Below are 113137 nucleotides of genomic sequence, written 5' to 3'. Positions count from 1 at the left end.
GGACGCCCTGAAGTTCGTGGCGGACGGCGTCCAGTCCGGCGCGATCGCGACGGTCGCCGACATGTACGGCCCGAGCGTGCAGAGCGGCCTGAAGTCCGGCAAGATCCTCGGCGTCAACATGCCGTCCTGGTACGCGAGCTATGGCATCAAGCCCAACGTCCCCGAGCAGTCCGGGCAGTGGCGCATCGCCCCGCTCCCACGCTTCGCCGGTGGCGGCGGACGTACGGCCGTCGGCGGTGGCACCGGTTTCGGAGCGCTCAAGGGCAAGGCGGCCACCGAGGCCGGCATCCATCTGGTCACCACGGCGTATCTTGAGCCCGAGCAGCAGATCGCGCGGTACAAGGCGATGGGCTACCTGCCCACCCGCCGCTCGGTCTTCGACTCGACGGAACTCGCGGCGATCGAGGACGAGTACTTCGGTGGCCAGCGGCTCTTCGAGACCTACCGGGACATCGTCGACGACGTGCCCGACGTGCACCAGAGCGCCAACAGCTCGATCATGACGACCGTGCTCTCCGGGCATCTGTTGCGCGCCTACAAGGGCCAGGTCAGCCCTGCCCAAGCACTGCGTGACGCCGCCGCCGACTACAAGGGACAGGCCAGAGGATGAGCGCCACCACCCACACCGAGCTCAATGTCGTTCCCCGTCTGAAGGGGCGCGCTCCCCGTGGCGGGCGCATCCGAGGAGGAGCCGCGCCCTACCTCTTCATCGCACCGTTCTACGTGCTCTACGGCCTGTTCATGATCATCCCGGTCGGTGCCGCCATCGTGCTGAGCCTCACCGAATGGGTCGGACTCGGCACCCCCAACTGGATCGGCCTTCAGAACTACGCCGACCTCTTCCGTGACACCAGCTTCGGCAACGCTCTGGGCAACTCCGCGATCTACACCGCGATCGCCGTGCTCATCGTCGTGCCGGTGTCGCTGCTCGTCGCCCAGGCTCTGAATGCCCGCAACCTCAAGCTGCGCGACCTGTTCCGGGTGGCGTACTTCGTGCCGATGGTGCTCTCGCCGATCGTGATCGCGCTGATCTACAGCCTGATCTTCGATCGGGACTACGGCCTTCTCAACGCCTCGCTCACGGCGCTGTTCGGCCTTCCGAACACGGACTGGCTCGGCGACCCCACCCTCGCGAAGGGCGCGATCGGGTTCGTGCTGCTGTGGCGGACCGTCGGCTACCTGACGATCTTCTTCCTCGCCGCTCTGCAGAACGTCCCCGGCGAGCTTTACGAGGCGGCGGCGCTCGACGGTGCGGGCCCCGTGCGCTCGTTCTTCACCGTCACCGTGCCCTCGATCCGTCCGGTCACCGCCTTCGTGATCGTGACGTCCTTCATCAGTGCGGCGCAGCTCTTCGACGAGCCCTATCTGCTCACGAAGGGCGGCCCCGGTGAAGCCACCCTCAGCGTCGCCATGTTCATCTATCGGGCCGCGTTCGAGCGGCAGCAGTTCGGCTACGCCGCGGCTGCGGGCGTGGTGCTGTTCGCCATCGTCTTCATCGTCAGCCAGGGCCTGAACCGCCTGCTCGGCATCGGGAGGGACTCATGACCGCCATCGCAGAACCCCAGACCACGCCGACACCTGCGAGAGAACCGCGCAAGAGCGCACCGAAGCCCCGAACGGGGAAGATCGCACGCCGCGCCCTGCTCTACGTCACGCTGGTCGCCCTCCTGCTCGTCTTCATCGCGCCGTTGGTCTGGGCGCTGAGCGGATCTCTCAAAGAGCGCGGCGACATCTTCGCGGTGCCGCCGACGCTGATCCCCGACCCCGTGACCATCGAGAACTACGTCAACCTGCTCTCGACCCAGCCGTTCTTCGCCTGGTTCGGCATGAGCATCGGCACCTCGACCATCGCCACCGCGGTGTCGGTGTTCGTCTGCGCGCTCGCGGGGTACGGCTTCGCGAAGTTCCGCTTCCGCGGCCGCCGCGTCCTGTTCGCGGTGATGTTCAGCTCGCTGTCGATCCCGTTCGCGGTGATCCTCGTGCCGCTGTTCATCCTCGTGGTGAAGAGCGGACTCGCGAACCCGTGGTTCTCGCTGATCGTGCCCTGGGTCGCCCCCGCGTTCGGAATCTTCATGATGCAGCAGTTCATCGTTCAGTCCGTCCCGGACGACATCATCGAGGCGGCCAGGATCGACGGATGCTCGGAGTTCGGCACCTTCTGGCGGGTCGTGCTTCCGCTGCTGCGGCCGTCGCTCGGAGCACTCGCGGTCTGGAGCTTCCTGCAGAGCTACAACAGCTTCATGTGGCCACTGGTGCTGGTGTCCGACTCGCAGCAGTACACGATCCCGCTCGGGCTCAACATCCTGTTCGCCTCGGAGAACCGCTCCTACGACCTCGTCCTCGCGGGCGCCGTGCTCGCATCGATCCCGACGATCCTCGTGTTCATCCTGCTCCGCAAGCAGCTGCTCGAGGGACTGACCGCCGGCGCGGTGAAGGGGTGAGCGGCCGTGACGCTCGCAGAGGACACCACAGACCCCAGAGAAAGGAAGTCGACGTCCATGTCGCACCTCGATGACTCCGTCCTGTTCGGAGCCGCGTACTACCACGAATACCTGCCGACGCCCCGGCTCGATGAGGACATGCGCCTCATGAAGGAGGCCGGGTTCACCGTCATCCGCGTCGGAGAATCGGTATGGTCCACGTGGGAACCCGACGACGGCGTCTTCGACCTCGAGTGGCTGGCGCCCGTGCTCGATGCGGCGCACGAGAACGGCATCCGCGTGATCCTCGGCACCCCGACGTACGCCGTGCCGATGTGGCTGGCCCGTCAGCTGCCCGAGATCAACGTCGAGCGCGGCACCGGGACGAGGATGGGCTGGGGAGCGCGGCAGGAGATCGATTACGCGCACCCCGCATTCCTGTTCCACGCCGAGCGGGTGATCCGCCGCATCATCGCCCGCTACGCCGACCACCCCGCGGTGATCGGGTATCAGGTCGACAACGAACCGGGCATGGTCCCGTTCTCGAACGACCAGGTCTTCCAGCGTTTCGTAGACGCGCTGCGCCGCGAGTACGGCTCGGTCGAGGCGCTCAACGAGGCGTGGGGGCTGACGTACTGGTCACATCGCCTGATCGACTGGGCGGATCTCTGGCGCCCCGACGGCAACGCGCAGCCGCAGTACTCGCTCGCCTGGCGGCGGTTCCAGGGTGAACTCACCACCGCGTTCATCTCGTGGCAGGCCGACATCGTGCGCGAGTACTCGAGGGACGACCAGTTCGTCACGACCTGCATCGCCTACGACCGTGAGACCGCGGATGAGGTCGCACTCACGCGTGGCCTCGACATCACGGCGGGCAACCCGTACTACCGGATGCAGGATGCCTTCGCGCTGCCGAACGACGACGAGAGCGCGCAGTACTGGACGAGCTCCGGTGTCTGGGCACTGATCAACTCCGCCGACCGGATGTACGGCACCAAACAGGCGCCGTTCCTCGTGACCGAGACCAATGCGCAGGCGATCGGGATGCCGTGGGTCAACGAGCCCGCGTACGACGGGCAGTGGCGACAGGCTGCCTGGGCGCTCGTCTCGCGCGGCGCGAACATGATCGAGTACTGGCACTTCCACACCCTGCACGCCGGTGCCGAGACGTACTGGGGCGGTGTGCTGCCGCACAGCCAGCAGCCGGGGCGGGTCTTCCGCGAGATCGCGCAGCTCGGCGCAGACTTCGCGACCGCGGGCTCTCGAGTCGCGGGGCTCACTCCGGATGCCGATGTCGCGATCCTCTTCGACACCGACAGCAAGTGGGCACAGGCCGAGCATCCGTCGCTCTCGCGCGACGGCGAGCCGGACCGTCGAGGGTTCCAGACCGTGCGCGACGCGTTCGTGCGGGGCGTCTTCGAGGCGGGCTTGCAGGGGCGGGCGGTGCACGCGGCGCAACTGCGCGGCATCGATCCCGCCGCCTACGCAGCCGAGGTCCCGGTGCTGATCGCCGCTGCCTTCACGATCGCGACGGATGCCGATCTCGTCTGGCTCCGCGACTACGCCGCCGCCGGCGGGCATCTCGTGCTCGGCATCCGCACCGGGTACGAGGACGAGCAGGCCCGTGCGCGTCTCGAGCGCAAGCCCGCGCTCCTGGATGAGGCCGCGGGGGTCTGGTACGACGAGTTCTCCAACCTCGCGTCGCCGCTGCGGGTCGAGGGCAGCGAAGAATTCGAGGTGCCCGCCGACGCGACCGCTCGGCTGTGGGCCGATGGTCTGCAGGTCGAGGGTGCGGAGATCCTGGCGACCTACGTGCACCCGCACTTCGGACGCTGGCCGGCCGCCACGACGAAGGCTCACGGCACCGGGCGCATCACCTACGTCGGCACGGTGCCGAGTCACGGGTTCGCGGCGGCGATCGCGGACTGGGCTGTGCGTGTCGGCGCGGGGGAGACCGGGTGGCGTCCCGGGAACGACGCCCAGTCCGTGCAGAACTCGACCAACCGCGCGGGGGAGCACGTGCACGTCGTGCACAACTGGTCGTGGGATCCGTCGACCTACGTGCTGCCGGATGGCGCAGAGGACGTCCTCAGCGGCGAACAGTTCGCCGCCGGTGCGGAGATCGAGCTCGGGGCCTGGGACGTACGGGTGTTTGCCTCGGCGTGAGGAGCATCGAGAAGAGAGAAGGCGAGGGGACAGAGCCGAAGGGGCTCGCACCGGATAGTCCGGTGCGAGCCCCTTCTCATGCCCCGTCGGGAGTCACGTTCCCTCGGGGAGTGTCGATCAGGCCGAACGACGTCGACGGATCGCGAACACGACCGCGCCCGCGAGAGCGAGCAGGATGCCGACACCCAGCAGTGCGAACGGAGCACTGCCACCCGTCGTCGCCAGGTCGTTCACGCCCGGCGTGCCCGGGTGGGCCGGGTCGACGGCAGGCTGCTCCGTGCCACCGGCATCCGTGCCCGGAGTCTCCGGCGTGGTCGGGTCGACGGGATCGACCGGGTCGACCGTGCGCACGATCACGCCGGCGTCCCACGTCGGGTCGATGCCCTCGGTCGCCTTGACATCGGCCCACGGGTACTCGTGCGTGAGGCGGATGTTGTCCGGTCCCAGCACGATCGTGCGGGTCAGGCCCGTCTGCGGGTCGGCGTCGGAATCGATCTCGTCGTCGGTCCCGGCATCCGCCTGGGTGAACGAGTAGATCTTCTTCTGCTCATCCGTCAGCGTGAACCGCACCTGGTATTCGCCGGCCGGCAGCTCGTCGAACAGGTAGCGACCGTGATCGTCGGTCGTCGTGGTCGCGATGACCACGCCGTCCTGGATCAGTTCGACCGTCACGCCGGGGAGTACCTGCTCGTCGTCGCCCTGTCTGCCGTCCTTGTCGGCGTCGATCCACGTCACGTCGCCGATCGCGTAGGTCTTCGTCGGCTCGGGCGTCTCGCCGGGGGTGTTGTAGAGCACCACATCGGCGGTCGTGCCGTCGGCATCCACCGTGATCCGGCTCAGCTGCTCAGCCTTCCCGTAGCCGCTCGGAGCGACGTCCTCACGGAGCCAGTAGGTGCCGGGGATCGTGACCGTCGGCGTGGAGCCGTCGGCCGTTACGATCTTCCCCTCGACCACGCGCAGATCACTCAGCGCGACCGTCTGCTGGTCGTCGTTCAACACCGAGAACCGCGCTCCGGCATCCGTGATCAGCTTTCCGGCATCCGTGCTGTCGCGCTTGAGCAGGCTCAGCGGATAGTCGTTCGTCGGGGTGATGGTCGCTCCCGTAGAGCCGATGACGTTCGTGATGCCCACGTTCGCCTGGAAATCCGTGACCTGCACCTTGAAGTACAGCGCAACGGTCTGCCCGCTCGTCAGGCGTCCCTTCTCGAGGGTGACCCGGTTGGTCTCGGCGTCGTAGTCGGCCGTGATGTTCGAGCCGGGGATCGCGTAGCTCGAGCCGCCAGTCGTCGTGCCCGAGGTCACGTCGCCGGGGGCGACGAAGCCGAGGAACTCGACGCCTGCAGGCAGCACGTCGCTGACGTCCTCCACCATGTTGCTGAACGTGCCGTGCGGCATCAGTTCGACGCGGTAGATGAAGTCCGACTGGGTCAGCTCGCCCTCGTCGTCGAGACCGACGCGCAGGCTACCGGTGAACGAGTCGTTCGCGGCGTCGTAGACCCGCTTGCGGACCTCCATCTCGTTGCCGTAGCTGGTGGCCGTCGTGCGCGACGAGGAGGTGTAGGTGATCTCCTGGCTCTCGCCTTCGTAGCGCGCGGAGTTCGCGACCTCGATGGTCTGCTTGCCCTGGATGACCTGCGTCGGAAGCTCGACCGTGATGGTCCAGCGCCCGGTGAAGGGTGCCTCGGCGGATGCTCCCCACGAGGCGTCCTTCGGGAACTCGGCGTTCGGTGCGATCACGAGGTTGCCCTCGTCATCGATGCTCACGTCGAAGGTGCTCCCGTCGAGCGGGTAGTTCCAGTCGTACATTCCGGTGATCGATGCCTTGATCGCAGGCAGCGTGGCCTCGGTCACGTCGAAGACCGAGTGGTCGATCACGTCGACGATCCGCGATGACGAGGCGTCGCCGACGCCCTGGCCGATCGTGAAGGTGTACGGGATGTTCGTCGAGGTGCCGGGCGTCACGGTGAGCCCACCGTTGGTCGTGGTCTTCTGGAAACGTGACGGGTCGTCGACGCCCCCGGAGGTGTCCTTCGGCACCGTGATGGTGGTCGTCGCGGACTTCGACTCATAGCGGCCATCGGCGTACGCGAAGTAGGCGTTGTTCACGACGCGATACTGGCTGGCGTACTGGGTCTCACCGCTCGTGCTCGCGGGGAGCTTGCCGATCTCGGCGGCGATCTTCAGCGTGTACTCCTTGGCGACATCCTTGCCGATGTTCACGTAGAGGTTGCGGCCGTCGATCGCGTAGGTGTTCACGAACTCGTCCGCGGCGATCGCCTGCTCGATGTTCCCGGTCAGTCCCTCGGCCGCGGTGAGCACGACGGGTGCGCCGTCCTGGTCGGTCAGCACGAGGAAGTCCGCGTCGTCCGAGAGCCACGAGGCCTCGGCCGGCAGGGCGTCGCGGATCACGACGTTACGCGTCAGGGCGAAGGGGCCGTCGGCGAAGTCCGCGAAGACCGTGAGGTCGGCGCGCAGCGTGTATGTCGCGCGGATGGGCTCATCGAGCGTCGAGCCTGCGGGCAGCGTCGTGGGGAGGGTGACCGCGGCGGGGTCCACGCTCTTGCCGAACGCCGCGCCGGTGCCGGGGCGCGTCTGGCCCTTCACATCGCCACGGATGGTGGTCGTGGCCGTGCTCTTCTGCCCGTTCACGTCGACCTGGTTGGTGAGCGTGGTCGAGTACGAGCCGCCGTTGATCGGGTCGACGCGGTCGTACGAGGCCTGCAGCTCGGCGCGGATCGCCTCGAGTGCGGCGGCATCCGCGATGCGGGCCTTGTAGGTGAGCGTGTAGACCGAGTTCGCCTCTGCGCGGAACGAGACGTCGAACGAGGTGCCCGAGATGCTCGGCAGGCCGGTGACCGCCGAGGTCACGGGGTTCAGGTCGTCCGCATCGCGGACCACCTTGCTGCCGGCGAGCGAGCCGTCGACGAGCACGAGGTTCGCACCGAGGGTGTCGGCGATGACGACGTCGCGCGCGTCCTTGCTGGACACGGTGATCGTATAGGGGAGCTCGATGTCGAGTGCGCTGTCGTCGATGATGACGCGTCCGTCGACGACCGAGTGGGGGATCGTGACTCCGCCGACTGACTTCGACGAGGACGTCGAGGTCGACTGGGGCTTCTCACCCGGCTTGGTCACGATGACCTTCTGCGTGGTGGGGGTGCCGTCGACGCTCCAGACCAGGTCGCGCGACTGTGAGGTCTCCACCTCGTCGAGCACGAACGAGAGGTCGAGGACGCCCTGGTTCACATCCCCGGGGAACGGGTCCATGAAGGTGACGACGAGCTCGCCGGCGGCGTTCACCTCGAGCGACTTCACGGCCGTGTTGCCCGCGGGGACGGTGAGCGCAGCCTCGGGGATGGTGATGCCCTCGGGCAGCTCGATGGTGACGACGGCGCCATCGTCCATGCTGCCGTAGCCGAGCTGGAAGGCGTAGGTCGCGCCTTCGGTCAGCACGGGAGTGCCGTTGTGCGTGGTGCCGGATTCCACGGGGAAGACCGTGACCGAGCCGCCGGCGGCCAGAGCGGGGGTGCTCAGACCGAGAACGGCGAGGAGGGCGACGAGGACTCCCGCCACCCAGGTGGTGAATATCCGCGCAGGGGAACGCTGCGCGCTGTGTTCAGACAATCGGATTCTCCAGATACAAATAAGGGGACGCGTCGGTGTGGACGCGCCCCTGCGTCGGCGTCTTCTGGGGACGCCCGGATGAAGCACCCCCAGCGGGAAGGCGCGTTCGAGAGGGCGCTGCAGAGCAGCCCCCTCTAGGTAGGAGTCGAAACAGGCCGAATTGTTACGCGGATCGAATGAAAAAGGTCAACCGGTTCTTCGAAACGCCCTGTCAGCCGTGCGCGAGAACCTGCAGCCCGATGACCGCGAGGCCGAGGATCGCCTCCGCGCCGAGCGCGACGATCCGCTGATACCAGGTCAGCGGGATGCGGCGGACGGCGATCCACGCGACCACGATGAGCGAGCCGAGCAGCGCGATGGCGCTCGCGTGCAGCGCTCCGCCGACGTCCCAGACGCCGATCGCTGCGAGGCCGATGAAGAGGAACGGGAGGGCGACCGTGCCGAGAGCGCCGAAACTCGAGCTGATCGCATGCTTCAGCTCGGGTCGCGTGAACAGACTGCCGTGCACGACGATGTGCGAGATCAGGTCGGCGGTGAACACGGCCAGCAGCGTGCCCATCACCGTGACGATGAGCGTGGTGGCCGCCTCGCCGGCGGAGACGTGACCGTGCGTGGAGAGTGTGATCACGACGGCGAGCGCCGCGAAGGTGAGATAGATCCGCTCCTTGAGGTGGTCCGCGCGTGCGGAGCGTTCGGACTCGTCGACATCGGAGGCTGCCATGAGCGGTTCCTTCCCCAGGAGGCCCGGTCCGGGAGGAGACCGGGCACTCCATGCTGTCAGATCACGCCTCGGGACTCACCACCAGCGCGGTTCCCCAGGGGTCGGAGAAGCGCAGCGCGCGGCCGTCGTCGGCTGCGGAGATCCCGTGGAAGCGCAGCCGGTCGCCGAGCTCCTCGACGTCGCCGCGCGTCGGCACGACGATGCGCACGTCGCCGAGGCCGAGTGACGCCGCTCGCGGACCGGCGCCCGCGCTGTGCCAGGTGTTCATGCCGATGTGGTGGTGGTATCCACCGGCCGAGACGAACAGCGCCGAGCCCAGGTCGGCGGTGACGTCGAATCCGAGCGTGTCGACATAGAAGGCGCGCGCGGATGGGATGTCGCCGACCTGCAGGTGCACGTGGCCGATCGTCGCCGTGTCGCCGGCATGGCTCGCGCCCTCGTCGAACCACTGCTGCAGGAAGCCGTTCGGGTCGAGGGGCAGAGACCCCATCTGCACGCCGCCGCCGGGCAGCCGCTGCCATTCCGATCGCGGACGATCGTGGTACAGCTCGAGACCGTTCCCCTCGGGATCCGTGAAGTAGAACGCCTCGCTGACGAGGTGATCGGCGGACCCGGTGTAGGTCTGCGGCACCTGCTGTGCCATCGAGAGCAGCGACGAGGCGAGGCGCGGGCGATCCCGGAAGAGGATCGCCGTGTGGTAGAGCCCCGCCCCGGAGCGGTCCGCGGTGGGCAGCTCCGTCCGCTGCCGCAACGTCATGATGCGCTGCGTGCCGCGGCCCAGGGTCGCGGTGTCGCCGGACTGCTCGAGCACGTCGAGTGTCACGGCTCGGTGGTAGTACGCGGTCATGGCATCGAGATCGCGGACGAGCAGCTCGACGGTGTCCATCTGCGTCCCATCCGGGGCGGCGCCGATCGTCGCGGTGGACGCCTCGCGCCACTCATCGATGGTCGTCATCGGGTCAGCCGATCAGTGCGAAGCCGCCGGTCCACGGCGTCTTCTCGGCTGCGGCGAGCGAGATCTGGAGGAAGCCGAGGGCCTCGAGCTCACGGGCGCGCTTCAGCGACCCGGCATCCACACCGCGCAGTCCTCCGGCGGTCACGAGCGCGATGACGGCGTCCTTCGCCTGGGTGCTGTCGCCGGCGACGAGGACGGTGGTCGGCAGCGGTCCCGCGGTGCCGGTCGCGAGCGTGGCGCCGAAGTTGACGTTGAACGCCTTGACGACGGATGCTCCGGACAGCGCCTCCTGGATGATCCGGGTGGCCGAGGAGTCCGCCGGCACGACCAGGCCGTCGAAGGTCGCGAAGTCGACCGGATTGGTGACGTCGACCACGGTGCGTCCGTCGAATGCGTCGCCGTAGGCCGTGAGGACCTGGGAGATCGCGTCGTAGGGGAGGGCGAGCACGACGATGTCGCCCGTGAGCTCATCGCCGATCGTGCCGGATGCGGCGCCGAGGGGCGTCGCGACCGTCTCGGCCTTCTCGCCTTCCCGCGCGAGGATCTGCAGCTGCGCTCCCGCCTTCGCGGCGATGCCCGCGACCGCTGCGCCGATGTTCCCCGTGCCGATGATCGTGACCGTGCTCATTCCTTCTTCTCCGTCCTCGCCCTGAGGCGATGATCGAACGGCGTCGCGCCGCCCTAATTGGTTGTCGCTACAAGTAACGTACGATGGCGCCATGGTATTCCAGGTCCCGAGGATGGATGAGCGAGAGTCCCGAGCTTGGCTGGGTCTCGTGGCGGTGTCGCAGCTCCTGCCGAACGCGCTGGACTCGCAGCTGCAGCGCGACGCGGATCTCACCCACTTCGAGTTCATGGTGCTCACGGCGCTGCGCTTCGCGCCCGACTCGACGCTGCGGATGAGCGACCTCGCTGCGGCGACCGATGCGACCCTGGCCCGGCTCTCGCACGTCTGCTCCCGCCTCGAGAAGCGCGGCATGGTCGCGCGCTCGCCCTCGGCGGAGGATCGTCGGGCGACCGACGTGCGCCTCACGCCGGAGGGGCGCCGGCGTCTCGTGCATGCCGTGCCGGGGCACATCGAGAACGCTCGTCGGCTCGTGATCGACGCGCTGTCCCCGGAGCAGCTCGATGCGCTGGCCGAGATCACCTCGGTGATCCGGTCGCGTCTCAGTGGAGGCGACACCTTCGTGCTGCGGGACGAATGATGCCTCCGCGCGGAGCACCCCTCGCGATCCGGTAGACTGGTCGCACCAAGGGGAGTACTCCGCCACGGTGGTTTCGTCATTACGGATGCGTTCGCGTCCCGGCCCACCGGTCCCGCGCAGGGATGGAGAAGACTTTGGCGCTGCTTCTGCATACGCCGAACCTGGAGTCTCCATGGATATCACGCCCCTCGTCTGGATCATCACGATCGCGGTCACGATCGCCTTCTTCGTGTACGAGTTCTTCGCGCACGTGCGCACCCCGCACGAACCCACGATCGGCGAGTCCGCGCGCTGGTCGATCTTCTACATCAGCCTCGCGCTGCTCTTCGGCGTCGGGATCGGTGTCGTCTCGGGATGGACCTACGGCGGTGAGTACTTCGCCGGCTACCTCACCGAGAAGGCGCTGTCGATCGACAACCTCTTCGTCTTCCTCATCGTGATGACGGGCTTCGCCGTGCCGAAGATGTACCAGCAGAAGGTGCTGATGATCGGCATCGTGATCGCGCTGATCCTGCGAGGCATCTTCATCGCGGTCGGCGCCACTCTGATCGAGAACTTCTCGTGGGTGTTCTACCTGTTCGGCGCCCTGCTGCTCGTACTCGCGTACCGCCAGGCGTTCAGCGACCACGAGAGCGACCCCGCGAACGGCCGCTTCATGCAGTTCGTCCGCCGTCACCTCCCGGTGAGCAACGAATACAACGAGGACAGGCTGACCGTCGTCAAGAACGGCAAGCGCTTCGTCACGCCGATGCTGCTCACCATCATCGCGATCGGCTTCATCGACCTGGTGTTCGCGGTCGACTCGATCCCCGCGATCTACGGCCTCACCGACCAGGCGTACATCGTGTTCACCGCCAACGCGTTCGCGCTCATGGGGCTTCGTCAGCTCTACTTCCTCATCGGCGGACTCCTCGAGCGTCTGGTCTACCTCGCGCAGGGCCTCGCGGTGATCCTCGCCTTCATCGGAGTGAAGCTCGTCTTCCACGCCCTGCACGTCAACGAGCTGCCTTTCATCAATGGCGGCGAGCCCGTGCTGTGGGCGCCCGAGATCCCGATCTGGTTCTCGCTGCTCTTCATCGCCGCCACGATCGCCGTGGCCACGATCGCCAGCCTCGCCAAGACGCGGCGCGATCCGGCATCCCTTCCTTCCGCCACCGACACCCCTTCCGCCACCGACGCGCACAAGAAATAAGGAGCACTCCTTGGGATCCCACTGTTCTGACTCTTCGGACTCTGACAGTACGAGCGCCCGGCCCACGCCGGGCGCCCACCCCCGCACCGGGCAGGTGATCCGCTGATGGGCGACCTGCTCTGGAACATCGCCCTCGTCATCGCCTTCGTGCTGATCGGCGGCGTGTTCGCCGCGACCGAGATGGCACTGGTCACTCTGCGGGAGAGCCAGATCAACGCGATCGCGCAGCGAGGCCGTCGCGGAGCGAAGGTCGCAGGCCTCGCGCGCAACCCCAACACCTTCCTCTCCGCCGTCCAGATCGGCGTGACGGTGGCGGGCTTCGCCTCGGCCGCCTACGGCGCGACCTCGATCGCTCCGTCGGTCGCTCCACTGTTCGAGTCATGGGGTCTCGCCCCCGCGCTCTCGCTCACCATCGCCACGATCGCACTCACCCTGGTGATCGCCTACCTGTCGCTCGTGCTCGGCGAGCTCGTGCCGAAGCGGCTCGCTATCCAGCGCAACGCGCAGTTCGCCTACGCCGTGGCGCCTGCTCTGAACGGATTCGCGATCGTCATGCGGCCGGTGATCTGGTTGCTCTCGGTGTCGACGAACGCGCTCGTGCGCCTACTCGGCGGCGATCCGGACAAGACCGGCGAGGAACTCAGCGACGAGGAGGTGCGCGACATCGTCGCCTCGCATCAGGGGCTTCCCGAGGACGAGCGCCGCATCCTCGACGACGTGCTCTCGTTGCGGGGACGCCAGGTCAGCGAGGTCATGCGGCCCCGACCGGAGGTCGTCGCGTTGGATGCGACGGCGACCGTCGCCGAGGTGATGCCCCAGGTGCGGGACCTGCCGTTCTCGCGGTACCCGGTCTCGAACGCCTCGATCGACGACGTCACGGGCTTCGTGCACGTCCGCGACCTGTTCGAGGCCGCCGCGGCCGACGACACCCGTACGCTCGATGGTCTCGTCCGGTCGATCCCGTACATCCCGTCGACCGCCCGGGTGCTGCCGACCCTCACACGCATGCGCGCCGAGAACCAGCACATCGCCGTCGTGGTCGACGAATACGGCGGAACGGACGGACTGGTCACGCTGGAGGACCTCGTGGAAGAGGTCGTCGGCGAGATCTTCGACGAATACGACACCGAGGAGCTCGACGCCCCGGGGCGCGGCATCGACGGACGGCTGAACCTGCAGGACTTCGAGGAGGCGACGGGGCTGGACCTGCCACGCGGCTCGTCCGACACGATCGCAGGGTTCGTCACCGAGCAGCTCGGACGCCTCGCCGTGGTCGGCGACGCGATCGAGGTGGATGGTGCGACCATCCAGGTCGCCGAGGTCGACCGGCGTCGTATCTCCCGGGTCCGCGTGACGCCGAAGGCCGCGGTCTCCGAGGAGTGACCGTCAGGTCGCGAACCGCACACCCGTGATCTCCTCGGCGGCAGCCCACAGGGCTCCGCCGAGGAGGGGCGAGCGGACGGCATCCGTCGTCGTCACACGGGTCGGCCGGCCCTGGAACTCCAGCCAGCCGTCCGGCCCCCAGTAGTCGCCGCTCACGACATCGGCCGCCGTCGCCGCGTGGACGATCGGGAACGCGCCGTCGTCCTTGCCCTGCACCCAGGCGCGGGTGATCGATGCCATACGGCGGATGCCGGGGGCGACGCGCACCTGGCCGGAGCGCGGCGGCGTCAGCGGGTCGACGGCGTAGCCCGGATGCGCGCATACCGAGGAGCGACCGCTCTCCGACCAGCGGCGATCCAGCTCGAAGGCGAACGCCATGAGCGCCGCCTTCGAGCGGGCGTACTGCCGGAGCGATGACCCTCGCCACGGCGCGGAGAGACGCTCGGCGTCGACCGCTCCGAAGCGGTGCGCGAGCGAGCCCACCGACACCACCCTGGCCTCGGCGGCGAGCACCTGGTCGAGCTGCGCGAGCAGCGCGAAGTGCCCGAGGAAGTTCGTGCCCATCATCAGGTCGAGGCCGTCGAGCGTGCGGGCCGACCGCGTCGCCGCCTTGACGCCGGCATTGCAGATCACGACGTCGATGCGCTCGTCGAGCGCGGATGCCGCGTCGGCGATGCTCTGCAGCGAGCCGAGGTCCAGCGGCGCGACCGCGAGGTCGGCATCCGGCACCTGCGTGCGCACCGATGCGACAGCGGATGCCGCACGCTCGGCGGACCGGCACCCGAGCAGCACCCTGGCGCCGCGGGCGGCGAGCTCTTCGACGCACCAGTAGCCGATGCCGGCGTTCGCGCCGGTGACGAGGACGGTGCGGCCGCGCAGGTCGAGGAGAGTGGGCATGCCCTCAACCTACGCGGCGCGCATCAGGACACGGAGGTGCGACTCTTCACCACCCCGATCGCGGTGTCGATCACGACGAATCCCACGAGCGTCCAGCCGATGAGCGGCAGCCAGAGTCCGATCAGGGCGCTCGCCGCGACCACGGCGCCGAGACCCCACCACGGGGCGTCGCGGAGTGCGCCGCGCCGCGGTGTCGACCCGACGAGACGGCTCGGGGCGTGCGTGGGCCTCCGCTTCCACCACATCGCGTAGCCGAGCACGACCATCGTCGTGATGCCGGTCGCGATCAGCAGCAGCACGATCTGGTTGAGCGGACCGAACAGCACGCCCATGTGCAGGCTGACGCCCCAGTCCGCGAGCTTCGCTGCGAGGGGCAGGTCGGCGAAATCGATGCGATCGGTGATCTGCATGCTCGAGCCGTCGATCGCGAGTCGGTCGCCCTCGGTGGGGAAGCCCGTCTTGATCTCGCGCACCGTCCACGCCATGCCTGCCTCCGCTGGAGGCGCGATCTCGACCTGTCCGGTGTTCACGTTCGCGCGCTGCGCGATCGCGAGGACGGCGTCGAAGGTCGCCGGATTCGCCGCGCCGGTGGGCGCCGAGACCGCTCCGCGGTGGGCGGCGTGCTCGTCGACCGGAGCATCCGCCTCCTCTCCGAGGGTCGTGCGGAGCGCGGGACCCGTCCAGTCCAGCGCCGCTCGCAGGTTCGAGACATTCGCACCGGCGTACTGCGACCAGGTGATGCCCGTGGCCGAGAGGAACAGGGCGCCCAGGAGCACCCAGATCCCCACCGACGTGTGCCATCCGAACAGGCGGCGATAGCCGGTGTGCGCGCGGTTCGGACGCACGAGGTCCCGTCTCACGCGCGCCTTCCGGATGCGGACGATCCATAGGACGAGACCGGCGAGCGCGACGATGCCGAGCCACGATGCGGCGAGCTCGCTGTAGTTCCGGCCGAGGTCGCCCAGATGCAGCGTGCGGTGCAGGTTCGAGATCCAGGTTCGCAACGGCAGCGAGCCGCTCGTGCCGTAGACCGTGAGGTCGCCGCGGATCTCACCGGTCCCAGGGTCGACGAACACGGCGCGCGACTCGCTGGAGCCGAGTCCCTCCTGCGCGAACATGATCCGGCTCGTGTCGCCGGGCCCCGGGGCGGGGCGCACTGCCGCCAGCGTCGCCCCGTCTGCGCCCGGGCCCGAGTCGACGTGCTCCTCCGCGATGCGGATCTGCTCGGCGAGCGTCAGCCGCTCAGCGGTCGCCGGCGCACGCAGCTCGTGCGCGTACACGATCTGCTCGAGCGTCGGGGCGACGGCGTAGAGCGCGCCGCTGACGGCGGCGATGAGGATGAACGGACCGACGAGGATGCCGGCGAAGAAGTGCAGGCGCAGCATCAGCGCGCCGAACCAGGGGCGTCGCGTGCGGGCGGGGCGGAGCGCCGCGCCGGGCGCGGGGGAAGTGAGAGTCACGGTCGCACCTTCACGAGAGGAGGGTGTCGCCGATGAAGCCGCCCTCATCGCATCCGGGCGGGATCGCGAATACGGCGGAGCCGATCGGAGTCGTCCATTCGTTCAGCAGGTCGAGGTCGGAGAGACGCTGCTGCATCGGGACGAACTGGCGGGCGATGTCGGCCTGGAACGAGACGAACAGCAGCCCCGACTCCGAGACGCTCGCCCCGACCGGCCGCTCGTCGTAGTTGTAGGCGCGCCGGAAGATCTTCACGCCGTCGTCGCCACGGGCGCGACGGATGTGCGCGAAGTTCGCGATCACTGGGAACCCGATGCCCGTCGTCGCGTCGAAGTCCGGCTCGTCGAACTCATCGGTGCCGGTGAGCGGTGCGCCGTTCGACAGCGTTCGTCCGACCGAGGCCTCGCGTCCGCTGCGATCGAGCTCGTCCCACTTGTCGAGATCCATCCGAATGCGGCGCAGCACGAAGCCGGTGCCTCCGGCCAGCCACCCGTCATCCGACCAGACGACCTCGTCGAACTCGGTCGTACCCGGCTCCGGGTTCGCCGTACCGTCGACCTGCCCGAAGAGGTTCCGCATGGTCGTCCCCGGTCGCTCGGTGCCGTGGGCCCGGCGGAAGCCGCTCTGACTCCATCGCAGCGAGGCGAAGCTGCGCGAGTCCTTCAACAGCATCCGCGCCGCGTGCGAGACGGTCAGCGGATCGTCGCCGGCGATCTGCAGCAGCAGGTCGCCGTCGCTGAACTCCGGCTGCAGCCGGTCGATTCCGAAGGCCGGAAGGGGAACGAGCCACGATGGCGCCTGCCTTCCTGTGCGGGCGACCAGTCCGGGGCCGAAGCCGAAGGTCACGGTCAGCCGGGCGGGTGAGAGGGCGAGCTCGGGTTCGGAGTCCGCGAGTGCGGCGCGACCCTGCGTGAGTCGGGCCGCGTCGTCGGTGAGGATACGCAGCAGACGGGTCAGGCCCTCGCGGTCCGTGGTCTCGAGCAGGTCGAGCGCGAGGAACGTGCCGTGCGCCTGCGCGGCGGTGTCGATGCCGGCCTGGTGCGCGCCGAAGAACGGCACCACCTCCTCCCCGTTCATCGGCTCGGCGGGTGCGGGGGACGCGGCGTTGTGCCGGTTCAGGGCGTAGTCGACTCCGATCGCTGCAGCCGCGCCGACACCGGCGACAGCTCCTCCCAGGAGGAACTGTCGCCGAGTCGACCCGGAGCGATCGGAGCGCGCACCCTCGGTGCGCGCGGCCATCAGTGGTCCATGCCCTCGTGCTCGTCGCCGCCCTCGTAGTTCTCGTTGGCGCCCGAGTAGTCCTTCACCGGTGCGGTGAAGGTGTACGTCGAGTCGTCGGAGAACGTGAGCGTGACGTCGACCTCGTCGCCTGCCGCAAGGGGGCCGGCGAGATCCATGAGCATGATGTGGTTCGCGCCGGGCTCGAGCAGCAGGTCACCGCCGGCGGGGATCGAGAACCCGCCCTCGATCTCGCGCATGACCATCTCGCCCGACTCGTTCTCGACCGTCTCGTGCAGCTCGACCATGCCGGCTGCATCCGTCGTCGCCGACACGATCGTCACGTCGCCAGCGCCGCTGTTGTCGAGCGTGCCGAACGCCGCTGACATGCTCTCGTCGGTCGCCTTGACCCAGGCATCGGTGATGGTCACCGTGTCGCCCGCCGGGGCGGCATCCGGCGACGAAGGGGTGGTCGCCGTCGAGCATCCGGTGAGTGCCAGCATCGCCACTGCGGCGATCGCGGCGAAGCGGGGGAGTGCGATGTTCTTGTTCATGGTGATGTCTTTCACAGTTCGTCCGCGTCGTCGCCCTGTGCGGGCTCAGCGGGTGCCGTCCTCGGACGACGGAGGATTCGGAAGAGGACGAGGGCGATGACGGCGACTGCCGCGCCCGCGCCGCCGACGAGCAGCGCACGCAGTGCCCCGTCGGTCTCAGAGTTCTCTGTGGTCTGATCGGGTCCGCTCGCAGGAGCATCCGTCGCCGTGTGCGTGGGCTGCGCGCTCGCCGTGTACGGCTCCGCATCGCCGATCGTGAACGGCACGGTACCCGCGATGGGGTGTCCGTCCTCCGACACGACCTGCCAGCGCACCTGGTAGCCGGCATCCGGCATCCCGGGTTCGACGCCGATCGTCACGGTGTTGCCGCGCACCTCGGCGTCGCCGGCCCAGTCGTGACCGGCCTCATCGACGATGAGAACCACGGTGCCTTCGGCGGACGCACCTTCGCCGGTGTCGCCGAGGTCACCGGTGTCGCCGAGCACGAGCAGTTCGCCGGAGAAGACGAGCTGGATCGTCTCAGGGGCCGATTCCAACCGCTGATCGGCCTCGGGCGTGCTGGAGATGAGGGAGTCGTGGGCGGATGCCGGGGCAGCCGTCGCGAGGATCGCGACCGCGGCCACCGCCAACCCGACCGCGAATCTGCGGACAGGGGACATGGAAGATACCTCTCGTCAGGCGCCATCGGTCGGCGCCGTGCGTGCGAACGGGCGCGCGGCCGCGGCGGACGCCGGGCGCATGCGCGCAGGAGCGCCGACCGGACGCGGCGTCCGGCGGCGTGGATCAGACCGTTGCGAGGAGAGGAGGCGCCCGCCCGCGCAGGGGTGCGAGCAGGAGCGCGCTGCGCAGCACCGTGACGGTGAACGTCGGGGCGACAGCGGGCGAGGGAAGAGCGGGGAGGGCCGTGACGACGTTCACACGACGACGGAGCCAGCGGATGCTGCGCTGGGCGAGGTCGCGCAAGCCGAGAAGCAGGCGCTCGCCGCGGTGCAGCGCGACGATGGTGATGAGCGCGGCGAGGGCGTGACCGAACCACATCATGCCCCCGGCGGCGATCGCCTCGACGACCCCGGAGGAATCGGACATCATGATGTGCGTTCCGTGCTGGTGCCCGGTCATCGCGACGGTGGGCGTGATCGCGCCGAGCACGAAGAGCACGTGGAAGAGGAACTGGCTGACCATGACCGATGCCGAGAGCCGGACGACCGAGAGCCGGCGTCCCGCGAGCAGCACGCACACCATGAAGGACAGCACCCACGGCACGACGATCCCGAGCATCCCGGGCATCAGACCGCCCGAGGTGACGTGACCCGCGAGCGCCGTGAAGATCGCGACGCTCGACGCGGCGAACCCGCGCAGGACGGCGGGCCTTCTGGTCGGGTGCACGAGTCCATTCTGTCAGGCGGCGGCGGGGCCCCGCCTTCCTCGGGGCATCTGCGCCGCGTCCTGTCCGGCTTCGCGTCATTCTTCGCACTGTCCCGAGTCGTGATGGATGAAAGCGAAGTCAATCCCCTCGTTCGCCGTCGCGCGGGTCGAGAGGATGCTGTCGCGGGAGTCGCCAGCAGTGGTGACTCCCGGTGGTGTCCGCTCTGCCGGGCCGCCCGGAAGGGGCCTCTCGGGGCCCCTTCCGTCACACCGGAGCCGATCCGCGAGTCGCATCGACGACCTCCTGTTCGCCATTCCCGCCTGAGCGTCACATGCCCGACATACGGCGCTCTTAGGGTGGACGGATGATCACGAACGAGAGCGTCCGCGTCGAGCGGGTCGAGTGGGAGCATCCCGATGCCGTCGCGCTGCGCGCGGCGCAGCGGGCGGAGCTCGACGCGCGCTACGGCAGCGACGACCACGAACCGGGGATCGCCCCCACGGCGGATGACGTCCCGGTCTTCCTCGTCGCCTGGAACGCCGGCGGCGCGCCGATCGTGTGCGGGGGACTCCGCCCGCTTCCGGATGCCGTCCTCGGCGGGCACACCGCGGAGATCAAGCGCATGTATGCGGCACCGGTTGCGCGAGGAACCGGTGCGGCCACGGCGCTGCTCCGCGCCCTCGAACGCGAGGCCGCCGCCCTCGGCGTCCGGCGGCTCGTGCTCGAGACCGGCACGGAGCAGCCCGATGCGGTGCGGTTCTACGAGCGCGAGGGGTATTCGCCGATCCCGCTCTTCGGGCACTACGTCGGCAGTGATCTCTCCCTCTGCTTCGCGCGCGACCTGGATGTCGCACCCGGCGCGTAGAGTCGGCGCATGTCCTCCTTCGGCACGCTCGAGACGCCCATCGGAATGATCGGCGTGGCGAGTTCGGGGTCGGCGGTGACGAGGATCACCTGGGATGTCGATTCGATGCCTCCCGGCGGGACGGATGCCGTGCTCGCGCAGGCGCTCGCCGAGTTGGGCGGGTACTTCGACGGTGTGCTCTCGGCGTTCGACGTCCCGTTCGACCTCGGGGTGCAGACCGCCGCGACCGGCGCAGTGCTTCGAGCGCTCTTCGACTCCGTGCGATCCGGAGAGACCGTCACCTACGGAGACCTCGCTGCACGCAGCGGGACGAGCATCCCCGCGCGCGGGATCGGAGCGATCATGGGCGCCAACCCCGTGCCGCTCATCGTTCCGTGCCACCGGGTCGTCGCCGGCGACGGGCTGGGCGGCTACTCGGGCGGGCGACCGGGGGAGGGGCTGCAGACCAAGCGCTGGCTGCTCGAGCACGAGGGTGCTCTGCCGACCTCCCTGTTCTGACTCGCATGTTCGGGCCTGTCTGTTCGGGCCTGTCTGTTCGGGCCTGTCTGTTCGGGCCTGTCTGTTCGCGTCTCTCTGTTCGGAGGAGGACGACTACCCTGTCAGCAGGGAGCAGACGCCAGGGGGGACGATGCGCAGACGAGCCTTGCCGACGACAGCGGTGATCCTGATCGGGGTCCTCGCGCTCACCGGGTGCATGCCGCAGGTCCGCGGCGACGCCGAGCGCTACGAGAAGATCCTCGCGGACGTCCCCGGAGTGATCGACGTCTCGATGACGGTGTCCACGCCGTTGCCGTTCACGGTCCAGGCCTCCGTCGACGCGGTCGTGCCGGCCGACCAGGACGTGGTCGACGCCCTGGTCGACGCCGCGTGCGGGGCACGCCCGAGCGCGACGATCCACCTCGACCTCGTCGTGCGCGCCGATTCCGTCGACGTGGGGTCGAGCGTCGGCGGAGCGTGCCCCGAGATCGAGCAGGATCTCGTGGGCATCGCGTCGAGCATCCGCGATCTCGATCTCTCCTCTGCGGTCGCGGTCGAGCTCGCCGAGCGAGGGGATGACCTGATCGCCGTCGAGTTCGGCGACGACGTTCTTCTCGGAGCCGAGATCCTCGATGCCGCGGATGCGGTGGTCACGCGCCTGGACGCCCCCACGGCATCGGTCGACTCTCCGACCCTGCAGCTGCCGGCCGAGCCCACGGAGACCGTCGTGCAGCGCATCGCCGACCTGCGGACGATCGACCAGTCGGTCCCGATCGCGGGAGCGACCCTGATCGGCGACGGTCTGGTGCTGTCGCTCGACGAGGCCGACGACGAGGCAGGCGCCGACGCCGACACCACGGCCGAGGTGGAGTCGCAGTTGCGCGATCTCCCATCCGGGCTGTGGACGGATCTCGACATCGAGATCACGGATGGAGTCGGTGCGATTCTCGGCGGTGCGTCGACGGGCGCAGGGCCAGCGGGAGTTCGTCTCGTCACGTGGATCTCCGAGGAGCTGGGGCTGTTCGCGGTCGCGACCGGCAGCGTCGTCGATGTCCAGGTCGACGACGTCCAGACGATCACCGTCGCCTCCGAGCAGATCGCCGCGCACAATCCCGACGGCGTCCGGGTGACCTTCTCGATCTTCACCGAGCCCAGCTTCTCGGTGAGCCCGCAGGACGAGACCGTGCTGAGCCCCCACGACAACCCCTACCCCGAGTGGGTCGGCTGGTGGCAGGAGCTCGCGGACACGGGAGAGGTCGGTTCGGTGGAGGTCGGACGCGAGGGCCTCAGCGTGTGGCTCCGTTCGGACCTCATCCTGGATGAGGACGCCAAGGCCCGTGTCGACGCGGTCGTCTCGCGCATCGCACGAGACGCAGGTCTGGACTGGTATCGGGTCAACAACCGCACGACAGCCCTCTGACGGCATCCGTCGTGCGTCACTGGCGTCCGCGCACCTGCGAGAATGGGAGTCCCGCGCCGATTCCGATCTGAGGAGCCCCCGTGCAGTACATCTCGACCCGAGGCGGCATGCAGCCGCTGCCGTACTGCGACACCCTGCTCGAAGGCCTCGCGACCGACGGCGGTCTCGCCGTGCCCGAGACCATGCCCGTGGTCGATGGCGACACCCTCGAGCGCTGGCGCGCCCTGACCTACCCGCAGCTCGCGACCGAGGTGCTGGGTCTGTTCGCGACCGACATCCCCCGCGAGGATCTCGCGCGGATGACCGCTGCGGCATACGAGCCGTTCCCCGAAGAGGTCGTGCCGCTGCGCGACATCGACGGCGACCTCACACTCGTCGGTCTCTCCGAGGGGCCGACGCTGGCGTTCAAGGACATGGCGATGCAGTTCCTCGGCCAGGTCGTCGAGTACGCGCTCGAGCGCAAGGGCTCGGTGCTGAACATCCTCGGCGCGACCTCCGGCGACACCGGATCCGCCGCCGAGCACGCCCTCCGCGGCAAGGAGCGCATCTCGGTCTTCATGCTGTCGCCGCAGGGGCGGATGAGCCCCTTCCAGCGAGCGCAGATGTTCTCGCTCGACGACGAGAACATCCACAACATCGCGATCGACGGCGTCTTCGACGACTGCCAGAACCTCGTCAAGGATCTCGCAGGAGACCTCGACTTCAAGCGCACCCAGCACCTGGGCGCGGTGAACTCGATCAACCTCGCGCGCATCACCGCGCAGGTCGTCTATTACTTCTGGGCCTGGCTGCGCGCGACCGATGCGGGTGGGTGGACCGAGCTGTCGTTCACGGTGCCCTCCGGCAACTTCGGCAACATCCTCTCCGGCTTCTACGCCAAGCAGATGGGCCTGCCGATCCGCCGGCTCGTGCTCGCGGCGAACGAGAACAACGTGCTCGACGAGTTCTTCCGCACGGGGATCTACCGTCCGCGCAGCGCGGCACAGACGCTCGCCACCTCGAGCCCCTCGATGGACATCTCCAAGGCGTCGAACCTCGAGCGCTTCATCTTCGAGCTGGTCGGCCGTGACCCCGAGCGAGTGCTCGCGGCCTGGCGCGACCTCGACGAGCAGGGCCACGTCGACTTCACCGCCGAGCTGCCCCGTTTCCAGGAGGAGTTCGGCATCGTCAGCGGCACTTCGACCCACGCCGACCGGCTGGCGACGATCCGCGCCGTGTTCGAGGAGTCGGAGGAGGTCATCGATCCGCACACCGCCGACGGCGTGAAGGTCGCCCGCGAGTACGTCGAGCCGGGAGTGCCGATGCTCGTGCTCGAGACCGCGAAGCCGGAGAAGTTCGCCGAGACAATCCGCGAGGCCATCGGCGTCGAGCTCGACTACTCCAGCGACCTCCGCGCGATGCTCGAGGCTCCGCAGCACGTCACCGAGATGGCCGACGACCAGGCGGCGCTGCGCGCCTTCATCGAGGCGCACGCCCTGCGCTGATCCCGCGGTCCGGCATGCGTCCCCTAGCCGCTGTCGGAGACGACGAGGCCGACCGGTCGCGTCTCCGCACCCGCGCACTCACCGATCCGATCCGTGTCGGCGACGTACGCCGCTACGCGCGCGAGGTGCGATCGATCCTGCCGAAGCGGTTGGCCGCGGGGTCGCAGTACCTCGTGCTCATCGGCGTGATGCTCGCCTTCGTGACGATCATGATGATGTGGCCGATGGCGGACGACCTGTTCGCGGGTGACGTCGATCTCTCCGATCTCGGCATCGTCGCCATCGCACTGATCGCACCGCTCACGGTTCTGGCTCTCTGGGTGTGGGTGTTCGCGCGCGTCATCCGGCAGGACCGGCGACGCTATCGCCTTCATCGCCTCGCGGCGGACAACGGCTGGGAGTACGACCCGTGGCTGCCGTCCGGCGGCTATCGCGGCATGTACGCGATGCCGGGGGCAGAAGTGGACGTGTTCGACAGGACGGTGATCCCCGGGGATGCGTCGATCGAGATCGGCATCTACCGCGGGACGACGGGGAGCGGTCGCAGTCGGACCGTGCGGCAGACGGATTACGTGCGGGTGCAGCTGGGCGTCGCACTGCCGCACATTGTGCTCGACGCGCGAGCGAACGACCGTGCCTTCGGACGCACCAACCTGCCGATCGGCTTCACCTCCGATCAGCGCCTGATCCCGGAGGGGCCGTTCGCGGATGCGTTCCGTCTGTACTGCCCGCACGACTACGAGGTCGACGCGCTGTACCTGTTCCCGCCGGACGTGCTGGCCGTGATGCTCGACCACGCCCGCGATCTGGACGTGGAGATCATCGACGACATGCTCTATCTCTGCGCGCCGAAGGATCTGGTGGGCACGGACCCGCAGCGCTGGCGGTCGCTCCTCACCGCGGTCGAGGCGATCACGGCGAAGGCCCATCAGTGGCACGCCTGGCGCGACGATCACCTTCTGCCCGGTCCGGCGGGCCCGCTGGACCGTCCGCTCGGCGTCGCTCGCGCGGGTCGACGACTCCGTCAGCGCTTCGAATGGTGGTGGCTGCTCGCCGGCCTCGCGGTGCTCGGCCTCGGGCTGTACTCGATCATCTCCGACGTCGTGGGGTGGATACTCTCCCTCGGCTCGTGACACCACCCGGTCCCTGAGCGAGCGGAGCGAGACGAACGGCGCTCGGCGAGGAAGGTGCCACCTACGCGGGGTCGCCGTTGAGCATCCAGGCAATGCCGAAGCGGTCGACGAGCATCCCGAACAGGCCGCCCCACGGGGCGTTGTCCAGCGGCATGGTGATCGTCGCACCCTCGGAGAGCTTCTCCCACACTGCCTTCGTCGTCTCGGCGGAGGTGCCGCTCAGCGACACCGAGATGCCCTGCGGCTTCTCATAGGGCATCGAACTCGGCGTGTCGGATGCCATCAGCACGAGGCCGTCGGGCGTGGTCAGCTGCGCGTGCATCACGAGATCCGCTTCGCTCGGGTCCTGCACCATGCCGGGGAACTCCGAGAACACGTTCACGTCGAGCTCGCCGCCGAGCACGCTCTGATAGAAGTCCATCGCCGCGCGAGCGTCGGTGCGGAAGGAGAGATACGGGTTGAGATTCGCCATCGAAGACCCCCAGGGTGAGTGGAAGCGCGCGCTGTCCCCGCGCGCGCATGCTCAGTCTGCGCTCTGCGGAGCGGCAGCCGCAAGGGGCGGATCCAGCGCCCGCACCGCAGCCGTGAGCACCTGCGGAACCGTCGGCACGCCCTCGGCGCGGAACGCCTCGCTGCCGTCGGCGCGACGGATGATCACGGTCGGGGTGAAGCGGATGTCGAGCGCCTCTGCGGAATCCGGGTCCGACGCGACATCGATCTCGGTCAGCGATGCGTCGGGCAGGAACCGCACGGCGTCGGCGAGCACCGACCGGGTGCGCGCGCAGGCGCCGCAGAACGAAGAACTGACGAGCGTGAGCTCCACCGGCGCCTCCCTGATCGTGTCTGACCCTCCGTTACAACCGCGCGTCGGCGCCGCCTGTTCCCGAGGTCAGAAGACGGTGCGCTTGACCAGACCACGATTCGTGCGGATGTGCTCGTAATCCCACTGGATGTCGCGCCCCGCGGCCAGCCATGACGCGAGCGCATCGACGTCGACCTGATCGACGTCGGTGTACCGGGCCTCCGCGGCCTGGAACGACCCGGATGCCGTCAGACCGGGGAGGGCGAACGACTGACCGCTCCAGAACATCAGTCGCACGGCGTCCTTCAGCCGGTCGTAGCCGACGATCGGGTTGCCGTCGAGGAACCATACGGGGTGCGCATGCCACACCTTGCGCGAGGCCTCGGGGAGTGCGCGCTCGATCTCCCCGGCGAGCACGTCGCAGATCTCGCGGTCAGCGGGTGCGAGCGCGTCGTGATAGGCCACGATGTCATCGGGAAGGCTCATGACAGCGAGTATGCCGTGATCGGCATCCGCGCGCGAGGGTCAGTCCTGCGGCGTCGCCCGGGGGTGCAGAATGCCGGATGCCGCGCCCAGCGCCGCACCGACGAGGGTGTCGATCACCCGCTCCATGGCCACGTCCATCGAGCCGATCGTCCCGCTCGCGGCCCCGACCAGCATGAGCACGAGCGGGGTGATGAACACGAGGGCGAGCGCATAGTGACGCACGACGACGATCTCGATCGTGAACTGCAGCACACCCAGCAGCACCGCGAGCACGAGACCCGCGGGGTGCAGCAGGGCGAGCAGCGCGTAGAGCCCTGCGCCGACGACGGTGCCGAGCATCCGATGCAGCGCCCGTTCCACGGCGGCGCGGCGCGCGGCGGCGACACCGATCACCGCGACCGCCGATCCGACCAGCCAGTAGATCTTGGTCGGGTCGATGAGCAGGCCGAGCCCGGTGCCGACCACGGCGACGAGGACGACCCGCAGCAGCAGCATCCGTCCGTCCACCGTCAACGCCGGACCGGGCAGGATCTCGCGCACCGGTCGTGCGGTCTTGCCGCGCACCCAGGGGAGTACGAGAGGTGTGAGCGAGAGCAGGTACGAGAAGGCGCATCCCGCGCCGAGGGCGGCGAGATAGACCCCACCGTCGATCGCGCCGGTTCCGACGATGCTCGCGGACAGCCCGAACACCAGCACGAAGAACAGAGGACCGGGCGGACCGAGCCGGAATCCGTAGGCCAGCGCGGCGACGGCGATCGAGACGACGACGAGCCCGATGCTCGACAGCCACAGGTCGCCGGCGGCGAGGACGCCGAGCCCGGCGCAGGCGAGCAGTAGAGAGGCGACGATGGGCAGGGTCTTGGCGCGCTCGACGACCGGGAGCGCCCCGAGATGCAGGGCGGTGAAGGCACCTGATGCGGCGATGTAGCCGAGCGTCGGGCGCCCGGCGAGCGTCATCACGGCGATGGGGACGGCGATGCCGAGCGCGGCCTGCAGGGCGAGCTGCCAGCGCGGGCCCCGCGACGGGGCGAAAGCGAACAGACTCACCCGTCCATCCTCCCACTCCGCGGTGCGGCGCCCGGGGATAGCATGGCCGCGTGACTGACGTGCGCCCCGGTATCGCCGAACGACTGTCGAGGATGATCCAGCTGCCGACCGTCTCGGCGGAGCTCGAGGATCGCGGCAGCGAGCCCTTCGAGGCGTTCGTCGCCCTGATCGCCGAGCTGTACCCGTTCGTGCACGAGCGACTCGTGCTCGAGCGGCACACGGACTTCGGACTGCTGTTCCACTGGCGAGGCACGGGCACGGTGAGCGGTGGGCCCGCCGTGCTGATGGCGCACTACGACGTGGTCCCGGTCGATGAGAGCGATGCGTGGACGCATCCGCCGTTCGCCGGCGTGATCGAGGACGGCATCGTCTACGGGCGCGGTGCGCTCGATGACAAGGGTCCGCTCATCGTCGTGCTGGAAGCGGTGGAGAACCTGCTTGCCGCCGGCTTCACTCCCGCGCGCGACGTGTACCTCTCGTTCGGTGGGAACGAGGAGACCTACGGCCACGCCGCCGAGCGGATCGCCGGTGAGCTGCGAGACCGGGGGATCGTGCCGTGGATCGTCGTCGACGAGGGCGGGGCGGTGGTCGATGCTCCGCTGCCCTTCGTACCAGGGCGCGCCGCGATGATCGGCGTCGGCGAGAAGGGCGTCATGACCGTGACCCTCACCGCGCGTGGCGACGGAGGCCACGCATCGGCACCGCCCGCGCTCACCGCCGTCCGACGCGTCGCCCGCGCCGTCGACCGGCTCGGCCCCCGCACCTTCCGGCCTCGGGCGTCCGCCGCGATCGGACGGATGCTGACGCAGCTCTCCGCGCAGACACCAGGGCCCGCTCGTCACCTGCTGCGCCTGCTCGGGGCAGCACCTGTCGTCACGGCGCAGGTGTTCGCGGCGCTCGGGGGAGAGCCGGCCGCGCTCGTGCGCACGACGGTCGCCCCCACCATGCAATCCGGAGGGACGGCCGCGAACGTGCTCCCCTCACAGGCATCCGCCACCCTCAACCTGCGCATCGCACTGGGCGAGACGACGCAGCAGACCGCGCTGCGCATCCGTCGGAGGGTCGCCGATCCGCTCGTGAAGGTCACGGTGGTCGAAGCGAGCGAGCCGTCGCCCGAGTCACCCACCGACAACGAGCAGTTCGCGCTGCTCGCCCGGGCGCTCGAGACCTCGCATCCCGGGGTGCCTGCGGTGCCGTACGTGATGATGGCCGCCACCGACTCGCGGCACTTCCACCGCTTCTCGCCGGCGGTCTACCGCTTCGCGCCGCTGGACATGTCGAATGCGCAGCGGGCATCGATCCACGGTGTCGACGAGAACGTCGAGATCGCCGCCCTCGAGCGGGGGGAGCGGTTCCACCGGTCGCTGCTCGAAGGACTAGGGTGATCTCGCACCCCGTCGCTCCCGCACCGGGTCCCTCTCGCAGCGAGGAGTCGCGATGACGCGAAACCGCACTCTCGGCACTCTTGCCACCGTCGTCGGCTTCCTCGCCTTCGTCGAGTTCACCAGCGGGGTGCTGCAGGGCTACTACACGCCCATGCTCAGCGACATCGCCCGTCACCTGAGCATCCACGACGCGGACGTCAACTGGCTCGAGGGCACGCAGCTCATGCTCTCGGCACTCGTCGTCCCCGCGTTCGCGAAGCTGGGCGACATGGTCGGGCACAAGCGAATGCTGCTGATCTCGACGGCACTCACCGCCGCGGCCGCCTTGGTCCTGCCGTTCACGGACTCCTTCGCGCTGTTCCTCGTCGCGTGGACGCTCATGGGCTTCTACGTCGTGTGGTTGCCGCTCGAGATCGCGCTCATCTGGTCGCGCTCGCGCCGCATGGAGGGGCGGGCCTCGGTGACCGCGAAGGCCGCGGGTCTGCTCGTCGCCGCGCTGGAGGGCGGCGCGATCATCGGAGCGCTGGTCGGCGGAGCGCTCATCGACGCGCTGCCGCTGACCGTCGTGCTCCTCGTGCCGGCGCTGCTCATCGTCGTGTGCTTCTTCGTGATCCTGTTCGGCGTCGCTGAGTCGCCGGAGCCCACCGGCGGTGTCTTCGACACCGTGGGGCTGATCCTCATCTCGCTCGCCCTCGTCTGCTTCACGGGCGGGCTCAGCCTGCTGCGGCTCGAGGGTGGGCTGGTGAACCCGCTCTCCTGGGCGGTGGTGGTGCTCGGCATCCTGCTCGTCATCCCGTTCGTGCTCTGGGAGCTGCGCCGCGACGATCCGCTGATCGACGTGCGCATGTTCCGCTCGCCGGCCCTCGGACCGGTGTTCCTCACCGCGGGTCTGTTCGGGGTGAGCGTGCTGGGCGCGCAGGCGCCGCTGTCGACCTTCGCGCGCACCGACCCGGCGGTGAACGGATACGGACTCGGCACCACGGGCTTCGCCACCTCGCTCATCATCGGGATCTACCTCATCGCGATGATCGTCGGAGCGCTGCTCTTCCCGGTCATCGCCCGTGCGCTCACGCCGCGGATCACCCTGATGGGCGCCTCGCTGCTCGTCGGCGTCGGGTTCCTGCTGTTCCTGCCGTTCCACGACGCGTACGCCCAGGTGACCACGAACATGGTGGTCGTGGGTCTCGGCTCGGGCGCCCTGGTCGCGGCCCTCCCTGCGGCTGCGGCGTCCGCGGCCCCTTCGACTCAGACCGGAGTGGCGACCGGCCTCACGAACTCGGTCAAGACCGTCGGCGGGGCGATCGCATCGTGCGTGTTCGGCATCGCCCTGCTGCACGGGGTGGCGGGATCCGCCGCAGCCGAGAGCACGGCGGGCTCCCTCGCGGGATACGTCACGGTCTGGGTCGTGTGCGGCGTCACCGCGCTCGCCGCGGCGGTGCTGCTGCTGTTCGTGCCGAAGCAGGCCTTCACCGATCGGACGGCCGACAGCGCCGTCGCGGTCTGAGAGCGGGGCCCGGCAGTTCGCTGCCGGGCCCCGCCTGCATCAGTCGCCCTTCACGTTGACGAGCTGACGCAGCGTGTGCCGGATCCTCACCAGATCGGCGGCATCCGCCATCACGGTGTCGATCGGCTTGTACGCCTGCGGGATCTCGTCGATGAACGCGGCGGTGTCGCGGAACTCGATGCCCGTCATCGCCTCCCGCAGCTGGTCGTGGCTGAACGTCCTCCGGGCCGCAGAGCGCGAGTACTCGCGCCCTGCACCGTGCGGGGAGGAGTTCAGCGACACCGGGTTGCCGAGACCCTCCACGACGTAGGACGCGGTGCCCATCGACCCGGGGATGAGGCCGGGGCGGCCGGCATCCGCCTGGATCGCGCCCTTGCGCGACACCCAGACCTGCTTTCCGAAGTGCTTCTCCGACTCCGTGAAGTTGTGATGGCAGTTGATCCGCTCCTGCTCATCCACGGCGGATCCCAGGAACTCCGACACCTGCCGGATCACGCGATCCATCATCTCCTCGCGGTTGAGCAGCGCGAAGTGCTGCGCCCACCGCAGTTCGCGGATGTACGCCGTGAACTCGGGCGTGCCCTCGACGAGGTACGCCAGGTCGGGGTCGGGGAGGTCGATCCACCACTGCTTCGCGAGCCTCTGCGCGATGGCGATGTGGTGGCCGGCGATCCGGTTCCCGACACCACGCGACCCCGAGTGCAGGAACAGCCAGATCCGGTCGAGCTCGTCCGCCGAGACCTCGATGAAGTGGTTGCCCGAGCCGAGCGTGCCCAACTGCAGCCGCCAGTTCTTCGCGTAGGCCTCGGGGTCGACGCCGTTCTTCTCGGCGAGCGCCTCGAGCTCCGCGATCCGCGGAGCAGCGGTCGCGACGATCTTGTTGTTGTAGCGGCCGGCCGACAGCGGGATGGCGCGCTCGATCTGCTCGCGCAGCTCTGCGAGGTCGCGACCGGCGAGGTCGGCCGCCGAGAACTGCGTGCGGACGGCGATCATGCCGCAGCCGATGTCGACTCCGACGGCGGCGGGGATGATCGCGCCGAGCGTCGGGATCACCGATCCGACGGTCGCACCCTTGCCGAGGTGCGCGTCTGGCATCAGGGCCAGGTGCGGGTGGATGAACGGCATGCGTGCCGTGGTCTTCGCCTGATCGAGCGTCTTCTCGTCGATCAGCGATGCCCACGACAGCAGCCGTGCGGAGAGCCTCTCCATGGTTCCTTTCCTTCTCGTGGTCAGCCACAGGTCGGGAAATGGAGATGCCCCGGACCTGACGGTGCGGGGCATGAGGACAGCGGATGCTGCTACACGGCGCGCGCCGGAGGGTACGACTCGTTGCGGTCGTCGCGCTTCTGCTGAAGGGCTCCGACCGTGGCGAAGGGGAAGTTCCGCAGGGCGGTCATCTGTCGTCTCCTCGGCTGCATGCGGTGCCGGGCGGCACAGCCTTGCAACGATAGGGGAGCAGTGTCCGTTCCGTCAAGCACCGGCCGGCGGGTTGTGCATGAACTCGATCCGGATGCCGTCGGCGTCTTCGAGGAAGGAGGCGTAGTAGCGCGCCGTGTAACGCGGGTACTCCTTGGGATCACGCACCGCGGTCCACCCCGCCGCGAGGGAGAGATCGTGCAGGCGATCGACCTCTTCGCGCGAGGGCAGCGCGAAGGCGAGGTGCTGCCAGCCGATGCGGCCGTGCCGGTGCGGGGTCGTGTCGTCGTCCCAGGTGTAGATGATGATCTCGGTCTCGTCGCCGTTGTTCCAGGACGCGGAGTGGTGGTCCGCGCCACCGCGTTCGTAGCCGAGAGCGGTGAGGACGGGGTCGAATCGCGCCCGCCCCTGGTCGAGATCCGCGACGGTGATGCCCAGGTGATCGAGAAGCGCCATGTCCGTCAGTCTTGCAGTGGAGACAGCGCGGCACCAGTATCGGTCGCGTCGTGGGAACGCGAGAGCGGGTCCGTCGCTGGATGCGACGGACCCGCTCTCTTCGGGATTACTGCTGTGCGGCGCTGCGGCGCGCGATGACCACGCCTGCACCGGCGAGAAGCAGGATCATCGCCAGTGCCACGAGCGGCAGGACATCACCCGAACCCGTGGCGGGCAGACCCGTCGGAACCGGAGTCGGGGTAGGCGTCACGATGACCGGGTTCAGTGTGTAGCCCACATCGTACGTCGGGTCGTCGACCTCACCGGGGAGGGCGGAGTTCCGACCCGTTGCGGGAGTGGTGACCGGAACGCGCCCGGTCGTCTGGTCCGCGTTGGAGTCCACGCCAGCGCCGCCCTGGCCGGGAGGGGTGAGCGCGTACTGCTGTCCGTCGATCTCGACCGTGGTCGGGAACTCGAGGAAGTAGTCCGTGTTCGGCAGCAGGTCGGTGAAGACGTAGAAGCCGTTCTCATCCGTCGTGGTCGAGGCGACGAGGGTGCCATCGGCGTCGTACAGCTTCACGTCGATGCCGGCGATGGGGCTCTCACCCGGATCCTGCACGCCGTCACCGTCCACGTCCAGCCAGACGTAGTCGCCGATCGACACCGGGTTCGGGAAGAACCCGAAGTCCAGCGTGTCGTCGCGAGCACCGTCGACCGTGAGGTCTCCAGAGACCGCGGAGCCCGTGGACGAGTCCGTCTCACCGGTGCCCACCCCCGGCAGCGTGGGAACGAACCCGTCCGGCGGCGTCACCGTCACCGTGTAGGACTCTCCCGGCGGCAGCACCGGCAGACCGACGAAGGAGTACGAACCGTTCTCGTCGGTCGTCGCCGGTCCGACAGGATCGCCGAAGACGTCGGTGACCGGTTCGCCGTCGGGCCCGGTGATCGTCAGCGTGACTCCGGGGATGCCGGGCTCGCCCTCCTCCTGGACGCCGTCGCGGTCGGTGTCGAGCCAGACGAAGTCGCCGACCGACACGCTGGGGATCAGGTAGCCGACGTCGATGGTCGGATCGTCGGCCTCTCCTGGCGTCGCGGAGTTGTCACCCGTCGCAGGGGTGGTGAACGAGTAGCGCCCATCGGTTCCGGGGTTGGAATCGGCCGCTCTGTCGTCGCCGACACCCTGCTGGGTGAGCGGGTACGCGGTTCCGTCCACGATCACGGTGGTCGGGAACTGGATCGTGTAGTCCGCGGACGGCGTCAGAGAGGTGAAGACGTAGTAGCCGTCCGCATCGGTCGTGGTTCGTGCGATCTCGACACCCTCACCGTCGTAGAGGATGATCTCGACGCCGGCGATCGGCGCCTCGGTAGCGTCCTGGACGCCGTCGCGATCCGCGTCGATCCAGACATAGTCGCCAACGGATACCAGCACCGGTGGTGCGTAGCCGGCGTCGATGGTGGGCAGGTCGACCTCGCCAGGGAGAACCGAATTGTCGCCGTCGGTCGTGGTCGTGAACGTCACACGGCCGGTCGTGGGATCCGCATCGGAGTCCTCGGCATCGTCTCCGCCGAGGTCGGCGCCCGTGAGGGGAACCTGCTCGCCGTCGACCTCCACCGAGGTCGGGAACACGATCGAGTACTCGGTGTCCGCGACGAGATCGCCGAACGCGTAGAAGCCATCCGCATCCGTGGTCGTGCGGGCGACTTCGATGCCGTTGCTGTCGTAGAGGATCACCTCGACGCCGGAGATCGGCGTCTCGTCAGCATCCTGCGCTCCGTCACGATCGGCGTCGAACCACACGTAGTCGCCGACCGAGACCAGCGTCGGGACGAATCCGAAGTCGATCGAATGGTCGTTGATGCCGGCAGCAGGTGTGGTGATGGACGCGATGATCGTCCCGTCGTCACTCACCTCGCCGTTGCTGTCGATCCCACGATTCGTACCGACTCGATACTCGGTGGCGGTGTATCCGGAGAGGGGTCCGCCTTCCTCGAAGTCGGTCGGACGGTCGAGACGCACTTCGTATTCCGTGTCCGGAAGCAGGCCGTCCGCGGTGTCGAACCAGTACTCGCCGTTCGCGTCGGTCACGGCGGTCGCGACGAGCTCGCCATCGGCGTCGTACAGGCCCACCTGCACTCCGGCGATGCCACCCTCGTTCGCATCCTGGACGCCGTCCTGATCCAGATCCGACCAGATCCGGTTGCCGATCTGCTGCGTCTGCTCCAGCACCAGCGCCTCGACGTCTGCCAGGCCCATCGACTTCACGAAGTCGGTGGTGACGACGACACCCCGGTCGTAACTGCCATCGGTGGAGTCCCAGGACCGGAGGCCGTTGGTGTTGAACACGTTGCTGGGATCGACGGCGTTGCCCACGATCGTCCCGCTGCCGGGCACCGTAGTGATGCCGGAGAACGCGGCCTGGTTGTGGCCGGCCCCGTTGTCGTTGAAGTCGTGGACCGGGTTGGCGAAGTCGAGGCTCGTGGCGTCAGCGGGGAGCGCGATGATGTCACCCGTCGCGACGACCATGCCGTAGGACGGTCCTCCGCTGGTCTTGTTGCCGAGGTACAGACCGGATCCGTACTGGTCTCCGCCTCGATCGCGGAAGCTGAGGATCAGCTGGCCGTCCTCGAGGAACTCGATGTCGCCGAGCATCGGCTGAGGAACCACGAACTGGGAGCCGATGCCCTGAGCGGGCACGTTCAAGCCATCGTCGACGCAGTTCTGCGGGACGGTGTCCGTCCACTCGCGCCAGTCCACAAGGTTGCAGTCGCCGAGCACACCGAATCCGGGCCCGGTCTGACCGGCGCGGGGAACGGTCGCGCTGACGTCGCCTTCACGCGTGCTCACCGGCGCGGTGCTCAGCGTTCCGTCGCTCGCTCGCTCGTACTCGAGGACGAAGGCCCGCAGGTCGCTGCCGCAGACCGCGCCGACGAACAGGCTGGTGCCGCGCTCGGCGAGGCCCATCGGTGCCCAGTCGCTCACGCAGTCCGCGGGAGCGGGAACGTTCAGGGTCTGGATGGGCTGCGGGTCGAGTGCGTCCTGCACGGGGTACACGACCAGCGACTTCTCGTTGAGGTTGACCGCGGTGATGAACCGGTTGTCATCGGTCACCTCGACGTCGCCCAGTGATTCGCGACCGACGACGGTGCGGAACGCATAGTCCTGCTGGACCAGGCCGTTTCCGGGGACGACGGGGCCCATGTCGTGCGCGGTGTCACCGGCATTGGCGACCGTGGCGTAGGTCTCCCAGTCGCCGCTCACCGTGTTGACACGGTAGATCGCCCCGGAGCCGCCAGGGCCGTAGAGAGATCCGCGCTTCGCGTATGCGCCGATGTAGAGGTCGAGATTCTCGTCATCGATGCCGACGCCGTAGACGGCACCGAGCTCGCTGCGCGAGGTGAGCGCTGTCACGCCACCGGTCAGGTCGTAATTGACGGTGTAGACCTCGGGGGAGCCGCTGTTGGGGCGCCAGACGTCATCGGGCTGGACGGCTGAGAAGATCCGCGCGCCCTCCACTCCGAGCGTGCTGTAGTCGACGTAGCCGATCGAGAGCACGGCATCTGCGCCGTCGCGGACGTCGACGAATGACACCGCGGGGGCGAACTCCGGCTCGGCGTGCTCCTCAGAGATCTGGGCCTCGCTGTATGTGGCAGGGGAGGGATTGACGACCTCGATGCGATAGCGCCCGCCGACCAGCGTGTTCTCCGCTTCGGTGAGCGTCGCGACACCATTCGGATCCGTCGTCACCGTGATCGATCCGCCGGCTGCGTCGTACACACGGACGTCGACGTCGGGGAGGGCGACGTCGAGAGCGTCGCGCTCTTTGTTCACGTTCACGTCCTTGACGACCGTGACGGAGATCGTGCCGTCACCGGTCGCTGCGACCGCCGGGCTCACCCCCGCCACTGCGAGCAGGGTCGCCGTCATCGCACCGACGGCACCTCCTGCGATGAGCTTTCTCACAGAGCACTCCTGTTCGATCGACGCTCTCGAGCCACAGGCGGCACCGCACCGTCGCTGAATGGAGCCGCGAGAGCAACTGGGCCTGGGTGCCCAGCATTCTGAAGCTATCGGCATGCTAGATACATCGGAATTCCCATGTTCCGCCCGCAGTCGGCGCTCGCGCGTTTCGCCCCTTCGTGCTCGATCGGCCACGTCTTCTGCGATGCCCGTGATCATGCGGCTGCCGCGGGGATCGGGTGGGGGTGCGCTCGTGGGTCGGTGGCGATCTCGGGGCCGAGTACTTCTTCAGGACGAGCGTTGCGTCTGACCCCCGGCGGGGGTCGGGGTGAGGGAGTCCGTCTGGAGGATCAGTGCGCTGCGTGGTATTCCGACTCGCCGCGCTTCCAGTAGCCCTTCACGACGGCCTGTGCGGGATCGACTCCCCAGCGTTCGAGAAGCGCACGCCCCGGCTTGACGATCGACTGCTCAGCCGCGATGAAGACGAACGGATCGTCACCCACGGCATCCGTCGGCGTGAGCGACTCGAGGAAGGCGATCAGCGCCGAGCCCGAAGGCCTTGACCCGCGGTGCAGCCACTCGACCTCGACCGGAGTGTCGATGTCGATCTCGCGACCCGATGAGACCGTCTCGATCACGATCCGGGCAGGGATTCCCGACGGGATCTGCCCGGCGAAGCGACGGATGGCGGGGATCGCGGTCTCATCGCCGATCAGCAGCCAGGAACCGGGGGCGCCGGTGAGCACCGCCGAGCCGCGGGGGCCGCCCACACCGATCGACGACCCGAGAGGCGCCGTCGCCGCCCACGGGGCGGCGACGCCCTGGTCGCCGTGCACCGCGAACTCGACATCGAGCCAGTCATCGCCCCAGGCCAGCGGGGTGTACTCGCGGCTGGGGGACGCGCGCAGCTCCTCGATCGAGCCGGGCGTCGACTCGGGGAAGAACAGTCGCATGTGGTCGTCCGCCCCGGGGGAGTCGAACTCGGCGAGATCCGATCCCGACAGGCGCACGCGGACGTAGTCCGGGGCCAGCCATTCCCTGGCCGTCATGGTGACGGTGCGGAAGCGCAGATCGAGCCCGCGGCGCTCGATGCGGAAACCGGATTTCGTATCGCTCATAAAGTAAGGCTAACCTAAATGCGATGGCTCCGGCTCGGACCGGATGCCGCCCGCAGCGCCCCGTGTGCGCATCGTCCCGCAGAACAGGAGTCTCTCCATGTCCATGCCCAGAATCCTCACCGCGACGAGCATCGGTCTCGCCTTGATCCTCGCCCTCGCCGGCTGTGCCTCCACTCCGGCCGCGAGCCCGACAGAGGACTCCACCGCCTCCGATGACTACTATCCGGTCACCGTCACGGACCTCGCCGGCAACGAGGTCACCATCGAGAGCGCCGAGAGCGTCGCGATCACCGACAACCGCTTCTTCCAGCTCGCCGCCGACTGGGACCTCCCCGTCACGGTGGCGCCGCGGGATCTGTTCAGCCCGAACAACCCGCTGAAGGAGGACTCCGACATCCTCAACATCGGCACGCACGGCGAGCCGGACTTCGAGCAGATCGTCGCCGCCGACCCCGACCTCGTCATCAACGGCTACCGCTTCAGCAGCGAGGAGAACGCACAGGGAGTCCAGGACGCCGCTCCCGACGCGGCATTCATCGACATGACGGGCCCCGTGGACCAGTCGGCCGACGAGTACGTCGTCGAGAGCATCACCCTGCTCGGCGAGGTGTTCGACCGGAAGGAGGAGGCCGACGCGCTGATCGAGGAGTTCCACTCCTCCGTCGACGCGGCGAAGAACGCCTACGACCCGGCGAAGACCGTCATGGGCCTGGTGACCTCCGGCGGAGAGATCAACTACTCGAATCCGACCGACGGACGCGGTGCGAGCATCTTCTTCAGCCTGCTCGACTTGACCCCGGCGCTCGACGCCGCAGGATCGACCGATCACACCGGTGACAGCGTCTCGCTCGAAGCACTTGCACAGGCGAATGCCGACTACTTCCTAGTGCTCGACCGCGATGCCGCCGTGTCGGAGGTGGGGCAGACCGTCGTCCCCGCGCTCGAGTTGATCACCGGATCGGCTGCCCTCGCGAACGTGCCCGCCGTGCAGAACGAGGCGATCTCCGTGATGCCGGCCGACTACTACCTCACCGAGGACGTCTTCGCCTACATCGCCGTGCTCGACGGCCTGACGGAGCTGTTCTCCTCGAAGTGACGCTCTGATCCGCAGCCGCATCGCCGCCCCTGACCGTGTCGCGTTCCGGGGCGGCGACGCCTGCACGAGGGAACGACCATGACTTCAGCGACGCCTTCCGGCCCGGCATCCGCACCGCGCCGGGTGACGAACGTCGACGCACTCGCCTCTGCGCGCCCTGGCACGAGGAGGACCCGTGCGTGGACGCTGCCCGTGGCGATCCTGCTCACCGTGGGAGTGATCGCGATCTCGATCCTCACCGGCGTGGTCGACATCACCGCCGCGACGGGGCAGGGCGGCGAGTTCCTCTGGATCACCCGGGTGCCTCGGACCGCCGCCCTCGTGCTCGCCGGGGCCAGCATGGCGATGGCGGGCCTGGTGATGCAGCTGATGACGCAGAACCGGTTCGTCGAGCCCACAACGGTGGGCACCACGGAGTGGGCGGGACTGGGTCTCCTGCTGACCTACATCGTGCTGCCGGCATCCGGTCTCATCACCAAGATGGTCGTCGCGATCGTCTTCGCCTTCGCCGGAACGCTCGTGTTCTTCGCCTTCCTGCGGAAGGTGACCCTCAAGTCCTCGCTCATCGTGCCCATCGTCGGCATCATGCTCGGTGCCGTGGTGAGCGCGTTCTCGACCTTCCTCGCGCTGCGCTTCAATCTGCTGCAGGTGATCGGCGGATGGTTCATGGGCCGTTTCACCGGGATCGAGATCGGTCGCTACGAGCCGCTCTGGATCGTGCTGTTCGTCGCGATAGCGGTCATGGTCGCGGCTGACAGGTTCACCGCCGCGGGCCTCGGCAAGGACATCGCCACGAACATCGGTCTGCACTACGAACGGGTCGTGCTGCTCGGCGTCGGCCTCGTGGCGATGACGACCGGCGTGGTGACCGTGATCGTCGGCGCGCTGCCGTTCCTCGGACTGATCGTGCCGAACCTCGTGTCGATGGTGCGCGGAGACGATCTCCGCTCGAACCTGCCGTGGGTGTTCCTCACCGGGATCTGGATCGTGACGGTGTGCGACCTCATCGGCCGGACCATCATCATGCCTTTCGAAGTGCCGATCTCGCTCGTGCTCGGCGTCGTCGGATCGGCGGTCTTCATCGCCATGCTGCTGCGCACCCGGAGGAGGACCGTTGTCCGCTGACACGATCGCTCGCAGCTCTGGGCCGTTCACGACCCCGACGCACCGCGCCCGCTATCGGCTCGTCCTCACCGGCCTCGTGATCGGTGCCCTCGTGCTGACCGCACTGCTGCTCACCTGGGGCAACTCCTACGAGCTGTTCAGCGAGAGATGGTGGCGCATCTCCCACATGCGCGTCTCGGGGATCATCGTCATCGCGCTCGTCACCTTCTGTCAGGCCTTCGCCACCGTGACGTTCCAGACCACGACGAACAACCGCATCATCACGCCGTCGATCATGGGCTTCGAGTCGCTCTATGTGCTCATCCAGACGACGATCGTGTTCCTCTTTGGTGCGGCCGGGATGGTGTCGCTGCCACCCTTCGCCCGATTCCTGCTGCAGTCCGCGCTCATGGTGCTGTTCGCGATCCTGCTGTACTCCTGGCTGCTCTCGGGCCGCTTCGGCAACCTGCACGTGATGCTGCTGATCGGCATCATCATCGGCACCGGCATGGGCGCGCTGTCGACGTTCCTGCAGCAGATGCTGGACCCCAACGAGTTCGACGTGCTCGCGGCGAAGCTGTTCGGCAGCATCGGCAACGCGGACACCGACTTCCTCTGGTTCGTCATCCCGGTGTGCGCGGTCGCCGGCGGCATGATCTGGGTGCTGGCGCGACGACTGGATCTGCTGGGGCTCGGTCGGGACATCAGCACCAACCTCGGACTCGATCACAAGCGCCAGACCATGCTGATGCTCACGCTGGTGTCGGTGCTCATGGCGATGAGCACATCGCTCATCGGGCCGATGACCTTCCTCGGGTTCCTCGTCGCGACGCTCGCCTACGCGATCACCGACACCTACGACCACCGCCGGATCCTCCCGGTGGCCTGGCTGCTCGGCTTCGTCACCCTGGCGCTGGCGTACTTCCTGCTCCGCCACGTGTTCCCGCTCGTCGATGCGGTGACCATCATCGTCGAGCTGATCGGCGGCCTCGTCTTCCTGTTCGTCATCCTCCGAAAGGGACGTCTGTGATCCGCATCCGGAATGTCGTCCAGCGCTACAGCGACGACGTCGAGATCGGCCCGGTGTCGATCGATCTGCCCGCGGGCGGCATCGTGGCGCTGATCGGCCCGAACGGCGCCGGCAAGTCCACGCTGCTCACCATGATGGGCAGGCTCCTGGAGCCCGACGAGGGCACCATCGAGATCGGGGGAGTGGACGTGCACCGCGTCCCCTCGAAGCAGGTCGCCAGGATCGTCTCGATCCTCCGTCAGGAGAATCACTTCGTCACCCGGCTCACCGTGCGCCAGTTGGTCGGCTTCGGTCGGTACCCGCACAGCGGAGGGCGGCTCACGCAGAAGGACGAGGACAAGATCTCCGAAGCGATCGACTTCCTCGGGCTCACCGAACTCGAGCAGCGCTTCCTCGACGAGCTCTCCGGCGGCCAGCGCCAGCGCGCCTACGTCGCCATGGTGCTGGCGCAGGACACCGACTACGTGCTGCTCGACGAACCGCTGAACAACCTCGACATGCGTCATGCGGTGCAGATGATGAAGCACCTGCGCCGGGCGAGCACGGAGCTCGGCCGTACGATCGTGATCGTGCTGCACGACATCAACTTCGCCGGCCACTACGCCGATCACATCTGCGCGATGAAGGACGGTGCCGTCGTCGAGTTCGGGATGCCCGGCGAGATCATGACGGATGCCGTGCTGTCGCGTGTCTTCGACACCGAGGTGCAGGTGGTGGACGGCCCCTCAGGGCCGCTCGCGGTCTACTACTGACGGGCCGGCGCGCGCTCAGAGCTCGATGCCGTGGTCCTCGTCGTTGACCCCGCTGTTGTGGCCCTGGCGCGATTCGAAGCCGAGGAACCAGCCGAACCACACGATCACCGCGAGCAGTACGCCGAGCCACACGTTCTCGAAGATCAGGCCGATCACGACGCCGAGGACGAGGAGGCCGGCCGAGACGGCGACGCGGATGCCGGTGCGAGGGGTGGCGGACATGTGATCCACCCTAGCGTCGGCACGGCGACGCGCTTCGGTCAGCGGTTTCGATGGTCCTCCGGTGCGAGCCGAGGCCCGCGTCGCGCCTCACGCACTCCGCTGGCGGCGATCAGCCGGATGACGCGCTGCCGATGCCCGGCCCAGGGAGCGAGGAGCTCCAGCATCCCCGCGTCGTCGGTGCGGTGCCCGGTGAGCGCGTGGCCGACCTCGTGAGCGAGGTGGTAGTCGCCGACGCTGACGGCGTCGGGATCGCCGAGAGAGCGGATCCTCGTCTCTGCCGAGGTCCACGCTCCGATGCCGGGTAGGCTCGTCAGCACGCGATCGCGTGCCGCGCCGTCCTCGGCGCGCAGCACGGCATGCTCGATGCGGTCGCCCCGGGCGGCTGAGGTGACGATCGTCTTCGACTGGGGCGGCTCGACGCCGGCGCGGTGCCACGCCCACGAGGGGATGCTCCGCCACGTCTCGGGAGGCGGAGCCGCGTGCATGGCCCGAGGCGTCGGACCGGGTGCTCTCTCGCCATAGGAGGAGACGAGCACGCGCCAGGCGCGGAAGGCCTGCATGCCCGTGACCTTCTGCTCGAGGATCGCGCACGCGAGCGCGTCGAACACCTGTCCCGTGCGCGGCATCCGCAGACCGGGGTTGCGGTGCGCGGCGTCCGCGATGAGGGGGTGACCCGAGGGGTCGAATCCCGAGGGGTCGTCAGCGGCTCCGCACAGCTCGGGGACGGTCGCGAGCGCCTCTTCAGCGCCCGCACCCCAGGCACTGGCCCTGATCTCGCCGGACACTTCGCGCAGGGCGAGGGTCGCGGCGCCGTGGGCGGTGCGCACGGCGCGCCAGATCACCGGACCGTCGGACACCATCGTGGGATCGCCCGGGCCTCGGCGTAGCATTCCGACCGTGCGATGCAGCGAGAGCGGCGCACTCGGCCGGTAGACCGTGTCCAGGACCCGGACGGATGCAGCATCCGAGGTGGTCGCGGGAGACGTCATGCGCCCACCCTACGTCGGGTGTCCGACAGCGGGCGCGGACGGTCTCAGAACCTGTCGGTCTCAGAAGCGGTCGGGCGACGGGGTGCCGTGGCCGTAGCGGATCACGACGTCGGCGTGCCGGTCGAAGCGGTAACCGATGCCGCGCACCGTGCGCACGATGTCCTCGTAGCGGCCGAGCTTGGCGCGCAGACGCCGAACGTGCACGTCGATCGTGCGCTCACCGGGCGTCTCGTCGTCCTGGGCCTGCCACAGCGCCGACACGAGCTCGCTGCGCTCGATCGTGCGACCCTCACGGAGCACGAGGTACTGCAGCAGCTCGAACTCCTTGTAGGTGAACGCTGCGGACTCGCCGTCGATGAGCACGCGCTTGCGGGAGATGTCGACGACCACGCCACCCTCGGTGTCGGTCGCCTCCTCCTCGGCGGCGGCCTTGGTGCGTGCGATCGCGCCCGGCTCCTGGAGAGCGAGGCGGACGACGTCGAGGTCGCGTCCGCCGGAGCCGTGCGGTGCGAGGGCGACAGTGGCGTGGGTCTCCGCGCCGGGTGCGAGTTCGGCGAGCGTGCGGCGCAGGGCGTCGACGAGCAGCGGAAGGCTGACGCCCGCCTCAGCGGCCTTGATCTCGTCGAGTCCGACGTAGAGGGCGAAGCCGCGAGGGGATCGGACGGCGGGGAGATCGGCGGTCAGAGCGCCTGCGTTCTGTGCGGCGGCGGTGGAGGGACGCTCGAGAAGTGCGGTGTTCGACATGATGATGAAGTCCTCAGGACGTGAGCCGGGGGCTCTGATGCGTTGCATGAATGACCGGTCGGGCCGGGAGCGAGCACGGGGGTGGATGCTCGGGACTCGCGCGTCGCAGATAGCGAGGCGATCGAGTCGACGGGGGTGGCTGTCCGTTCAGCTACACATTCGGCAACACACGCCAACGCAGCCGGGCATCATCATCCCGGCAGTCCTGTTCGCCTCCTGGGCGGACGAGAGACGTGCGTTGGTGGTCATGGGGGGATTATGTCCGAAGAAGTCCGCGCGTGTCAAAACCGCCCCCGTGTCGAGGGGGCCGCGTAACGTTGCGGATATGACGATCTCCAGTGCGGTAAAGGGTCTGGTCTTCACGGATGAGAAGGACGCGTCGCGCTACACGCTGACGCACGACGGGCGGCTCGTGAGCGTGCTCGACTATCGGGACGACGGGCGCACGGTGGCGCTCACGAGAGCCTTCACGATCCCGACTTTCCGCGGAAAAGGCTATGCGGCGAAGGTCGTCGAGCGAGCTGTCGCCGACCTCGAGGAACGCGGTGACCGGTCGGTCGACGCGGTGTGCTGGTATGTGGCCGACTGGTTCGCGGCGCACCCTGAGCACGCCTATCTGCTGCGTACACGATGACCGTTCGTATGTGACATCGTGTTACGAAATCGCCCTCGGGCGGGTCTGCGAGGATGGCCGCATGAAACTTGCCGAGGCGCTCACCGCGCGAGCCGATCTGCAGCGTCGCATCGAACAGCTCAGAGCACGAGTCACGTCCAACGCCCGATATCAGGAGGGTGAAGAGCCGTCCGAAGACGCCTCCGCACTTCTCGTCGAGGCGCAGGGTGCCCTGGAACAGCTGCGCGAGCTCATCCGCCGCATCAACGCGACGAACTCCCGGCTCTCACTCGGAGCCGACGGCACGATGACCGACGCGCTCGCGGCCCGCGACGTGCTGCGCCTGCACCACTCGCTGCTGACGGATGCCGCGGCGGCGGCATCCGGTTCGCACGGGCTCCGTCAGCTGCGGTCCGAACTGCGGCAGATCGCGGCACTCCCGGTCGCGGAGCTGCGTCAGCGGGCGGATGCCGTGGCGCGGGAACTGCGCGAACTCGACAATCGCATCCAGGAGGCGAACTGGACGCACGACCTGGAAGAATAGGCGGAAGTCGGTAGTCACGACGAAGCGGGCACGACCCCTGCCGGTGGGGCAAGACCGGCACCTGTCGGGCGGAGGGCAGCCCAGATCTCGCATCGCGCAGCCCCGCACCCCGCACAGGAGATCGCGCACCGCGCACTCCGCATCACCGTGTGCCGGTCGTCGTGACGAGGGTGGGTCAGGGGACCTTCCGCCCGTTCTCCCTGGTCGGCTCGTCGTGCGCGCGGCACGCCTCGACGGCAATGTCCGAGGCCCTCCGTAGCGTGGAGGCATGCGAATCCTGCACACCTCCGACTGGCACATCGGCCGCAGCTTCCACGGTCATTCGACCATGGACGCACTCGCCGAGGTGCTCGCGGCGTTGACGGCCCAGGTGCGCGAGCATGGAGTCGACGTGGTGCTCGTCGCGGGTGATGTGTTCGATTCGGCCACACCCTCCGGTCCCGCGTACACCCTGCTCGGCGACGCGCTCGTCGCGCTGCACGAGACCGGTGCTCGGGTGATCGTGACCAGCGGCAACCACGACTCGGCCGCGAGGCTCGGATTCCAGGCGAGGCTGCTGCGCGACGGCATCCACGTGCTCACGGATCCGCTCGCGATCGGCACCCCGGTCACCGTGTCCGACGACCACGGCCCCGTGCACTTCTACGGCATCCCCTACCTCGAGCCGGCGATCGTCCGCCCGCTCTGGCCCGACGCGCAGCTGCGCACCCAGGCGCAGACGATGGCGCACGCGATGGATCTCGTGCGTGCGGGCATGCGCGAGCACGCCGGGCGCTCGGTCGCGATGGCGCACTGCTTCGCCGCGGGCGTCGATGCGACGGCCGGCCTCGAGCGCGAGGTACGTCAGGGCGGCCTCGACGTCGTGCCGCTCGACGTCTTCTCCGGCCCGGACTACGTGGCGCTCGGTCACATCCACGGTCGTCAGCAGCTGAGCGAGGGCGTGCGGTACGCCGGCGCGCCTCTGCACTACAGCTTCGGCGAACAGCACAAGCCCCGCGGATCGTGGCTCGTCGACCTCGACGCATCCGGTCTCGCGGCGGTCGAGTGGCTCGAGCTCCCGGTGCCCCGCCGGCTCGTCACGCTCACGGGAACGCTCGACGAGATCCTGACCGAGGCGAACGTCGCCGCACATGCGGACGACTGGGTGTGCGCGGTGTACACCGACGAACTGCCGCAGTCCGATCCGATGCGGCGTCTGCGGGAGCGCTTCCCGTTCTGCGCCCTCGTGCAGCATCAGCCGACGAGTTCGAGCGATGACGGGCACCTCTCCTACGTCGAGCGCCTGCACGGTGCCGTCAGCGACAGCGAGCGCATCGAGGCTTTCCTCGAGCACGTTCGCGCCGGCCACGGCCCGACGGTGCTGGAGAGCGAGCTGATCCGCGACGTTCTCGACGAGCGCGTGCGCGACGAGGCGCTCGTCTGATGGCCATGCAGGTCCTGATGACCGCGGACTCCCTGTCGAGAGTGGACTCTCCGGTGACCGTGGGCTCTCTGTTGAGCGTGGACTCTCTGACGAGCGTGGGGGCCCCGGCGAGCACGGGGATCCGATGAGGCTGCACCGTCTCGAGGTCGAGGGATTCGGGCCCTTCCGTGACCGTCAGGTCGTCGACTTCGACCGGTTCGCCGATGACGGCATCTTCCTCATCGCCGGGCGCACCGGGGCGGGCAAGTCGAGCATCCTCGATGCGGTGTGCTTCGGTCTGTACGGGGGAGTGCCCCGCTACGACGGCGGAGAGAAGCGCCTGAGGAGCGACCACAGCGAGCCCGACGACCCCAGCCGGGTCTGCGTCGAGTTCAGCACGGTTGCCGGGCGCTTCCGGGTGACGCGCTCGCCGGAGTACCTTCGACCGGCCAAGCGCGGCGGGGGCATGACCAAGCAGGCCGCCGCCGTCTCGCTCGAGGAGTGGACGGGGGATGCCTGGGCGGGTCGAGCTGCGCGCGCGGTCGATGTCGCGCACGAACTCGATGAGATCCTCCAGCTCAGCCGGGAGCAGTTCCTGCAGGTGATCCTGCTCGCGCAGAACCGGTTCTCGGAGTTCCTGCTCGCGGGCAGCAAGGAACGCCAGTCGCTGCTGCGCAAGCTCTTCGGCACCGAGCGCTTCGAAGACGTGCAAGCGCGGTTCGAGGAGCGACGTCGTGCAGCAGAGCAGGCTCTCGGCGCACGATTGGCGACGGTGTCGGCGCGTGTCGACGAAGCGGAGCGGCTGGTCGACACGGCGGAACTGTGGGGTGAGAGATCGCAGACCGCGGATGCGGAGGCCGGGAGCCCTGATAGGGCGAGCCCTGATACGGCGAGCCCTGGTGGTGCCTACTCGTCCGGCGACATCGAGCCCGGTTCTCTTTCCGGTATGTCCACCGACGAGCGTCTCGCTGTCCTCGACCGTGCGCGCGCTCGGGCCGACTATCGCGCCGAGCGGAGCGCGGCCGCCCGTGACGAGGCCGAGGCGAAGGTCTCCGTGGCCGATATCGCGCTGTCCGCGTTGCGAGAGGATCGTCGTGCGCAACTCGAGCGGGACCGAGCTCGAGCTGCTGTCCAAGAACTCGACGCGCAGGAACCGGTCATCGCCGCTGCGCGCAAAGAACTCGCCGACGCGCGGTCGGCCGAGGTGCTCCGCGCGCCGATCGCCGTGGCCGCACGCGCGGCGCAGAGACTGATCGATGCGGCGGCGCACGAGCAGGAGACCCGAAGACACTGGCACGAGTCGGCGGACACCGGCGCCGACGTCGACGGCGCTACGGGTGCGGACGGCGCGACGGGTGCGGACGGCGCGGATGGCGCTAGCGGAGACGCCCGTACTTCCGATGCGGGAGCAGACATCGCAGGGGGATCCGACAGCGGCGCCACAGGCGCCTCCGCGGACGCGTCCCGTTCCGAGCCGGTCCTCGACGAGGACGGCGATCCCGCGGAGCAGGTCGCCGCGCTCGATTCCTGGGTCACGGAACGCACGAAGGAGCTCGGTGCCTGGGCACGCGCGCAGCAGGTCGAGGAGGGGCTCTCCGCGCTGCACGCGAAGCAGCGCGCCCTCGGAGAGCGCATCGACGGGCTCCTCGACCGACTCGCGGTGACCGAGTCCGAGCGCCGAACGCTCCCGGCCAGGATCGCCGAGCTGACCCTCGCGCGCGACGATGCTCGGCGCATCGCCGACCGTGATCAGGACCTTGCCCGCGCGGAGGAGGTGGCGGCGTCCCGGACGGCTGCGGCATCCGAGGTGCAGGCGCTCGCAGCGCAGGAGGCGAGCGAGGACGCAGCGGTCAACGACGCTGCAGAGGCCCTGGCCGCGGCGCAGCTCAGGTTCGCCGAGCTGCGGCGACGCCGCTCGGAGGGGATGGCGGGAGAGCTCGCCTCCGCCCTCGCGGCGGACGAGCCCTGTCCGGTCTGCGGTTCCTCCGAGCATCCGCGGCCGGCTGTGCACACCGATCCGGTCTCGGAAGACGACGTCGCCGTCGCGGAGGCGGCGCGCGATGCGGCGTCCGCACGTGAGCGTGCCGCGGCCGCCGATCTGGCGAAGACCCGCGCGGCCCTCGCCGCGGCCGGTGCCCGAGCAGAAGGGCGCACCGTCGAGCAGGCCGTCGCCGAGCAGGAGAAGGCGGCGCGCGAGCACGCCGAGAGCGTCGCCGCTGCGACGACGGTGAGCGGACTCGGCAGCGAGATCGACGAGCTCGCGGCCCGCGTCGAGCGGCTGGATGCCGAGGCGGAGACCACCGAGTCGGAACTCGTGTCGGCTCGGGAGGAGCAGGCGCTGATCGCCCAGCGTGTCATCGACGCCGAGGATGAGGTCGCCGCGGCCAAGGGGGCTTTCGCCTCCGTGGCCGAGCGGATCACGCACCTCGAAGGGCGGACCGCCACAGCATCGGCGCTCGCGGCCGCGATCGCCGAGACAGCGCGGTGCGCGGCCGCGAAGGCGGATGCCGAGGCTGAGCGCGGCGCCGCTCTCGCCGCCTCCGACTTCGACGATCTCAGCGCCGTGGAACTCGCCTTCCGGTCCGAGGGCGTGCAGGCGGCGCTGTCCGCACGCATCGATGAGCACGCCGCGAGGAGGGGAGCGGAGCGGGCGATCCTGCTCGACCTCGAGCTGCGCACCCTTCCCGAGGACCCCATCGATCTCGCCCCCGCCGAGCTCGCCGCCGCGGAGGCGCGGCGGGCATGGTCCACCGCTGTCGACACCGCTGCCCGCACTGCGAGCACACGCGATCAGCTCGGGTCCCTGCTGGACGCGGCGCGCCACGAGCACCGCGCCGTCGCCGCGGATGCCGCCGAGTTCGAGGTGCTGCGTGGACTCGCCGACGTGATCGCGGGGCGCGGCGAGAACACCCGCAAGATGACGCTCGAGACGTTCGTGCTCGCCGCCGAACTCGAGGAGATCGTCGATGCGGCGAACCGTCGGCTCGACGACATGTCCAGCGGGCGCTACCAGCTCCGCCACTCCGACGCGCTCGCGGCGCGAGGTGCGGCATCCGGTCTCGGAATCGACGTCTTCGACGCGTTCACCGGGCAGACCCGCCCCGCCCGCTCGCTCTCGGGCGGAGAGACGTTCCTCAGCTCACTGGCGCTGGCGCTCGGACTCGCCGAAGTCGTCACCGCCAGGGCCGGCGGCATCCGCCTCGACACGCTGTTCATCGACGAGGGATTCGGGTCGCTGGACGCGGACACCCTCGAGGTGGCCATGCGGACCCTCGACGAGCTGCGTCAGGGCGGCCGCACGGTCGGCGTGATCAGTCACGTCGAGGCGATGCAGGAGCAGATCCCCGCGCAGCTCACGGTGCGCACGACCCCCGAGGGACCGAGCGTCATCGAGACGCGCTGACGCCCGGGCCCGACCGTCAGGGCCTGGTCGTCAGACCCCGTACTCCTCGCGGATGCGCTCGCGAAGCTGCTCGCTGCAGCGCGCGATGGCCGCGTGGAAGTCGTCCAGGGCGCCGTCCTCGGCACCATCCGAGACCGCCCGGAACGCGCGGATCGGCACGCCGAACTGCTCGGCGACCCAGATGTACGCGAACGTCTCCATGTCGACCAGCGCGGCACCCATCGGCCGGATGACGGCGGTGACGCCGGCATCGTCGACGAAGCTGTCTCCGGTCGCGATGATCACACCCTCGCGGCCGGTGCTCACGACGGCAGGCAACGACACATGCCGGCCCTGCACGCCGTCGAGATCCCTGACGTCGTGCTGCACGGCGGTGGCGATCTCGTGCGCTCCCGGAGCGAGCTGCGGGTCGATGCCGCCCGCCGTCCCGACCACGACGATCTCGTCGTACTCGCCGGCATCCAGGGCGCGGGTGAGGGCGTAGGTCGCCTTCATCTTGCCCTCGCCGGTGACCAGGCGGTCGAAGCCGGGCAGCGGGTCGGGGAAGGCGGCGAGTTCGGAGGCCATGGCGGCGACGAGGAGTTTCACCGCACCATCCTGTCATTTCCTGGGGGATCGCACGCCGCGTCACCCCGCCGTAACAGTGCGGGGGGATACTGAGAGGGATCCGACGACGAATGAGGAGTCCCCGTGTCCTTGCAGCAGCAGATCATCGACGCACTCGGCGTGAAGGCCGAGATCGATCCCGAAGCCGAGGCGGAGCGGCGGGTGCAGTTCCTCGTCGACTACCTGCGCGCGACCGGGGCTCGAGGGTTCGTGCTGGGCATCTCGGGCGGTCAGGACTCCACGCTCGCCGGGCGGCTGGCCCAGCTCGCCGTCGAGAGGGTTCGCGCTGAGGGCGGCGAAGCGCGGTTCCTCGCGGTGCGGCTGCCGTACCGCGTGCAGCACGACGCGGCGGATGCCGAAGCGGCGCTCGCCTTCATCTCCCCGGACTCCTCCGTCGAGGTGAACATCCAGAACGGCGTGGACGGCGTCGAGGAGGACATCGAGTTCGCCGTCACCAGCGACATCAGCGACTTCAACCGCGGCAACATCAAGGCGCGGGTGCGCATGGTCACCCAGTACGCGCTCGCAGGGCACGACGGACTACTCGTGATCGGGACCGACCACGCTGCGGAGGCCGTCACCGGCTTCTACACCAAGTTCGGTGACGGTGCGGCGGACATCCTGCCGCTCTCCGGGCTCAGCAAGCGGCAGGGGCGTGCGGTGCTGCGTACGCTCGGTGCGCCGGAGCGTCTGTACCTCAAGGTGCCGACCGCTGATCTGCTGGACGGTACGCCCGGGCGGGCGGACGAGGACGAGCTCGGACTCACCTATGAGCAGATCGACGACTTCCTCGAGGGCGAGTCCGTCGATCCCGAGGTCGCCGGACGCATCGAGGCGAAGTATCTCGCCACCCAGCACAAGCGCAACCTGCCGGTCACCCCGGACGACACCTGGTGGCGCTGAGCCGTCGAACGAGGTACCCGTGATGCCGGACGCTGAGGGCGCGGCGAAGGCGCCGTCGCTCCGAAGGCAGACCTGGGTCGGGCTTCAGGGGATCGGGCCGGTCGTCGTGGTCGGCACGGTCGCATTGGGCTGCCTAGTGGTGCAGCTACCAAAGCCGTTCGTCGACGTGTCTATGGTCGCGCTGCTCGCGTTGGGCGTCGGTGCGTTCGTCTTTTTGGCGAACAGGTTTGGTCCAGAGGAGGCGCATCGGCGGGTTGCCGAGGCGCGGAGCATCTGGGTGCGGACGGCGTCTGGTGGGTGGATGGAGCCGGATGGTCCGGCGGACCCGCAGGATGTCGCTCTCTCGTTGCCGCGTTCGTGGCAGGTCGTCGCGGCGTGCGGACGGTTGAGGTTCCCGGTCGAGGGCACGATGATTCGGGCGGAGACGTGGGTACGGCATCCGATTCGGGGGTCGAAGCGGTCTCCGAGTCGGGTGGAGGTCGTGGCAGCGGATGCGGTGACCGGGCCGGAGCGCGTGTTCGTGCAGATCGGGTTGTCGGTGGATCCGTTGCTTGTGGCCCCGGCCGCGTCGCTGAGGGGCCGTTCGACGGAGGAGCCTGTGTGGGCTGAGGCCGTGCGTGAGCGTGTGGGTCAGCATCGGGATGTTCTTGCGACGGTGTCCGTCGGTCGTGAGCGGGTGATCCTGTTCGCGCTCGATGATCCGCGTCTGGAGACGCTGGAACGACGGGCTCGGCTCGTGCGGGACATCGCCGTGATGGTGTCGCAGGCAGAATCCGGACGGTGAGCGACGTCGGAGGCCGCGGCTAGGGTCGAAGCATGCGGATCGATCCTGACTCTCAGCGCGTCATCTGGAGCGCCAGCGACCTCAAGGCTGCGGCCGAATGCGAGTTCGCGTGGTGCCGGGCGATCGATGCCAAGCTCGGCCGCGTTCCCGCCGTGGAGGAGCCCGAGGATGCGACGCTCGAACGCGCCGCGCGACTCGGCGATCTGCATGAGGAAGCGGTTCTCGCCGCCTACGTGCGGGAATTCGGCGCAGACGGTGTGCACCAGGTCGCGAAGGTGCGATCCGGCGACGCCGATGCCCTCGCCGCGGTCGTGGCCGAGACGAACGCGGCTCTCGCCTCGCCGGTGCAGGTGGTGTTCCAGGCCGCCTTCGCCACCGAGGAGTTCGTCGGGTTCGCCGACTTCCTCCGGCGCGATGACGACGGCCGCTGGCGCGTCGAGGACTCCAAGCTCGCGCGCAGGGCTCGGGTGACCGCTCTCATGCAGCTGGCGGCATATGTCGACCAGCTCGACCGGCTCGGCATCCCGCGATCCGACGAGGTCGACCTCATCCTCGGCGACGGCTCACGCAGCACGCATCGGGTCGACGATCTGCTGCCGCTGTTCCGCGTGCGTCGGGCACGGCTGCGCGCCCTGATCGCCGATCGCCGCATCGATCAGGGCGCTGCGGGCGCACCGCTCGCCTGGGGCGATGATCGCGGTGACCTCGAGATCGTCGCGTGCGGTCGATGCGCGACCTGCGAGGAGCAGGTCGTCGCCCATCGTGACCTGTTGATGGTCGCGCGGATGCGCCCTGTGCAGCGGGCGCGGCTGCGCGCCGCCGGCATCGAGACGATCGATCAGCTGGCGACGGCATCCGCTGCTCCCGAGGGCATGAACCCCGACACGTTCGCGAACCTGCGGGCTCAGGCCGCGCTGCAGCTGCGCGCAGATGCCGAGGGCGCGCCGACATACGACGTGCACTACGCGGCTGCCATCCACACGCTGCCGGTGCCGAGCCACGGCGACATCTTCTTCGACTTCGAGGGCGATCCGCTCTACACCGAGCCCGCCCCCGACGGCGAGGCGCACTGGGGTATCGACTACCTCTTCGGGTGGGTCGACAACGTCGATCAGTACTCCGCGATCTGGGCGCACGACTTCGCCGCCGAGAAGAAGGCGCTCGAGGACTTCCTCGACTTCGTCGCCGCTCGCAGAGCCGCTCATCCGGGCATGCACATCTATCACTACGCGCCCTACGAGACCTCGCATCTCGTGGCGATGGCGGCGCGGCACGGCGTGCGCGAGGGAGAGGTCGACCGGCTGCTGCGCGAAGGGGTGTTCGTCGATCTCTACCCGCTCGTGCTCCGCACCGTGCGCGTCGGATCGCGGTCGTACTCGATCAAGAAGCTCGAACCCCTGTACATGGGTGACGAGGTGCGCACCCAGGACGTGCAGAAGGGCGACGACTCGATCGTCAGGTACGTCGCCGCGCGCGAGCTCGCCGCGGCGGGGGAGAAGTCCGAGGCGGACGCGATACTGGCGGACCTCGCCGACTACAACCGCTACGACTGCGTGTCGACGAGGCGGCTGCGGAACTGGCTGATCGACATCGCCCGGCAGAAGGGAGTGCGGCCGGCGCCGCCCGATCAGAGCGAAGACGTCGTCTACGAGCCCTCGCCCCTGTCGGTCGCGCTGCTGAGAGATGCGGAGCGCGATGCCGAACATGGTGGCGACGGCGAGGTGCATCGCATCGCCGCGGCCGCCATCGACTACTTCCCGCGCGAGGCGAAGAGCTTCTGGGTCTCGCACTTCCAGCGCTTGCGCGAGCCCGTGTCGATGTGGGACAGCACCCGCGATGTGGTCCGGGTCGACAGATCGACCTCGGTCGTCAGCCGGGAATGGAGTATCGGCGAGGGGCGTCGGGTGCTGTCGCGCGACGTCGAGATCCGCGGAGAGGTCTCCCCGGGCACCACGCTCGGGGCGGGCGCCCAGCCGTTCGCCCTGTACGAGATGCCGGCACCCTTCGACGCGGATGCTCCGTCGCGAGCGGTCCACGCGGCGCGTGCCGTGACCGTCATCGAGGTGCTCGACGACGGCTATCTGATCACCGAGACCGCGGTCAACGGCGAGACCTGGGACGAGCTGCCGCTGGCGCTGACTCCGGCGGCGCCTCCGCGGGTGGTGTCGCTGCAGGGGGCGATCGATGAATGGGCGGATGCCGTGCACCTCGCCGCCCCCGCATTCCCGTCCGATGCGGCGACGGACATCCTCCGCCGGCTCCCACCGCGCACCGCGTCGGGAGCGCCGCTCCCGGATGCGGTGGACGACACGATCGACGCGATCGTCCGCGGCATCCTCGATCTCGATCGCAGCTACCTGGCCGTGCAAGGCCCTCCGGGAACCGGCAAGACCTACACCGGTTCCCAGGTCATCGCCCGACTCGTGAACGAGCACGGATTCCGGATCGGTGTGGTGGCGCAGTCGCACGCCATCATCGAGACCCTCCTCGAGCGCGTCGTCGCCGACGGCGTCGACCCCTCGAAGGTGGGCAAGGCGCCGAAGAGCGACGACGGGGATCCGTCGTACACGGTGATCCCCAAGAACGGGATGGCGGCGTTCCTCGCCGAGCATCCGACCGGAGCGGTCGTCGGAGGCACCGCATGGGACTTCAGCAACACGCAGCGGGTCGAGCGCGGTGGACTCGACCTGCTGGTCATCGACGAAGCAGGGCAGTTCTCCCTCGCCTCGACCATCGCGGTCGCGGCCGGTGCGAAGAACCTGCTGCTGCTCGGGGACCCGCAGCAACTGCCGCAGGTCAGCCAAGGGGCTCACCCCGAGCCGGTCGACACCTCTGCACTGGGATGGGTGATGGACGGCGACGCGGTCGTCCGCCCCGAGTACGGCTACTTCCTCGCTCGCTCCTGGCGGATGCATCCCGCGGTGGCTGCGCCCGTCTCGCGGCTCTCGTACGCCGGTCGCCTGGCATCGGCACCCGGAACCGAGCGGCGCGCCCTCGAGGGCATCGAACCCGGACTGCACGTGATCCCTCTCCGGCACCGGGGCAATGCGACGCAATCCCCGCAGGAGGCCGCCGAGGTCGTACAGCTCGTCCGGGGGCTGATCGGTCGGACGTTCACCGACACCGCCTTCGCCGATCAGGCTCCCTCCGACGACGGCCTCACCGACGCCCGCGGCCCGGCCGATGGCGATGAGGACGGCGGCGCGCAGCAGCCCGGATGTCCGCTTGCGCAGAGCGACATCATCGTCGTCGCGCCGTACAACGCCCAGCGCCAGCTCGTGCACGACGCTCTCGCTGCGGCGGGCTTCCCCGATGTCCCGGTGGGCACGGTCGACAATTTCCAGGGCAAGGAGGCCGTGGTCTCCATCACGACCCTCGCCGCCTCGAGCGGCCGGGATGCCCCGCGCGGTCCCGAGTTCCTGCTGCTGCAGAACCGTCTCAACGTCGCGATATCGCGAGCGCAGGTCGCGGCCTTCCTCATCCACTCGCCCGCCCTGCTCGACGACCTGCCGCACACACCGGAGGGAGTCGTGCGGCTGAGCGCGTTCGCCCGGCTCGTCGGCGCAGCGGAGGAACCCGCGGCGGTCTCGCCGGCGTCTCCGCTGTCGCTGGCGCCGACGTCGCTCTGAGCGGGCGTCACATCATCCGTACACGTTTCATCGGCCGAACAGACAGGAGTGACATGCATACGAGAACCGACGTGCTCAGAGCATCCGCTGAATGGGTCTGGCTTCCGCGCGGGTGCGATCACGAGACGACGGATCTGCAGCTCGTGCGATACCCGGCGCGGTTCGGCGGGGGAGTGCGGGGGTCACGCGTGGAGTCGAGCTCCGATGCGGCCTCCGTGCTCGACCGCGCGATCGAGAAGACGCGCGTCTGGGGCGAGCGCGAGCTGACCTTCTGGACGAACGAGTCCGACATTCCGGACCTCGAGCAGGAGCTGCAGGCGCGCGGCGCGGAGCACATCGACACGGTCGCGGTGTTCGCGCAGGCGATCGCCGGCATCTCCGTGCCGGTTCCGGAGGATGCCGTCGCGGAGATCATTCGCACCGAGGCGCAGATCCGCCGCATGGATGCGGTGAACGTCGCGGTCTGGGGGCAGAAGCCGCTCGACGACGAGGGCATCCTCACTGAGCTCGCAGAGACGACGAGAGCGCTCGAGGATCGCTCGGGCCTGCGCGTGCTCGCCGCTCTCGACGGACAGCCGGTGAGCACCGGCGGGTGCACGGTGGTCGACGGGTTCGTCAGGCTCTGGGGCGCCGCGACGATCGAGTCCGCGCGCGGACGCGGTTCATATCGCGCCGTTCTCGCCGAGAGACTCCGCGCGAGTGCGGAGTTCGGAGCGACGACCGCGATCGTGAAGGGTCGCGTGTCGACCTCGGCGCCGATCCTCGCCCGCGTCGGCTTCGAGCGCTTCGGTGACGAGCGCGCCTACCGCCTCGAGGTCTGAGGCGGCGCGCCCATCACCGGCATCCTCATCCCTTCACCGCACCCGCCATCACGCCCGAGACCAGCTGCTTGCCGGCCAGCACGAGAACGAGCAGCAGCGGAGCGGCGACCAGGAAGACGCCGGCCATCACGAGGCCGGTGTCCGAGGTGAACGCGCCACGCAGCTGCGGCACGACGAGAGGCATCGTCAACTGCGAGCGCATGACCACGGACGGCCAGAAGAAGCTGTTCCACGAGCCGATGAACGTGAACAGTGCGAGCGTCGCGGCGGCCGGGCGCGCGGCCGGCAGTGCGATCGACCAGAATGTGCGCAGCATCGATGCGCCGTCGACCCGCGCGGCTTCGATGAGTTCGTAGGGCAGCGCCTCCTGCAGGTACTGCGTCATCCAGAACACACCGAACGCTCCGACGAGACCGGGCACGGTCAGCGCGAGGAGCGAGTCGATCCATCCGAACTCGTTCATCATCACGAACAGCGGGATCGTCCCGACCTGCGCGGGGATCACCATGGTCGCGATCACGGCGAGGTAGAGAGCCTGCCGGCCTCGGAAGCGCAGCTTCGAGAAGCTGAATCCCGCGAGGGCCGAGAAGAACACTACGGAGGCGCTCACGATGCAGGCCACGAGCAGGGAGTTGGCGAAGGCGAGCCAGAAGCTGAACTGCTCCGAGGCGAAGACCTGGCCGAAGTTCTCCAGCAGGTGCAGCGTCGGCAGCCAGCGCGGGAGGCTGCCGAAGGCCCGGGTGATCTCCGTGGTGGTCGACGAGCCGTAGATCGCCGCGGCGTACAGGGGGAAGACCGACACGATGAACACGACCGCGAGGAACGCGTAGGAGAGCCATCCGGGGACGCTCGGCCCGCGCCGACGCGACGAGATCGGACGACCGCGCTCGGCCCGCTTCTTCGCGTACTTCGCCGCCGAGCGGCCCGCGGTGTTCTCGATGAAACCCGTGCTCATCGTCGGGCTCCCTTCTTCATGGTGACGAGCGTCTGCGTTGCCGAGGTCGGCGCCGGGGGCGCCAGGGGAGTTCGCCTGCGTCGTCGCGGAGCATCCGTCGACGAGATCGAGCGAGTGATCACGAGGTTCAGCATGGAGATCGCGAAGATGATCAGGGCGAGGATCCACCCGACCGCGGCCGCCTGACCGAGACGGTCCTGCCAGTCCCCGAATCCGAGGTTGTAGAGGTAGAGCACGACCGTGGTCCACTGACCGTCCGATCCGCCGGCTCCGCCGCTCGTCCCCCCGCCGTCGAACAGCCTCGCCTCGTCGAAGATCTCGAGGCCTCCGATCGTCATGGTGAGGATGACGAAGATGAGTGTCGGACGGATGCTGGGGATCGTCACGGAGAAGAACTGCCGCACGCGTCCCGCGCCGTCCACCGTGGCCGCCTCGTAGTACTCACGAGGAACCGCCTGCATCGCGGCGAGGAGGATGAGCGCGTTGTAGCCCGTCCACCGGAACACGACCATCGAGCCGATGGCCACGTGCGACAGGATCCTCTCCTGGAAGAACGGGGAGTCGCTCTCGGTGAACAGTCCGAGGGCGTGCAGGTTGGGCACGAGGACGCCGAACTGACCGAACAGCTGTCCGAAGATCATCGCGGTCGCCGCGGGCATGACCACGAAGGGGATCAGGACGCTCATCCGCCAGAAGGTCCGCGCACGCAGGTTCTGATCGAGTACGGCGGCGATGAGGAGCGCGAGGATGAGCTGGGGGATCCCGCCCCAGAGGAAGATCGAGATCGTGTTCTCCAGCGACCGCCAGAACATGGGCTGCTGCAGGACCCAGGCGAAGTTGTCGAATCCGACGAAGTCGCCCATGCCCGCCCGGCGATGCCAGTCGTGCAGGGCCACGACGATGTTGAAGAGCAGCGGGAAGGCGCCGAAGATCGCGAAGACGATGAAGAACGGCGAGACATACAGGTAGGGCGAGACCTTGACGTCCCAACGGGACAGCTTCTGCCCCCAGCCCAGGCGCTTCACGCGGGGTGGCGCCGTCGTTTCACGAGACATGGCTCGGACCTTTCATGCAATGGACGGGATCGGTGTCGGCCTGCCGCCGAAGGATGGCGGCAGGCCGACGGCACTCACTCGGAGGTGCTCACTCGGCGGTGTCGAAGCCGAGCGAGTCGAACTCGTCGACCACCTTGTCCCAGGCCTCTTCGGGGGTCGCGCCTCCGGCCTCGACGAGGCTGATGCCCTCCGTCACCAGCGTCTGGATGCCTGCGAAGTTCTCGCCGCGGAATCCGCCGGCCGCCGCGTCGCCGGCGGCTGCGGCCAGTTCGCCGTACGTCGCACCGACCTTCTGCCCGCCGAAGAACTCGTTCTCGGTGTCGGCAATGTCGGGGCTGGCGATCGCCTCGAGCTGCGAGGGGAACTGTCCCGTCTCGTGGAACCACTGCACGGCGGCATCCGGCGTGGTCAGATAGTCGGCGAGCTTCACGGCCCACTCGGTGTTCTCACCCGTCGAGGGGACGGCGAAGAACGAGCCGCCCCAGTTGCCTCCGCCGTCGGGGAACGTCTCCGAGACGCGCCATCCCGGGATGCCGTCGGCGCTGTCGGCGATGATGCCGGCCATCCACGCAGGGGTCACGACCGTGGCCCACTGCTTGTTCTGGAATCCGGCGCCCCAGTCGGCGTGTCCGATCGGGATACCCGCCGAGATGCCGTCCTGAGCGGCGTCCGCGAACATCATGAAGAGTTCCTTGACGTTGTCGTTTTCAGCCATGTCGTAGGGCTTGCCGGACTCGGGGTCTTCGAACGCGGAGGGCAGGAGGTTGATCGCTGCCTGGAACGCGCTCGAGAGGGAGTCGATGTAGTAGTTGTCGGCGGAGGCGACGTACTCGCGTCCGGCGTCGAGGAAGGACTGCCACGTCGCGGCATCCCCGCCGATGAACTCTCCGAACGACGCGTCGTCGGTCGCCAGCCCGGCCGTGCTCAGCATGTCCTGGTTGAAGGCGATGCCCAGCGGCCCGATGTCGGTGCCGTAGCCGGTGATCACGCCGTCGACCGACCCCTGAGTGACCTTCCAGTCGACCCAGCGGTCCGGGATCTCGGGCAGCTCCACCCAGTCCTCCGGCACGGCCATCATCTCGGTCCACCAGTCGAGCTCGATCAGGTGCACGTCCGACAGGCCGGCACCGTTCGAGGACAGGCCGTTGCGGAGCACCGTCTGGGCAGAGGCGCCGTCCGGGAACGAGTTGACCACCACCTCGATGCCGTACTCGTCTTCGAACGAGTCCAGGAGCTCCTGAGGGAAGTCCATCCAGGCGGCCACGGTCAGCTTGTCGGGCTTGTTGCCGTCGGTCGCCTCGCCGCCGGAGTCGCCGCCCCCTGAGCAGGAGGCGAGAGCGGCCGTGGCGAGAGCGGTCGTGAGCAGTACTGCTCCGATCCGAATGTGATTCTTCATGTGTGTGGTGTCCTTCCGAAACGTCGTCGTCAAGGGTGATGCGGGTCAGCGGGTGGTGTGCGGGAAGATCGAGGTCACAGCCCAGGGGCTGAGCGTCTCATCGATCTCGAGGCGACCGTCGTGGTCGACGACGATCGTGCGTCGGTCGAGGTCATCGGCGATCCTCATGAGATCGGCGGCGGCCTCGCGGGAGAGGTTCAGCGGTCGTCCTTGCCGGAGCCAGGCCTCCACGACGTTGCCGTGCTCGAGGTCGAGCGTCTCGACCACGTAGACGTCGCCGGGGGTGAGTCCCGAGAGGGAGTGCCGGATGCGGCGCTCCGGTCCTTCCGAGGACAGGGCGCGAGCCTGGTCGTGCGAGGCGGCGTCGCCGATCGAGCGCGACCCCATCGACTCGGGATAGTTGAAGAACACCGCCGTGACGGCATCCGATGCGGTCCGTGTGATGATCCCGTGCTCGGTCTGACGCACGACCCGGTCGCCGAGCCTCGCGAGCATCGCCATCGCGTGGAAGGTCGGCTTGTGGATCCCCTGCTCGTTGATCAGGCCGAAGCCGCCGTGGAAGGGGCCGATGCCGCCCCCGCCCTCTTCGAAGATGTCGGTGAACGTCCAGTACGAGATCGAGTCTGCGAGCTCGTGGCTCTGGAGGAGGGCGCGGACGATCGCCGTCGCCGCGTACACGGTGTCGTGCATCCGGTCACGGCTCGACGGTGACGTCGACCACTCCGTGATGTGAATCGCCGCGTTCGGGTACGGCGACTCCGCGAGGATTCGCGTCAGCTGCTCGAGATCCTTCCTCGTCGCATCGCGGTCCCGGCTGATCGCCCGGCCGACGCCCTGCGTGTCGAAGGCGAAATCGGTCGGATAGAGATGCGTCGACAGGAAGTCGAGCGGAAGGTCCCGCTCGGCGCAGTAGTCGAGGAGCTCGCGGATCCAGACCGGCTTCCACGGCAGACTCGACGGATCCTGTGCCTCGGCGGTCGCGGCCTCGACGCTCTTGTCGTGATACTCCCCGTCGTACCGGGAGTCCGGGACGAAGACCGATGATGACGGTCCGCCCACCTGCAGGCGGTCGTCGATCGCCTTGATCGTGCGCGCGGTGGCCTCGTACAGCTCGAAGTACTGCGTCCGGGTGCCCGTCCAGAAGTGGGGCACGAGATTGGGCTCGTTCCACACCTCGAAGGGCCACATCCGCACCTCGTCGATCCCGTAGCGCTCGATCCAGTGCTCGACGGTCTTCGCGACCAGCTCGGTCCACAGGTTCATGTCCTTCGGCGGGCTGCAGTGCGCTCCCCACCAGAACACCGTCTCGGTCTCGGTCGCGAGTTCCCGGGGCATGAAGCCCAGCTCCACGAAGGGGCGGGCTCCAGTGGCGAGGATCGCGTCGAACACCTTGTCGACATAGGCGAAGGTGTGCACGGGCTCGGCGAGCGGGGTCGGCGGGCCGAAGCCGCCGCCGCTGGAGGCGCGATAGACGAACATGTCGTCGTGGAACACTCCGTGGAACCGTACGTAGCGAGCGCCGAGCGTGCGGACGACCTCCTGGAACTGCGCTTGCCAGTCGGCGCGGAGGGCCTCATTGGCGCGGCCGGCGCCGATGCAGGCGTTCCAGACATGTCGCAGGGGTGAGTCGGTGGACGGGATGCCATCCACCTCGAGTGTCCGCGTCAGCGCGATCGACACGCATGACCTCCTTTGGTCCGAGAAGAAGTAGGAACGAAAATGTTTCGCAACTTGTATCGCGATTCTGATCGTAGGGATTGAATGCAGGGCTGTCAATAGCGCAAGAGCACTGGACGCGATGCGAGTGATGAGTAGACTGGTTACGAAACATATTTCGAGAACGGATTCGCATGACGGATGCACACGCCACGCGTCGCCCGACGCTCTCCGATATCGCCGCAGCTGTCGGCGTCTCCAAGGGCACGGTCTCCAAGGCGCTCAACGGGCGCGGCGACATCTCGTCGGAGATGCGGGAGCGCGTGCTCGCCGCCGTCGCGGAGCTCGACTACCGCCCGACGACGCTCGGCGCCTCGGCATCCGCACGCCGAGCGATCGCCGTGGTGTTCGACCTTCCCGCCTCGCCCTACATCCTGGGTGTGCTGCAGGGCGTCCTCGCGGCGACGAATGCCGCGGAGTACGACCTTCTGACGTGCCTCGCGCCCGAGCGTGAGGCACGCGGGCACCGGGGGACGGCGCGCCAATGGGTCGCGGACAGGCAGCATTCCGGCGTGGTCGGCTTCATCGGCCTGACCCTGTCCGGTCCGTCGGCGCTCATCGAGGCGGCGCACGGCGCGGGGCTCCCTTTCGTGATCGTGGATCCGGTCGACACCGAGAGTCGCAGCATGGTCAGCGTCGGCTCGAGCAACTGGGCGGGGGCGCGCACCGCGACCGAGCACCTCATCGCGTTGGGGCATGAGCGCATCGCGTGGATCGGCGGTCCCGAGGCCTCGGCCGCAGCGCGGGACCGTGTGTACGGCTATCAGGCGGCCCTCGATGCAGCCGGCCTGACGATCGATCCGACGCTCGTGCGATCCGCGCGGTTCTCGGTCGATGCCGGTCGTGAGCACGCGCGTGAGCTGCTGGGGCTCGAGCGACCGCCCACCGCGATCATGGCCGCCGACGATGAGATCGCCTTCGGCGTGCTCTCGACGGCGCACGATCTCGGCATCCGCGTCCCTGATCAGCTGAGCGTCACCGGCTTCGACGACACTCCTCAGGCGGCGTGGACGACCCCGCCCCTCACGACCGTGCACCAGCACCTCGAGGGCATGGGGGCGATGGCGGTGCAGACGATCCTCGCGATGGCGGACGGCGGGCGTCCGTCGTCCCGGCACGTCGAACTGGCCACCTCGCTCACCGTGCGCGAGAGCACGGGCCCCGTCTCCGAAAGTCGTGCGGGCTGACGCGTCGGACGGGTCGTCGCGTCAGACGGCGCTACGGCGTCAGACGGTGCCGTAGAGCCGATCGCCCGCGTCGCCCAGACCGGGCACGATGTAGCCCTTCTCGTTGAGGCGCTCGTCGAGGGCACCGAGCACGATCGTGACATCACGGTCACCGACGAGCTTCTCGATCGCCTCGAGACCTTCGGGCGTGCCCAGCAGGCAGATCGCGGTGACGTCTTTGGCGCCGCGGTCGAACAGGAACTGAATGGCCACGGCGAGCGAACCGCCCGTGGCGAGCATCGGGTCGATCGCGAAGCACTGGCGATCGCTCAGATCCTCCGGAAGGCGCTCGGCGTAGGTCGTCGGCTCGAACGTCTCCTCGTCGCGGACCATCCCGAGGAACCCGACCTCGGCCGTGGGCAGGAGCTTCACGAGCCCCTCGAGCATGCCGAGACCTGCACGCAGGATCGGGACGACGATGGGGCGCGGCTCCGAGATCTTCACACCGATCGTGGTGGTGACCGGGGTGGTGATCTCGACCGGGCTGACCCGCACGTTGCGCGTGGCCTCGTAGGCCAGGAGCGTCACGAGCTCCTCCGTCAGCTGACGGAACACCGGCGACGGCGTGTTCTTGTCGCGGAGGACCGAGAGCTTGTGGGTGATCAGAGGGTGGTCGGCAACGTGAACGCGCATGGATACAGGCTAATGCGCGGCGACCTCCGGCACGACATCGGATGCCGACGCCCTGGCCTCTCGCCGCTCACGCCGCTGCGCGGTCATCTTCTTCGCCGTGAGGGCCGTGACGACGGCGACCACGATCGCGGGGATCGATATGAGGAGGGGGATGAAGACGGCTGCGTTCTCCGTGACCACCCAGGACGCGTCCGCCGCAGGTCGTAGGCTCGACGCATGAACTCTGCCGACGACCTCGCCATGCGACGGGCGCTGGCGCTCGCCGCAGAGGCCGCAGCGGCGGACGAGATCCCCGTCGGCGCCGTCGTCCTCGACAGTGCGGGGCGGATCGTCGCAGAGGGGCGCAACACGCGGGAAGCGACCCATGATCCCACCGGCCACGCCGAGGTGAACGCGCTGCGCGCAGCGGCTGCCGCTCTCGGCTCCTGGAACCTCGACGGGCACACCCTGGTCGTCACGCTGGAGCCCTGCGTGATGTGCGCCGGCGCGATCCTGCAGTCGCGCATCTCGCGCGTCGTGTTCGGCGCCTGGGACGACAAGGCCGGTGCTGCGGGGTCGATGTACGACGTCCTGCGGGATCGGCGCCTGCCCTACCGTGCCGAGGTCATCGGCGGGATCGCGGAGGCGCCCGCCACCGCGCTGCTGCGCGACTTCTTCGAGTCCCGGCGCTGACGCTCGCCCCGCGGCGCTCGGCGCGACGCTGTCAGGCGCCGAGTGCACGTGAAGCCGCCGAGTGCACGGGTTGTTCGCGTCGATAGGGTGTGCGCTCGCCGAGTGTGCGTGTAGTCGACGGCTGTGGGGATGGGCGTGGGGCTGCGGCGTGGTGCGGTGGCGTGCACCGGGTGTGCGCTCGCCGAATGCACGTGAGGTCGCCGAGTGGACGGGTTGTTCGCGTCGATAGGGTGTGCGCTCGCCGAGTGCACGTGTAGTCGACGGCCCGGGGCGGACTCGACGGGCAGGTGCTCAGCGGGCGGGTGCTCAGCGTGCAGACGCGACCGCGTCCGCGAGCAGTGAGACGAGCGTGAGATAGCCCTGCGTGCGCTCGTCGAAGTAGCCGACGTGGGCGATGCCGTACTCGTCGGTCCAGGTCTGCGATGCGTGTCCCGAGACAGCCGCCCCGGTGACGCGACCGCCGTCGACGCCCGGCGCGGGGCCGCCATCGCAGGAGTAGCCGCGCACGCCGGCGATGTCGCGCGGGTCGATCGGATGCTGTCCGAGACGCCCGAGCGGGGCGATGGTGTCGGCCACCGCCTCGGTGGCGTACATCGTGAGACGCTCCTCGGAGATCGCGTCCGACAGAGCCATCGACGCCGCCGAGGTCACCCCGGCCGAGGCGATCGACACGGCGGTGCGCACCCTGTCGGTGAGGTTCAACGCGAAGAGCTCGCCCAGCAGCGTGGTCGAGTACGAGTAGGTGACCAGCGCGATGTGCGCGTCGGGGTTCCGCACCGCGAGGCGGTCGATGTCGACGGCGAGCCTCGCCGCGCCGATCGTCGCGTGCGTGGTGGCGCGCGCAGTGGAGTGATCGCCGCTGTCCCAGCCGAACCACACGATCACCGCGATGTCGCGCGGCAGCCCTCGGACGATGCAGCTGCGGATGAGATCACCGCACAAGCGCTGCGCCGCGCTCGCCCAGCCGGGGAGCGACCGGAGATCCGTCGCGGTCCCGTGCAGGAGGTAGACGACGAGGTCCGCGGTGAGGGGGTCGCCGAAGGCGATCACCGCTTCGGGTCGAGCGCCGACGACGGTCACCGACTCCAGACGGGCCTGAGGGTCCGCATCGAGCACGGCCCGCACGTTGCGGAGGCCCTCGCGCGCCTCCGGAGGAAGGTCGTCGCGAGCGAGGGCGGCGTCGAGTTCGGCGCGCACGAGCGCCTCAGTCCGAGGACTTGAGCACGAACACGTCGGTCGACGGCTCGGGATCGATCGCCGGACGGTACACGTCGGGCTCGATGTAGATGACTCGTGCGACCGGGACAGCCGCCCGGATCCGCGTCTCGATCTCATCGATGTCGTCGGCCACCTCGCGCAGCGGCTTGTCGGCGCTCAGCGCGATCTTCGCCGCCACCATGAGCTCGTCCGGGCCGAGATAGAGGGTCTTGATGTGGATGATCTTCTCGATCTCGGGCCCCTGGATCGCGTCGACGATGCGGTCGTGGTCGGCCGGGTTCGCGCCCTCGCCGATGAGGAGGCTCTTGGTCTCCATGCCCAGCACGATCGCGATGGCGACGAGCAGGACACCGATCATGATCGTGCCGAGCGCGTCGAACAGCGGGTTCCCTGTGAGGAGCGTCAGCCCGACGCCGAGCAGCGCGAACGCGAGGCCGGTGAGCGCGCCGGTGTCCTCGAGCAGCACGACGGGCAGTTCGGGCGACTTCGAGCGGCGGATGAACGACACCCACGACTGGCCCTTCTCCCTGACCTGGTTGCTCTCCCTGATCGCGGTGCGCAACGAGAGCGATTCGAGGACGATCGCGACGAGCAGCACGACGAGGGGCAGCCACCACCAGGTCGCATCGAGCTCGTGCGGATTGCGCAGCTTGTCGATGCCCTCGTAGATGGCGAAGACGCCACCGACGGAGAACAGGATGATCGACACGACGAACGCCGAGACGTACCGTTCGCGACCGTAGCCGAAGGGGTGCTCACGGTCCGCACGGCGCTGGGCACGCTTGCCGCCGAACATGAGGAGCAGCTGGTTGCCGGAATCGGCGACCGAGTGGATGGCCTCGGCGAGCATGGATGCCGATCCGGAGAGCGCCCACGCGAGGAACTTCGCCAGGGCGATGCCCAGGTTCGCCAGGAACGCCGCGATGATGGCTCTGCTCTCTCCAGATGCACTCATGGCTCGAGTCTAGGACTCCGCGCCGAAGGAGCACCTGCGAGCCCGCCGTAGGATGACGACATGGCTGACTCTCTTCCCGCTCTCGCGTTCCTCGGTGCCGGTTCGATGGGAGGAGCCATCCTCCGCGGAGTGATCGCCTCGGGCATCCGGGTCGACGGCGGGATCACCGCCACCAACCGCACCGGCGCCAGCGCCGCCGAGCTGGACGGCCTCTCCGGCGTCACGAGCATCGCCCTGGACAGCGCTCCCGACGGCAACCTCGACGCCGCGGCATCCGCTGGCATCGTCATCATCGGCGTCAAGCCGGCGATGGTGCCGGATCTGCTGAGGGAGATCGCGCCCCGCCTGTCGCCGGGAGCGATCGTCGTGAGCATCGCGGCCGGGGTCACGCTGCAGACGTTCGCCGATGCGCTGGGTGCGGACGCGCGGGTGATCCGCTCGATGCCGAACACCCCGGCGACCGTGGGAAGGGCCGTCACCGGTATCGCTGCCGGTGGCTCCGCATCCGCGGACGACCTCGCTGTCGTGCGTCGCCTGTTCGAGACGGTCGGGGCGGTCATCGAGGTGCCCGAGTCGCAGATCGATGCGCTGTCCACGATCTCCGGATCGGGACCCGCCTACGTCTTCCTCCTGATCGAGGAGCTCACCCGTGCCGCGGTGGGCATGGGCTTCTCTGAACAGGACGCGCGGCTCATGGCCGAGCAGACCTTCATCGGCGCCAGCGCGTTGCTGGACGCGTCGGGTGAGGACCCGGCTGAACTGCGCCGCCGGGTCACGAGCCCGAAGGGCACCACCGAGCGGGCGATCGCCGTGCTCCAGGACGCGCAGCTGGACCGGGTGTTCTCGGATGCCGCCGCTGCGGCTCTCGCGCGCGCCAAGGAGCTCGCGGCCGGAGCCTGACCCCGCAGCGGGTGGGACCCGGCCAGCGGTCAGGCTTCGCTCGAGACCTCTGCGAGCACCTGCGGCCAGCGGCCGTCGAGGATGCGCCCTCCCAGCACTGCGCCGCCCCACAGGGCGGCGGCACCGATCACGAGTCCGCATGCCAGGCTCACCCAGCCGAGCGCCGGAGTCCAGATCGCGGCGATCGCGAAGCCGAGCGCCGGTGCCCCCAGCACGAGGGTGATCGGCGACATGACGAGCATCGCGACGAACGACTGGGCGCCACCGGACGAGCCCCGACCGAACGGGTTTGACTCGGGTGCGGGAGCGCGGCCCGGCAGGAAGCTCCCCGCCCAGGCGCCGGCAGCCGCGGACACGGCGCTGAGACCGAGAGCCGCACCGAGGCTCGCCGGCAGCAGATCCATCCGCCCGGCCAGGGCGCAGCTCGCGACGCAGAGAGCCACCGTCACCGGTACCGCGATGATGCCGAATCCGAGCAGGCGCCCGAGACGGTCGGCCCGGCCACTCACTCCGGTGAGCACGTGCAGGGCGACCGCATCGTTGTCGTAGGCGACCGCCATCTGCACGATCGTGCCGGCGAGCAGCGCATTGATCGCCGGCAGCAGCGTGATCACGGCGTCGAAGCCGATGCCCTCGTCCTGCAGGCCGTTCATCACGGTGATGCCGATGATGATCGCCGGCAGGGCGAGCAGCATCACGACGTTGATGATCTGACGCGGATCGCGGCGGTAGTAGCGCAGCGACCGGGCGGCGATGGCGCCCACGGGCGTCGCGGGCAGCATCCGATCGACGAATCCGCCGGAGCGGACCCGTCCACCGCCGCTGCTCTGGATCGGCGCCACGAGGCGGGCGGCCAGCAGCGCGCGGGCGGCGAACCACAGCACGACGACCGTCGCGAGAGCGATCAGCAGACGGATGCCGAAGCCCGCGAGGTCGCCGGCGGCCAATGCCGCCGGCGCGCCGAACACAGCGGCGAGCGGCGTCCAGCCGAGCATGTCGGCGAGTCCCGCGAATGCGCCGCCGATGTCGCCGACGCGGGTGAGGGCGGTGAGCGCGACGTTGAGGATGAGGCCGGAGCAGGCCAGCAGCAGCACGCCGACGGTGACCACGAGATCACGGGCACGCCGTCGCGCCAGCCACCGCGCGAGGACGCCGCCGAGCACACGCGCACCGAGGACGCAGGTCGCGAGAGCGAGCGGCAGGGTCAGGATCGCCGCGATCAGCGCGGGCCCGCTCACCGACCATCCCAGCAGCATGAGCAGCAGCGCGAGTGCGGTGCCGAGACCGCCGATGGTCGTCACGCCCGAGACGACCATTCCGGGGAGCAGCGCGCCCGCCGTGACCGGCAGGAGGGCGAAGCGCTCGGCGGCGAGCGAGTCGTCGGCGCTCACGAACAGCGAACCGATCCACCAGCCGGCGACGATGACGGCTCCGAGCAGTACGGCGACCGTGATCGCTGCCTGGGGGGCGGCGACCCGCAGCGCGAGCAGACCCACGGCGAGCACGGCGAGCATTCCGAGTGCGAGCAGACCCGTGATGATCAGCGTGACGATCATCCACGGATTGCGCCCCAGCTGGTGGGCGAGCTGCCGCCAGCGCAGGCTTACGAGGAGCGCAACCATGCGAGCGTCTCCGATCCGAGTTCGTGGGCGCCGACGAGCGACAGGAAGCGCTGCTGCAGGCTGACACCGCCGCGCACCTCGTCGAGCGTGCCATGTGCGAGCAGGCGGCCCTCGGCCATGACGGCGACCCGGTCGCACAGCGACTCGACCAGCTCCATGACATGGCTCGACAGCACGACCGTCCCACCGCCCGCGACGAACGCCCGCAGGATCTGCCGGATGGTCTCTCCCGAGACGGGATCCACGGCCTCGAGCGGCTCGTCGAGGATGAGCAGACGGGGCGCATGGATGAGCGCGCAGGCGAGCCCGATCTTCTTCCGCATGCCCGCGGAGTAGTCCACGACGAGTGTGTCGCCGGCGTCCGCGAGGCCGAGCGCATCGAGGAGCTCACCCGAGCGCGACACCACGTCGGCCTCGGCCATGCCGCGCAGCAGTCCGCTGTAGCGCAGCAGTTCCGAACCGCTGAGACGGTCGAGCATGCGGATGCCGTCGGGCAGCACTCCCATCCGGGCTTTCGCGGCCGCGGGGTTCTGCCACACATCGGCTCCGAGGATCCACGCGGAACCGGCATCCGGTCGGAGCAGTCCGGTGGTCATGGCGAGCGTCGTGGTCTTGCCCGCGCCGTTCGGGCCGAGCAGTCCCAGCATCGTGCCCGGCGGCACGTCGAGGGACAGATCGTCGACGGCGATCGTCTGGCCGAAATGCTTGCGGAGCCCGCGGAGGGCGAGAACGGGCGGAGCCGCTGTCTGATCGCTCATATCCCCATCCCAGCACGGGACGGTCGGCGACGGCATCCGTCGCGCGGGGGATATGCCGGATCCGAGGTCAGCGATCCAGGGCGGCGAAGCGCTCGATGTCGCTGTTGGTCCCGGAGACGATGATGAGGTCGTGGTTCGTCACGATCGTGTTGGCCTCCGCGTAGCGGAACGGCTTGCCGGGACTCTTCACCCCGACGACGGTGACCTTGTACTTCGAGCGCACGCCGGACTCGTTGAGGCCGATGCCGCGGATGAACTTGGGCGGGTACATCTTGGCGAGGACGAAGTCGTCGTCGAAGCGGATGAAGTCGAGCATCCGCCCCGACACGAGGTGGGCGACGCGCTCGCCGGCTTCGCGCTCGGGATAGATGACGTGGTTCGCGCCGACGCGGGCGAGGATCTTGCCGTGCGACTGCGAGACGGCCTTGGCCCAGATCTGGGGGACCTTCAGGTCGACGAGGTTCGCGGTGATGAGCACGGACGCCTCGATCGACGAGCCCACGGCGACGACCGCGACCTGGAAGTCCTGCGCTCCGATCTGCCGGAGGGCGTCGATGTTCTTGGCGTCCGCCTGAACGGTGTGCGTGACCCGGTCCGACCACTTCTGCACGAGTTCGAGGTTGCCGTCGATCGCGAGCACCTCGCGGCCGAGGCGGTCGAGCTCGCCCGCACAGGCGGCACCGAAGCGACCGAGACCGATCACGAGGACGGGCGCATCGCCCCGGAGGACTTCAACCAACGATCGGCCTTTCAACCGGCAGTGAGTAGTACTGCGTTCGCGACGTCGCGGCGACTGCCGCGGCGAGTGTCACTGTACCAACGCGCCCCATGAAGATGGTGGCCGCGAGCACGTAGGAGCCGGCGTCCGGCAACGACTCGGTGAGACCAGTGGAGAGCCCGACCGTCGCGAACGCGGAGATCACATCGAAGAGCACGTGACTGATGTCGTCCTTCGTGATCTGCGCGATGACGATGGTCGACAGCGCCACGATGGTCGCGCCCCAGGCGACGACGCTGAGCGCGACGCGCTGCACGTCGCTGGGGATCCGACGTCCGAAGGCCTGCACCGACTGACGCCCCTTCGCCTCCGACCAGACGGCGATCGCGAGCACCGCGAGCGTGGTGACCTTGATGCCTCCCGCGGTGGACGCGGACCCTCCGCCGACGAACATGAGCATGGAGGCAGCCAGCAGGGACGAGCCGTTCAGATCCGAGATGTCGATGATGCTGAATCCGCCCGAGCGGGTCATCGCGGAGAGGAAGAACGCCTGGAACGTCGTCTCGCCGGCGTCCATCGATCCGAACGTCTTCGGATTCTCGTACTCGAGGATGAGGAACACGGCGGCGCCGATGAAGAACAGCAGCACAGTCGTCACGATGGTCAGCTTGGAGTGCAGCGACCATCGCTTCACGTGCCAGACGTGCTTGGCGAGCGTGTAGATGACGGGGAATCCGATGCTGCCCAGGAACACCCCGGTCATGAGCAGCACGAGCACGAGGTAGTCGTCCGCGAACACCCCCACGCCGCCCGCATTCGGTGCGAATCCGGTGTTGGTGAACGCCATCGCCGCGAAGTAGGGCGCCTCCCACAGGGCGGCGATCGGGTCGACGCCCGCCATCACCAGTGCCGGGTAGAGCAGCACCGCCAGTGCTCCCTCGATCACGAGGGACGAGATCGCGACGGTCGTCAGCAGCTGGCCGACCTCGCCGAGGCGCACCGTCTGGCTCTCGTTCACCACGCCGCCGTGCGCGCGCAGGGGATTGGTGTCTCCCGCCGCCATGAGCTTGGCTCGGAGGCCGAGTCGTTTCGAGATGAGCATGCCCATGAGCGAAGCGAGGGTGAGGACGCCGAGCGCGCCGACGTTCACACCGATGAACACGAGGACGTGCCCGAACGGCGACCAATGCGTCGCCATGTCGACGGTCGACAGACCGGTCACGCAGATGGTCGAGACGGCGGTGAACAGGGCGTCGCTGAGAGGCGTCACCTCTCCGGAGGCCGAGGCGATCGGCAGCGAGAGCAGCACCGTGAAGACGAGGATGAGGAGCGCGAAGATCACGATCGCGAATCGCGACGGCGACGAGGTCACGATGTGCTTGGCACGGGCCGCGGCGCCCTGCAGGCGATGACGAGGGGACGACGCAGACACGATGCCCGACATCGCGTCCCCCTTCGCCTGACCTCGCCGCTCGTCGCGGATGCCGGCGGTGATCGCCGAGCCCTCGTCATGGTACTCCGTGCCCGGGGCGGCTAGCCTGAACACATGACGGACATCTTCGACGTGATCGCGGACGGTACGAGGCGCGACATCCTCCAGCTCCTGCTGCGTCGGTCGAACGAGGGAGATGCCGGCACCAGTGTGAGCCAGATCGTCGCCGACCTCGGCATCAGCCAGCCGACGGTGTCCAAGCACCTCAAGGTGCTCCGCGAGTCGGAGCTCGTGAGCGTGCGGGAGGACGGACAGCGGCGCTTCTACAGCCTCGCGGTCGAGCCGCTGGAGGCCGTCGACGACTGGTTGGTGCCCTTCCTCATCGACGCCTACGGCGACGAGGCGCCCGACATCGCGTACCCTGGCCAGCCCCTCCCGGACGGAGCAGCGCACGCGGCAGAGGTCGTCGGACGCGCGGCGGCATCCGCGAAGCACGTGGTGACGGCGGCTCTGAAGCGGCTCGGTTCCTGACCCACCCGACCGTTCTCGCAGAACGCCCCTGACGACAGGGGGCGTGTCGTCAGGGGCGTGCCGCGGACCCCAGTCCGCCGGCGCGAGCAGTGCCCGACTCGCGCGGTGCTCCTACGCTGCCAGTCGAGCCTGGCAGGACGCGGGATGGACGCTATGCCTCCGCTGTGGGTCACAGCAGTCACATGGGTTTACATGTGTCCCAGGCAACCCATAGAGTGTGCACATCGAGAAAGGGGTACGTGGGATGCCCGAAGTTCCTGACGTCAAGTTCCTCACGGTGGCCGAGGTCGCCGAACTCATGCGCGTGTCGAAGATGACCGTCTATCGGCTGGTGCATGCGGGGGAGCTGCCGGCGATCCGCTTCGGGCGCAGCTTCCGCGTCCCCGAGTCGGCCGTGGCCGAAGCGCTGCAGAGGCCCATCGCCGACGTCGGTTAGCACTCCGCCGGTTTGCTAGACTGTTCCGAGGCATTTTTCCGTGCCCGTACCCGGGTGTCCGCCACGCGTGACACCCAGCCCCTGACTTAGTGAGGTTTCCGTGGGTTCTGTCATCAAGAAGCGCCGCAAGCGCATGGCGAAGAAGAAGCACCGCAAGCTGCTTCGTAAGACTCGTCACCAGCGCCGCAACAAGAAGTAAGCGGCCAGACACCGAGCGCCTGTCTCCGGACGGGCGCTTTGTGTCTCTCTGCACGAACCCCACCACGCAGGAGGAAGCCATGAAGTCGATCACCGTCGCCGAGCTCGCCGAGCGCTCTGCCACCCCTCTCATCGACGTCCGCGAGGTCGATGAGTTCGCCGCCGGGCACGTTCCCGGCGCCGTCAACATCCCGATGTCGCAGATCGGCGAGCGCCTCGAGGAGCTTCCGAGCGAGGCCTTCGACGTGATCTGCCAAGCCGGCGGCCGTTCGGCTCGCGTGGTCGAGGCGCTCGAGGCGCGCGGCTACGACGCGACCAACGTCGAGGGCGGCACCGGTGAGTGGATCGCCCAGGGCCGCGAGGTCGAGGTTCCCTCGGCGTGACCACGCTCACGCTGATCTCGAAGCCCGACTGCCACCTCTGCGACGTCGCGTCCGAGATCATCGACACGGTCGTCGCAGAGCTTCCGGATGCCGCCGCCGAGCGTATCGAGATCGTCGAGGCGTCGATCGCGGATGATCCGGCCTTGCACGCGCTGTGGTGGGAGAAGATCCCCGTCGTGCTCATCGACGGCGAACTGCACGCGCACTGGCGCCTGCAGGCAGACAGACTGCGCACGGCTCTCGAAGAGGCCGTGCGATCCGACGCCCTGAACGATCCGGAGGGATCCCGATGACCATCCGACATGTCGTGACCTGGAAGCTCGCCGCCGAGGACGCCGCCGTTCGCGCCGAGCAGGCCGCCGAGGTCGCCCGCCGCCTGAACGCGCTCGACGGGGTCGTGCCGCAGCTGCGCTCGATCTCGGCCGGCGCCAATGCCGCGTACCCCGATGCCAACTGGGACGTCACGCTGGTCGCCGACTTCGACTCGATCGAGGAGCTCGAGGCGTACCAGGTGCACCCGGCTCACGAGGACGTCGTCGCGTACGTCCGATCGGTGGTCGCCTCGCGTGTCGCGGTGGACTTCGAGGCCTGAATCCGCGTATTCCCGGGGCCGAAACAAAACCGTAATCGGCGATGCGTCAGTGTTAGTGGGTCATCCGCACACCCCGTGCCAAGATGTTGACCTATCAGCCCACTGACCGTGAGGCTCACATCCTCGACTCTCAGGAGATCGCCATGAACCGTCGTTCCACCTTCGCTGGCATCGCGCTCGCGGCCGCCGCCACCCTCGCTCTCGCAGGCTGCGCGACCGGCGCGTCCGATGCAGGATCCGGCGACGCCGCGGACGACCCGTACGGTCTCGTCGAGGCGGGCACACTGACGGTGTGCTCGGACATCCCCTACGCGCCCTTCGAGTTCGAGGGCGGCGACAATGGCACCGGCTACACCGGCTTCGACATCGACCTGCTCGACGCGATCGCGAAGAAGCTCGACCTCAAGCTCTCGGTTCAGGACGTCGGGTTCGATGCGCTGCAGTCGGGCACGACCCTCGCCGCCGGCACGTGCGACGTCGGCGCGTCGGCGATGACCATCACCGACGAGCGCAAGGAGAACATCGACTTCTCCGACCCGTATTACGACTCGCTGCAGTCGCTTCTCGTCCGCACGGACTCGGGCATCACGGGCATCGACGACCTCGCGGGCAAGAACGTCGGTGTGCAGCAGGGCACGACCGGTGAGACCTACGCGGGCGAGAACGCACCGGAGGCGACGCTGGTGCAGTACCCGTCCGACGGGGAGCTGTGGCCGGCGATCCAGGCAGGCCAGATCGACGCGATCCTGCAGGACCAGCCGGTCAACCTCGAGCACGAGAAGGCCGACAGCGCGTACGAGATCGTCGAGACCTACGAGACCGACGAGTCCTACGGCTTCGCCTTCGAGAAGGGCAAGAAGACGGAACTCCTCGATGCGGTCAACGGCGCTCTGCAGGAGCTCCGCGACAGCGGCGAGTACGACACGATCTACGACACCTACTTCACGGCGAACTGATCGGCGGGCCGGAGAAGCAGGGAGGACCTTGACGATGGCGTTGAGGCGCACGCAGAAACAGAAGCTGTACCGGTACACGGTCTACGCCGTACTCATCGCCCTTGTGGTGTGGGCTGCGCTCGCGACCAACTGGGCGAAGCTCGGACCGCTCTTCTTCAACCCCGAGGTCGCGGCGAAGATGTTCCCGGGGATCATCACCACCGCACTGTTCAATACGCTGTGGTTCACCGCGGTGGCTTTCGCCGGAGGCTTGTTGCTCGGCATCTTCCTCGCCCTGTTGAAGATGTCCAGCATCGGGCCGTTCCGGTGGATCGCGACGGCGTGGATCGAGCTGTTCCGGGGGCTCCCGGCGATCCTCACCATCTTCGCGATCGGGTTCATCCTCCCGATCGCCGTCGGGGTGTCGGGTGCCAAGCTCGGTGGTCCGGTGGTGCTCGGCCTCGTCGGTCTGATCCTCGTCGCTTCCGCGTACATGGCGGAGACGATCCGGGCCGGTCTCCAGGCGGTTCCGAAGGGACAGACGGAAGCAGCTCGTTCACTGGGCATGTCTCCGATGAAGACGACGTTCTGGGTGGTCGTTCCTCAGGGCTTCCGCATCATCATCCCGCCGCTGACGAACGAGTTCGTTCTGCTGCTGAAGGACACGTCACTGCTCTTCGTCGTCGGGACGCTGCCATGGTCGAAAGAACTGACGAACTTCGCGAGGGACGCGACAACGCAGAACTCCAACGCGACGCCGCTCATCATGGCGGCGCTCCTTTACTTGATCGTGACGATTCCCTTGACGCGGTACACCGCGTACCTCGAGCGACGGATGGCGAGGCAGCGATGAGCACCGACCTGATCGATATCCACGCCCCTGCGATCGACGTGCAGCAGCTCGTCAAGACCTACGGGGACAACGAGGTGCTCAAGGGCATCGACCTGACCGTTCACGCGGGCGAGGTGGTCTGCGTGATCGGGCCGTCCGGCTCGGGCAAGTCGACTCTGCTGCGCTCGGTGAACCTGCTGGAGGATCCCACCGACGGCAAGGTGCTGATCGAGGGGATCGACATCACCGACCCCGACGTCGACATCGATCGGGTGCGTACCCGCATCGGCATGGTGTTCCAGAGCTTCAACCTCTTCCCGCACATGAGCGTTCTCGGCAATCTCACGATCGCCCAGCGCCGGGTCAAGAAGAGGGGCAAAGCAGAGTCCGAGCGGATCGCCCACGAGATGCTCGGTCGGGTGGGGATGGATCACAAGGCCGATGCGTTCCCGGGTCAGCTCTCGGGCGGGCAGCAGCAGCGCGTGGCGATCGCCAGGGCACTGTGCATGAACCCGGACATGATGCTGTTCGACGAGCCCACGTCGGCGCTCGATCCTGAGCTGGTGGGCGAAGTGCTGCAGGTCATGCGGTCGCTCGCCGATGAGGGCATGACGATGCTCGTCGTCACTCACGAGATGGGCTTCGCCCGTGAGGTGGGCTCGCGCCTGATCTTCATGGACGGCGGGCACATCCTCGAGGAGGGCGACCCGCGTGAGGTCCTCTCGAACCCGCAGCATCAGCGCACGAAGGACTTCCTCTCGCGAGTGCTCTGAGTCGACCCCCGTCGGGGGTCGAAGACCTCCGACGGGGTTGCCCCCTCGGGCACCCCGGCTGTTAGAGTCGCCGTGTCGTACCGCGGGGGCGGTGCGGCACGGGGAACTGCTCGTCTGATCCTGGGGGATCGATCGACGGGCAGCGCGATTCTTGACTGGGGCAAGGGGGACGCGTGATGGCTATCTTCAGCCGTCGCCGGCGTGACGTCGACGACCGTTCAGCGAGCGGTGCCGTACTCGACGGTGCCGTACTCGACGGTGCGGCGCTCGATGGTGCGGACGACCCACTGGGGCAGATCGAGGCGCTGTTCATGCAGCTCGGTTCTCCGTCGCCAGGCGAGTCGCCGAGCGGACTGCCCGGTGGAGCAGCGCCCGCCGAGGCCGATTCCGTGAGCGTCGTGCAGCATGTCGCCTACGGCGACTCCCGCGCTCTGCCGCCGTTTGCGGCGGGACTCGCGCCCGAGGACGAGGCTCTCGACGACGCCGATGACCGCGTCGAGTTCGCCGATGTCCGTGAAGAGGTCAGCCGCGGAGCGCTGCGTCGTTCATCCGCGCAGGTCGACGCGGTCCCGTCGTCGCGCGTCCTGGAGACGGCGGATGCTGCACCGACGGCTGACCTCGCCCCGACGGCGGCTGCTGTCCGGACGGCTGACCTCGCCCCCGACCGCGATGACGAACCCGGCCACAATGGCACCGAACAAGAAAGAGCAGTGATGGCACATCTGGAACAGGCAGTTCAGGACCTTCTGGCGATCGACGGAGCGACCGGCGTCGCGATCGTCGACTCGGGATCGGGTATGGCCCTCGCGCACGGAGGCTACCCGGGCTTCGACCTGGAGATCGCGGCCGCCGGAAACTCGAACGTGGTCCGCGCGAAGCTGCAGACCATGGCGCAGCTCGGACTCAGCGGACGCATCGACGACATCCTCATCACGCTCGATGAGCAGTATCATCTCATCAACGTCCTGAACGGGGACGGCAAGGACGGCCTGTTCGTGTACCTCGTGCTCGACCGCGCCAAGGCGAATCTCGCACTCGCCCGGCACAAGCTCACCGGGATCGCAGGCCAGCTCGAGATCTGACGCCGGCACCACGACGCCCCCTGCCGCAGCCGCGGCAGGGGGCGTCGTGGTGCCGGGTCAGTCGACGTCGACGATCTCGGCATCCGCGTTCCTGCGGACCGAATCGATTCCGTTCAGAGCACCCGACTTCGAGGAGTAGCTCTCGCTGGAGAGCGCGATGACCTCGCCGTTGCCGGCCTTGAGGCGGAACCGGAACTCTCCTCCGCCGTCGGTGTACAGCTCCCATTTCGCTGCCATCGGGTGTCCTTTCGTCGTCGTGTCGAGGAGGCGTCCTCGCGGATCACGGTATACCGGCGCACCGCTCGGTGGGTAGAGCGGACTCAACCCCGCGGGTGCACCGCGACCGGCTCCGGGGCGAGAGCGATCCGCACGCGGTCGCCGAACGCCGGGTGCGTGCCCGGAGCATGCTGCACCCGTACCCGTTCGCCCGACTCCGTGCGCACGAGCGTGCGCCGCATGCTGCCGAGGAAGGTGCTCTCCTCGACGATCGCGTCGGTCGCGGCATCCGCCTCCGATGCGAAGCGCACGTTCTCGGGACGGAGGTAGACGTCGACGGGACCGTCGGCGGGGACCTGCAGGGGGAGCCGCTGTCCCCACACGACCACGTGGTCGCCCTCGGCGACGCCGGAGACGACGCTGGACAGACCGACGAACGCGGCGACGCCCGCCGTCGACGGTGCGGTGTAGAGCTGCTCAGGAGAGCCGATCTGCTCGATCCGCCCCGAGTTCATCACGGCGATGCGGTCGGAGACGGCCAGCGCCTCCTCCTGATCGTGCGTGACGAACACGGTCGTGATGCCGAGGCGCAGCTGGAGGCGACGGATCTCATCGCGCAGCTGCACCCTGACCTTGGCGTCCAGCGCAGACAGCGGCTCGTCGAGCAGCAGTACCTTCGGCTCCGTGACGAGCGCACGGGCGAGCGCCACGCGCTGCTGCTGTCCGCCGGAGAGCTGGTGGGGGAAGCGCTCGGCGAAGTCTGCGAGTCCGACCAGGGCCAGCGCGTCGCGTGCCTTCGTCGCAGCATCCGCCTTGCCCACCCCGCGGCGGCGTAAGCCGAACGCGGTGTTGTCGACGACGCTCAGATGCGGGAACAGCGAGTACGACTGGAACACCATGCCGATGTCGCGCTTGTTCGTGGGCACGCGGGAGACGTCGCCGCCGCCGAGCAGCACGGTGCCCCGGTCGGCCCCTTCGAGGCCCGCGAGCACGCGCAGCAGCGTGGTCTTTCCGCATCCCGAGGGGCCGAGCAGCGAGACGAACTCGCCCGGCGCGATGTCGAGGTCGACGCCGTGCAGCACGGTGTTCGACCCGTAGCTCTTGACGATGCCCTGCAGTTGCACTCGGGTGCCCTCTCCGGCCTCGGCGAGCAGCATGTTGTCGGCGGTTGCGGGGAGGGTCACTTCGACTTCCTTCGGTTGCGCAGTACGACGCATCAGCGGGCCTTTCCGGTGCCGCGGGCGACGCGGCCGATGAGCAGGAGCAGGACGAAGCAGAACAGCAGCGCCAGCAGGGTGAAGATCGCGGGCAGGTAGCCGTCTTGTTTCTGCACGACGACCATGGCGGTCTGGAAGACCTGACGGTTGAGCAGCGAGGCGATCGTGAACTCGCCGAGCACGACGGCGATCGAGATGAGGGATGCCGCCAACAGCCCCTGACGCAGATTCGGCGCGAGCACACGGAGGACGACGGTCGGCCAGCTCGCGCCCAGCGAGCGGGCCGCCTCCGACAGCGTCTTCAGATCCGCCGCGTCGATCGACGCCTGGATCGAACGGTAGGCGAACGGCAGCACCGTGATGCCGTAGGCGAAGGCCAGCGTCCACGCGCCGGTGCCGAGGGTGCGTCCGATCTGCAGGTAGATCGGCGCGAGTCCGACGACGAGGACGATCGCCGGGATCGAGATCGGCAGCAGCACGGCGAACTCGAAGACCGGTGTGAGCCTCGCGAAGCGCAGGTTCACGAGGATCATGGTCGGTGCGAGCAGGAGCAGCACGATCGCGACCGTCACGACGGCGAGCACGAGCGAGTTGCCGAGGCCTGTCCAGATGGGCTTGAGCGTCGCATTCATCGCCGGGTCGAACAGCCCGGCCCATCGTGCGAGCGAGTACGAACCGTCCGGCATCCGCAGCGTGTACAGCAGGGTCGCCACCAGCGGGATCGCGAAGAACGCGCCCACCAGGATGCCGATGATCCACCGGGTCGCGAGCGAGGGTGCGAGACGGTTCACGATTGCCACCTCGCTGCCCGGCGCTGGATGAGCGAGTACAGGGCCATGACGACTCCGACCACGACGATCATGCCGAGTGCGAGAGCGCCAGCGAGGTTCTCGCGGCCGAGCAGGGTCTCACTGGTGAGCGCCGTGCGGATCTGCAGAGGGACGATCTGCGATCCCTGGCTGGCGAGAGCTGCGGCGGTCGCGTACGAGGAGAAGGCGTTCGCGAAGAGCAGCAGCAGGCTGGCGAGGAACGACGGCGCGAGCACGGGGATCCCGATGCGCAGCCAGAAGCTGGCACGTGTGCCGCCCAGCGTGAGGTTGGCCTCGGCCCACTGCGGCTTGAGCGCCGCGAGTGCGGGCATGAACGTGATCACCATCAGCGGCACCTGGAAATAGATGTAGGGCAGGATCAGGCCGGGCAGTTCGTAGAGCCAGGTCCCGTCGGCGTAGATGTCGATGCCGAACGTGTCCTGCAGGAACACTTTGACGACGCCCTGGATGCCGATCGTGGCGATGAACACGAAGGCGAGCATCACGCCGCCGAACTGCGCGAGGACGCCGGCGGCGGCATCCACGGTGCGGCGCACCGCGCCATCCGGGTTCATGCCGAGCAGGGCATAGCAGACGAGTGCGCCGAGGACCGCGCCGACCACAGCCGTGACCAGCGAGATCCCTGCGGAGTTCGCGAAGGTGTTGATGATCACCGGGTCGCCGAGAGCGGCGACATTGGTCCAGGTGAACGAACCGTCCTTCGTGAAGAAGCCCGAGCCGATCGCGAGCACCGTGGGCACGGCGAGGAAGAGCACGATGTATGCCGCGAACGGCACGAGGCCGAGCCAGGCCGGCGACGCGGCCGGCCGCCGGGTCCGTGGGGACTCGGCGGCCGGGAGGGAGGAGACCGTCTCCACGGTCTCCTCCGCGAGTGCGGTCGAGGTCACTGGACCGCCGCTGCCCACTTCTCGCCGAGCAGAGTGCCGGCGTTCGTGGACTGCTCCTCGGTGGGGACCACGGTCTCGGCGGGCGCCTCGGGGAGCGCTGCGGCGAGGTCGGCGTCGATCGTGCCGGCATCCGTCATGGCCTCCATGCGGGCCGGGCGTGCGCCACCCGCGAGCCAGAGGTTCTGCACCTCGTCGCTGTAGAGGAACTCCTGCCACAGACGAGCGGCAGCCGGGTGCGGAGCGTCGACGTTGATGGCCTGGTTGTAGTAGCCGGCGTAGCCGGTGCCGTCGAGCACGACGACCTTCCAGTCCTCGTTGTCGGTGGTGTGCGTCGCATTCAGGTAGTCCCAATCGAAGACGACGGGCGTCTCACCGCTCGCGATGGTCGCGGTCGTGACGTCGACCTTGAGCAGGTTGCCGGCCTTCTGCAGCTCGGAGAAGAAGTCGATGCCCGGCTGGTAGTCGTCGAGCGTGCCGTCGGACTGGACGGTCGCGAGCCCGACGGCCGCGAAGGCCGCACCCGCCTGCGTCGGGTCGCCGTTGATCGCGACGGCTCCCTTGTAGTCGGCGCCGAGCAGGTCGGCCAGCTCGGTGGGCTCGGGGTACTTCGAGGAGTCGTAGCCGATCGACATGTACCCGCCGTAGTCGCCGACGAAGAGGCCCGTGGACTCCTTGAGCTCGTCGGGGATGTCGTCCCAGGTCTCGACCTTGTAGGGAGCGAACTGGTCGGTGTTCTGCAGGGCCACGGTGAGTCCGAGGTCGAAGACGTCGGGAGCCGTGTCGAGGCCCTTGTTCGTCTCGGCCGCCTGGATCTCCTCGGCGCTGGACACGTCGGGCGAGGCCTCGGTGATCGTGATCTCGGGGTAGCGCTCGGCGAAGAGGTCGAGGATCTCGCCGTAGTTCGCCCAGTCGCGGGGGAGAGCGATGACGTTGAGCGCGCCCTCGGCCTTGGCGGCTGCCTCGAGCTCCTCGAAGGTGCCGAAGTCGGCGAGGGAGGTCGCGGCGGCCGCATCGACGGCGTCGCCCTCGGATGCCGGAGCAGCGGTGCCGCTGGCGCATCCGGTGAGCACGAACGCCGCGGTGGCGGCGAGGGCGATGCCGGCGCCGAAGCGCGCGCGACGGGGGAAGTGTGCCATGGGGGTGGTCCTCTCGGTGTCCGGCCGGGTGGGCCGGTTCGGGTTGCGAGTGGACGCTACGGGTGCAGGGTTACGGGATGTCTCGGGCTCGGTGAACGAGTGGTGACGCCGTGGTGGAGGGTTGGCCAGGGATGGTTGACTGGGCGCATGAGCGCACTGCCCGAGGTGATCCATGTCCGCGGAATTCCCTTCTCCTCGATCGATGCCCCTACGGAACTGTCCTGCTGGTCGGGGGATCTCCCGGGAGACGGCTACCGGCGGATCCACCTCGTGATGGAGCCCGCCGGCCCCGCGACGGGCGAGGCCATCGCCGCCGCCGAGATCGCTGTGGACGAGTTCGACGCGCTCGTCGCGGCGGCATCCGCCTTCCTGCTCACCGAGTTGCAGGACGCGACGTGGGCGCTGGACGCGCACGCGCTCGAACTGCTGCGCGGACCCGAGGCGCCATTCGCCCGCCCCGAGGCCGTGATCTGGCGCGACGGGAGCTGGATGCTCCGCTTCGATGAATGCGTGCTCGCCATGGGCGAGGAGTACGGCATCGGAGTGCTGTTCGACGGCCGGACGCCGATTCAGGTCGAGGACCTCTCCGATGTCGACGACATCGACGACGGCACAGCGTCGGGGGAGTCAGCGTCGGGGGAGTCCGCGTCGGCGTGAGCGCGCCGGCGTGAGCACTTCGGTCTGACATCCTGGAGGGATGGAGATCGGCGCGATGCTGGGGCTCGAGCAGCTCACCTGGGGGACCCTGATCCTCGTGGTCATCGCGGCGTTCGCCGCCGGCTGGATCGATGCGGTCGTCGGCGGCGGAGGGCTGCTGCAGCTGCCGGCACTGCTGCTGATCCCCGGGATCGCGCCGGTGCAGGCGCTCGCCACGAACAAGCTCGCCTCGGTCTTCGGCACGGCGACCAGCAGCGTCACGTACTACCGCCGAGCGAAACCCGACATCCGCACGGCCCTGCCGATGGCGGGCATCGCGCTCGCCGGATCCTTCGGAGGCGCCGCGGTCGCGACCATCCTGCCGTCGGCCGCCTTCAAGCCGATCATCGTCGTCGCCCTGCTCGCGGTGGCGCTGTTCACGGCGTTCCGGCCGCAGATGGGTGCGGCGACGAAGCTGCGCTTCAGCGGACACAGGCATCACGTCATGGCGGGGGCGGCGGGGCTCGGGATCGGCTTCTACGACGGCATGATCGGACCGGGCACAGGGACCTTCCTCGTCATCGCGCTCGTCGCCCTGCTCGGCTACGACTTCCTCCAGGCGAGCGCGAAGGCGAAGATCGTCAACCTCGCGACCAACGCCGGCGCGCTGCTGCTGTTCATCCCGCACGGCTCGGTGCTGTGGCTCCTCGGCGGCATCCTCGCGGTCGCGAACGTCGCGGGCAGCTATCTCGGCTCGCGGATGGCGATCTCGCGCGGCGCGCGCTTCATCCGGGTGGTGTTCCTCATCGTGGTCGTGGCGCTGATCGCGAAGCTCGGGGTCGACGTCTGGAACGAGAACATCGCGCCGGCGCTGGCCGCGCTGCGCTGACGCCGCAGCGTCCCGGTCGTTGAGCGAGGAGCGCAGCGTCCCGGTCGTTGAGCGAGGAGCGCAGCGACCCGGTCGTTGAGCGAGGAGCGCAGCGACGAGACGAAACGCGGTGTGTAGGGGCGTTTCGTCTCGCTTCGCTCGCTCAACGACCGAGGGTGCCGAGACTCAGGCCTCGTCGTCCTCCGGGACGAAGTCGACGCCGGCCTCTGCGCGCTGCTCGGCGCTGATCGGTGCCGGAGCCGAGGTCAGCGGGTCGAAGCCGCCGCCCGACTTCGGGAACGCGATGACGTCGCGGATCGACTCGCTCTTCGACAGGTGCTGCAGCACGCGGTCCATGCCCAGCGCGATCCCGCCGTGCGGCGGGGCGCCGAACTTGAAGGCGTCGAGCAGGAATCCGAACTGCTCCTGCGCGACCTCGTCGCTGATGCCCATGACCTCGAAGACGCGCTTCTGCACGTCCTCACGGTGGATGCGGATCGAGCCGCCGCCGAGCTCCGAGCCGTTGCACACGATGTCGTACGCGAAGGCCAGGGCCGAGCCGGGGTCGGTGTCGAAGGTGTCCTCGAACTCCGGCTTCGGGCCGGTGAACGCGTGGTGCACGGCGGTCCAGGCGCCGGCGCCGACGGCGACGTCGCCCGAGGCGACAGCATCCGCCGCCGGCTCGAACATCGGCGCGTCGACGACCCAGGTGAAGGCGAACTCGTCGGGGTTGAGGTAACCGAGACGGCGGCCGATCTCGACGCGGGCGGCGCCGAGCAGTGCGCGGCTCTCCTTCGTGGAGCCTGCGGCGAAGAACACGCAGTCGCCGGGCTCGGCGCCCACGAATGCGGCGAGTCCGGCCTGCTCGGCCTCGGAGAGGTTCTTCGCGGCGGGGCCGCCGAGCGTCCCGTCCTCGTTGAACAGCACGTAGGCGAGGCCGCGCGCGCCGCGCTGCTTGGCCCAGTCCTGCCAGGCGTCGAGCTGCTTGCGCGGCTGCGAGGCGCCGCCGGGCATCCGCACCGCACCCACGTACTCGGCCTGGAAGACCCGGAACGGCGTCTCGGCGAAGTACTCGGTCGCCTCGACGAGCTCGAGTCCGAAGCGCAGGTCGGGCTTGTCCGAGCCATACTTGGCCATGGCGTCGGCGTAGGTGAGACGCGGCAGCGGGGTCTGCACTTCGACACCGATGGTCTTCCACATGGCGACGACGAGCGACTCCATGAGTGTGATCACGTCTTCCTGGTCGACGAAGCTCATCTCGATGTCGAGCTGCGTGAACTCCGGCTGACGGTCGGCGCGGAAGTCCTCGTCGCGGTAGCAACGCGCGATCTGGAAGTACTTCTCCACACCGCCGACCATGAGCAGCTGCTTGAACAACTGCGGCGACTGCGGCAGGGCGTACCAACTGCCGGGGTGCAGGCGTGCGGGCACGACGAAGTCGCGGGCGCCCTCGGGGGTCGACCGGGTCAGGGTCGGCGTCTCGACCTCGGTGAAGTCTTCGCCGTGCAGCACATCGCGGATCGCCTTGTAGACGTTCGAGCGCAGACGCAGCGCGGATGCCGTCGCTGGGCGGCGCAGGTCGAGATAGCGGTACTTGAGGCGGGCCTCCTCGCCGACGGTCTCGGTGTCGGCGACAGCCGTCGAGACCTGGAAGGGCAGGGGAGCGGACTCGTTGAGCACCTCGACCTCGGCGGCGATGACCTCGATCTCGCCAGAGGGGAGGTTCGGGTTCGCGTTGCCGTCGGGGCGACGCGACACCTCTCCGGTGACCTTGAGCACGAACTCGTTGCGCAGCGGGTGCGCGACCTCCTCATCGCGGATGACGACCTGGGCGATGCCGGAGGCATCCCGCAGATCGATGAACGCGACTCCTCCGTGATCACGGCGACGATCGACCCAACCGGTGAGGGTGACGGTCTGACCGATGTTCTCGGCTCGCAGGGAACCTGCGGAGTGAGTGCGAAGCACGGAGGATTCCTCCTGATCTGGGGAGTGGTGAACCCGCCCATTCTACGGTGGGTGGCGAGGCCTCGCCGTCTCCGTCACCGCGGCTCAGTATGATCGCCGTGACCGACACGAAGGGAACTCCATGTCCAGCGATTCCAACGGCATCACCGAACTGATCACCGGGATCTTCTCCGGCACCACCACCGTGATCGGGCTCATCTTCTACGTCGTGGTCGTGATCGGCCTCTGGAAGCTCTTCGAGAAGGCCGGCTACTCCGGCATCCTCGCGATCATCCCCATCGTCAACGTCGTGATCCTCGTTCGTATCGCCGGGATGTCCGGCTGGCTGGCCCTGCTGTACCTGCTCCCGATCGTCGGATTCGTCTTCGGCATCATCGTCGCGATCAAGGTCGGTGAGCGCTTCGGCAAGGGCGGGTTGTTCTCCTTCTTCCTGCTGTTCGTCTTCCCCTACATCGGATATCTGATCCTCGGCTTCGGGTCCGCGCGCTACAGCAAGGCTTGATGTGGTGGCGTCCCGGCTGCACCTCGTCCGCCACGGTGAGGTGCACAACCCCGCCCGCGTGCTCTACGGGCGGCTGCCGGACTACCACCTGAGCGAGGCCGGTCGCCGGATGGCGCAGGCGGCGGCCGACCATGTGGCCGGTCTCGATCGCGAGGTGTCGACGCTGCTGTGCTCGCCGCTCGAGCGGACCCAGGAGTCGGCTGCGCCGTTCGCCGAACGGTTCGATCTCGTCCCCGCGATCGAGGAGCGCGTGATCGAGCCGACCAACGTGTTCGAGGGCACGCAGATGCGCCGCTCGCTCTTGAATCCGCTGAACTGGTGGCACCTGCGGCGGCCCTCGCTGCCGAGCTGGGGAGAGGCGTACGAGTCGATCGCCGAGCGGATGCTGTCGGCGATGGGCGATGCCTGGCACGGCACCGAGTCAGGGGACGTCGTGATCGTCTCGCATCAGGCGCCGATCTGGATCACGCACCTGCGGGTCGCGGGTCTGCCGCTGCGCCACGACCCGCGCACCCGGCGATGCGCGCTGTCGAGCGTGACCTCGTTCGAGCGGGTCGGCGATGTGTGGCGCGAGGTCGACTACGCCGAGCCCGCGGCCTCGGGCATCGACCTCGGGGCCGTCTAGGCACCCCTTCCGCCTTCGAGGAGCGCAACTGGCAACTTTCCGGGCGTGGGGGCTGCCAGTCGCGCTCCTCGAAACGGGGGAGGACCTCAGCGGACGAGCGACTGGATGACGCCCACGGCGGCGAGCTGACCGGCGGCTGCGGCGAGCAGCACGGATGCCATCGGGCCAGGGGAGGGAGGCGCGGTGCGCGAGATCGCCGGCGGCGAAGACTCCCGGAACGGACGTGCGGCCGAAGTCGTTGATCTCGATCCACCCCGTGGGCAGCAGCTGCACACCCAGCTGATCAGCGAACGTCGCGCGATGCACGACTGATCCTGCGGCGACGAAGATCCCGGCGACGGTGTGCGTCGAGCCGCCCGCCAGGATGCGGGCGCCGTCGTCGGTCGCTGCCACGGACTCGACCGGTGCGGCCACGTCGGCGCCGAGGTCGGTCAGCATCCGCGCGTCGTCGATCGAGAGATCCGCGCCCGCGGGGAAGACCGTGATCTCCCCGACGATGCGGCCGAGGAGGGCGATGAGGTGCGCGGCCCGCGCCGGATCGCCGGTGATTGCGACGGGACGGCCCGCATGCTCGTGCCCGTCGCAGAACGGGCAGACGAACGCCCGAGTGCCCCACAGCTCGCCGAGCCCTGGGACCGGTGGCAGGTCGTCGGCGACGCCGGTGGCGAGGATCACGCTTCGGGCCTCGGCGACGCCGCCGTCCGCGAGATCGACGACGAACGCTCCCTCGGTGCCACGGACGCCTGTCGCTGCGAGGTCGCGGATCTCGACGTCGGCGTACTCCGCGAGCTGCGCCCGCGATCGTGCGCGGAACTCCGCGGGAGACTCGCCGATCGCGATCGCGTCGTACATGAGGGGTCCTTCCGGAGGGGCGGAGTGGTGTTCTTCGCCTGTCTGCGACTTCATGTCGACATGAAGTCAAATGCGCGGCGTCTCCGCAGATCTGAAGGTTGTGTCGCCCGATGTCCCGACCGTGGCACGAGGCGCCGCCACGGGAGGGGAGATTCGTCGGAGCGAGTTCATGGGCTCGCTGATTTAGTTCTGTTTAGCGTTTCTGAACCTGCCAACCGGCGGTGAGTGTGGGTCGCGATCCGAACATTTGAGCCAGTTTCGGTGAATCTGTATGCAGTGATTGACATTCCTTCACAAAACCGGTTTACTAACCTGTGTTCGGCCTCACCAGGAGAGATCGAACCTCAAGCACAGCAAGGAAGCTCGCAAGCGCGGCTTCCGAACAAAGGAGTTTGCCGCAATGAAGCGTTATGCAGGAGTCGTTGCACTGGCCGCCCTCGCCTTGCCCCTCGCGGCGTGCGGCTCGACCGCCGGGACCGGTGCTCCCGAAGGGGGAGAGCTGACCTCCGGTCCGATCACGATCTGGTACTCGACGAACGAGCAGGAGATCGCCTGGGCCGAAGACGTGGTCGAGGCCTGGAACGAAGACCACCCCGACGAGCAGGTCACCGCCGCCGCGATCCCCTCGGGCAAGTCGTCGGAAGACGCGATCAGCGCATCGATCACCGCCGGCAACACGCCATGTCTCGTCTACAACACCGCTCCCGCTGCCGTGCCGGCATTCCAGAAGCAGGGCGGTCTGGTGAACATCTCCACGACGTTCGAGGATGGCGAATCGTTCGTCACCGGGCGCTCGGGTGAGGCAGCTGACGGCTTCCGATCGCCCGACGGCGACCTGTATCAGGTGCCGTGGAAGGCCAATCCGTTCATGCTCTACTACAACAAGGACGTCTTCGCCGCAGCCGGGCTCGACCCGGAGAACCCCGCGCTCGCTACCTACGATGACGTGCTCGCCGCCGCCGCCGCGATCAAGGAGAGCGGTGCTGCCGACTTCGCACTGTACCCGCCGGCATCCGGCGACTACACCAACTCGCTCTTCGACTTCTACCCGTTCTTCCTCGCCAACTCGGGCGGCACGCAGCTCGTTTCCGACGGCGCCGCGGCGTTCACCAGCGAAGAGGGCCTCGAGACCCTCGAGTTCTGGAAGACGCTCTATGCCGAGGGCTACTCCTCGGCTGAGGCCTACAGCGGTGACGCCTGGGCCGGTCCCTTCGCCGACGGCGTATCGGCCATGGGCATCGCAGGCCCCTGGGGTGCCGGAGCATTCGACGGCAAGGTCGACTACGGCATCGTGCCGCTGCCGACCGCTGACGGCACGGCCGCCGCGGAGACCTACACGTTCGGCGACTCGAAGAATGTGGGTCTCTACACCTCGTGCGAGAACAAGCAGACCGCCTGGGACTTCGTGAAGTTCTCGATGGAAGCCGACAACGATCTCGCTCTGCTCGAGACAACTGGCCAGTTCCCCATCCGCGGGGACATCGACACGATCGCCGCTGACTACCTCGCAGGCAACCCCGTACTGGCGACGTTCGCGGCATCGGTCCCGTTGACGGTCGACGTCCCGAATGTCGCCGACGCGACCGAGATGTGGCAGACCTTCCGCGACGCATGGGGCCAGGCCGTCCAGGCCGGAGAGGGTGACCTCGAAGAGACCTTCTCGACCGCTGCAGACAAGATCGACGCGCTGATGGCTCAGGGCTGATCGATCGGATCGGCTCCCTGGCCGATCACCTCCCCCGGGGTGTGCGTGTCATGGCGCGCACCCCGGGTTTCCCTCTCCGCGCACCCGAGCACGGACGAACTCACACCCTTCGAGGCATCCGCCTCACCGCTTCACGGCACCCCGGCAAAGGAGCCTCGCCATGGGACGCATCTTCGCGTTCATCGCTTTCACCGTCGCCCTCGTCATCGGTTCATCGGCGATCGTCGTCGTCCCGGCATCCGCCGCTCCTGAAGACGACGTCACGACCGTCATCGACCGCCTCGAGGAGTACTACCTCGGCCAGGGGGACGACATCATCATCGCGAACGGCATCTATCTCGCCCGCACCTCGGAAGCGCTGGACTACGTCGCCTCGCAGAATGAGGACGGTTCCTGGTCGGACGTGGACTACGCCGACCGCACCAGCTCGGCGAACGGCAGCGTCTGGTCGGCCTACACCGCGCTCTATCGGATGCTGGCGCTGACCCAGGCATACAAGGACCCGGACGCGGCGGGCTTCGGTGACGCGCGGCTGGTCGATGCCGTGCAGCGGGCTCTGCTGCACTGGGACCGCGTGAACCCCGGCAACACCAACTGGTGGGAGACCGAGATCGGCGAGTCGATCGCGATGGGGCGCATCTCGATGTTCCTCGGGTCGTCGCTGAGCCCCGAGGCCTTCGACGTCGCCCTGAAGCACAACACCGGCAAGCTCGACCCGGTCGGCGCGAACGGTTCGTGGCGCACCTCGAACTACATCTTCGAGGCTCTCTCGACTCATGACATCGCCAAGGTGAAAGAGGGATTCGCGACGATCGTCGCGACGATCGCCGTCGATCACTCCGGCACGGTGCAGGAGGCCGTTCAGCCCGATGCGAGCTTCTGGGCCCATGGAGCCCAGCTCTACAGCGAGGGCTACGGCATGGTGCTCTTCACCTACGCCGCCCTGTGGTCGGACGTCGCTCGGAGTACTGGGCTCGCCTTCACGCGCGACCAGCTCGATTCGATCGCCTTCTACTTCATCAGCGGTACACGCTGGCTGATCCGAGGCGAGATCGGGATGCTCTACCTCAACTACCGCCCGCCGAAGACGGTGAGCGACATCACGAGTCATGCCTCGGAGTTCATCGAGCCGCTGCAGCGCATGGTGCGTACGGATGCTCTCTACTCGACCGCCTATCAAGCGGTGCTCGACGGGGTGCTCGGCAAGACCGAGACGAACGGCGTCACCGGCAACAAGTACTTCTGGCGCTCGGAGTTCTCGTCGCACCTGCGTGAGGGGTACGGCATCTTCACGCGCCTCAACTCTTCGCGCACTTTCGGCGCCGAGCTGCGCACGTCGTACCGCGACGAGCTCGGAAACCCGGTGTTCTGGAACGCCATGGGATCGACGGCCATCCAGGTCAACAACCGCGAGTATCTCGACCTCGGGCCTGCGTTCGACTGGTGGCACTACCCCGGTGTGACGGCGCCGAACGTCAAACGCACCGAGCGCGGCTTCGAGAACCGCGGGCGCAACGGCGACGGTGCGAGTTTCACCGGCGGCACCTCGAACGGAGAGTACGGAGTGAGCGTGCTCACGCTCGACACGGCCGGCACGAACGCGCAGAAGAGCTACTTCTCGTTCGATGAGGGCATGGTCGCCCTCGGGGCCGGCATCGTCTCGACGAGCGATGCCGCCGTGCACACGACGATCAACCAGGCTTCCGCCAAAGAGAATGCGACGGTCGGCGGCATGGCAGTGAACCCTGGGACCGACCAGCAGAGCGTCGGTGACGTTCGCTGGGCGTTCAACGACGAGGTCGGGTACGTGTTCGCCGAGGGTCAAGACGTGAAGGTCTCGAACAAGACCCAGTCCGGCAGCTGGGAGGGGGGAGAGTCCCTGAGCCGCGAGGCCTTCTCGCTCTACATCGATCACGGAACGGAGCCGCACGCCGCTGACTACGACTACACCGTCCTCCCGGCCATGACCCCGACCGAGGTCGAAGCCTACGCGGCGAAGCCGACCGTGCGCACACTCCGCAACGACTCCGAGGTGCAGGCGGTGCGGAATGCCGAAGCACGCATCACCATGGCGACGTTCTACACCGCGGGCTCGCTCGACCTCGGCGACGGCCGCACCCTCGCGGTCGATCAGCCCAGCATCGTGCTGCTCGACGAACGCGGCAAGGAGCCGGTGGTCAGCCTTTCCAACCCGGATCGCCCTGGACTCTCGGTCGGCGTGACGCTACAGGGCGCGGGACAGAACTGGTACGGCGCATTCGCACTCGGTTCCGGCGAGAACATGGGGAAGACCGTCACCGCTGCTCTCGCCGCAGGCGACCGCCCGACCGTGTCGGCATTCAGCGCCAGCAGCACGGCAGGTGCTTCTACGGTCGACGCGCTCGGCGACGGCGACCACGAATCGGTATGGCGGTCGGCGGACGACGGCACCCAGTGGGCGTCGACCACGTTGCCCCGCGGGTCTTGGGTGACGAAGGTCGGTATCGACTGGGCGGACGCTCATGCCACCGACTTCGTCGTGCAGACGTCTTCGAACGGGGTGGCCTGGACAGACCAGTCGCACATCACGAATGGCGAGGGCGGGCTCACCGAGGTCGCGATCAACCCGACGCCTGCAGAGCATGTGCGCGTGCTGCTTCTCGCCGGAGGATCGCCGTCGTACGGCATCCGCGAACTGTCGGTGACCTCGAGCATCAACCTCGCGATCGACAGTGCGACACGTGCCTCCGGGTACGCGGGCTACAACCTCGTGCACCTGCTCGCCGACGGCGATCCCGAGACGCGGTGGCGGGGCAACAACGCCAACAGCGCCTGGGCGCAGATCGACCTCGGCGAACCGAAGCCGGTCTCGACCGTGCGTCTGAGGTGGGAGGCGGCGTTCGCGAAGACCTACAAGATCCAGCTCTCCGACGACGGGAAGGGCTGGCGCGATGCGTACGCCACCCCGGGCGCAGGAAGCGACGGCGGCGTGGACGTGGTCACCCTCGATGGTCAGAGCGCCCGCTTCGTGCGGATGCAGACCCTCACCCGCGCACTCGACTACGGCCCGTCGCTGTGGGAGTTCGAGGTGTTCTCCGACCGACTGGTCGTGGATGCTCCGTCGGTTCCGAGCGGCAAGGGCAACCTCGCTCTCGGGCGCCCGACGACGGGCGACAGCGTCCACAACAACGTCGCGACCGCGATCGCTCCGAAGGCCACTGACGGCTCACGCTCGACAAAGTGGTCTTCGGCGCGCGCCGTCGCCGAGCACTGGTTGCAGGTCGACCTCGGAGTCGTCACCTCGGTGTCGCGCGCCGTCGTGGCGTGGGAAGCCGGCACGTCGAACGACTACCGCATTGAAGGATCGGTCGATGGAACGACCTGGGTGCCGTTGTCTCGCGTCGACGCTGTGCAGCCTTCGCTCACGCACACCCTCGACTTCACGCCGACGGACGTGCGCTACGTACGACTGACCGGCCTGGCCGCGACCCAGTACGGACTCAACATCTGGGAGTTCGAGCTTTACGGCGGATTCACCTTCGAATGCGCGGGGCCGGTCTCCGCGAACCGCGGAGGCTCCGCGGTCGTCGCGGCCACCGTGACGCCGATCGATGTGGAGGACACGTTCACGGCCGTCTCCATGGATGAGTCGATCGTCACGATCAAGGGTGATGCGCGCGTCTCGGCCGACGGTCGCGTCGAGGTCGATCTCGCCACCCACGATCCCGGACGTACGACGGTCGGCTTGCGCCACGACGGCGGTGTCGAGATCGCCTGGTGCGATGTCACGGTCTCGGCCGACACCACACATCTTCAGGCGCAAATCGACGCGGCCAACGGCCTCGACAGCACGGCCTACACGCCGGGCAGCTGGACGCTGCTGCTGCCGGCTCTCGAAGCCGCGAAAGACGTGATTCGCGCCGCCGGCTCGTCTCAGGATCAGGTCGACGCCGCAGCGGCCGCGCTGGAGGCCGCCCTCGCGGGGCTCGTCCGCCTCGATGCCGTGTCCAATGCGCCACGTGATGTCATCGCCACAGCCGCGGAGGACATCGTGCACGTGCAGTGGTCTGCTCCCGAGAACATCGGCGGATCCCCGATCGTCGCCTACGAGGTGACCGTCGGTGACCGCACCGTGCAGAGCGAGGGCTCAGTGCTCTCGGCGTCCGTCACCGGACTCGCCCCCGGCGAGTACCCGGTCACCGTGCGTGCGCAGAACGCGGGCGGATGGTCGGAACCGTCGACCGCGATCTCGGTCGTCGTCGCACCAGAGGCGCCCACGCCTGTGGTCACCGTCGACGGAACTCCCGTGGTGGGCGAACGGATCGACATCTCAGGCTCCGGGTTCGCACCCGGAGTCGAGTACCGCATCCAACTGCGGTCCGCACCTGCCGATCTCGGAACCGTCACCGCCGACGACGACGGTGCCTTCGCCTTCCGAGGCACAGTGCCGACCGATGTCGAACCCGGCGCGCACACGGTCGTCGTGATGCTCGCGGATACCGATGTCGCGTCGACACCGGTGCGGATCATCGCGCCCACGGATCCGGGTACACCGGGCGGGCCCGGCACGCCCGGTGTGCCCGGAAACGGGGACTCCGACGGCTCGGGTGGCCTGCCCGCGACGGGAGGTGACGTGACCTGGTTGCCCTGGACGCTCGCCGCAGCGGTGCTGCTGCTGCTCTCGGGTGTCGCTGTCATGAAGGTGCGACGGCAGACACGCGACTGAGCCGCAGAACCGAGACGAAGGGCCGCCTCCCGAGTGGGGCGGCCCTTCCGCCGTACGCGGAGTCCACGACGCTGGCCGAGAACGGCGGTGCCGCGCACCCTGCAGATGGCGCGGAGTCGGACGCCGACGTCTTGAGATGGGTACCTTTTCGTGAGGGCGGGCCGTGATTCAAGCCTGTCGACATCTTGCGGAGTGGCCGCACGACGGGCTTTGGGAATCTGCTGGTGTCATCAGGAGCGCGGTGGCGGCTCAGCAGCCGAGCAGACGGATCAAACCGACGACGAAGGGCCGCCCCCGTATCGGGAGACGGCCCTTCGTATGGCGGATGCTCTGCGTCAGAGGTGCGTGAGCTCCGCGACGCCGATCGACGAATCGGCCATGCCGTAGAACACGAAGCGTCGACCGCCGATCTCTTCGATCGCAGTCGGGAACACGACGTTGCCGAGGGTTCCCTGCAGCTCCTCGGCAGTCTCGGGGGCGAGCAGAGGCTCGGCCGACCGAGCGATCACACGACGCGGGTCGTCGGTGTCGAGCAGAATGGCTCCTGCCGAGTAGCGCGAGCCATGAGCGAGCTCGAATCCCTTCGGCGTCGCCCCGGAGACGCCGTGGTGCAGCAGCAGCCAGCCCTCCGGCACGTGCAGGGGAGAGGGGCCGGCGCCGATCTTGGCGCTCTCGTACTCCATCTCGGGCGCGGCGACCATCGCCGAACCATGCACGCGGGTGAGGGCGGCGACATCCGCTCGCGCTGCGTCGACGTCGATGTAGCCGATCCAGATCGACGGCCGCTCTTCATCGATGCCCACGGGCGGGCGCGCGCCTTCGCCGGGGCGCAGCCAGTCCAGGTCCCACATCGGACGGTGCAGCAGGGCGATGCTGCGCTTTCCGTCCGGGCCAGGGACGAGCTCGGGGAAGAACACGATGTCCTTGTTGGCGAACAGATTGAGGTCGGTCCCGAGCTCGGGCTGGTACGCGAACTGGATCGGGCCGAGACGCGTCCAGGTGACGGTGTCGTGCGAGTACGCGAGTGCCGGCTTCGGCCCCAACGGTCCGTATGCGATGTACGTCATCACGTGCAGACCGAGCGGCTCTAGGAAAGTGATGCGCGGGTCTTCGACGCCGGCGTTCTGTGCGCCGTGCTCCCACTGCTCATCCGGGGAGAGGACGAGGCCGAGGCGCTCGACACCGACCGGCACGCCGTCTTCGACGACAACGCGTGCGCGGGCGATGCGCGAGACATTGCCCGCAGCGACGACGCGCGGGTAGAGGTAGAGCTCGCCGTCGGGGCCCCATGCGGTTCCGGGGTTGAGTACTCCTTCCGCCTCGAGCGGGTCGCCGGGTACCGCCGACATGATCGTGCCGAGTCGAGTCAGGGCATAGGGGACGGCGGACGTGCGTGCGCTGGTGGGGGATGGAGTCATTGCCTTGCTTTCGAGGTGTTTCGGTGTCGACGGTTCAGCCCTTGATGGCCGAGCCGAGATTCGCTGAGGTGAAGTGCCGCTGGAACAGGAGGAACAGCACGACCACGGGCACGGCGAGCACGCACGCACCGGCGAGAACGGCGCCCATCGGGTTGTCGAGGAACGAGCCGTTCGTCTGAGAGAAATTCGCGAGACTGACGGCGAGCGTCTGCTTCGTCGCGTCCTTCGTGACGAGGAACGGCCACAGGAACTCGTTCCAGGGACCGATGAAGGTCACGAGCATCGCGGTGAGCACGGCCGGCCGGACGAGAGGGACGGCGATGAAGAGCAGGATGCGCAGTTCGCTGGCGCCGTCGATACGGGCGGCGTCGAACACGTCGCGGGGGATCTGCAGGAAGTACTGACGGAAGATCAGCACCGCGACCGAGTTGATCGCGAACGGCAGGATCATGCCGATGAAGTTGTCGGCGAGCCCGAAATAGCGCACGACCATCACGTAGAGCGGGATCATGAGCAGTTGGAACGGAATCGCCTGCACCAGCAGCACGAGCGCGAACACGACGCCGCGTCCGCGGAACGAGAGCACTGCCAGCGCGTATCCGACGAGCAGGCCGAACACCAGCGTGCAGCCGACGACACCGGCCGTGAAGATCAGTGAGTTCAGGAGCGACCCGATCAGGTTGACCGATTCGTTGATCTCGATGAAGTTGTTGAGCGTGAGATTGTCGGGGAGGGGAAGCAGCCCGAACAGGCTGGTGTCGCGCTCGCGCTGGAGGGCGCCGATCACCATGTAGTAGAACGGCACGAGTGCGGCAAGAGCGCCGATCAGGAGGAGGGCGAATCGCAGAACCGCGAGCACCCGTCCGCTGCGTGCTGAGCGCTTCTCGCGCATCGTCGACGTGGTCATCGGTTCTTTCCTTCCGTGACGCGGCGCGAGACGAGCGAGACGATCATCACGGCGACCACGAGGATCATGCCGATGGCTGCGGCGATGTCGGGCTTCCCTTGCTGGATGCCCTGCTGGTACATGAGCAGTGCCGGGGTCATCGAGGCGTTGTTGGGACCGCCGCCGGTGAGCAGGTACGGCTCGGTGAAGATCTGCCCTGTGGTGATGATCGACAGCAGGACGACGAGCGATGTCACCGGACGTACGGCAGGGAGCGTCACAGAGCAGAAGCGCTGCCACCGACCGGCGCCGTCGAGCTGAGCCGCCTCATGCAGCTCTTTCGGCACGTTCTGCAGGGCGGCGAGGTAGAGCAGGATGTAGAACCCGAGGTTCTTCCACGTGACGTAGATCGCGATGAGCGGCATGATCAGCGCGGGATTGGCCAGCCATGAAGGGTCCGGCGCGAGCGAGCCGAGCATGGAGTTGACCACGCCGTTGCCGTTGAACAGGAAGATCCATACCGCGAGCGTCGCGACAGATGCTGTCACGTAGGGGACGTAGTACGAGATCCGGAAGAAGCCCTTCCAGCGCACGACCGCATCGAGTCCGGACGACAGCAGCAGACCGAGCACGACGGTGAGCGGCACGTTGATGACCAGGAAGATCAGCAGATTGACGAACGACTGGCGCACGATCGGGTCGCCGATCACGGCTGCGAAGTTCTCGAAGCCGACGAACGGGTGCTCCACCGCGACACCGGGAGCCGTGAAGTAGAAGTCGTGCACCGACATCCAGATGCCGAAGCCGAACGGGATGAGGAACACCACGATCACGAATGCCGTGTAGGGGGCGCTCAGCAGCAGGCCGAGCGGGTTGTCGCCGAGCCAACGTCGCATCGCGCTGCCACGCCGTCGGGGGAGCCCGATGTTCGATTTCTGCGCTGGCGCGGCACTGCCCATCGCGATTGCTCCTCACTGATACGACCGTCCGTCGCCGCACCTCGCAGGTCGTCTGCTGAAGTACTCGACGGTGATGACACTCATAGTAAACCGGTTTTGGAGATTCTGGTCAACTGTGGGGTGTGCGCCGGTGTTGATGTCTGCCTGTGAGCGCAATAAAGGGCCAAGTCGATTTGCCAGAGGCAGCTAAATCTCGCTAAACATTGGGCTACACTGCAACTATGAACGCGACACCTCCTGATGGGCCGGGCGCCGACGCCACGGCACCCGCCGTGCCTGCGGGTGCACCTCGCGAGCGCAAGATCACGATCGGTGACGTCGCCGCGCGAGCCGGGGTGTCCAAGAGCGCGGTGTCGTTCGTCTTCAATGGGCGACCGGGCGTCGGCGAAGAAGCGAAGGAGCGCATCCTCGAGGCGGCGCGTGAGCTCGAATGGCGCCCGGATGCTCGGGCCCGAGCCCTGTCTCGCAGCCGTGCTCAAGCCGTCGGTCTGGTGATCCGTCGCGACCCCGAGCTGCTCAGCACCGACCCGTTCTTTCCGCAGTTCGTCGCCGGAGTCGAGAGCTTCCTGTCGACTGTCGGATATGCGCTCGTCCTCCAGGTCGTCGACGGTGAGCAGGCTGAACACGAGGCGTATTCGCGCTTCGCGCGCGAGGCGCGCGTCGACGGCGTCTTCCTCACCGACCTCCGCATCGAAGATGAGCGACCGGCTGAACTCGTCGCACTCGGCATGCCCTGTGTGCTGCTGGGCTCAGGTGGCGGCGAGGACACCGCACCCATCGGGCTCGATGATGCCGCCGGCATCCGACGCGCCGTCCGTCATCTGCATGCGCTCGGCCACCAGCGCATCGCGCACGTGGCGGGCTCCGATCGCTACGTGCACTCTCGTGTGCGTCGCGAGGCATGGGCGACCGAACTCGCGCAGCTCGGTCTCGAACCGGGCCCGCTCGCGCATGCCGACTTCACCGGCGCTTCGGGCGCTCGCGCCACCCACGAACTTCTCGATCACCCCGAGCCGCCGACGGCGATCATCTACGCGAACGACATCATGGCCATCGCGGGTATCTCGGCGGCGATCGATCGAGGCGTACGCGTGCCGCATGACCTCTCGATCGTCGGATTCGACGACATTCCGCTCGCGCCGTACATCATTCCGCCGCTGACCACGGTGCGGCAAGACGTCTTCCAGTGGGGCAACGCATGCGCGCGCACCCTCGTCGCCCTGGTCGAGGATCGCGAGCCGGGGGCGATCGATCTGCCGCCCGTCGAGTTCATCGTGCGGGGGAGCACCGGACCACTCCGGGGACACGCGGATGCTTCGCCTGAGGTGGCCGAGTGAGTAGCTTCGCGCCGCGCCTGGTGGCCTTCGATCTCGATGACACCCTGGCGCCGTCGAAGAGTGCGATCGACCCGCGGATCGGCGCCCTGCTGCTCGAGCTCGCGGCACGCGTCGAGATCGCGATCATCTCGGGCGGTCAGCTCGAACAGTTCACCGCACAGGTCGTCGATCGATTGCCGAATGCGAGTGCTGAGGCGCTCGCGCACTTCCATCTGCTGCCGGCGTGCGGCACGCAGTACTATCGCATCCGACCCGACGGTACAGAGACGATCTACGCCCTCAGCCTCGATGCCGGGCGGCGGGCGGAGGTGATCGTCATCGTCGAGGACGAGGCGCGGCGGCTCGGGCTCTGGGAGTCCGACACGTGGGGCGACATCATCGAGGACCGCGGTTCGCAGGTGACGTTCTCGGCGCTCGGGCAGCAGGCCCCTGTCGAGGCGAAGTCTGCGTGGGATCCGACAGGCGACAAGAAGAACCGGCTGCGCGCCGCGATCGCCGCCCGCCTTCCGGATCTCGAAGTGCGATCCGGTGGCTCGACGTCGGTCGACATCACCGAGCGCGGTATCGACAAGGCGTACGGCATGAACCGACTCGTCGAACAGACCGGCATTCCCCTCGACGACATGCTCTTCGTCGGAGACCGCCTCGACCCCGACGGCAACGACTATCCGGTGCTCGCAATGGGTGTGACCTGTCATGCCGTCACCGGATGGGGCGACACCGCCCGCTACCTCGAGGGTCTCATTCCGACGCTCCACGTGCGCGATAACCTCCTCCTATGACTCCGACGCCAGCGCCGACCACTCGGTCGAGCAGCATGGGGCGGGGGCTCGACGTCCTCGCCGCCCTCACGAACTGTCTTCGAGAGGGGCGCAAGGCGACGGTCGTCGAGATCGCGCGCTCACTCGGCCGCGAACGGTCGCAGGTGTCGCGCACTCTCGCGAGCTATGAAGCGTCCGGACTGGTGGTCAGGGGAGCGGATCGCTCGTTCGCACTCGCCTGGGGCTGGTACGCCGCAGCCCAGGACATCGTCGCCACGCGCGTCATCACGCAGGGCCTCGTGGTGCTGGAGGAACTCTCCTCCCTCCTCGGCGAAGCGACCTTCTTCAGCGCCCTCCAGGGGGATGCAACTCTCACGACGTTGGAGAGTCTGCCGTCCGGATCCCGCATGATCGGCTCCTGGATCGGTCGCGCATACCCCGCCTACTGCAGCGATGCCGGACGCGCCTCCCTATGGGACGCGTCGGCGGAAGAGGTGCGAGCAGTCTTCTCTTCGACGGCGTTCTCGCGGCAAGGGCCGAACACGCCGACCTCGGTCGACGACTTCCTCAGCCGTCTCGACGAGGACCGCCGGCGAGGCTTCACCATCGTGGATCAGGAGGCCGAGCCCGGCCTCTACTCCGTGGCCGCGCCCGTGTGGGACTTCCGCGATGAGGTGATCGGCGCGATCCAGGTCGTGGGAACCCGCGACTCCATGCACCCGCGGACCGCCGAGTGCGGAGCCGCCTGTGCGGACGCCGCGGCCGAGCTGTCGCGACACCTCGGCGGTCGCGACACCACGGGGATCTCCGTTTAGAGGGTGTCGGCTGCGGCCGTGAGCTCGTGAGCGAACTGCGTCAGCAGCTCGCGCGCCGCCCGAGTCGCACCCTTCGGACGATGCCGCCCACGCACCGCGAGCGAGGCGATCACCGCGCCCTCGCGCCGGATCGGCAGAGCGAACTCGTCGATCCCCTCGTCGTACTCCTCCGCCGCGGAGATCAGACCATCCGCGCGATCGCGTGCCAGCATCGCGCGCACGTCCTCCGTCGAACGCCCCGCTGTCGGTCCGCCGACGCCGATGAACTGGACGTCCGCGAGGAGAGCATCGAGCTGCTCAGGGCTGTGATCCCACAGCAGCGCGCGCCCCGCGCCGGTGCACCAGATCGGCGTCACCAGCCCATCTCTGATCGAGCGGTCAGAGCCGTCGGCCGACCGCTCGAAGCGCAGCAGGACGCCGCGCGTCCCGTCGGCGACGGTGATCAGCGCATTCACTCCGAGTTGAGAGGCGAGCGCACGGAGGGCGACACGAGAGGAGCGAAGCCACGCCACGTTGAGTGCGGCAGCGGTGCGGAAGAACTCGGGTCCCGCTGAGAAGCGGGCATCATCGTCTCGGCGGAGGAACTGGCGTGCCCGCAGTTCCTGGGTGAGACGGGAGGCCCTGCTGCGCTCGATGCCGGTGTGCTCCGCGAGGCGAGACGCGTTGAGCCCCGGTCGCGCGCGGCGCTCCTGCTCGATCGTGGCATCGAGGAGGCTCAGACCCTGGACGAGTGAGGATGACGCCACCGGAGGACCTCCTCGGCTCGGAATCACGATCAGGGTCATCCTATCCGGCGTCCCCGGAGGCCACGACGGCCAGAGAGGCCACAGCGCCTCCGGCTCCCACAGCGACCCGCCGAGGGAGAAGGCGCCCCCACGCGACATAGAGATCGGCGGCGATGCTGCCGTGCGCGCCTTCGACATCGGTCGAGCTGATCACCTGGCCGCCCTGGGAGCCGAAGAGGACGACCTCATCGGCGGGCGCGGCCTCCGCGATGTGGGAGACGTCGACGAGGAAGCTGTTCATGGCGATCCGGTCCACGATCCGCGCGCGCTGTCCGCGGACCAGGACCTCGCCTGTCCCGCTGAGGCTTCGGTGGAACCCGTCGGCGTACCCCAGGGGGATCAGTGCGAGACGAGCATCCGCATCGAGTCGATGCCATCGGTCGTACCCGACCGTGCTTCCTCGGGGGTAGGAGTTGATCGCGGCGATGCGCGACACCACTCGCATCGCCGGTCGCAGCGCCCCGCCCAGAGCGGGGGAATCGCCGTAGAGACCGGCGCCGATGCGCACGAGGTCGAATCGCGACCGTGGTGCATGCAGCGCCGCGAAGGTGGTCGCGCAGTGTCGGCGGATCGATCCCGCGTCGAGCCCCTGGAGCACAGCCCGTGACTGCTCTTCGAAGCGCCTGCTCCCCTCGACGACATCTGCGACGTCCTCGCAGGGGAAGTGGGTGCAGACGCCGGCGAACTCCAACCGCGGGTCGGTCAGCACATCGCGCGCCGATCGCTGTCCACGAAGATCGCTCACGTCGAGTCCGTCGCGACTGAGACCGGTGGAGTTGAGCGACAGATGAGCGCGGATGCGGATGTCTCGCGCGGCGGCGGCTGTGCCCACGACCCGGGCGTGCTCCGCCCCACCGATCCATTCCTCGATGCCGAAGCGGATGCCGTCGTCGACCTCATCCCGCCCGGCGGGACGCACGCGCAGCAACCGACCGGTGAAGCCCGCCGAGCGCACCGAGGCGGCGTCGTCGTTGGAGGCGACACCGATCACGCCGATCCCTTCCTCGATGAGCAGCGGCGCCACGATGTCGGTTCCGTGTCCGTAGGCATCGGCCTTCACGACCGCGCAGAACTCGACCTCCTCGCCGAGTTCTGCGCGGATCGTGCGGATGTTGTGGACGATGGCACTCTCGTCGATCTCCACCCACCCGACGGCGGCCGCGGGGATCGTCATGCCTCGACGGGGTCGGCCTCGAGATCCTGTGCGTCATCGCGGGCGCCCTTGCGCCCGTGCCGCCACCAGAAGTAGAGGTAGCAGGCGCCGACGAACGGGATGCCGAAGTACAGCGCCGCCACCTGGTTCGGGTCGAAGGCGATCGCGATGATCGAGACGAGCAGAAGAGTGAACGCGACGATCGGCAGAGCAGGGTAGAGCGGCGTGCGGTAGGCGAGGTCCGCCACGCGGCCACCGTCGCGCACGAACTTCCGGCGGTGGAAGAACTGCGAGGCGACGATCGACATCCACACGGCCACCACCGCGAACCCGGCGATCGACACCAGCACCAGGTAGACCGTGCCGGCGGCGATCACGCTCGTGAGCAGCGAGACGAGTCCGATCAGGATGCTGACGCTGAGGGCGATGAGCGGAACTCCTCGCCGCGTGAGGCGCGTGAAGGCCTTCGGCGCGTGGCCCTCTTCGGCGAGCGAGAACAGCATGCGCGCGCAGGAGAAGAGCCCGCTGTTGCCTGCCGAGAGGAGAGCGGTGATGATGACGAAGTTCATGATGTCGGCGGCGTAGGGCACTCCGACGTACTGGAAGACATCGACGAAGGGGCTGCTGGTGACGCTGGCCTCCTCGTAGGGCAGGATCGCCGCGATGACCGCAATGGCGCCGACGAAGAGCACGACGAGGCGCAGCACCGTCGAGCGCAGCGCCCGCGGGATGTTCTTCGCGGGGTCCTTCGTCTCGCCGGCGGCGACACCGATCAGTTCCGAGCCACTGAACGCGTAGAAGACGGCGAGCGCCGTGACGATCACGCCGCTGACACCGTTCGGGAACAGTCCGCCGGGAGTCTCGAAGTTGGAGAACAGGACGGCGGGCGGATGCTCGGCCGACAGCGGCGTGAAACCGAAGATCGCAGCGCCGCCCAGCACGATCAGTCCGACGATCGCGACGACCTTGACCAGCGAGAACCAGAACTCCGCCTCTCCGAACACCCGGGCCGAGATCGCGTTGAGCAGGAACAGCACTGAGGCGAAGACGAGGCACCACACCCAGACCGGGACGCCGGGGAACCAGCGTTGCATGAGGATGCCGGCTGCGGTGAACTCCGATCCGAGTGCGACCACCCAGCAGAGCCAGTACAGCCAGGCGGTGGTGAACCCGGTCGCCGGGCCGATCGACCGTGACGCGTAGATGTGGAAGGCGCCCGAGACGGGGTAGGCCACGGCCAGCTCGCCCAGGCACGCCATGACCAGGTACACGACGAAGGCGCCGATGAGGTAGGCGATGATCGCGCCGAGCGGGCCCGCCTGCGAGATGGTGTAGCCGGAGCTGAGGAAGAGCCCCGAACCGATCACCCCGCCGAGCGCGATCATGATCAGGTGGCGGGCATCCATGGTGCGCTGGAGGCGACGCAGCGGCACTTGGGTGGCCGTGGTGTTCGGGAGAACGTTGGGGAGCGGCTTCGCGCCGGGAAGAGGCGTCATCGGAACTCTCAATCGGATCGTATCTGTGCATCATATTCACATCAATGTGCCAATGACGCATCAAGTTGTCGGATGCGGGGGACACTATCCCGTCGATCGGCGCCTCCACAAGGGGCCCGAGGTCGATTCCCGGCCGTGGTGAGGACGACGGGCCGACTGTCCGAAGAGGTGCCGTTTCGACAGGATCCACCGCCGTTCCGACAGGCGCGCACGGACACCGTCGCTCTCGAGGATGGATGCATGTCCGCACGGCGATGCCGCCGGCGACAGCCCACGGAAAAGAAGGAGACACCGGTGACTCACCATGACCTCGCCCTCATCGGCTTCGGAGGCGTCAACCGCGCCCTTGCCGAGATCATCCGCGATCGCGGAGCGGCGCTCGCCGAGGACCTCGGCTTCACTCTGAGTGTGGTCGCGATCACCGACCTCCGGCTCGGCTCGCTCATGCAGAGCGACGGGATCGACCTCGACGCCGTGCTCGCGATGACCGGCACCGACTCGTTCGTCGGGATGCCGGGCGGCGATGCCGAGCCCCGCAACGACTACGTGATCCGCCACACCACCGCAGACGTCATCGTCGAGGCGACGTTCACGAACCCGGTCGACGGCGAGCCCGCGATCTCGCACGTCAGGGCCGCGCTCGAGAGCGGGAAGAGCGTGACGACCACCAACAAGGGCCCGGTGGCCCTCGCCGGCTCGGCGCTCAACCGCCTGGCAGAGGAGAACGGCGCCCGGTTCGAATACGAAGGGTCGGTCATGAGCGGCACCCCCGTGCTGCGGCTGGCAGGCGAGACGATGAAGGGGCTCCGCATCCAGGGCATCCAGGGCATCCTCAACGGCACCAGCAACTTCGTGCTCGGGCAGATGGAGACCGGCAAGTCACTTCAGGAGGCGGTCGCCGAGGCGCAGGCGCTCGGATACGCCGAGGCCGACCCGACGGCGGACATCGAGGGATCGGACGTCCAGCTGAAGGTCGTGATCCTCGCCAACGAGCTGCTCGACGCGGAGATCACGACCGCGGACGTGCCGCGCACCGGCATCAGCGGCATCACGGCGAGCGACGTGATCGCGGCAGCGGCCGGGGGAGAGCACTGGAAGCTCGTCGGCACGATCTCCCGCGACGAGGCGGGTGCCGTGACGGCATCCGTCCAGCCGCTCTCTCTAGGTGCGGATCACCCTCTCGCCGGCATCTCCGGCGCGACCAACGCCATCGCCTTCACGACCGACCTGCTCGGTACCGTGACGATGTCGGGCCCCGGTGCCGGACGCATCGAGACGGCATACGCGCTGCTGTCCGACATCATCGCGATCGACGCCCACCAGGCATCCCTCGCCGGAGCGCTGCGGTGAGCGCGCCCGTCATGGAGGCCGCGGAGGTGCAGGCCTCATTGCTCGAGGTGCTCGACCCCTACAACGGAGAGGTCATCGCCCGCCTCTCGCAGCACTCGGTCGACGACGTTGACGAGCTCATGTCGCGCGCACGGCTCGGCGCGACCCTCTCCCGCGACCTGTCCAGGTTCGAGCGGCACCGGATTCTCGATCGAGCGGCACGGATCCTCGAGAGTCGCGCGGAAGAGGCTGCGGCGCTCATTGTCCGTGAGGCGGGGAAGACGATCACCCAGGCGCGCAAGGAAGTGCAGCGGGCGATGACCACGATCTCGCTGTCCGCCGAGACCGCGCGCGCCTTCGACGGCGAGGTCATCCCCTTCGACGCCTACGAGGGATCTTCGAACCGTCGCGGCTGGTACACGCGGGAGCCGCTCGGAGTGATCCTCGCGATCACCCCGTACAACGACGCCCTCAACCTCGTGGCGCACAAGCTGGGCCCGGCGATCGCCGGTGGCAACGCCGTGATCCTCAAGCCGTCGCAGTTCACTCCGCTGACCGCACGCTTCCTCGTCGACGTGCTGCTCGATGCGGGACTGCCCGACGAGATCATCACGACCGTCCACGGCGATCGGCATGTGGCACAGGCGCTCGTCGCGGTCCGCGACATCCGCATGGTGTCGTTCACCGGAGGATTCGCGACCGGTGAGGCGATCGCCCGCACGGCCGGCCTCAAGAAGTTGGCGATGGAACTGGGCGGCAACGCCCCCGTGCTGGTGTTCGCGGATGCCGACATCACCGCAGCCGTCGAGGCGTGCGTGTCCGGTGCTTTCTGGGCCGCAGGGCAGAACTGCGTCGGCGCCCAGCGCATCCTCATCGAACGCCCCGTGTACGCCGAGTTCCGTGACCGCTTCGCGGCACGCGCATCGACGCTGCGCGCCGGCGATCCCGTCAACCAGTCGACCGATGTCGGCCCGATGATCTCGGTGGCGGCCGCGATGCAGGCGGAGCGGATGGTCGACGCCGCGGTGCAGGCCGGCGCACACGTGCTCGCCGGCCACCGGCGGGAGGGCTCGGTCTACTGGCCGACGGCACTCGAGAACGTCTCGCCGACCTGCGAGGTCTGGAGCGACGAGGCGTTCGCGCCCATCGTCGTGCTGAGTCCCTTCGACTCGGAGGAGCAGGCCGTGGCCGAGGCGAACAGCATCGACTACGCCCTCCACGCTGCTGCGTTCACCTCCGACATCACGCGTGCGCTGCGAGTCGCCGAGGCGCTCGATGCGGGCGGGGTGATGATCAACGACTCCTCCGACTACCGCGTCGACAGCATGCCGTTCGGGGGATCGAAGTACGGGAGCATGGGCCGTGAAGGGGTGCGGTTCGCCTACGAGGAGATGACGCAGCCGAAGGTCACCTGCATCACGACCTGATGACTCCTCGCGGAGGGGGCAGGTGTCCGTGGGGGATGGCCTGCCCCTCCGCGAGGTCAGGCCCGGTCGACCACCCGTGTCAACGACACGGCAGTCACCGTGTTCGCGACGCCGGGCAGAGCGGCGAGCAGCTCCCAGATCTCGCCGATGCGATCCATCGACTCGGCCTCCAGGGTCACGAGCAGATCGAAGTCACCGGAGAGCACATCGCACTGCCGCACCTCGGGAATCCGAGCGATCTCCGAGACGACCCCTCCGCCGCGCATCCGATCACTTCGGTAGACCAGCACGATCGCCGACACCGGAGAGCCGCCGGCGCGGCCGGGGACGACGCTGTAGCCGCCGATCACCCCCTGCCTCTCCATGCGCTCCATCCGCTGCTTCACCGCATTCCTCGACAGATGCACCTGGGAGGCGAGGGCCACCAGGGGAGTCCTAGCGTCCTGGGTGAGCGCCGCGAGGATCTGGCGATCGATCTGGTCGATGTGAAGCCGCTCCATCGGGACCTCCTGAGACAGTGCATTTGCATGCATGATTAGCAATTGCGTGTGTCTATTATGCACTTTAGAGTGAAGATGGCACCGGGTCCGGTGCAGAACGAAGGAGTCACGATGGGCACTCGACCCGATCGCAAGGATCTGCAGACGCTGTCCGATCTCAGCCTGGCCGTGCACGCCGGCAACCAGCTCGACTCGACCCTGGCGCTGCGCACGCCTCTCGTGATGGCGAACTCGTATCAACTGCCCGACGACCCGAGCGAGATCAGTTGGTCGGCGACAGCGCCGGGGCTGTACACCCGGAACACCGGAGTCAACCAGGCAGCGCTCGAGCAGAAGCTCGCAGCCCTCGACGGCGCCGAGGATGCCGTCGCGCTCGCCTCCGGGGTCGCCGCCTTGCATGCCGTCTTCTTCACGCATGTGCGCGCCGGCGACCACGTGGTCGTGAGCGATGTCGTCTACGAGGCGACCTGGCGCCTGTGGACCGAGCTGCTTCCCCGGCGCTACGGTCTCGAAGCCACATTCGTCGACATCAGCGATCTCGACGCGGTGCGTGCCGCGATGCGTCCCGAGACGCGACTCGTCTGCATCGAGGCCATCGCGAATCCGACCACGAAGGTCGCCGACGTCAGCGCCGTCGCAGAGATCGCGCATGCCGCCGGGGCCATCCTGATGGTCGATTCCACCTTCTCGCCGCCGCCGTTCTACCGGCCCATCGCCGACGGTGCGGATCTCGTCGTGCACTCGCTGACGAAGTACCTCAACGGTCACGGCGACGCGATGGGAGGATCGGTGGCCGGGAGGCGCGACCTCATCGAACCCATCAAGGCCGATGCGATGGTCGATGTCGGCGGCATCATCTCGCCCTTCAACGCCTGGCAGATCCAGCGCGGCACGGTGACGCTTCCGCTTCGACTGCGGCAGCACTTCTCCTCGGCGCTGCGGATCGCCGAGATGCTCGAGGCCGACTCCCGTGTCGAGTACATCTCCTACCCGGGGCTCGAGTCGCACCCGGATCACGCTCTCGCGGTCCGGCAGTTCGGCGGGCGCGGCTTCGGAGGCATGATGGCGTTCGCCGTCACCGGCTCTCCTGACGTGCAGAATCAGTTCGTCGCGAACCTGAGGCTGATCACGTCGGGGTTCTCCCTCGGACACGACGACTCCCTCATCGTCCACACCGGAACCGAGGGCGGACGAGTCGCCACGTATCCCGAGCCGTTCCGGAAGTTCGGGCATCTGCGGCTGTCCGTCGGGCTCGAAGACGCCGATGACCTGCTCGCCGACCTGCGCGCCGCACTGGACGTCACATTCGGGAGCTGATGCTCGTTCCGGTTCAGCCGGTGGGGAGGGCGGCTTCCGCGTTCCACCGCTGGATGGCATCGGAGCGGACCTGGATCAGCGTGAGGTCGAGGAGAGGCGTGGGCACTCCGAGGAGGCGGGCGCGCCGCGCCAGATCCCCCAGGATGTGTTCGGCCTCTGTGGGATTTCCGGCGATCAGATCGCGGTAGAGGGACGTCGTGAACGCAGACCCGGGCTGCGTCAGAAGCGTGACGGACTGCGCATGCCCGGACGCCGACACCGGGTGGCCGGCGGCATCCGCCACTGCTTCGAGCTCGGAGATCGCCTCGAGGATGCGGGGGAGCCCGCCGGCCTCGATCGTCGCGCCGACCGGGCCGCGGAAGAGGCAGGTGACCACTCCACCGGCGGCGATGAACACCCACTTCTCCCACATCGCGCCGGCGACGTCGTCGCTGACCGTCAGATCGATGCCGGGTACGCGGAGGGCATCGGTAACAGCAGTCGGCAGCGCTGCCGCCGTCCACGGTCCGACCGTAAGCGTCGTCAACTCCGTCATCTGGCGCACTGTTCCCTCATCGAGGGTGGCGACGATCTTCGCCAACCCTCCGACGGTCTGGCCGGGGAACGCCTCCTCGAGACGGTCCATGTGAGCCATGCCGTTCAGGACCGGGAGGATGACCGTGTCCCTCCCGACGTACGGGCGCACATCCTCGATCGCCGTGGGCAGGGCGGATGCTTTCACCGTGACGATGACGAGGTCGAAGGCCTCGGCGGCTTCACCCGTCGTGAGGACCTGCACCTGATGCGTTCGATCACCGGACGGAGAGACGAATCGGAGTCCCTCGCGCCGCAGTCGCTCTGCTCGGTGCGTACGCACGAGATATGTGACGTCTCGCCCGTCTTCGTGAAGGAGCGAGCCGAATGCGCCGCCCGTCGCTCCGGCTCCGACCATGAGGATGCGCACAGGGTGTCCTTTCGAGGGGCTCCGCCGCTGGGTTACGACAGCGATTCCGTCCAGGCTCGAAGCAGGCAGGGAATCACGGCGTCATCCAGCGTATCGACGAGGGGTTCGCCGGACGGCCTACACTTTCCCGGTGGCGAGGTGCTGCAGCAGCACCTCGACGACATCGACCGGCGCATAGAGGAGATGCGGCGCTCGCGCGAGATGACCGAGCATGCGATGCGGTGCCGGGCGCATGACATCGCATCGTGCCCGCGCTTCCGGGTGGGAGTGGACGACCTGCTGGCCCGTTTCTGAACGGACGGACCCGGGTTCCCGGCGGCCTCGATCGCGGGATGCCGGGTGCCCAGCCCATCCGGCCCACGCATAGGAACCCTTGCGTAAACTGGGAATCGTGCCTCTCGCTTCGACGATCCGTCCGATCCGCAGCGGCCGCCGCTCCCGCATCCGCCTCATCCGTGGTGCGGTCGGAGTCGCGCTCGCCGCAGTGACAGCCGTCTCCCTGACCGCGTGCGCGCCCGACGACGCGGTCAGCGACTCGTTCCTCAGCGGCGAGAACACCGGCTACGTGGCCGCCGACGGCGCGATCGTCGAGATCCCGGTCTCCGAGCGTGAGGAACCGGTCGAGTTCGGCGGAGTGACGGAAGACGGCGAGCGCTTCGACAGCGCCGACATCGCAGGCCAGGTCGCGGTCGTGAACTTCTGGTACGCGGGCTGCGCGCCGTGCCGCCTCGAGGCCGACGCGCTCGAGAGCGTCTGGCAGGACTTCGAGGGGCAGGGCGTGTCGTTCATAGGTATCAACACCCGCGACCAGGCCGACACCGCCAAGGCGTTCTCCGACGAGTTCAGCATCACGTACCCGAGCCTGATCGACGTGGACACAGCGGAGGCGAAGCTCGCGTTCGCCGAGGAGACCACGATCCAGGCGACGCCCACGACTCTCGTGCTCGACAAGCAGGGACGGGTCGCCGCGAAGATCATCGGTCCGATCGACGGCGCCTCCATCCTGTCGACGCTCGTCAAGGACGCTCTGGCGGAGGACTCGTGAGCCCTGCGGGTGCTCCATGAGCCCCGAGATCATCATCAACTCCGGCACGCTCTGGCTGGCCGTCCCCGTCGCGATGCTCGCCGGACTCATCTCCTTCCTCTCGCCGTGCGTGCTGCCGCTCGTCCCCGGCTACCTCGGCTTCCTCGGGGGAGCCGTGTCGCCGCGGAGCGCCGCGTCGTCGGTGCAGCCGGGCCGCGGTCGCCTCGTGCTCGGGGTGCTGCTGTTCATCCTCGGCTTCAGCATCGTCTTCGTCGCGATCACCTCTCTCGGCGGCGTCGCGAACGTGTTCCTCATCCGTTGGGGCGACCTGGTCACGCGCATCCTCGGTGCCGTCATCATCCTCATGGGTCTGGTGTTCCTCGGGCTGTTCGGCTTCGCGCAGCGTGAGCTCCGTTTCCACGTGGACTCGAAGTACGGCGTCATCGGCGCCCCGCTCCTCGGCATCGCGCTGGGCATCGGATGGGCGCCGTGCATGGGGCCGACGCTCGCCGCGATCTTCGCGCTGTCTTTCAACGCCGGTGATCCGGTACGGGCCGGCTTCCTGGGCCTGGCGTACTCGCTCGGTCTCGGCATCCCGTTCCTCCTCGTCGCCCTCGGTTTCGGCTGGGCGGCCAAGGCCATCGGATTCCTCCGTCGTCACATCCGCACCATCAACGTGATCGGCGGCGTGCTGCTGATCCTGCTCGGCGTGCTGATGGTGACGGGGCTGTGGACCGACATCATGTCCCGACTGACGGCGGTGATGAGCAGCTTCAATGTCCCGCTCTGACCAGAAGACCCCGAAGACCCCGAAGACCCCGAAGAACAAGGATGCTGTGAGCAGCGAATCCACCGACCCCCTGCGGCCGTCCGACCACATCGACGGCGACGACTCGATCACCCAGCCCCGGCTCGGCGTCGTCGGCTGGCTGAGGTGGGGCTGGCGCCAGCTCACCTCGATGCGCACCGCGCTGATCCTGCTGCTCGTGCTGGCGATCGCGGCCATCCCGGGATCGATCTTCCCGCAGCGGATGGCCGACCCCAACGGCGTCACCCAGTGGGAGCGCGACAATCCGGATCTGTTCCCGATCCTCGACGGCCTCAAGCTCTTCGACGTCTACCTGTCGCCGTGGTTCTCGGCGGTCTACCTGCTGCTGTTCACCTCGCTGGTGGGCTGCGTCATCCCCCGTATCAAGCACCACTACAAGGCTCTGCAGGCACGGCCGCCCCGCACTCCGGCTCGGTTGAAGCGACTCGCCGACTTCCGCGCCGTCGAGCGTACGAGCACGGATGCATCGGCCGAAGCATCCGCGTCCATCGACATCGCGCAGAAGCAGCTCAAAGCCCTCGGCTACCGCGTCGAGCGCTACGACGTCGGAAAGACGTCGTCGGTGTCGGCGGAGCGCGGCTACTGGCGTGAGACCGGAAACCTGGTGTTCCACATCGCGCTCGTCGGCGTGCTCATCACCGTCGGGGTGGGCGGTGGTTTCGCGTACACCGGACAGCGCGTGCTTGTCGAGGGCGAGACCTTCGCGAACACCCTGCTCGACTACGACTCGATGAACCGCGGCCGGTTCGTCGGCGACGGCGCGCTCACCCCGTACTCGATGACCCTCGACACCTTCGACGTCAGCTACACGCCGTTCGGCGAGCCGGGATCGGGTCAGGCCGGCGACTTCTCGGCCAACGTCACCGTCAAGCAGAACGGCGAGGAGCGCACGGGCTCGGCCAGGGTCAACGCCCCGCTCGACGTGGCGGGTGACAAGGTCTACCTGCTCGGCAACGGCTACGCGCCGACCATCACCGTGCGCAACGCCGCCGGCGACGTCGTGTTCACCAACAGTGTGCCGTTCCTGCCGCAGGACACGAACATGACCTCGCTGGGCGTGGTGAAGGTCACCGACGGGATGCCGGAGCAGCTCGGGCTGCTCGGGTTCTTCTACCCCACGACGGGTGTGCTCGACACCGGAGCGTTCTTCTCCGGATACCCCGATCTGACGAACCCGACGCTCACGCTCGACGTCTACTCGGGTGATCTGGGCATCAACGACGGCACGCCCCGTTCCGTGTACGTGCTCGACACGACCGACCTCACCAAGCTCACCGGACGCGACACCGACGTCGAGTCGATCGAACTCGCGCCGGGCGAGACCGCCGACCTGCCGAACGGCCTCGGCACCGTCACCTTCGAGGACGAGTCGCCCGAGGGCGCGACCGATCTCAGCCAGTCCGTGAAGCGGTTCGCATCGATGCAGATCCACCACGACGCCTCGTCGGTGTGGGTGCTGGTGTTCGCGCTGCTCGCCCTCGGCGGACTCATGCTCGCGCTCTTCATCCCGCGCCGCCGGGTGTGGGTCAAGGCCACGCCGACCGCCACCGGCGTCTCGCTCGAGTACGCGGGTCTCGCGCGGGGCGAGGACCCGACCCTCGCTGCGGCCGTCGACGATCTCGTGAAGGGGCATGCCCGCCTGTTGGACGCGGCAGGGGTGACGGCCGCCCTTCCGGACACCGGCCCGGAGCCGGAGCCGGATCCGGCTGCCGACCCCGACGATGACGCCTCGACGGAGCGCGAGACCGAGCCCCCGGCATCCGACACACCGAAAGTAGACTGACAGCATGTTCGAGCTCACTGTGATCTCGCCGGTCCTGCTGTGGACCGCCATCGCGATCTACGCCGCATCGTTCGTGGCGTTCGCGTTCGACCTCGCCCGCCGGTCGCAGGTCTCCGCCGATGCGAAGACGGTCCGTGAGCGCGAGCTGGTCGCTGCGGGTGGCGGCTCAGCGACCGTGACCCCGAGCGGCGATGTCGTCGAGCCGGCGAAGCCGCGTTTCGTGATGGCGCGCATCGGCACCTCGCTGATGGTGCTCGCCTGGCTCTTCCACCTGGGGGCCGTTCTCACCCGGGGAATCGCGGCCGGCCGCGTACCGTGGGCGAACCTCTACGAGTTCGCGATGATCGGCACGCTGCTCATCGTCGCGGTCTTCCTCGCGGTGCTGACGCGGCTCGAACTGCGTTACCTCGGCACGTTCATCACGGGTCTGGTTGTCGTGCTGCTCGGCCTGTCCTCGACGAACTTCTTCGTCGAGGTCACGCCGCTGATGGACCCGCTCAAGAGCATCTGGCTCGTCATCCACGTATTCGTGGCCTCGCTCGGGACGGCGCTGTTCGCCCTCGCATTCGCGCTGTCGGTGCTGCAGCTCATGCAGGCCCGCCGCGAACGTCTGACCCGTGAGGGCTCGGCGAAGACCGGGCCCGGATTCCTGCGCACCGTGCCCGATGCGGAGCGCCTCGAGAGCCTCGCCTACCGCTTCACGATCATCGGCTTCATCCTGTGGACGTTCACGCTCATCGCCGGCGCAATCTGGGCGCAGGATGCCTGGGGCCGGTACTGGGGCTTCGACGTCAAGGAGACCTGGACCTTCGTGATCTGGGTGCTCTACGCCGGCTACATCCACGCCCGTGCGACCCGCGGCTGGCGCGGCAGCCCGTCGGCGTGGTTGTCGATCACGGGCTTCGCCGCGGTGATGTTCAACTTCACGGTCGTGAACGTGTTCTTCAAGGGACTGCACGCGTACTCGGGTCTCAGCTGACCGACGCGGTTCTCGACAGGCGCCTTCCTCCGGGGAGGCGCCTTCGCGTTACCGGTCCCGATGCCGTCGCGGCGGCGGTGCCGCGAGTACGCGGCCGCGTCACCCCTGCGTCACCCGGCGAAAGGGATGACCTCGGAGTGCTCCACTCCGGCCTCGTACCAGACGAACTCGAGCTCGTCGGCGACGATCCGTGGGCGGGGAGCGACAGGATGCTGAACGGCGAGCTCGAGGGCGGCCCAGGCGTCGGGGTCGAGGGTCTTCGCGTAGACGAGCGACATGTGGAACGTCCACTCGTCGACGCTCAGCTCGCCGAGTCGACGGAAATCGGTCGTGTCCAGGGCGCGCGTCAGGGAGGAGTACGCCGCGACGAGCGAGGACGTGCGGGTGAGGCGGTGGATGACGATCTGCCAGGGCGCGGGGAACGTGTCCACGGCCTCGACCTCGACGTCGATCGCGGGCTGGACGGCGGCCCAGGACCGGATCTCTGCGAGGAGAGCCGGTCGGCGTTCGGGTTCGAAGAACCCGCGGAGCGTGACATGGCCGGTGTGCGGATGCGGCAGACCCGCGGCGGAACCCGTCAGGAGCGCCGCTTGCGTGCGGTCGTACTCCTCGGCGACAGGTCCGGTCGCGCGCAGGACGAGATACTGCTGTCCGTCGAGTGACGCGAGTTGCTCCGGTGAGTTCATGAACGGTCGACGCATGGGCCGATGCTACGTGGATCTCGGGCGCGTTTCCTCCTGAGACCGACACATTCGCGTGAGATGGACGCTGTGTAGGGCGGCCCGCGTGTCGTGGAGTGTTGTTCTCATTTCCGTTCTGGTTAGGCCGCTTTGGCGGCGGTGGTCCGTGTCAGATGGGCCATCGCTTCGGCTGGAGTGGCGTAGCCCAGGGCTTGATGGC

Annotated in this window: 105 protein-coding genes and 1 pseudogene (1 of these 106 cut by a window edge); 56 read left to right on the top strand and 50 right to left on the bottom strand. The window is 68.3% G+C overall.

Features of this window, described 5'->3' with window-relative positions:
* The 4 genes in view from ACI3KS_RS03925 to ACI3KS_RS03910 are tightly spaced (at most 57 nt apart) and all read left to right on the top strand, a layout consistent with a single transcriptional unit that may run on beyond the window.
* On the top strand, positions 1-610 hold the 3' end of the coding sequence (locus ACI3KS_RS03925) for an ABC transporter substrate-binding protein (protein ID WP_404915415.1). Its footprint begins 737 nt before the window's first position; the window shows 610 of its 1347 coding nt (coding positions 738-1347); its start codon lies beyond the left edge, outside the window; it ends in the stop codon at positions 608-610.
* Positions 607-1545, top strand: a complete 939-nt coding sequence (locus ACI3KS_RS03920; RefSeq protein ID WP_404915413.1) for a carbohydrate ABC transporter permease — start codon at positions 607-609, stop codon at positions 1543-1545. Before ACI3KS_RS03925 ends, ACI3KS_RS03920 begins: the two co-directional genes overlap by 4 nt.
* Positions 1542-2441: a carbohydrate ABC transporter permease gene (locus ACI3KS_RS03915; RefSeq protein WP_404915411.1), complete on the top strand. Its 900-nt coding sequence runs from the start codon at positions 1542-1544 to the stop codon at positions 2439-2441. The genes ACI3KS_RS03920 and ACI3KS_RS03915 overlap by 4 nt, the downstream gene beginning before the upstream one ends.
* 57 nt (positions 2442-2498) lie before the next feature.
* Positions 2499-4586, top strand: coding sequence for a beta-galactosidase (locus ACI3KS_RS03910; RefSeq protein ID WP_404915409.1), 2088 nt, complete (start codon positions 2499-2501; stop codon positions 4584-4586).
* A 117-nt stretch (positions 4587-4703) separates the two neighbouring features.
* On the opposite strand, the gene ACI3KS_RS03905 is transcribed toward ACI3KS_RS03910, so the two are convergent.
* From ACI3KS_RS03905 to ACI3KS_RS03890, 4 genes are all read right to left on the bottom strand, one after another.
* Positions 4704-8210, bottom strand: coding sequence for an SdrD B-like domain-containing protein (locus ACI3KS_RS03905; RefSeq protein ID WP_404915407.1), 3507 nt, complete (start codon positions 8208-8210; stop codon positions 4704-4706).
* A 211-nt stretch (positions 8211-8421) separates the two neighbouring features.
* Positions 8422-8931 carry a hypothetical protein gene (locus ACI3KS_RS03900; RefSeq protein WP_404915405.1) on the bottom strand — a complete coding sequence of 170 codons (510 nt, stop codon included), beginning with the start codon at positions 8929-8931 and terminating at the stop codon, positions 8422-8424.
* A gap of 61 nt (positions 8932-8992) precedes the next feature.
* On the bottom strand, positions 8993-9886 hold the full coding sequence (locus ACI3KS_RS03895; protein ID WP_404915403.1) for a VOC family protein: 894 nt from the start codon (positions 9884-9886) through the stop codon (positions 8993-8995).
* Between the two features lie 4 nt (positions 9887-9890).
* A complete protein-coding gene (locus ACI3KS_RS03890) occupies positions 9891-10514 on the bottom strand; it encodes an NADPH-dependent F420 reductase (protein ID WP_404915401.1) in 624 nt (207 codons plus the stop codon).
* 91 nt (positions 10515-10605) lie between these two features.
* Between ACI3KS_RS03890 and ACI3KS_RS03885 the strand changes: the two genes are divergently transcribed.
* The 3 genes from ACI3KS_RS03885 (at position 10606) to ACI3KS_RS03875 (ending at position 13666) form a co-directional block, all read left to right on the top strand.
* Positions 10606-11091 (top strand): MarR family winged helix-turn-helix transcriptional regulator, encoded by a 486-nt coding sequence (locus ACI3KS_RS03885; RefSeq protein ID WP_404915399.1) that lies wholly within the window; start codon positions 10606-10608, stop codon positions 11089-11091.
* A 172-nt stretch (positions 11092-11263) separates the two neighbouring features.
* Positions 11264-12283, top strand: coding sequence for a TerC family protein (locus tag ACI3KS_RS03880; RefSeq protein ID WP_404915397.1), 1020 nt, complete (start codon positions 11264-11266; stop codon positions 12281-12283).
* 105 nt (positions 12284-12388) lie between these two features.
* Positions 12389-13666 (top strand): hemolysin family protein, encoded by a 1278-nt coding sequence (locus tag ACI3KS_RS03875; RefSeq protein WP_404915395.1) that lies wholly within the window; start codon positions 12389-12391, stop codon positions 13664-13666.
* Positions 13667-13669: 3 nt separating this feature from the next.
* Here ACI3KS_RS03875 and ACI3KS_RS03870 read toward each other — a convergent pair whose 3' ends face one another.
* The 6 genes from ACI3KS_RS03870 to ACI3KS_RS03845 all read right to left on the bottom strand — a co-directional run bounded on the left by ACI3KS_RS03870 (position 13670) and on the right by ACI3KS_RS03845 (position 19179).
* Complete coding sequence (locus ACI3KS_RS03870; protein ID WP_404915393.1) at positions 13670-14563, bottom strand: SDR family NAD(P)-dependent oxidoreductase; 894 nt, start codon at positions 14561-14563, stop codon at positions 13670-13672.
* Positions 14564-14586: 23 nt separating this feature from the next.
* The gene (locus tag ACI3KS_RS03865) at positions 14587-16071 is read right to left on the bottom strand and encodes a PepSY-associated TM helix domain-containing protein (RefSeq protein ID WP_404915391.1); all 1485 of its coding nucleotides are present in this window, start codon (positions 16069-16071) and stop codon (positions 14587-14589) included.
* Positions 16034-17260 carry a Dyp-type peroxidase gene (locus ACI3KS_RS03860; protein WP_404915389.1) on the bottom strand — a complete coding sequence of 409 codons (1227 nt, stop codon included), beginning with the start codon at positions 17258-17260 and terminating at the stop codon, positions 16034-16036. Before ACI3KS_RS03860 ends, ACI3KS_RS03865 begins: the two co-directional genes overlap by 38 nt.
* Positions 17260-17793, bottom strand: coding sequence for a copper chaperone PCu(A)C (locus ACI3KS_RS03855; protein ID WP_404915387.1), 534 nt, complete (start codon positions 17791-17793; stop codon positions 17260-17262). Before ACI3KS_RS03855 ends, ACI3KS_RS03860 begins: the two co-directional genes overlap by 1 nt.
* 11 nt (positions 17794-17804) lie before the next feature.
* On the bottom strand, positions 17805-18452 hold the full coding sequence (locus ACI3KS_RS03850; RefSeq protein WP_404915385.1) for a copper resistance protein CopC: 648 nt from the start codon (positions 18450-18452) through the stop codon (positions 17805-17807).
* A 124-nt stretch (positions 18453-18576) separates the two neighbouring features.
* Entirely contained in the window at positions 18577-19179 is a 603-nt protein-coding gene (locus tag ACI3KS_RS03845) for a hypothetical protein (protein ID WP_404915383.1), read from the bottom strand.
* A gap of 344 nt (positions 19180-19523) precedes the next feature.
* Between ACI3KS_RS03845 and ACI3KS_RS03840 the strand changes: the two genes are divergently transcribed.
* The 5 genes from ACI3KS_RS03840 to ACI3KS_RS03820 all read left to right on the top strand — a co-directional run bounded on the left by ACI3KS_RS03840 (position 19524) and on the right by ACI3KS_RS03820 (position 24538).
* Positions 19524-20024: a GNAT family N-acetyltransferase gene (locus ACI3KS_RS03840; protein WP_404915381.1), complete on the top strand. Its 501-nt coding sequence runs from the start codon at positions 19524-19526 to the stop codon at positions 20022-20024.
* A 9-nt stretch (positions 20025-20033) separates the two neighbouring features.
* Positions 20034-20522: a methylated-DNA--[protein]-cysteine S-methyltransferase gene (locus tag ACI3KS_RS03835; protein WP_404915379.1), complete on the top strand. Its 489-nt coding sequence runs from the start codon at positions 20034-20036 to the stop codon at positions 20520-20522.
* A 130-nt stretch (positions 20523-20652) separates the two neighbouring features.
* Positions 20653-21921, top strand: a complete 1269-nt coding sequence (locus tag ACI3KS_RS03830; protein ID WP_404915377.1) for a hypothetical protein — start codon at positions 20653-20655, stop codon at positions 21919-21921.
* A gap of 80 nt (positions 21922-22001) precedes the next feature.
* Complete coding sequence (gene thrC, locus ACI3KS_RS03825; RefSeq protein WP_404915375.1) at positions 22002-23405, top strand: threonine synthase; 1404 nt, start codon at positions 22002-22004, stop codon at positions 23403-23405.
* A gap of 14 nt (positions 23406-23419) precedes the next feature.
* Entirely contained in the window at positions 23420-24538 is a 1119-nt protein-coding gene (locus ACI3KS_RS03820; RefSeq protein ID WP_404915373.1) for a hypothetical protein, read from the top strand.
* 61 nt (positions 24539-24599) lie between these two features.
* Here the strand turns inward: ACI3KS_RS03820 and ACI3KS_RS03815 are convergent, their stop codons facing one another.
* The 4 genes from ACI3KS_RS03815 to ACI3KS_RS03800 form a co-directional block, all read right to left on the bottom strand.
* Positions 24600-25010 (bottom strand): VOC family protein, encoded by a 411-nt coding sequence (locus ACI3KS_RS03815; protein WP_404915371.1) that lies wholly within the window; start codon positions 25008-25010, stop codon positions 24600-24602.
* Between the two features lie 51 nt (positions 25011-25061).
* Positions 25062-25361, bottom strand: coding sequence for a thioredoxin domain-containing protein (locus ACI3KS_RS03810; protein ID WP_404915369.1), 300 nt, complete (start codon positions 25359-25361; stop codon positions 25062-25064).
* A gap of 66 nt (positions 25362-25427) precedes the next feature.
* A complete protein-coding gene (locus ACI3KS_RS03805) occupies positions 25428-25826 on the bottom strand; it encodes a DUF1801 domain-containing protein (protein ID WP_404915367.1) in 399 nt (132 codons plus the stop codon).
* 39 nt (positions 25827-25865) lie between these two features.
* On the bottom strand, positions 25866-26873 hold the full coding sequence (locus ACI3KS_RS03800) for an FUSC family protein (protein ID WP_404915365.1): 1008 nt from the start codon (positions 26871-26873) through the stop codon (positions 25866-25868).
* Between the two features lie 50 nt (positions 26874-26923).
* Here ACI3KS_RS03800 and ACI3KS_RS03795 point away from each other — a divergent pair, with 50 nt between their 5' ends.
* Both ACI3KS_RS03795 and ACI3KS_RS03790 read left to right on the top strand, forming a co-directional pair.
* Complete coding sequence (locus ACI3KS_RS03795) at positions 26924-28258, top strand: M20/M25/M40 family metallo-hydrolase (protein ID WP_404915363.1); 1335 nt, start codon at positions 26924-26926, stop codon at positions 28256-28258.
* A 52-nt stretch (positions 28259-28310) separates the two neighbouring features.
* The gene (locus ACI3KS_RS03790) at positions 28311-29762 is read left to right on the top strand and encodes an MFS transporter (protein WP_404915361.1); all 1452 of its coding nucleotides are present in this window, start codon (positions 28311-28313) and stop codon (positions 29760-29762) included.
* A 39-nt stretch (positions 29763-29801) separates the two neighbouring features.
* On the opposite strand, the gene ACI3KS_RS03785 is transcribed toward ACI3KS_RS03790, so the two are convergent.
* The 4 genes from ACI3KS_RS03785 to ACI3KS_RS03770 form a co-directional block, all read right to left on the bottom strand.
* A complete protein-coding gene (locus ACI3KS_RS03785) occupies positions 29802-30971 on the bottom strand; it encodes an RtcB family protein (RefSeq protein WP_404915359.1) in 1170 nt (389 codons plus the stop codon).
* A gap of 261 nt (positions 30972-31232) precedes the next feature.
* Complete coding sequence (locus tag ACI3KS_RS03780) at positions 31233-31634, bottom strand: VOC family protein (protein ID WP_404915357.1); 402 nt, start codon at positions 31632-31634, stop codon at positions 31233-31235.
* Positions 31635-31740: 106 nt separating this feature from the next.
* Entirely contained in the window at positions 31741-35574 is a 3834-nt protein-coding gene (locus tag ACI3KS_RS03775) for an SdrD B-like domain-containing protein (RefSeq protein WP_404915355.1), read from the bottom strand.
* A gap of 347 nt (positions 35575-35921) precedes the next feature.
* The gene (locus ACI3KS_RS03770; RefSeq protein WP_404915353.1) at positions 35922-36689 is read right to left on the bottom strand and encodes a siderophore-interacting protein; all 768 of its coding nucleotides are present in this window, start codon (positions 36687-36689) and stop codon (positions 35922-35924) included.
* Between the two features lie 97 nt (positions 36690-36786).
* Here ACI3KS_RS03770 and ACI3KS_RS03765 point away from each other — a divergent pair, with 97 nt between their 5' ends.
* From ACI3KS_RS03765 to ACI3KS_RS03750, 4 genes are all read left to right on the top strand, one after another.
* Positions 36787-37785, top strand: coding sequence for an ABC transporter substrate-binding protein (locus tag ACI3KS_RS03765; RefSeq protein ID WP_404915351.1), 999 nt, complete (start codon positions 36787-36789; stop codon positions 37783-37785).
* Positions 37786-37863: 78 nt separating this feature from the next.
* Positions 37864-38910: an ABC transporter permease gene (locus ACI3KS_RS03760; protein WP_404915349.1), complete on the top strand. Its 1047-nt coding sequence runs from the start codon at positions 37864-37866 to the stop codon at positions 38908-38910.
* Positions 38900-39919, top strand: a complete 1020-nt coding sequence (locus tag ACI3KS_RS03755) for an iron chelate uptake ABC transporter family permease subunit (RefSeq protein ID WP_404915347.1) — start codon at positions 38900-38902, stop codon at positions 39917-39919. Before ACI3KS_RS03760 ends, ACI3KS_RS03755 begins: the two co-directional genes overlap by 11 nt.
* Entirely contained in the window at positions 39916-40671 is a 756-nt protein-coding gene (locus ACI3KS_RS03750; RefSeq protein ID WP_404915345.1) for an ABC transporter ATP-binding protein, read from the top strand. Before ACI3KS_RS03755 ends, ACI3KS_RS03750 begins: the two co-directional genes overlap by 4 nt.
* Positions 40672-40686: 15 nt before the next feature.
* Here ACI3KS_RS03750 and ACI3KS_RS03745 read toward each other — a convergent pair whose 3' ends face one another.
* From ACI3KS_RS03745 to ACI3KS_RS03735, 3 genes are read right to left on the bottom strand one after another with little or no spacing between them, the layout of a single operon-like run.
* Positions 40687-40893, bottom strand: coding sequence for a hypothetical protein (locus tag ACI3KS_RS03745; RefSeq protein ID WP_404915343.1), 207 nt, complete (start codon positions 40891-40893; stop codon positions 40687-40689).
* A 38-nt stretch (positions 40894-40931) separates the two neighbouring features.
* Positions 40932-41882 carry a DNA-3-methyladenine glycosylase family protein gene (locus ACI3KS_RS03740; protein ID WP_404915341.1) on the bottom strand — a complete coding sequence of 317 codons (951 nt, stop codon included), beginning with the start codon at positions 41880-41882 and terminating at the stop codon, positions 40932-40934.
* A 60-nt stretch (positions 41883-41942) separates the two neighbouring features.
* On the bottom strand, positions 41943-42626 hold the full coding sequence (locus ACI3KS_RS03735) for a winged helix-turn-helix domain-containing protein (protein WP_404915339.1): 684 nt from the start codon (positions 42624-42626) through the stop codon (positions 41943-41945).
* Between the two features lie 325 nt (positions 42627-42951).
* On the opposite strand from ACI3KS_RS03735, the gene ACI3KS_RS03730 reads away from it, so the two are divergent.
* The 4 genes from ACI3KS_RS03730 to ACI3KS_RS03715 all read left to right on the top strand — a co-directional run bounded on the left by ACI3KS_RS03730 (position 42952) and on the right by ACI3KS_RS03715 (position 48588).
* A complete protein-coding gene (locus ACI3KS_RS03730) occupies positions 42952-43260 on the top strand; it encodes a GNAT family N-acetyltransferase (protein ID WP_404915337.1) in 309 nt (102 codons plus the stop codon).
* A 61-nt stretch (positions 43261-43321) separates the two neighbouring features.
* Positions 43322-43783 carry a DIP1984 family protein gene (locus tag ACI3KS_RS03725; protein WP_404915336.1) on the top strand — a complete coding sequence of 154 codons (462 nt, stop codon included), beginning with the start codon at positions 43322-43324 and terminating at the stop codon, positions 43781-43783.
* 268 nt (positions 43784-44051) lie between these two features.
* Complete coding sequence (locus ACI3KS_RS03720; RefSeq protein WP_404915334.1) at positions 44052-45206, top strand: exonuclease SbcCD subunit D; 1155 nt, start codon at positions 44052-44054, stop codon at positions 45204-45206.
* Between the two features lie 124 nt (positions 45207-45330).
* On the top strand, positions 45331-48588 hold the full coding sequence (locus ACI3KS_RS03715; protein ID WP_404915332.1) for an AAA family ATPase: 3258 nt from the start codon (positions 45331-45333) through the stop codon (positions 48586-48588).
* 30 nt (positions 48589-48618) lie between these two features.
* Here the strand turns inward: ACI3KS_RS03715 and ACI3KS_RS03710 are convergent, their stop codons facing one another.
* Entirely contained in the window at positions 48619-49176 is a 558-nt protein-coding gene (locus tag ACI3KS_RS03710) for a nucleoside phosphorylase (protein WP_404915330.1), read from the bottom strand.
* 102 nt (positions 49177-49278) lie between these two features.
* On the opposite strand from ACI3KS_RS03710, the gene nadE reads away from it, so the two are divergent.
* Genes nadE through ACI3KS_RS03690 form a run of 4 tightly spaced genes read left to right on the top strand, consistent with a single transcriptional unit; the run spans position 49279 to position 55331 of the window.
* Positions 49279-50097, top strand: coding sequence for an ammonia-dependent NAD(+) synthetase (gene nadE, locus ACI3KS_RS03705; RefSeq protein WP_404915328.1), 819 nt, complete (start codon positions 49279-49281; stop codon positions 50095-50097).
* Positions 50098-50119: 22 nt separating this feature from the next.
* On the top strand, positions 50120-50881 hold the full coding sequence (locus ACI3KS_RS03700; RefSeq protein ID WP_404915326.1) for a hypothetical protein: 762 nt from the start codon (positions 50120-50122) through the stop codon (positions 50879-50881).
* A gap of 32 nt (positions 50882-50913) precedes the next feature.
* On the top strand, positions 50914-54510 hold the full coding sequence (locus tag ACI3KS_RS03695; RefSeq protein WP_404915324.1) for a TM0106 family RecB-like putative nuclease: 3597 nt from the start codon (positions 50914-50916) through the stop codon (positions 54508-54510).
* 53 nt (positions 54511-54563) lie between these two features.
* Positions 54564-55331, top strand: a complete 768-nt coding sequence (locus tag ACI3KS_RS03690; protein WP_404915322.1) for a hypothetical protein — start codon at positions 54564-54566, stop codon at positions 55329-55331.
* Between the two features lie 25 nt (positions 55332-55356).
* Here ACI3KS_RS03690 and ACI3KS_RS03685 read toward each other — a convergent pair whose 3' ends face one another.
* From ACI3KS_RS03685 to ACI3KS_RS03670, 4 genes are all read right to left on the bottom strand, one after another.
* On the bottom strand, positions 55357-56286 hold the full coding sequence (locus ACI3KS_RS03685) for a carbohydrate ABC transporter permease (RefSeq protein ID WP_404915320.1): 930 nt from the start codon (positions 56284-56286) through the stop codon (positions 55357-55359).
* A complete protein-coding gene (locus tag ACI3KS_RS03680; RefSeq protein WP_404915318.1) occupies positions 56283-57341 on the bottom strand; it encodes a carbohydrate ABC transporter permease in 1059 nt (352 codons plus the stop codon). Before ACI3KS_RS03680 ends, ACI3KS_RS03685 begins: the two co-directional genes overlap by 4 nt.
* Before the next feature lie 88 nt (positions 57342-57429).
* The gene (locus ACI3KS_RS03675; RefSeq protein ID WP_404915316.1) at positions 57430-58737 is read right to left on the bottom strand and encodes an extracellular solute-binding protein; all 1308 of its coding nucleotides are present in this window, start codon (positions 58735-58737) and stop codon (positions 57430-57432) included.
* A gap of 45 nt (positions 58738-58782) precedes the next feature.
* On the bottom strand, positions 58783-60417 hold the full coding sequence (locus tag ACI3KS_RS03670) for a GH39 family glycosyl hydrolase (protein ID WP_404915314.1): 1635 nt from the start codon (positions 60415-60417) through the stop codon (positions 58783-58785).
* 170 nt (positions 60418-60587) lie between these two features.
* Here ACI3KS_RS03670 and ACI3KS_RS03665 point away from each other — a divergent pair, with 170 nt between their 5' ends.
* The gene (locus tag ACI3KS_RS03665; protein WP_404915312.1) at positions 60588-61640 is read left to right on the top strand and encodes a LacI family DNA-binding transcriptional regulator; all 1053 of its coding nucleotides are present in this window, start codon (positions 60588-60590) and stop codon (positions 61638-61640) included.
* A 39-nt stretch (positions 61641-61679) separates the two neighbouring features.
* Here the strand turns inward: ACI3KS_RS03665 and upp are convergent, their stop codons facing one another.
* Positions 61680-62312: a uracil phosphoribosyltransferase gene (upp, locus tag ACI3KS_RS03660; RefSeq protein ID WP_404915310.1), complete on the bottom strand. Its 633-nt coding sequence runs from the start codon at positions 62310-62312 to the stop codon at positions 61680-61682.
* Between the two features lie 9 nt (positions 62313-62321).
* Positions 62322-62492 carry a hypothetical protein gene (locus ACI3KS_RS03655; protein ID WP_404915308.1) on the bottom strand — a complete coding sequence of 57 codons (171 nt, stop codon included), beginning with the start codon at positions 62490-62492 and terminating at the stop codon, positions 62322-62324.
* Positions 62493-62528: 36 nt separating this feature from the next.
* Here ACI3KS_RS03655 and tadA point away from each other — a divergent pair, with 36 nt between their 5' ends.
* The gene (tadA, locus tag ACI3KS_RS03650; RefSeq protein ID WP_404915306.1) at positions 62529-62984 is read left to right on the top strand and encodes a tRNA adenosine(34) deaminase TadA; all 456 of its coding nucleotides are present in this window, start codon (positions 62529-62531) and stop codon (positions 62982-62984) included.
* A gap of 306 nt (positions 62985-63290) precedes the next feature.
* Here tadA and ACI3KS_RS03645 read toward each other — a convergent pair whose 3' ends face one another.
* On the bottom strand, positions 63291-64181 hold the full coding sequence (locus tag ACI3KS_RS03645; RefSeq protein WP_404915304.1) for an alpha/beta hydrolase: 891 nt from the start codon (positions 64179-64181) through the stop codon (positions 63291-63293).
* 7 nt (positions 64182-64188) lie between these two features.
* Positions 64189-65157: a cation diffusion facilitator family transporter gene (locus ACI3KS_RS03640; RefSeq protein ID WP_404915302.1), complete on the bottom strand. Its 969-nt coding sequence runs from the start codon at positions 65155-65157 to the stop codon at positions 64189-64191.
* A 60-nt stretch (positions 65158-65217) separates the two neighbouring features.
* Here ACI3KS_RS03640 and proC point away from each other — a divergent pair, with 60 nt between their 5' ends.
* Positions 65218-66057: a pyrroline-5-carboxylate reductase gene (gene proC / locus ACI3KS_RS03635; RefSeq protein WP_404915300.1), complete on the top strand. Its 840-nt coding sequence runs from the start codon at positions 65218-65220 to the stop codon at positions 66055-66057.
* Positions 66058-66086: 29 nt separating this feature from the next.
* On the opposite strand, the gene ACI3KS_RS03630 is transcribed toward proC, so the two are convergent.
* The 4 genes from ACI3KS_RS03630 to ACI3KS_RS03615 form a co-directional block, all read right to left on the bottom strand.
* Positions 66087-67679: a hypothetical protein gene (locus ACI3KS_RS03630; protein WP_404915298.1), complete on the bottom strand. Its 1593-nt coding sequence runs from the start codon at positions 67677-67679 to the stop codon at positions 66087-66089.
* Positions 67661-68437 (bottom strand): ABC transporter ATP-binding protein, encoded by a 777-nt coding sequence (locus tag ACI3KS_RS03625; RefSeq protein WP_404915296.1) that lies wholly within the window; start codon positions 68435-68437, stop codon positions 67661-67663. The genes ACI3KS_RS03630 and ACI3KS_RS03625 overlap by 19 nt, the downstream gene beginning before the upstream one ends.
* Positions 68438-68504: 67 nt before the next feature.
* Positions 68505-69176 (bottom strand): potassium channel family protein, encoded by a 672-nt coding sequence (locus ACI3KS_RS03620; RefSeq protein WP_404915294.1) that lies wholly within the window; start codon positions 69174-69176, stop codon positions 68505-68507.
* Entirely contained in the window at positions 69169-70599 is a 1431-nt protein-coding gene (locus ACI3KS_RS03615) for a TrkH family potassium uptake protein (protein ID WP_404915479.1), read from the bottom strand. Before ACI3KS_RS03615 ends, ACI3KS_RS03620 begins: the two co-directional genes overlap by 8 nt.
* A 102-nt stretch (positions 70600-70701) precedes the next feature.
* On the opposite strand from ACI3KS_RS03615, the gene ACI3KS_RS03610 reads away from it, so the two are divergent.
* The 10 genes from ACI3KS_RS03610 to ACI3KS_RS03565 all read left to right on the top strand — a co-directional run bounded on the left by ACI3KS_RS03610 (position 70702) and on the right by ACI3KS_RS03565 (position 76349).
* The gene (locus ACI3KS_RS03610) at positions 70702-71118 is read left to right on the top strand and encodes an ArsR/SmtB family transcription factor (protein ID WP_404915292.1); all 417 of its coding nucleotides are present in this window, start codon (positions 70702-70704) and stop codon (positions 71116-71118) included.
* 244 nt (positions 71119-71362) lie between these two features.
* A complete protein-coding gene (locus ACI3KS_RS03605; RefSeq protein WP_105675513.1) occupies positions 71363-71554 on the top strand; it encodes a helix-turn-helix domain-containing protein in 192 nt (63 codons plus the stop codon).
* 100 nt (positions 71555-71654) lie between these two features.
* Complete coding sequence (locus ACI3KS_RS03600; RefSeq protein WP_003792170.1) at positions 71655-71753, top strand: 30S ribosomal protein bS22; 99 nt, start codon at positions 71655-71657, stop codon at positions 71751-71753.
* A gap of 79 nt (positions 71754-71832) precedes the next feature.
* A complete protein-coding gene (locus ACI3KS_RS03595; RefSeq protein WP_404915289.1) occupies positions 71833-72135 on the top strand; it encodes a rhodanese-like domain-containing protein in 303 nt (100 codons plus the stop codon).
* Complete coding sequence (locus ACI3KS_RS03590; RefSeq protein ID WP_404915287.1) at positions 72132-72428, top strand: glutaredoxin family protein; 297 nt, start codon at positions 72132-72134, stop codon at positions 72426-72428. The genes ACI3KS_RS03595 and ACI3KS_RS03590 overlap by 4 nt, the downstream gene beginning before the upstream one ends.
* Positions 72425-72727 carry a Dabb family protein gene (locus ACI3KS_RS03585; protein WP_404915285.1) on the top strand — a complete coding sequence of 101 codons (303 nt, stop codon included), beginning with the start codon at positions 72425-72427 and terminating at the stop codon, positions 72725-72727. Before ACI3KS_RS03590 ends, ACI3KS_RS03585 begins: the two co-directional genes overlap by 4 nt.
* A 143-nt stretch (positions 72728-72870) precedes the next feature.
* Entirely contained in the window at positions 72871-73683 is an 813-nt protein-coding gene (locus ACI3KS_RS03580) for a basic amino acid ABC transporter substrate-binding protein (protein ID WP_404915283.1), read from the top strand.
* Between the two features lie 34 nt (positions 73684-73717).
* Positions 73718-74515, top strand: coding sequence for an amino acid ABC transporter permease (locus ACI3KS_RS03575; RefSeq protein WP_404915281.1), 798 nt, complete (start codon positions 73718-73720; stop codon positions 74513-74515).
* Positions 74512-75267, top strand: coding sequence for an amino acid ABC transporter ATP-binding protein (locus ACI3KS_RS03570; protein ID WP_404915279.1), 756 nt, complete (start codon positions 74512-74514; stop codon positions 75265-75267). Before ACI3KS_RS03575 ends, ACI3KS_RS03570 begins: the two co-directional genes overlap by 4 nt.
* A gap of 176 nt (positions 75268-75443) precedes the next feature.
* Positions 75444-76349 (top strand): hypothetical protein, encoded by a 906-nt coding sequence (locus ACI3KS_RS03565; protein WP_404915277.1) that lies wholly within the window; start codon positions 75444-75446, stop codon positions 76347-76349.
* A 57-nt stretch (positions 76350-76406) separates the two neighbouring features.
* On the opposite strand, the gene ACI3KS_RS03560 is transcribed toward ACI3KS_RS03565, so the two are convergent.
* The 5 genes from ACI3KS_RS03560 to ACI3KS_RS03540 all read right to left on the bottom strand — a co-directional run bounded on the left by ACI3KS_RS03560 (position 76407) and on the right by ACI3KS_RS03540 (position 80635).
* Complete coding sequence (locus ACI3KS_RS03560; RefSeq protein ID WP_404915275.1) at positions 76407-76586, bottom strand: YegP family protein; 180 nt, start codon at positions 76584-76586, stop codon at positions 76407-76409.
* Between the two features lie 83 nt (positions 76587-76669).
* Positions 76670-77782, bottom strand: coding sequence for an ABC transporter ATP-binding protein (locus ACI3KS_RS03555; protein WP_404915274.1), 1113 nt, complete (start codon positions 77780-77782; stop codon positions 76670-76672).
* Positions 77782-78573, bottom strand: coding sequence for an ABC transporter permease (locus tag ACI3KS_RS03550; protein ID WP_404915272.1), 792 nt, complete (start codon positions 78571-78573; stop codon positions 77782-77784). Before ACI3KS_RS03550 ends, ACI3KS_RS03555 begins: the two co-directional genes overlap by 1 nt.
* Positions 78570-79499 carry an ABC transporter permease gene (locus ACI3KS_RS03545; RefSeq protein ID WP_404915270.1) on the bottom strand — a complete coding sequence of 310 codons (930 nt, stop codon included), beginning with the start codon at positions 79497-79499 and terminating at the stop codon, positions 78570-78572. Before ACI3KS_RS03545 ends, ACI3KS_RS03550 begins: the two co-directional genes overlap by 4 nt.
* Positions 79496-80635 carry an ABC transporter substrate-binding protein gene (locus tag ACI3KS_RS03540; protein WP_404915268.1) on the bottom strand — a complete coding sequence of 380 codons (1140 nt, stop codon included), beginning with the start codon at positions 80633-80635 and terminating at the stop codon, positions 79496-79498. Before ACI3KS_RS03540 ends, ACI3KS_RS03545 begins: the two co-directional genes overlap by 4 nt.
* Positions 80636-80782: 147 nt before the next feature.
* Here ACI3KS_RS03540 and ACI3KS_RS03535 point away from each other — a divergent pair, with 147 nt between their 5' ends.
* Both ACI3KS_RS03535 and ACI3KS_RS03530 read left to right on the top strand, forming a co-directional pair.
* A complete protein-coding gene (locus tag ACI3KS_RS03535; RefSeq protein ID WP_404915266.1) occupies positions 80783-81292 on the top strand; it encodes a hypothetical protein in 510 nt (169 codons plus the stop codon).
* Between the two features lie 40 nt (positions 81293-81332).
* Entirely contained in the window at positions 81333-82160 is an 828-nt protein-coding gene (locus tag ACI3KS_RS03530; protein ID WP_404915264.1) for a sulfite exporter TauE/SafE family protein, read from the top strand.
* A 165-nt stretch (positions 82161-82325) separates the two neighbouring features.
* On the opposite strand, the gene aspS is transcribed toward ACI3KS_RS03530, so the two are convergent.
* Entirely contained in the window at positions 82326-84107 is a 1782-nt protein-coding gene (gene aspS / locus ACI3KS_RS03525) for an aspartate--tRNA ligase (protein WP_404915262.1), read from the bottom strand.
* Positions 84108-84228: 121 nt separating this feature from the next.
* Here aspS and ACI3KS_RS03520 point away from each other — a divergent pair, with 121 nt between their 5' ends.
* Together ACI3KS_RS03520 and ACI3KS_RS03515 are read left to right on the top strand one after the other, a co-directional pair.
* Positions 84229-84609, top strand: coding sequence for a DUF5684 domain-containing protein (locus ACI3KS_RS03520; protein ID WP_404915261.1), 381 nt, complete (start codon positions 84229-84231; stop codon positions 84607-84609).
* 1 nt (position 84610) lies between these two features.
* Positions 84611-85234, top strand: coding sequence for a histidine phosphatase family protein (locus ACI3KS_RS03515; protein WP_404915259.1), 624 nt, complete (start codon positions 84611-84613; stop codon positions 85232-85234).
* Between the two features lie 231 nt (positions 85235-85465).
* Here ACI3KS_RS03515 and ACI3KS_RS03510 read toward each other — a convergent pair.
* Positions 85466-86086: pseudogene (locus ACI3KS_RS03510) on the bottom strand (FAD-dependent oxidoreductase); the annotation flags it as partial.
* Between the two features lie 400 nt (positions 86087-86486).
* On the opposite strand from ACI3KS_RS03510, the gene ACI3KS_RS03505 reads away from it, so the two are divergent.
* Entirely contained in the window at positions 86487-87791 is a 1305-nt protein-coding gene (locus ACI3KS_RS03505; RefSeq protein ID WP_404915257.1) for an ABC transporter substrate-binding protein, read from the top strand.
* A 160-nt stretch (positions 87792-87951) separates the two neighbouring features.
* Positions 87952-92496, top strand: coding sequence for a discoidin domain-containing protein (locus ACI3KS_RS03500; RefSeq protein WP_404915255.1), 4545 nt, complete (start codon positions 87952-87954; stop codon positions 92494-92496).
* A 335-nt stretch (positions 92497-92831) separates the two neighbouring features.
* On the opposite strand, the gene ACI3KS_RS03495 is transcribed toward ACI3KS_RS03500, so the two are convergent.
* From ACI3KS_RS03495 to ACI3KS_RS03485, 3 genes are read right to left on the bottom strand one after another with little or no spacing between them, the layout of a single operon-like run.
* Positions 92832-93914: a glycosidase gene (locus ACI3KS_RS03495; protein WP_404915253.1), complete on the bottom strand. Its 1083-nt coding sequence runs from the start codon at positions 93912-93914 to the stop codon at positions 92832-92834.
* A 34-nt stretch (positions 93915-93948) separates the two neighbouring features.
* Positions 93949-94821 (bottom strand): carbohydrate ABC transporter permease, encoded by an 873-nt coding sequence (locus ACI3KS_RS03490; RefSeq protein ID WP_404915251.1) that lies wholly within the window; start codon positions 94819-94821, stop codon positions 93949-93951.
* Complete coding sequence (locus ACI3KS_RS03485; protein ID WP_404915249.1) at positions 94818-95759, bottom strand: carbohydrate ABC transporter permease; 942 nt, start codon at positions 95757-95759, stop codon at positions 94818-94820. Before ACI3KS_RS03485 ends, ACI3KS_RS03490 begins: the two co-directional genes overlap by 4 nt.
* 221 nt (positions 95760-95980) lie before the next feature.
* Here ACI3KS_RS03485 and ACI3KS_RS03480 point away from each other — a divergent pair, with 221 nt between their 5' ends.
* From ACI3KS_RS03480 to ACI3KS_RS03470, 3 genes are read left to right on the top strand one after another with little or no spacing between them, the layout of a single operon-like run.
* Positions 95981-97096 carry a LacI family DNA-binding transcriptional regulator gene (locus ACI3KS_RS03480; RefSeq protein ID WP_404915247.1) on the top strand — a complete coding sequence of 372 codons (1116 nt, stop codon included), beginning with the start codon at positions 95981-95983 and terminating at the stop codon, positions 97094-97096.
* Positions 97093-97878, top strand: coding sequence for an HAD-IIB family hydrolase (locus ACI3KS_RS03475; RefSeq protein WP_404915245.1), 786 nt, complete (start codon positions 97093-97095; stop codon positions 97876-97878). Before ACI3KS_RS03480 ends, ACI3KS_RS03475 begins: the two co-directional genes overlap by 4 nt.
* Positions 97875-98672, top strand: coding sequence for an IclR family transcriptional regulator (locus ACI3KS_RS03470; protein ID WP_404915243.1), 798 nt, complete (start codon positions 97875-97877; stop codon positions 98670-98672). The genes ACI3KS_RS03475 and ACI3KS_RS03470 overlap by 4 nt, the downstream gene beginning before the upstream one ends.
* On the opposite strand, the gene ACI3KS_RS03465 is transcribed toward ACI3KS_RS03470, so the two are convergent.
* Genes ACI3KS_RS03465 through ACI3KS_RS03455 form a run of 3 tightly spaced genes read right to left on the bottom strand, consistent with a single transcriptional unit; the run spans position 98669 to position 102106 of the window.
* Entirely contained in the window at positions 98669-99418 is a 750-nt protein-coding gene (locus tag ACI3KS_RS03465) for an IclR family transcriptional regulator (RefSeq protein ID WP_404915241.1), read from the bottom strand. The two genes, ACI3KS_RS03470 and ACI3KS_RS03465, sit on opposite strands and share 4 nt — an antisense overlap.
* Positions 99419-99458: 40 nt before the next feature.
* Entirely contained in the window at positions 99459-100631 is a 1173-nt protein-coding gene (gene alr / locus ACI3KS_RS03460; protein ID WP_404915239.1) for an alanine racemase, read from the bottom strand.
* Entirely contained in the window at positions 100628-102106 is a 1479-nt protein-coding gene (locus ACI3KS_RS03455; protein ID WP_404915237.1) for an amino acid permease, read from the bottom strand. Before ACI3KS_RS03455 ends, alr begins: the two co-directional genes overlap by 4 nt.
* A 294-nt stretch (positions 102107-102400) precedes the next feature.
* On the opposite strand from ACI3KS_RS03455, the gene ACI3KS_RS03450 reads away from it, so the two are divergent.
* A complete protein-coding gene (locus tag ACI3KS_RS03450) occupies positions 102401-103456 on the top strand; it encodes a homoserine dehydrogenase (RefSeq protein ID WP_404915235.1) in 1056 nt (351 codons plus the stop codon).
* Positions 103453-104862: an aldehyde dehydrogenase family protein gene (locus tag ACI3KS_RS03445; RefSeq protein WP_404915233.1), complete on the top strand. Its 1410-nt coding sequence runs from the start codon at positions 103453-103455 to the stop codon at positions 104860-104862. The genes ACI3KS_RS03450 and ACI3KS_RS03445 overlap by 4 nt, the downstream gene beginning before the upstream one ends.
* Before the next feature lie 56 nt (positions 104863-104918).
* Here ACI3KS_RS03445 and ACI3KS_RS03440 read toward each other — a convergent pair whose 3' ends face one another.
* Positions 104919-105362 (bottom strand): Lrp/AsnC family transcriptional regulator, encoded by a 444-nt coding sequence (locus ACI3KS_RS03440; RefSeq protein ID WP_404915231.1) that lies wholly within the window; start codon positions 105360-105362, stop codon positions 104919-104921.
* Between the two features lie 111 nt (positions 105363-105473).
* Here ACI3KS_RS03440 and ACI3KS_RS03435 point away from each other — a divergent pair, with 111 nt between their 5' ends.
* Complete coding sequence (locus ACI3KS_RS03435) at positions 105474-106679, top strand: trans-sulfuration enzyme family protein (protein ID WP_404915229.1); 1206 nt, start codon at positions 105474-105476, stop codon at positions 106677-106679.
* Between the two features lie 13 nt (positions 106680-106692).
* Here the strand turns inward: ACI3KS_RS03435 and ACI3KS_RS03430 are convergent, their stop codons facing one another.
* Positions 106693-107610: a ketopantoate reductase family protein gene (locus tag ACI3KS_RS03430; RefSeq protein ID WP_404915227.1), complete on the bottom strand. Its 918-nt coding sequence runs from the start codon at positions 107608-107610 to the stop codon at positions 106693-106695.
* Here ACI3KS_RS03430 and ACI3KS_RS03425 point away from each other — a divergent pair.
* From ACI3KS_RS03425 to ccsB, 5 genes are all read left to right on the top strand, one after another.
* Positions 107524-107916: a hypothetical protein gene (locus tag ACI3KS_RS03425; RefSeq protein WP_404915225.1), complete on the top strand. Its 393-nt coding sequence runs from the start codon at positions 107524-107526 to the stop codon at positions 107914-107916. The two genes, ACI3KS_RS03430 and ACI3KS_RS03425, sit on opposite strands and share 87 nt — an antisense overlap.
* A gap of 97 nt (positions 107917-108013) precedes the next feature.
* Complete coding sequence (locus ACI3KS_RS03420; protein ID WP_404915223.1) at positions 108014-108667, top strand: TlpA family protein disulfide reductase; 654 nt, start codon at positions 108014-108016, stop codon at positions 108665-108667.
* Between the two features lie 16 nt (positions 108668-108683).
* Complete coding sequence (locus ACI3KS_RS03415) at positions 108684-109436, top strand: cytochrome c biogenesis CcdA family protein (RefSeq protein ID WP_404915221.1); 753 nt, start codon at positions 108684-108686, stop codon at positions 109434-109436.
* The gene (locus ACI3KS_RS03410; RefSeq protein WP_404915219.1) at positions 109423-111258 is read left to right on the top strand and encodes a cytochrome c biogenesis protein ResB; all 1836 of its coding nucleotides are present in this window, start codon (positions 109423-109425) and stop codon (positions 111256-111258) included. Before ACI3KS_RS03415 ends, ACI3KS_RS03410 begins: the two co-directional genes overlap by 14 nt.
* 4 nt (positions 111259-111262) lie before the next feature.
* The gene (ccsB, locus tag ACI3KS_RS03405) at positions 111263-112237 is read left to right on the top strand and encodes a c-type cytochrome biogenesis protein CcsB (protein WP_404915217.1); all 975 of its coding nucleotides are present in this window, start codon (positions 111263-111265) and stop codon (positions 112235-112237) included.
* Positions 112238-112347: 110 nt separating this feature from the next.
* Here the strand turns inward: ccsB and ACI3KS_RS03400 are convergent, their stop codons facing one another.
* The gene (locus tag ACI3KS_RS03400; RefSeq protein WP_404915215.1) at positions 112348-112938 is read right to left on the bottom strand and encodes a 2'-5' RNA ligase family protein; all 591 of its coding nucleotides are present in this window, start codon (positions 112936-112938) and stop codon (positions 112348-112350) included.
* Positions 112939-113137: the final 199 nt, after the last annotated feature.

Source organism: Microbacterium sp. ZW T5_45, assembly GCF_044987415.1.
In the GTDB taxonomy this organism is placed as follows: domain Bacteria; phylum Actinomycetota; class Actinomycetes; order Actinomycetales; family Microbacteriaceae; genus Microbacterium.
Note: the sequence above shows the minus strand (reverse complement) of the source record. Positions and strands in the feature narration are given on the sequence as shown.

What these genes read in the sequence shown, in the direction of transcription:
- ACI3KS_RS03555 (WP_404915274.1), bottom strand. Translation starts at nt 77,782, where the DNA reads ATGCGTCGTACTGCGCAACCGAAGGAAGTCGAAGTGACCCTCCCCGCA.
- ACI3KS_RS03805 (WP_404915367.1), bottom strand. Translation starts at nt 25,826, where the DNA reads ATGAGCCTTCCCGATGACATCGTGGCCTATCACGACGCGCTCGCACCC.
- ACI3KS_RS03605 (WP_105675513.1), top strand. Translation starts at nt 71,363, where the DNA reads ATGCCCGAAGTTCCTGACGTCAAGTTCCTCACGGTGGCCGAGGTCGCC.
- ACI3KS_RS03785 (WP_404915359.1), bottom strand. Translation starts at nt 30,971, where the DNA reads ATGGAGAGGCTCTCCGCACGGCTGCTGTCGTGGGCATCGCTGATCGAC.
- ACI3KS_RS03780 (WP_404915357.1), bottom strand. Translation starts at nt 31,634, where the DNA reads ATGGCGCTTCTCGATCACCTGGGCATCACCGTCGCGGATCTCGACCAG.
- ACI3KS_RS03585 (WP_404915285.1), top strand. Translation starts at nt 72,425, where the DNA reads ATGACCATCCGACATGTCGTGACCTGGAAGCTCGCCGCCGAGGACGCC.
- ACI3KS_RS03850 (WP_404915385.1), bottom strand. Translation starts at nt 18,452, where the DNA reads ATGTCCCCTGTCCGCAGATTCGCGGTCGGGTTGGCGGTGGCCGCGGTC.
- ACI3KS_RS03595 (WP_404915289.1), top strand. Translation starts at nt 71,833, where the DNA reads ATGAAGTCGATCACCGTCGCCGAGCTCGCCGAGCGCTCTGCCACCCCT.
- ACI3KS_RS03760 (WP_404915349.1), top strand. Translation starts at nt 37,864, where the DNA reads ATGACTTCAGCGACGCCTTCCGGCCCGGCATCCGCACCGCGCCGGGTG.
- ACI3KS_RS03540 (WP_404915268.1), bottom strand. Translation starts at nt 80,635, where the DNA reads ATGGCACACTTCCCCCGTCGCGCGCGCTTCGGCGCCGGCATCGCCCTC.
- ACI3KS_RS03865 (WP_404915391.1), bottom strand. Translation starts at nt 16,071, where the DNA reads ATGAGGGCGGCTTCATCGGCGACACCCTCCTCTCGTGAAGGTGCGACC.
- ACI3KS_RS03855 (WP_404915387.1), bottom strand. Translation starts at nt 17,793, where the DNA reads ATGAACAAGAACATCGCACTCCCCCGCTTCGCCGCGATCGCCGCAGTG.
- ACI3KS_RS03735 (WP_404915339.1), bottom strand. Translation starts at nt 42,626, where the DNA reads ATGTCGAACACCGCACTTCTCGAGCGTCCCTCCACCGCCGCCGCACAG.
- ACI3KS_RS03470 (WP_404915243.1), top strand. Translation starts at nt 97,875, where the DNA reads ATGACTCCGACGCCAGCGCCGACCACTCGGTCGAGCAGCATGGGGCGG.
- upp (WP_404915310.1), bottom strand. Translation starts at nt 62,312, where the DNA reads ATGCGCGTTCACGTTGCCGACCACCCTCTGATCACCCACAAGCTCTCG.
- ACI3KS_RS03715 (WP_404915332.1), top strand. Translation starts at nt 45,331, where the DNA reads ATGAGGCTGCACCGTCTCGAGGTCGAGGGATTCGGGCCCTTCCGTGAC.
- ACI3KS_RS03820 (WP_404915373.1), top strand. Translation starts at nt 23,420, where the DNA reads ATGCGTCCCCTAGCCGCTGTCGGAGACGACGAGGCCGACCGGTCGCGT.
- ACI3KS_RS03490 (WP_404915251.1), bottom strand. Translation starts at nt 94,821, where the DNA reads ATGACCACGTCGACGATGCGCGAGAAGCGCTCAGCACGCAGCGGACGG.
- ACI3KS_RS03665 (WP_404915312.1), top strand. Translation starts at nt 60,588, where the DNA reads ATGACGGATGCACACGCCACGCGTCGCCCGACGCTCTCCGATATCGCC.
- ACI3KS_RS03430 (WP_404915227.1), bottom strand. Translation starts at nt 107,610, where the DNA reads ATGGTCGGAGCCGGAGCGACGGGCGGCGCATTCGGCTCGCTCCTTCAC.
- ACI3KS_RS03910 (WP_404915409.1), top strand. Translation starts at nt 2,499, where the DNA reads ATGTCGCACCTCGATGACTCCGTCCTGTTCGGAGCCGCGTACTACCAC.
- ACI3KS_RS03885 (WP_404915399.1), top strand. Translation starts at nt 10,606, where the DNA reads ATGGTATTCCAGGTCCCGAGGATGGATGAGCGAGAGTCCCGAGCTTGG.
- ACI3KS_RS03725 (WP_404915336.1), top strand. Translation starts at nt 43,322, where the DNA reads ATGAAACTTGCCGAGGCGCTCACCGCGCGAGCCGATCTGCAGCGTCGC.
- ACI3KS_RS03435 (WP_404915229.1), top strand. Translation starts at nt 105,474, where the DNA reads ATGGGCACTCGACCCGATCGCAAGGATCTGCAGACGCTGTCCGATCTC.
- ACI3KS_RS03680 (WP_404915318.1), bottom strand. Translation starts at nt 57,341, where the DNA reads ATGTCTCGTGAAACGACGGCGCCACCCCGCGTGAAGCGCCTGGGCTGG.
- ACI3KS_RS03730 (WP_404915337.1), top strand. Translation starts at nt 42,952, where the DNA reads ATGACGATCTCCAGTGCGGTAAAGGGTCTGGTCTTCACGGATGAGAAG.
- ACI3KS_RS03840 (WP_404915381.1), top strand. Translation starts at nt 19,524, where the DNA reads ATGATCACGAACGAGAGCGTCCGCGTCGAGCGGGTCGAGTGGGAGCAT.
- ACI3KS_RS03690 (WP_404915322.1), top strand. Translation starts at nt 54,564, where the DNA reads ATGCATACGAGAACCGACGTGCTCAGAGCATCCGCTGAATGGGTCTGG.
- ACI3KS_RS03560 (WP_404915275.1), bottom strand. Translation starts at nt 76,586, where the DNA reads ATGGCAGCGAAATGGGAGCTGTACACCGACGGCGGAGGAGAGTTCCGG.
- ACI3KS_RS03535 (WP_404915266.1), top strand. Translation starts at nt 80,783, where the DNA reads ATGAGCGCACTGCCCGAGGTGATCCATGTCCGCGGAATTCCCTTCTCC.
- ACI3KS_RS03415 (WP_404915221.1), top strand. Translation starts at nt 108,684, where the DNA reads ATGAGCCCCGAGATCATCATCAACTCCGGCACGCTCTGGCTGGCCGTC.
- ACI3KS_RS03640 (WP_404915302.1), bottom strand. Translation starts at nt 65,157, where the DNA reads ATGAGTGCATCTGGAGAGAGCAGAGCCATCATCGCGGCGTTCCTGGCG.
- ACI3KS_RS03505 (WP_404915257.1), top strand. Translation starts at nt 86,487, where the DNA reads ATGAAGCGTTATGCAGGAGTCGTTGCACTGGCCGCCCTCGCCTTGCCC.
- ACI3KS_RS03765 (WP_404915351.1), top strand. Translation starts at nt 36,787, where the DNA reads ATGTCCATGCCCAGAATCCTCACCGCGACGAGCATCGGTCTCGCCTTG.
- ACI3KS_RS03570 (WP_404915279.1), top strand. Translation starts at nt 74,512, where the DNA reads ATGAGCACCGACCTGATCGATATCCACGCCCCTGCGATCGACGTGCAG.
- ACI3KS_RS03740 (WP_404915341.1), bottom strand. Translation starts at nt 41,882, where the DNA reads ATGACGTCTCCCGCGACCACCTCGGATGCTGCATCCGTCCGGGTCCTG.
- ACI3KS_RS03520 (WP_404915261.1), top strand. Translation starts at nt 84,229, where the DNA reads ATGTCCAGCGATTCCAACGGCATCACCGAACTGATCACCGGGATCTTC.
- ACI3KS_RS03500 (WP_404915255.1), top strand. Translation starts at nt 87,952, where the DNA reads ATGGGACGCATCTTCGCGTTCATCGCTTTCACCGTCGCCCTCGTCATC.
- ACI3KS_RS03615 (WP_404915479.1), bottom strand. Translation starts at nt 70,599, where the DNA reads ATGTCGGGCATCGTGTCTGCGTCGTCCCCTCGTCATCGCCTGCAGGGC.
- ACI3KS_RS03440 (WP_404915231.1), bottom strand. Translation starts at nt 105,362, where the DNA reads ATGGAGCGGCTTCACATCGACCAGATCGATCGCCAGATCCTCGCGGCG.
- ACI3KS_RS03875 (WP_404915395.1), top strand. Translation starts at nt 12,389, where the DNA reads ATGGGCGACCTGCTCTGGAACATCGCCCTCGTCATCGCCTTCGTGCTG.
- proC (WP_404915300.1), top strand. Translation starts at nt 65,218, where the DNA reads ATGGCTGACTCTCTTCCCGCTCTCGCGTTCCTCGGTGCCGGTTCGATG.
- ACI3KS_RS03900 (WP_404915405.1), bottom strand. Translation starts at nt 8,931, where the DNA reads ATGGCAGCCTCCGATGTCGACGAGTCCGAACGCTCCGCACGCGCGGAC.
- ACI3KS_RS03575 (WP_404915281.1), top strand. Translation starts at nt 73,718, where the DNA reads ATGGCGTTGAGGCGCACGCAGAAACAGAAGCTGTACCGGTACACGGTC.
- ACI3KS_RS03400 (WP_404915215.1), bottom strand. Translation starts at nt 112,938, where the DNA reads ATGCGTCGACCGTTCATGAACTCACCGGAGCAACTCGCGTCACTCGAC.
- ACI3KS_RS03915 (WP_404915411.1), top strand. Translation starts at nt 1,542, where the DNA reads ATGACCGCCATCGCAGAACCCCAGACCACGCCGACACCTGCGAGAGAA.
- ACI3KS_RS03870 (WP_404915393.1), bottom strand. Translation starts at nt 14,563, where the DNA reads ATGCCCACTCTCCTCGACCTGCGCGGCCGCACCGTCCTCGTCACCGGC.
- ACI3KS_RS03880 (WP_404915397.1), top strand. Translation starts at nt 11,264, where the DNA reads ATGGATATCACGCCCCTCGTCTGGATCATCACGATCGCGGTCACGATC.
- ACI3KS_RS03835 (WP_404915379.1), top strand. Translation starts at nt 20,034, where the DNA reads ATGTCCTCCTTCGGCACGCTCGAGACGCCCATCGGAATGATCGGCGTG.
- ACI3KS_RS03530 (WP_404915264.1), top strand. Translation starts at nt 81,333, where the DNA reads ATGGAGATCGGCGCGATGCTGGGGCTCGAGCAGCTCACCTGGGGGACC.
- ACI3KS_RS03695 (WP_404915324.1), top strand. Translation starts at nt 50,914, where the DNA reads ATGCGGATCGATCCTGACTCTCAGCGCGTCATCTGGAGCGCCAGCGAC.
- alr (WP_404915239.1), bottom strand. Translation starts at nt 100,631, where the DNA reads ATGACGATCCCCGCGGCCGCCGTCGGGTGGGTGGAGATCGACGAGAGT.
- ACI3KS_RS03720 (WP_404915334.1), top strand. Translation starts at nt 44,052, where the DNA reads ATGCGAATCCTGCACACCTCCGACTGGCACATCGGCCGCAGCTTCCAC.
- ACI3KS_RS03625 (WP_404915296.1), bottom strand. Translation starts at nt 68,437, where the DNA reads ATGAGCGATCAGACAGCGGCTCCGCCCGTTCTCGCCCTCCGCGGGCTC.
- ACI3KS_RS03495 (WP_404915253.1), bottom strand. Translation starts at nt 93,914, where the DNA reads ATGACTCCATCCCCCACCAGCGCACGCACGTCCGCCGTCCCCTATGCC.
- ACI3KS_RS03410 (WP_404915219.1), top strand. Translation starts at nt 109,423, where the DNA reads ATGTCCCGCTCTGACCAGAAGACCCCGAAGACCCCGAAGACCCCGAAG.
- ACI3KS_RS03790 (WP_404915361.1), top strand. Translation starts at nt 28,311, where the DNA reads ATGACGCGAAACCGCACTCTCGGCACTCTTGCCACCGTCGTCGGCTTC.
- ACI3KS_RS03890 (WP_404915401.1), bottom strand. Translation starts at nt 10,514, where the DNA reads ATGAGCACGGTCACGATCATCGGCACGGGGAACATCGGCGCAGCGGTC.
- ACI3KS_RS03485 (WP_404915249.1), bottom strand. Translation starts at nt 95,759, where the DNA reads ATGGGCAGTGCCGCGCCAGCGCAGAAATCGAACATCGGGCTCCCCCGA.
- ACI3KS_RS03685 (WP_404915320.1), bottom strand. Translation starts at nt 56,286, where the DNA reads ATGAGCACGGGTTTCATCGAGAACACCGCGGGCCGCTCGGCGGCGAAG.
- ACI3KS_RS03580 (WP_404915283.1), top strand. Translation starts at nt 72,871, where the DNA reads ATGAACCGTCGTTCCACCTTCGCTGGCATCGCGCTCGCGGCCGCCGCC.
- ACI3KS_RS03770 (WP_404915353.1), bottom strand. Translation starts at nt 36,689, where the DNA reads ATGAGCGATACGAAATCCGGTTTCCGCATCGAGCGCCGCGGGCTCGAT.
- ACI3KS_RS03895 (WP_404915403.1), bottom strand. Translation starts at nt 9,886, where the DNA reads ATGACGACCATCGATGAGTGGCGCGAGGCGTCCACCGCGACGATCGGC.
- ACI3KS_RS03480 (WP_404915247.1), top strand. Translation starts at nt 95,981, where the DNA reads ATGAACGCGACACCTCCTGATGGGCCGGGCGCCGACGCCACGGCACCC.
- ACI3KS_RS03830 (WP_404915377.1), top strand. Translation starts at nt 20,653, where the DNA reads ATGCGCAGACGAGCCTTGCCGACGACAGCGGTGATCCTGATCGGGGTC.
- ACI3KS_RS03745 (WP_404915343.1), bottom strand. Translation starts at nt 40,893, where the DNA reads ATGTCCGCCACCCCTCGCACCGGCATCCGCGTCGCCGTCTCGGCCGGC.
- ACI3KS_RS03565 (WP_404915277.1), top strand. Translation starts at nt 75,444, where the DNA reads ATGGCTATCTTCAGCCGTCGCCGGCGTGACGTCGACGACCGTTCAGCG.
- ACI3KS_RS03630 (WP_404915298.1), bottom strand. Translation starts at nt 67,679, where the DNA reads ATGGTTGCGCTCCTCGTAAGCCTGCGCTGGCGGCAGCTCGCCCACCAG.
- ccsB (WP_404915217.1), top strand. Translation starts at nt 111,263, where the DNA reads ATGTTCGAGCTCACTGTGATCTCGCCGGTCCTGCTGTGGACCGCCATC.
- ACI3KS_RS03815 (WP_404915371.1), bottom strand. Translation starts at nt 25,010, where the DNA reads ATGGCGAATCTCAACCCGTATCTCTCCTTCCGCACCGACGCTCGCGCG.
- ACI3KS_RS03700 (WP_404915326.1), top strand. Translation starts at nt 50,120, where the DNA reads ATGCCGGACGCTGAGGGCGCGGCGAAGGCGCCGTCGCTCCGAAGGCAG.
- ACI3KS_RS03860 (WP_404915389.1), bottom strand. Translation starts at nt 17,260, where the DNA reads ATGGCCGCGCGCACCGAGGGTGCGCGCTCCGATCGCTCCGGGTCGACT.
- tadA (WP_404915306.1), top strand. Translation starts at nt 62,529, where the DNA reads ATGAACTCTGCCGACGACCTCGCCATGCGACGGGCGCTGGCGCTCGCC.
- ACI3KS_RS03455 (WP_404915237.1), bottom strand. Translation starts at nt 102,106, where the DNA reads ATGACGCCTCTTCCCGGCGCGAAGCCGCTCCCCAACGTTCTCCCGAAC.
- ACI3KS_RS03675 (WP_404915316.1), bottom strand. Translation starts at nt 58,737, where the DNA reads ATGAAGAATCACATTCGGATCGGAGCAGTACTGCTCACGACCGCTCTC.
- ACI3KS_RS03920 (WP_404915413.1), top strand. Translation starts at nt 607, where the DNA reads ATGAGCGCCACCACCCACACCGAGCTCAATGTCGTTCCCCGTCTGAAG.
- ACI3KS_RS03610 (WP_404915292.1), top strand. Translation starts at nt 70,702, where the DNA reads ATGACGGACATCTTCGACGTGATCGCGGACGGTACGAGGCGCGACATC.